General features: G+C 70.0%; 120 protein-coding genes and 1 pseudogene (2 of these 121 only partly in view). 85 read left to right on the top strand and 36 right to left on the bottom strand.

Translation table 11 applies throughout. The annotated features are described in order from the left end of the window. From OG430_RS48430 to OG430_RS48365, 14 genes are all read left to right on the top strand, one after another. Positions 1-2,151: the 3' portion of an ATP-binding protein gene (locus OG430_RS48430; protein WP_327359702.1), read on the top strand. The gene continues 450 nt to the left of window position 1, outside the view; 2,151 of the gene's 2,601 nt are visible here — the last part of the coding sequence; its start codon lies beyond the left edge, outside the window; the stop codon is at positions 2,149-2,151. A 133-nt stretch (positions 2,152-2,284) separates the two neighbouring features. Then, positions 2,285-4,264: a hypothetical protein gene (locus tag OG430_RS48425; RefSeq protein WP_327359701.1), complete on the top strand. Its 1,980-nt coding sequence runs from the start codon at positions 2,285-2,287 to the stop codon at positions 4,262-4,264. 141 nt (positions 4,265-4,405) lie between these two features. Beyond that, on the top strand, positions 4,406-5,239 hold the full coding sequence (locus tag OG430_RS48420) for a hypothetical protein (RefSeq protein WP_327359700.1): 834 nt from the start codon (positions 4,406-4,408) through the stop codon (positions 5,237-5,239). 2 nt (positions 5,240-5,241) lie between these two features. After that, the gene (locus OG430_RS48415; RefSeq protein WP_327359699.1) at positions 5,242-6,450 is read left to right on the top strand and encodes a peptidase M23; all 1,209 of its coding nucleotides are present in this window, start codon (positions 5,242-5,244) and stop codon (positions 6,448-6,450) included. A gap of 229 nt (positions 6,451-6,679) precedes the next feature. Beyond that, entirely contained in the window at positions 6,680-7,513 is an 834-nt protein-coding gene (locus OG430_RS48410; RefSeq protein ID WP_327359698.1) for a hypothetical protein, read from the top strand. 574 nt (positions 7,514-8,087) lie between these two features. Further along, positions 8,088-9,344: an MFS transporter gene (locus tag OG430_RS48405; RefSeq protein ID WP_327359697.1), complete on the top strand. Its 1,257-nt coding sequence runs from the start codon at positions 8,088-8,090 to the stop codon at positions 9,342-9,344. Beyond that, a complete protein-coding gene (locus tag OG430_RS48400; protein ID WP_327359696.1) occupies positions 9,341-9,478 on the top strand; it encodes a hypothetical protein in 138 nt (45 codons plus the stop codon). Before OG430_RS48405 ends, OG430_RS48400 begins: the two co-directional genes overlap by 4 nt. 48 nt (positions 9,479-9,526) lie before the next feature. Continuing rightward, positions 9,527-10,150 (top strand): hypothetical protein, encoded by a 624-nt coding sequence (locus OG430_RS48395; protein ID WP_327359695.1) that lies wholly within the window; start codon positions 9,527-9,529, stop codon positions 10,148-10,150. 538 nt (positions 10,151-10,688) lie between these two features. Continuing rightward, positions 10,689-11,477, top strand: coding sequence for a hypothetical protein (locus OG430_RS48390; protein WP_327359694.1), 789 nt, complete (start codon positions 10,689-10,691; stop codon positions 11,475-11,477). 107 nt (positions 11,478-11,584) lie between these two features. Next, a complete protein-coding gene (locus OG430_RS48385) occupies positions 11,585-11,920 on the top strand; it encodes an SH3 domain-containing protein (RefSeq protein WP_327359693.1) in 336 nt (111 codons plus the stop codon). A gap of 110 nt (positions 11,921-12,030) precedes the next feature. Next, a complete protein-coding gene (locus tag OG430_RS48380; RefSeq protein WP_327359692.1) occupies positions 12,031-12,429 on the top strand; it encodes a winged helix-turn-helix domain-containing protein in 399 nt (132 codons plus the stop codon). A 204-nt stretch (positions 12,430-12,633) separates the two neighbouring features. Next, positions 12,634-13,389 (top strand): tryptophan synthase subunit alpha, encoded by a 756-nt coding sequence (locus tag OG430_RS48375; protein ID WP_327359691.1) that lies wholly within the window; start codon positions 12,634-12,636, stop codon positions 13,387-13,389. Between the two features lie 44 nt (positions 13,390-13,433). Then, positions 13,434-14,192 carry an HNH endonuclease family protein gene (locus tag OG430_RS48370; RefSeq protein ID WP_327359690.1) on the top strand — a complete coding sequence of 253 codons (759 nt, stop codon included), beginning with the start codon at positions 13,434-13,436 and terminating at the stop codon, positions 14,190-14,192. A 14-nt stretch (positions 14,193-14,206) separates the two neighbouring features. Next, the gene (locus tag OG430_RS48365; protein WP_327359689.1) at positions 14,207-14,416 is read left to right on the top strand and encodes a hypothetical protein; all 210 of its coding nucleotides are present in this window, start codon (positions 14,207-14,209) and stop codon (positions 14,414-14,416) included. 132 nt (positions 14,417-14,548) lie between these two features. Here OG430_RS48365 and OG430_RS48360 read toward each other — a convergent pair whose 3' ends face one another. From OG430_RS48360 to OG430_RS48295, 14 genes are all read right to left on the bottom strand, one after another. Beyond that, positions 14,549-16,087, bottom strand: coding sequence for a hypothetical protein (locus OG430_RS48360; RefSeq protein WP_327359688.1), 1,539 nt, complete (start codon positions 16,085-16,087; stop codon positions 14,549-14,551). Positions 16,088-16,141: 54 nt separating this feature from the next. Then, on the bottom strand, positions 16,142-16,531 hold the full coding sequence (locus OG430_RS48355; protein ID WP_327359687.1) for a hypothetical protein: 390 nt from the start codon (positions 16,529-16,531) through the stop codon (positions 16,142-16,144). Continuing rightward, a complete protein-coding gene (locus OG430_RS48350; protein WP_327359686.1) occupies positions 16,528-16,980 on the bottom strand; it encodes a hypothetical protein in 453 nt (150 codons plus the stop codon). The genes OG430_RS48355 and OG430_RS48350 overlap by 4 nt, the downstream gene beginning before the upstream one ends. Before the next feature lie 237 nt (positions 16,981-17,217). Beyond that, a complete protein-coding gene (locus OG430_RS48345) occupies positions 17,218-18,492 on the bottom strand; it encodes a phosphoadenosine phosphosulfate reductase family protein (protein ID WP_327359685.1) in 1,275 nt (424 codons plus the stop codon). Positions 18,493-18,541: 49 nt separating this feature from the next. Beyond that, the gene (locus tag OG430_RS48340) at positions 18,542-19,342 is read right to left on the bottom strand and encodes a hypothetical protein (protein ID WP_327359684.1); all 801 of its coding nucleotides are present in this window, start codon (positions 19,340-19,342) and stop codon (positions 18,542-18,544) included. Positions 19,343-19,360: 18 nt separating this feature from the next. Then, on the bottom strand, positions 19,361-19,807 hold the full coding sequence (locus OG430_RS48335; protein ID WP_327359683.1) for a hypothetical protein: 447 nt from the start codon (positions 19,805-19,807) through the stop codon (positions 19,361-19,363). Between the two features lie 162 nt (positions 19,808-19,969). Next, the gene (locus tag OG430_RS48330) at positions 19,970-20,281 is read right to left on the bottom strand and encodes a hypothetical protein (protein WP_327359682.1); all 312 of its coding nucleotides are present in this window, start codon (positions 20,279-20,281) and stop codon (positions 19,970-19,972) included. Continuing rightward, the gene (locus tag OG430_RS48325) at positions 20,278-20,985 is read right to left on the bottom strand and encodes a hypothetical protein (RefSeq protein ID WP_327359681.1); all 708 of its coding nucleotides are present in this window, start codon (positions 20,983-20,985) and stop codon (positions 20,278-20,280) included. The genes OG430_RS48330 and OG430_RS48325 overlap by 4 nt, the downstream gene beginning before the upstream one ends. Before the next feature lie 148 nt (positions 20,986-21,133). Next, the gene (locus OG430_RS48320) at positions 21,134-22,102 is read right to left on the bottom strand and encodes an AAA family ATPase (protein ID WP_327359680.1); all 969 of its coding nucleotides are present in this window, start codon (positions 22,100-22,102) and stop codon (positions 21,134-21,136) included. A gap of 167 nt (positions 22,103-22,269) precedes the next feature. Continuing rightward, on the bottom strand, positions 22,270-23,121 hold the full coding sequence (locus OG430_RS48315) for a hypothetical protein (RefSeq protein ID WP_327359679.1): 852 nt from the start codon (positions 23,119-23,121) through the stop codon (positions 22,270-22,272). Positions 23,122-23,234: 113 nt separating this feature from the next. Further along, positions 23,235-24,017, bottom strand: a complete 783-nt coding sequence (locus tag OG430_RS48310) for a GntR family transcriptional regulator (RefSeq protein WP_327359678.1) — start codon at positions 24,015-24,017, stop codon at positions 23,235-23,237. A 99-nt stretch (positions 24,018-24,116) separates the two neighbouring features. Beyond that, a complete protein-coding gene (locus OG430_RS48305; RefSeq protein ID WP_327359677.1) occupies positions 24,117-24,830 on the bottom strand; it encodes a VWA domain-containing protein in 714 nt (237 codons plus the stop codon). Between the two features lie 134 nt (positions 24,831-24,964). Next, positions 24,965-25,474: a hypothetical protein gene (locus OG430_RS48300; protein ID WP_327359676.1), complete on the bottom strand. Its 510-nt coding sequence runs from the start codon at positions 25,472-25,474 to the stop codon at positions 24,965-24,967. A gap of 32 nt (positions 25,475-25,506) precedes the next feature. Continuing rightward, positions 25,507-25,890, bottom strand: a complete 384-nt coding sequence (locus OG430_RS48295; protein ID WP_327359675.1) for a hypothetical protein — start codon at positions 25,888-25,890, stop codon at positions 25,507-25,509. A gap of 290 nt (positions 25,891-26,180) precedes the next feature. Here OG430_RS48295 and OG430_RS48290 point away from each other — a divergent pair, with 290 nt between their 5' ends. From OG430_RS48290 to OG430_RS48275, 4 genes are all read left to right on the top strand, one after another. Beyond that, positions 26,181-26,780: a hypothetical protein gene (locus OG430_RS48290; protein ID WP_327359674.1), complete on the top strand. Its 600-nt coding sequence runs from the start codon at positions 26,181-26,183 to the stop codon at positions 26,778-26,780. 172 nt (positions 26,781-26,952) lie between these two features. Beyond that, positions 26,953-27,825 carry a hypothetical protein gene (locus OG430_RS48285; protein WP_327359673.1) on the top strand — a complete coding sequence of 291 codons (873 nt, stop codon included), beginning with the start codon at positions 26,953-26,955 and terminating at the stop codon, positions 27,823-27,825. A 199-nt stretch (positions 27,826-28,024) separates the two neighbouring features. Next, positions 28,025-28,831 (top strand): hypothetical protein, encoded by an 807-nt coding sequence (locus tag OG430_RS48280; protein WP_327359672.1) that lies wholly within the window; start codon positions 28,025-28,027, stop codon positions 28,829-28,831. 76 nt (positions 28,832-28,907) lie between these two features. Continuing rightward, positions 28,908-29,420, top strand: coding sequence for a hypothetical protein (locus OG430_RS48275; RefSeq protein WP_327359671.1), 513 nt, complete (start codon positions 28,908-28,910; stop codon positions 29,418-29,420). 41 nt (positions 29,421-29,461) lie between these two features. On the opposite strand, the gene OG430_RS48270 is transcribed toward OG430_RS48275, so the two are convergent. Together OG430_RS48270 and OG430_RS48265 are read right to left on the bottom strand one after the other, a co-directional pair. Continuing rightward, positions 29,462-29,710: a hypothetical protein gene (locus OG430_RS48270; RefSeq protein ID WP_327359670.1), complete on the bottom strand. Its 249-nt coding sequence runs from the start codon at positions 29,708-29,710 to the stop codon at positions 29,462-29,464. Continuing rightward, positions 29,707-29,961 (bottom strand): hypothetical protein, encoded by a 255-nt coding sequence (locus OG430_RS48265; RefSeq protein ID WP_327359669.1) that lies wholly within the window; start codon positions 29,959-29,961, stop codon positions 29,707-29,709. Before OG430_RS48265 ends, OG430_RS48270 begins: the two co-directional genes overlap by 4 nt. 213 nt (positions 29,962-30,174) lie before the next feature. Here OG430_RS48265 and OG430_RS48260 point away from each other — a divergent pair, with 213 nt between their 5' ends. Next, a complete protein-coding gene (locus tag OG430_RS48260) occupies positions 30,175-30,807 on the top strand; it encodes an NUDIX hydrolase (RefSeq protein WP_327359668.1) in 633 nt (210 codons plus the stop codon). Here OG430_RS48260 and OG430_RS48255 read toward each other — a convergent pair whose 3' ends face one another. After that, positions 30,808-32,022, bottom strand: a complete 1,215-nt coding sequence (locus OG430_RS48255) for an XRE family transcriptional regulator (RefSeq protein WP_327359667.1) — start codon at positions 32,020-32,022, stop codon at positions 30,808-30,810. It lies immediately after the preceding gene. A 216-nt stretch (positions 32,023-32,238) separates the two neighbouring features. Beyond that, positions 32,239-32,964 carry a GntR family transcriptional regulator gene (locus OG430_RS48250; RefSeq protein ID WP_327359666.1) on the bottom strand — a complete coding sequence of 242 codons (726 nt, stop codon included), beginning with the start codon at positions 32,962-32,964 and terminating at the stop codon, positions 32,239-32,241. Positions 32,965-33,745: 781 nt separating this feature from the next. Here OG430_RS48250 and OG430_RS48245 point away from each other — a divergent pair. From OG430_RS48245 to OG430_RS48210, 8 genes are all read left to right on the top strand, one after another. Continuing rightward, positions 33,746-34,300: a hypothetical protein gene (locus OG430_RS48245; protein ID WP_327359665.1), complete on the top strand. Its 555-nt coding sequence runs from the start codon at positions 33,746-33,748 to the stop codon at positions 34,298-34,300. 6 nt (positions 34,301-34,306) lie between these two features. Beyond that, positions 34,307-34,501 (top strand): hypothetical protein, encoded by a 195-nt coding sequence (locus tag OG430_RS48240; protein WP_327359664.1) that lies wholly within the window; start codon positions 34,307-34,309, stop codon positions 34,499-34,501. A 279-nt stretch (positions 34,502-34,780) separates the two neighbouring features. Continuing rightward, positions 34,781-34,978, top strand: a complete 198-nt coding sequence (locus tag OG430_RS48235) for a hypothetical protein (RefSeq protein ID WP_327359663.1) — start codon at positions 34,781-34,783, stop codon at positions 34,976-34,978. Positions 34,979-35,082: 104 nt separating this feature from the next. Continuing rightward, positions 35,083-35,238, top strand: coding sequence for a hypothetical protein (locus OG430_RS48230; RefSeq protein ID WP_327359662.1), 156 nt, complete (start codon positions 35,083-35,085; stop codon positions 35,236-35,238). A gap of 204 nt (positions 35,239-35,442) precedes the next feature. Continuing rightward, a complete protein-coding gene (locus OG430_RS48225; RefSeq protein WP_327359781.1) occupies positions 35,443-36,714 on the top strand; it encodes a DUF2637 domain-containing protein in 1,272 nt (423 codons plus the stop codon). 1,173 nt (positions 36,715-37,887) lie between these two features. Then, positions 37,888-38,592 carry a hypothetical protein gene (locus tag OG430_RS48220; RefSeq protein WP_327359661.1) on the top strand — a complete coding sequence of 235 codons (705 nt, stop codon included), beginning with the start codon at positions 37,888-37,890 and terminating at the stop codon, positions 38,590-38,592. Next, positions 38,589-39,575: a hypothetical protein gene (locus tag OG430_RS48215; RefSeq protein WP_327359660.1), complete on the top strand. Its 987-nt coding sequence runs from the start codon at positions 38,589-38,591 to the stop codon at positions 39,573-39,575. The genes OG430_RS48220 and OG430_RS48215 overlap by 4 nt, the downstream gene beginning before the upstream one ends. A gap of 754 nt (positions 39,576-40,329) precedes the next feature. Further along, positions 40,330-40,500: a hypothetical protein gene (locus OG430_RS48210; RefSeq protein WP_327359659.1), complete on the top strand. Its 171-nt coding sequence runs from the start codon at positions 40,330-40,332 to the stop codon at positions 40,498-40,500. A gap of 649 nt (positions 40,501-41,149) precedes the next feature. Here the strand turns inward: OG430_RS48210 and OG430_RS48205 are convergent. Continuing rightward, positions 41,150-42,037 carry an aminoglycoside phosphotransferase family protein gene (locus OG430_RS48205; RefSeq protein WP_327359658.1) on the bottom strand — a complete coding sequence of 296 codons (888 nt, stop codon included), beginning with the start codon at positions 42,035-42,037 and terminating at the stop codon, positions 41,150-41,152. Beyond that, positions 42,034-43,437, bottom strand: a complete 1,404-nt coding sequence (locus OG430_RS48200) for a helix-turn-helix domain-containing protein (RefSeq protein WP_327359657.1) — start codon at positions 43,435-43,437, stop codon at positions 42,034-42,036. The genes OG430_RS48205 and OG430_RS48200 overlap by 4 nt, the downstream gene beginning before the upstream one ends. A 164-nt stretch (positions 43,438-43,601) precedes the next feature. On the opposite strand from OG430_RS48200, the gene OG430_RS48195 reads away from it, so the two are divergent. From OG430_RS48195 to OG430_RS48145, 11 genes are all read left to right on the top strand, one after another. After that, positions 43,602-44,075, top strand: a complete 474-nt coding sequence (locus OG430_RS48195; protein ID WP_327359656.1) for an ATP-binding protein — start codon at positions 43,602-43,604, stop codon at positions 44,073-44,075. Positions 44,076-44,203: 128 nt separating this feature from the next. Beyond that, positions 44,204-44,752 carry a hypothetical protein gene (locus tag OG430_RS48190; RefSeq protein WP_327359655.1) on the top strand — a complete coding sequence of 183 codons (549 nt, stop codon included), beginning with the start codon at positions 44,204-44,206 and terminating at the stop codon, positions 44,750-44,752. Between the two features lie 80 nt (positions 44,753-44,832). Continuing rightward, positions 44,833-45,240: a DUF6415 family natural product biosynthesis protein gene (locus tag OG430_RS48185; protein ID WP_327359654.1), complete on the top strand. Its 408-nt coding sequence runs from the start codon at positions 44,833-44,835 to the stop codon at positions 45,238-45,240. 149 nt (positions 45,241-45,389) lie between these two features. Beyond that, on the top strand, positions 45,390-45,590 hold the full coding sequence (locus tag OG430_RS48180; protein WP_327359653.1) for a DUF5999 family protein: 201 nt from the start codon (positions 45,390-45,392) through the stop codon (positions 45,588-45,590). Further along, positions 45,587-47,152, top strand: a complete 1,566-nt coding sequence (locus tag OG430_RS48175; RefSeq protein ID WP_327359652.1) for a thymidylate synthase — start codon at positions 45,587-45,589, stop codon at positions 47,150-47,152. Before OG430_RS48180 ends, OG430_RS48175 begins: the two co-directional genes overlap by 4 nt. Continuing rightward, positions 47,149-47,712, top strand: coding sequence for a nucleoside-diphosphate kinase (locus OG430_RS48170; protein WP_327359651.1), 564 nt, complete (start codon positions 47,149-47,151; stop codon positions 47,710-47,712). The genes OG430_RS48175 and OG430_RS48170 overlap by 4 nt, the downstream gene beginning before the upstream one ends. A 26-nt stretch (positions 47,713-47,738) precedes the next feature. Then, positions 47,739-48,920: a radical SAM protein gene (locus OG430_RS48165; protein ID WP_327359649.1), complete on the top strand. Its 1,182-nt coding sequence runs from the start codon at positions 47,739-47,741 to the stop codon at positions 48,918-48,920. After that, on the top strand, positions 48,917-49,519 hold the full coding sequence (locus OG430_RS48160; protein WP_327359648.1) for a 3'-5' exonuclease: 603 nt from the start codon (positions 48,917-48,919) through the stop codon (positions 49,517-49,519). Before OG430_RS48165 ends, OG430_RS48160 begins: the two co-directional genes overlap by 4 nt. Then, positions 49,516-50,133, top strand: a complete 618-nt coding sequence (locus tag OG430_RS48155) for an AAA family ATPase (RefSeq protein ID WP_327359647.1) — start codon at positions 49,516-49,518, stop codon at positions 50,131-50,133. The genes OG430_RS48160 and OG430_RS48155 overlap by 4 nt, the downstream gene beginning before the upstream one ends. Beyond that, positions 50,130-50,903, top strand: a complete 774-nt coding sequence (locus OG430_RS48150) for an aldo/keto reductase (protein ID WP_327359646.1) — start codon at positions 50,130-50,132, stop codon at positions 50,901-50,903. The genes OG430_RS48155 and OG430_RS48150 overlap by 4 nt, the downstream gene beginning before the upstream one ends. Next, positions 50,903-51,787, top strand: coding sequence for a MazG-like family protein (locus OG430_RS48145; RefSeq protein ID WP_327359645.1), 885 nt, complete (start codon positions 50,903-50,905; stop codon positions 51,785-51,787). The genes OG430_RS48150 and OG430_RS48145 overlap by 1 nt, the downstream gene beginning before the upstream one ends. 77 nt (positions 51,788-51,864) lie before the next feature. Here the strand turns inward: OG430_RS48145 and OG430_RS48140 are convergent, their stop codons facing one another. Further along, positions 51,865-53,640, bottom strand: a complete 1,776-nt coding sequence (locus OG430_RS48140) for an NUDIX hydrolase (RefSeq protein WP_327359644.1) — start codon at positions 53,638-53,640, stop codon at positions 51,865-51,867. A gap of 667 nt (positions 53,641-54,307) precedes the next feature. On the opposite strand from OG430_RS48140, the gene OG430_RS48135 reads away from it, so the two are divergent. Beyond that, a complete protein-coding gene (locus tag OG430_RS48135) occupies positions 54,308-56,281 on the top strand; it encodes an ATP-binding cassette domain-containing protein (RefSeq protein WP_327359643.1) in 1,974 nt (657 codons plus the stop codon). Next, positions 56,278-56,853, top strand: a complete 576-nt coding sequence (locus tag OG430_RS48130; RefSeq protein WP_327359642.1) for a class I SAM-dependent methyltransferase — start codon at positions 56,278-56,280, stop codon at positions 56,851-56,853. The genes OG430_RS48135 and OG430_RS48130 overlap by 4 nt, the downstream gene beginning before the upstream one ends. Before the next feature lie 169 nt (positions 56,854-57,022). Here the strand turns inward: OG430_RS48130 and OG430_RS48125 are convergent, their stop codons facing one another. Further along, on the bottom strand, positions 57,023-57,559 hold the full coding sequence (locus OG430_RS48125; protein WP_327359641.1) for a histone-like nucleoid-structuring protein Lsr2: 537 nt from the start codon (positions 57,557-57,559) through the stop codon (positions 57,023-57,025). A gap of 627 nt (positions 57,560-58,186) precedes the next feature. Between OG430_RS48125 and OG430_RS48120 the strand changes: the two genes are divergently transcribed. Together OG430_RS48120 and OG430_RS48115 are read left to right on the top strand one after the other, a co-directional pair. Beyond that, positions 58,187-59,002, top strand: coding sequence for an MmyB family transcriptional regulator (locus OG430_RS48120; RefSeq protein ID WP_327359640.1), 816 nt, complete (start codon positions 58,187-58,189; stop codon positions 59,000-59,002). A gap of 13 nt (positions 59,003-59,015) precedes the next feature. Continuing rightward, positions 59,016-59,954 carry an MBL fold metallo-hydrolase gene (locus tag OG430_RS48115; RefSeq protein WP_327359639.1) on the top strand — a complete coding sequence of 313 codons (939 nt, stop codon included), beginning with the start codon at positions 59,016-59,018 and terminating at the stop codon, positions 59,952-59,954. Positions 59,955-60,051: 97 nt separating this feature from the next. Here OG430_RS48115 and OG430_RS48110 read toward each other — a convergent pair whose 3' ends face one another. Together OG430_RS48110 and OG430_RS48105 are read right to left on the bottom strand one after the other, a co-directional pair. After that, complete coding sequence (locus OG430_RS48110; RefSeq protein WP_327359638.1) at positions 60,052-60,591, bottom strand: hypothetical protein; 540 nt, start codon at positions 60,589-60,591, stop codon at positions 60,052-60,054. 73 nt (positions 60,592-60,664) lie between these two features. Further along, positions 60,665-60,862 carry a hypothetical protein gene (locus OG430_RS48105; protein WP_327359637.1) on the bottom strand — a complete coding sequence of 66 codons (198 nt, stop codon included), beginning with the start codon at positions 60,860-60,862 and terminating at the stop codon, positions 60,665-60,667. Between the two features lie 163 nt (positions 60,863-61,025). Between OG430_RS48105 and OG430_RS48100 the strand changes: the two genes are divergently transcribed. Next, the gene (locus OG430_RS48100; protein ID WP_327359636.1) at positions 61,026-62,006 is read left to right on the top strand and encodes a LuxR C-terminal-related transcriptional regulator; all 981 of its coding nucleotides are present in this window, start codon (positions 61,026-61,028) and stop codon (positions 62,004-62,006) included. 75 nt (positions 62,007-62,081) lie between these two features. Here the strand turns inward: OG430_RS48100 and OG430_RS48095 are convergent, their stop codons facing one another. The 3 genes from OG430_RS48095 to OG430_RS48085 all read right to left on the bottom strand — a co-directional run bounded on the left by OG430_RS48095 (position 62,082) and on the right by OG430_RS48085 (position 64,601). Beyond that, on the bottom strand, positions 62,082-62,324 hold the full coding sequence (locus OG430_RS48095) for an Lsr2 dimerization domain-containing protein (protein ID WP_327359635.1): 243 nt from the start codon (positions 62,322-62,324) through the stop codon (positions 62,082-62,084). A gap of 53 nt (positions 62,325-62,377) precedes the next feature. After that, the gene (locus OG430_RS48090; protein ID WP_327359634.1) at positions 62,378-63,457 is read right to left on the bottom strand and encodes a PhlD; all 1,080 of its coding nucleotides are present in this window, start codon (positions 63,455-63,457) and stop codon (positions 62,378-62,380) included. A gap of 430 nt (positions 63,458-63,887) precedes the next feature. Further along, positions 63,888-64,601: an MmyB family transcriptional regulator gene (locus tag OG430_RS48085; RefSeq protein WP_327359633.1), complete on the bottom strand. Its 714-nt coding sequence runs from the start codon at positions 64,599-64,601 to the stop codon at positions 63,888-63,890. Between the two features lie 440 nt (positions 64,602-65,041). Between OG430_RS48085 and fabG the strand changes: the two genes are divergently transcribed. The 4 genes from fabG (at position 65,042) to OG430_RS48065 (ending at position 68,294) form a co-directional block, all read left to right on the top strand. Continuing rightward, complete coding sequence (gene fabG / locus OG430_RS48080; protein ID WP_327359632.1) at positions 65,042-65,761, top strand: 3-oxoacyl-ACP reductase FabG; 720 nt, start codon at positions 65,042-65,044, stop codon at positions 65,759-65,761. A 197-nt stretch (positions 65,762-65,958) separates the two neighbouring features. Beyond that, on the top strand, positions 65,959-66,492 hold the full coding sequence (locus tag OG430_RS48075) for a hypothetical protein (protein ID WP_327359631.1): 534 nt from the start codon (positions 65,959-65,961) through the stop codon (positions 66,490-66,492). A 12-nt stretch (positions 66,493-66,504) separates the two neighbouring features. Next, positions 66,505-67,737, top strand: coding sequence for an MAB_1171c family putative transporter (locus OG430_RS48070; RefSeq protein WP_327359630.1), 1,233 nt, complete (start codon positions 66,505-66,507; stop codon positions 67,735-67,737). After that, complete coding sequence (locus OG430_RS48065) at positions 67,731-68,294, top strand: hypothetical protein (protein WP_327359629.1); 564 nt, start codon at positions 67,731-67,733, stop codon at positions 68,292-68,294. The genes OG430_RS48070 and OG430_RS48065 overlap by 7 nt, the downstream gene beginning before the upstream one ends. Before the next feature lie 14 nt (positions 68,295-68,308). Here OG430_RS48065 and OG430_RS48060 read toward each other — a convergent pair whose 3' ends face one another. Next, on the bottom strand, positions 68,309-69,196 hold the full coding sequence (locus tag OG430_RS48060) for a helix-turn-helix transcriptional regulator (protein ID WP_327359628.1): 888 nt from the start codon (positions 69,194-69,196) through the stop codon (positions 68,309-68,311). A 615-nt stretch (positions 69,197-69,811) separates the two neighbouring features. Between OG430_RS48060 and OG430_RS48055 the strand changes: the two genes are divergently transcribed. The 10 genes from OG430_RS48055 (at position 69,812) to OG430_RS48010 (ending at position 76,252) form a co-directional block, all read left to right on the top strand. Then, a complete protein-coding gene (locus tag OG430_RS48055) occupies positions 69,812-70,231 on the top strand; it encodes a hypothetical protein (RefSeq protein ID WP_327359627.1) in 420 nt (139 codons plus the stop codon). A 73-nt stretch (positions 70,232-70,304) separates the two neighbouring features. Further along, complete coding sequence (locus OG430_RS48050; protein ID WP_327359626.1) at positions 70,305-71,690, top strand: helix-turn-helix domain-containing protein; 1,386 nt, start codon at positions 70,305-70,307, stop codon at positions 71,688-71,690. Beyond that, complete coding sequence (locus OG430_RS48045) at positions 71,687-72,556, top strand: DUF721 domain-containing protein (RefSeq protein WP_327359625.1); 870 nt, start codon at positions 71,687-71,689, stop codon at positions 72,554-72,556. Before OG430_RS48050 ends, OG430_RS48045 begins: the two co-directional genes overlap by 4 nt. 32 nt (positions 72,557-72,588) lie before the next feature. After that, entirely contained in the window at positions 72,589-72,762 is a 174-nt protein-coding gene (locus tag OG430_RS48040; protein ID WP_327359624.1) for a hypothetical protein, read from the top strand. Continuing rightward, positions 72,759-73,166 carry a WhiB family transcriptional regulator gene (locus OG430_RS48035; protein ID WP_327359623.1) on the top strand — a complete coding sequence of 136 codons (408 nt, stop codon included), beginning with the start codon at positions 72,759-72,761 and terminating at the stop codon, positions 73,164-73,166. Before OG430_RS48040 ends, OG430_RS48035 begins: the two co-directional genes overlap by 4 nt. 34 nt (positions 73,167-73,200) lie before the next feature. Beyond that, positions 73,201-73,407: a hypothetical protein gene (locus OG430_RS48030; RefSeq protein ID WP_327359622.1), complete on the top strand. Its 207-nt coding sequence runs from the start codon at positions 73,201-73,203 to the stop codon at positions 73,405-73,407. A gap of 110 nt (positions 73,408-73,517) precedes the next feature. Then, the gene (locus OG430_RS48025) at positions 73,518-74,048 is read left to right on the top strand and encodes a GNAT family N-acetyltransferase (RefSeq protein ID WP_327359620.1); all 531 of its coding nucleotides are present in this window, start codon (positions 73,518-73,520) and stop codon (positions 74,046-74,048) included. A gap of 2 nt (positions 74,049-74,050) precedes the next feature. Further along, entirely contained in the window at positions 74,051-75,004 is a 954-nt protein-coding gene (locus OG430_RS48020) for an alpha/beta fold hydrolase (protein ID WP_327359619.1), read from the top strand. A 105-nt stretch (positions 75,005-75,109) separates the two neighbouring features. Further along, positions 75,110-75,550: a hypothetical protein gene (locus tag OG430_RS48015; RefSeq protein WP_327359618.1), complete on the top strand. Its 441-nt coding sequence runs from the start codon at positions 75,110-75,112 to the stop codon at positions 75,548-75,550. Between the two features lie 48 nt (positions 75,551-75,598). After that, positions 75,599-76,252 carry a hypothetical protein gene (locus OG430_RS48010; protein ID WP_327359617.1) on the top strand — a complete coding sequence of 218 codons (654 nt, stop codon included), beginning with the start codon at positions 75,599-75,601 and terminating at the stop codon, positions 76,250-76,252. A gap of 30 nt (positions 76,253-76,282) precedes the next feature. On the opposite strand, the gene OG430_RS48005 is transcribed toward OG430_RS48010, so the two are convergent. Beyond that, positions 76,283-78,058, bottom strand: coding sequence for a hypothetical protein (locus OG430_RS48005; protein WP_327359616.1), 1,776 nt, complete (start codon positions 78,056-78,058; stop codon positions 76,283-76,285). A gap of 354 nt (positions 78,059-78,412) precedes the next feature. Here OG430_RS48005 and OG430_RS48000 point away from each other — a divergent pair, with 354 nt between their 5' ends. Both OG430_RS48000 and OG430_RS47995 read left to right on the top strand, forming a co-directional pair. Beyond that, entirely contained in the window at positions 78,413-79,372 is a 960-nt protein-coding gene (locus OG430_RS48000) for a DNA-processing protein DprA (RefSeq protein ID WP_327359615.1), read from the top strand. Next, on the top strand, positions 79,369-80,133 hold the full coding sequence (locus tag OG430_RS47995) for a ComF family protein (RefSeq protein ID WP_327359614.1): 765 nt from the start codon (positions 79,369-79,371) through the stop codon (positions 80,131-80,133). The genes OG430_RS48000 and OG430_RS47995 overlap by 4 nt, the downstream gene beginning before the upstream one ends. Before the next feature lie 25 nt (positions 80,134-80,158). On the opposite strand, the gene OG430_RS47990 is transcribed toward OG430_RS47995, so the two are convergent. Then, positions 80,159-81,025, bottom strand: a complete 867-nt coding sequence (locus OG430_RS47990; RefSeq protein ID WP_327359613.1) for an ATP-dependent DNA ligase — start codon at positions 81,023-81,025, stop codon at positions 80,159-80,161. A 207-nt stretch (positions 81,026-81,232) separates the two neighbouring features. Between OG430_RS47990 and OG430_RS47985 the strand changes: the two genes are divergently transcribed. Then, positions 81,233-84,685, top strand: a complete 3,453-nt coding sequence (locus tag OG430_RS47985; RefSeq protein WP_327359612.1) for a DNA polymerase III subunit alpha — start codon at positions 81,233-81,235, stop codon at positions 84,683-84,685. Between the two features lie 74 nt (positions 84,686-84,759). On the opposite strand, the gene OG430_RS47980 is transcribed toward OG430_RS47985, so the two are convergent. Then, positions 84,760-85,428: a hypothetical protein gene (locus tag OG430_RS47980; protein WP_327359611.1), complete on the bottom strand. Its 669-nt coding sequence runs from the start codon at positions 85,426-85,428 to the stop codon at positions 84,760-84,762. A gap of 284 nt (positions 85,429-85,712) precedes the next feature. Here OG430_RS47980 and OG430_RS47975 point away from each other — a divergent pair, with 284 nt between their 5' ends. After that, entirely contained in the window at positions 85,713-86,726 is a 1,014-nt protein-coding gene (locus OG430_RS47975; RefSeq protein ID WP_327359610.1) for a DNA polymerase Y family protein, read from the top strand. Here OG430_RS47975 and OG430_RS47970 read toward each other — a convergent pair. Then, on the bottom strand, positions 86,723-88,117 hold the full coding sequence (locus tag OG430_RS47970) for a helix-turn-helix domain-containing protein (protein ID WP_327359609.1): 1,395 nt from the start codon (positions 88,115-88,117) through the stop codon (positions 86,723-86,725). The genes OG430_RS47975 and OG430_RS47970 overlap by 4 nt on opposite strands. 382 nt (positions 88,118-88,499) lie before the next feature. Between OG430_RS47970 and OG430_RS47965 the strand changes: the two genes are divergently transcribed. From OG430_RS47965 to OG430_RS47875, 19 genes and pseudogenes are all read left to right on the top strand, one after another. Next, positions 88,500-89,339, top strand: coding sequence for a sugar phosphate isomerase/epimerase family protein (locus OG430_RS47965; protein ID WP_327359608.1), 840 nt, complete (start codon positions 88,500-88,502; stop codon positions 89,337-89,339). Beyond that, positions 89,336-90,268: a Gfo/Idh/MocA family protein gene (locus OG430_RS47960; RefSeq protein WP_327359607.1), complete on the top strand. Its 933-nt coding sequence runs from the start codon at positions 89,336-89,338 to the stop codon at positions 90,266-90,268. Before OG430_RS47965 ends, OG430_RS47960 begins: the two co-directional genes overlap by 4 nt. After that, the gene (locus OG430_RS47955) at positions 90,228-91,439 is read left to right on the top strand and encodes a methionine adenosyltransferase (RefSeq protein WP_327359606.1); all 1,212 of its coding nucleotides are present in this window, start codon (positions 90,228-90,230) and stop codon (positions 91,437-91,439) included. Before OG430_RS47960 ends, OG430_RS47955 begins: the two co-directional genes overlap by 41 nt. Next, a complete protein-coding gene (locus OG430_RS47950) occupies positions 91,436-92,329 on the top strand; it encodes a hypothetical protein (RefSeq protein ID WP_327359605.1) in 894 nt (297 codons plus the stop codon). Before OG430_RS47955 ends, OG430_RS47950 begins: the two co-directional genes overlap by 4 nt. After that, positions 92,326-93,381: a hypothetical protein gene (locus OG430_RS47945; RefSeq protein WP_327359604.1), complete on the top strand. Its 1,056-nt coding sequence runs from the start codon at positions 92,326-92,328 to the stop codon at positions 93,379-93,381. The genes OG430_RS47950 and OG430_RS47945 overlap by 4 nt, the downstream gene beginning before the upstream one ends. Next, on the top strand, positions 93,378-94,121 hold the full coding sequence (locus tag OG430_RS47940) for a coenzyme F420-0:L-glutamate ligase (protein ID WP_327359603.1): 744 nt from the start codon (positions 93,378-93,380) through the stop codon (positions 94,119-94,121). Before OG430_RS47945 ends, OG430_RS47940 begins: the two co-directional genes overlap by 4 nt. Then, positions 94,118-94,951: a shikimate dehydrogenase gene (locus OG430_RS47935; protein ID WP_327359602.1), complete on the top strand. Its 834-nt coding sequence runs from the start codon at positions 94,118-94,120 to the stop codon at positions 94,949-94,951. Before OG430_RS47940 ends, OG430_RS47935 begins: the two co-directional genes overlap by 4 nt. 201 nt (positions 94,952-95,152) lie before the next feature. Beyond that, entirely contained in the window at positions 95,153-95,698 is a 546-nt protein-coding gene (locus tag OG430_RS47930; protein WP_327359600.1) for a hypothetical protein, read from the top strand. Positions 95,699-95,807: 109 nt separating this feature from the next. After that, positions 95,808-96,524: a transcriptional repressor LexA gene (lexA, locus tag OG430_RS47925; protein WP_327359599.1), complete on the top strand. Its 717-nt coding sequence runs from the start codon at positions 95,808-95,810 to the stop codon at positions 96,522-96,524. A 180-nt stretch (positions 96,525-96,704) separates the two neighbouring features. Next, positions 96,705-97,595 (top strand): hypothetical protein, encoded by an 891-nt coding sequence (locus OG430_RS47920; protein ID WP_327359598.1) that lies wholly within the window; start codon positions 96,705-96,707, stop codon positions 97,593-97,595. A gap of 377 nt (positions 97,596-97,972) precedes the next feature. Continuing rightward, positions 97,973-98,353: an SH3 domain-containing protein gene (locus OG430_RS47915; protein WP_327359597.1), complete on the top strand. Its 381-nt coding sequence runs from the start codon at positions 97,973-97,975 to the stop codon at positions 98,351-98,353. A 357-nt stretch (positions 98,354-98,710) separates the two neighbouring features. After that, positions 98,711-99,082 carry a hypothetical protein gene (locus tag OG430_RS47910; protein WP_327359595.1) on the top strand — a complete coding sequence of 124 codons (372 nt, stop codon included), beginning with the start codon at positions 98,711-98,713 and terminating at the stop codon, positions 99,080-99,082. A 323-nt stretch (positions 99,083-99,405) separates the two neighbouring features. Continuing rightward, positions 99,406-100,656 carry an MFS transporter gene (locus OG430_RS47905; RefSeq protein ID WP_327359594.1) on the top strand — a complete coding sequence of 417 codons (1,251 nt, stop codon included), beginning with the start codon at positions 99,406-99,408 and terminating at the stop codon, positions 100,654-100,656. 16 nt (positions 100,657-100,672) lie between these two features. Then, positions 100,673-101,932 carry an ATP-grasp domain-containing protein gene (locus OG430_RS47900; protein ID WP_327359592.1) on the top strand — a complete coding sequence of 420 codons (1,260 nt, stop codon included), beginning with the start codon at positions 100,673-100,675 and terminating at the stop codon, positions 101,930-101,932. A gap of 83 nt (positions 101,933-102,015) precedes the next feature. Continuing rightward, positions 102,016-103,284: a PTS transporter subunit EIIC gene (locus tag OG430_RS47895; protein WP_327359591.1), complete on the top strand. Its 1,269-nt coding sequence runs from the start codon at positions 102,016-102,018 to the stop codon at positions 103,282-103,284. A 48-nt stretch (positions 103,285-103,332) separates the two neighbouring features. After that, entirely contained in the window at positions 103,333-104,088 is a 756-nt protein-coding gene (locus OG430_RS47890; protein ID WP_327359590.1) for a hypothetical protein, read from the top strand. Between the two features lie 82 nt (positions 104,089-104,170). Next, the gene (locus OG430_RS47885) at positions 104,171-104,539 is read left to right on the top strand and encodes a hypothetical protein (RefSeq protein ID WP_327359589.1); all 369 of its coding nucleotides are present in this window, start codon (positions 104,171-104,173) and stop codon (positions 104,537-104,539) included. After that, a pseudogene (locus OG430_RS47880) lies at positions 104,536-104,925 on the top strand (glycosyltransferase family 2 protein); the annotation flags it as partial. The gene OG430_RS47885 and the pseudogene OG430_RS47880, both read left to right, overlap by 4 nt. Positions 104,926-105,225: 300 nt before the next feature. Next, the gene (locus tag OG430_RS47875) at positions 105,226-105,357 is read left to right on the top strand and encodes a hypothetical protein (RefSeq protein WP_327359783.1); all 132 of its coding nucleotides are present in this window, start codon (positions 105,226-105,228) and stop codon (positions 105,355-105,357) included. An 89-nt stretch (positions 105,358-105,446) separates the two neighbouring features. Here the strand turns inward: OG430_RS47875 and OG430_RS47870 are convergent, their stop codons facing one another. Continuing rightward, on the bottom strand, positions 105,447-105,689 hold the full coding sequence (locus OG430_RS47870) for a hypothetical protein (protein ID WP_327359588.1): 243 nt from the start codon (positions 105,687-105,689) through the stop codon (positions 105,447-105,449). A 126-nt stretch (positions 105,690-105,815) separates the two neighbouring features. After that, positions 105,816-106,610: a hypothetical protein gene (locus OG430_RS47865; RefSeq protein WP_327359587.1), complete on the bottom strand. Its 795-nt coding sequence runs from the start codon at positions 106,608-106,610 to the stop codon at positions 105,816-105,818. A gap of 217 nt (positions 106,611-106,827) precedes the next feature. On the opposite strand from OG430_RS47865, the gene OG430_RS47860 reads away from it, so the two are divergent. Both OG430_RS47860 and OG430_RS47855 read left to right on the top strand, forming a co-directional pair. After that, positions 106,828-107,523: a hypothetical protein gene (locus OG430_RS47860; RefSeq protein WP_327359586.1), complete on the top strand. Its 696-nt coding sequence runs from the start codon at positions 106,828-106,830 to the stop codon at positions 107,521-107,523. A gap of 111 nt (positions 107,524-107,634) precedes the next feature. Next, complete coding sequence (locus OG430_RS47855) at positions 107,635-108,195, top strand: hypothetical protein (protein ID WP_327359585.1); 561 nt, start codon at positions 107,635-107,637, stop codon at positions 108,193-108,195. A gap of 104 nt (positions 108,196-108,299) precedes the next feature. Here the strand turns inward: OG430_RS47855 and OG430_RS47850 are convergent, their stop codons facing one another. Next, entirely contained in the window at positions 108,300-108,659 is a 360-nt protein-coding gene (locus tag OG430_RS47850; protein ID WP_327359584.1) for a helix-turn-helix domain-containing protein, read from the bottom strand. 71 nt (positions 108,660-108,730) lie between these two features. Between OG430_RS47850 and OG430_RS47845 the strand changes: the two genes are divergently transcribed. From OG430_RS47845 to OG430_RS47835, 3 genes are all read left to right on the top strand, one after another. Then, entirely contained in the window at positions 108,731-109,450 is a 720-nt protein-coding gene (locus tag OG430_RS47845) for a hypothetical protein (RefSeq protein WP_327359583.1), read from the top strand. Between the two features lie 352 nt (positions 109,451-109,802). Continuing rightward, positions 109,803-111,374: an ABC transporter substrate-binding protein gene (locus OG430_RS47840; RefSeq protein WP_327359582.1), complete on the top strand. Its 1,572-nt coding sequence runs from the start codon at positions 109,803-109,805 to the stop codon at positions 111,372-111,374. Positions 111,375-111,525: 151 nt separating this feature from the next. Continuing rightward, positions 111,526-112,284: a nuclease-related domain-containing protein gene (locus tag OG430_RS47835; RefSeq protein WP_327359581.1), complete on the top strand. Its 759-nt coding sequence runs from the start codon at positions 111,526-111,528 to the stop codon at positions 112,282-112,284. 326 nt (positions 112,285-112,610) lie between these two features. Here OG430_RS47835 and OG430_RS47830 read toward each other — a convergent pair whose 3' ends face one another. Beyond that, positions 112,611-113,941, bottom strand: the 3' portion of a protein-coding gene (locus OG430_RS47830) for a pentapeptide repeat-containing protein (RefSeq protein WP_442816778.1). It continues 217 nt past the right edge of the window; the window shows 1,331 of its 1,548 coding nt (coding positions 218-1,548); the start codon falls outside the window, past its right edge; its stop codon occupies positions 112,611-112,613.

The raw sequence follows: 113,941 nt of genomic DNA, 5'->3' as shown, positions 1-113,941 counted from the left end.
AAGAACGGCGTGGCCGGCGCGCTCGGCGTCGGCAAGACCGGCCTGGACGACACCGAACTCGCCCACCTCGACGGCCTCGCCCGCCGGATGGAGCGCCGGCTGGAAGCCACCCCGTGGCGCGCGCGGATCGCGCCGGCCGAACTCCTGGCCTGGGCGATCTCGAGGGAGAGCTTCCGGCCGCAGCCCGCCCCGCCCCGGCTGCCCACCATCTCCGGCGCCGCCCTGGTGCGCCTGACCCAGTCCAAGGCCATCCCGCACGCCGATCACGTACGCATGATGGACGCCCGCGGCGAGACCGCGGCCTGGGTCAGCGTGCTGGCGATGCCGGCCTTCCCCGAGCAGCTGATCACGCCGGGCGAGCAGGAGTGGCTGCGCTGCCTGTCCGAGATCAGCTACGTCCACCCGACGACCGGCGACGACCAACTGGTGTGCCCCGAGGCGTCGGTCCGGTTCAACGTGTGGCGCAAGGGCGCGGCGATCAAGTCCGTCGACAAGCAGCGCCAGTCGGCCAAGGAACAGCGCCGCTCGGCCGCCGAAGGCTCCGCCGGTGAAACGTTCGCCGAGACCGAGGAGACCGAAGCGGTGATGGAGGAGCTGCGCCGGCAGATGTCCCGCGACGGCATGACGCTCCTCGAGGACCACCCGCGGATCATCGTGTCCTCCACCGAGTCCCTCGACGACCTGCGCGCGCGCTGCGACGCGGTCGTCGCGCACTACGCCGGGCTGTCCATCGACGTGGTCGTCGCCTCCGAGGAGCAACGGGAGTTGTGGCTGGAGGCGCAGATCGGCGACATGCTCCGGGTCCTGGACCTCGGGCATATCCGCACCACCGACGCTCTCGCGGCCTCCATGTTCTGGGGCGGCTCGGAGGCCGGTGACGACGACGGGCCGATCGCCGGCCTGCTGACCGGAACCACCCCTGGGGTGTGCCGGATCGACATCACCGCCGGAAGTGCCCGCGGGGACGCGACAACCACGGCTTTCGTCGGCCGCTCCGGGCGCGGCAAGACGACGTCGATGATGCTCGCCACCCTGATCGCCGGGCTGAAGGGCGCCTTCAGTCTGATGCTGGGCTTCAAAGGCGACGAGGCCGGCCTCGTGAAGGCCGGCGAGTACCTCGGCCTGCCCTCCCACCACGTCACCTGCGGCGTGGAAACCCCGGCCGTGGCCGACGTTTTCCGCCTCCTGCCCAAGGGCGACGCCGCCCTGCAGGTCGTCTCCCAACTCATGATCATTCTGCCGTCGCGGATGCAGGACGCCGGCGTGGAAACCCACCTGCTGCGCGCCGCGAACGCCGTGGCCCAGCACGACGACGCGGCGACCTACCAGGTGATCGAACTGCTGCAGGCCAGCAGCGACCCGCTCGCCGTCGAGGCCGGCGACGCACTCGCCGAGCTGTCGCAGACCCAGCTCGGCGCACCGCTGCTGGGCCGGCCCCGCCCCGGCGCCTCCCCGCTGCGCCCCGAGCCGGGCCTGTGGCTGGTACAGGTGCCCGGCCTGACGATGCCGCAGGCCGGCACGAAGCCGTCCGAGATGACGATGACCGAGCGGGCCTCGCTCGCCTTGATGCGCGGGCTGATCGCCTACGCCCTCAACACCTCGGCCCGTCCTGACCTGCGCAATCTCCCGAAGGTCGTGGCGATTCCGGAGGTGCACGTCCTGACCGGAACGGACGACGGCCGCCGCTTCGTCGACTACATCGCCCGTACCGGCCGCGCCCTGGACACCTCCCTCGCCATCGACACCCAGGACCCCAAGTCACTGCTCGGCATGGACGGCGTCCTGGAAGCGATCACCACCGTGCTGGCCTTCGAGCAGTCGACCCGCTCGCAGCAGGACGCCATGGCCGAACTCCTGCGCCTGCCGATCTCCGCCTCCACCCGCGCGCTCATCCACGGCGTCGGAAAGGACACGCACGGCGAGATCCGGCACGGCCACTGCATCATCCGTGACCGCCGCGACCGGGTCGCCACCATGCAGTGGGACGCCCCCAGTTACGAACTGCTGCGCGCGCTGTCCACCAACCCCAAGGACCAGGCCGCCGACCACGAGGACGCCGTCGCCGACGCCATGCCCGTCGGCTTCGAGAAGGAGCCGGATTCCGCGGCCTCTGTCCACAACCCCGCAGCGGAAGAGTCGGAAGCCGCATGACGCCCATCCGCAGCGGGACGGCCCCGGCCGCCTGCCACACCAGGAGGCCGCCCGCCATGACCTGCCGCCCGCGTACGAAGAGTTCGCCCGGCCCGCGCCCGGGCCTGGTCACTGACCCCTGGGGGAGGAGCACATGATCAAGAAGCTGGCGCGCCGCGCGCGGCACTGGATGCTGCGCCTGTACCTCGCCCTGCCCCGACTGCGGCTGCGCACCCTGATGATCCCGCTGCTGGGGATCCTGGCCACCCTCGGCGTGCTGGCACCGGCGGCGATGGCCGACGACGACAGCGACAAGTACAAGCCCGGCGGGATCGGCGACATGATGCCGTCCCCGTTCCGGCCGCCCGGCCAGGGAACGCTCTTCGAGTCCTACGACCCGGACGTGTACCAGCTCGACCGGCAGCTCTCCGACGACCTGCTCGGCGGCGACCTGATGGACGGCTGGATGTTGTCGCTGGGCAACATGCTGCTGCAGTTCCTTACCGTGCTCGGCCGCGCCGCTGTCGTGGTCACCGGCTGGTGCTTCAACGTCGTGTCCCTGCCCGAGGTCGAGGACGCGATCGGTACCGCGATCGGCGCCGCGGCCGGGCCGATGATGACGACGTTCCTGCCCACCGCGGTCGCGGTGGGCGGGTTCGTCGCCTGGGCCAAGCGCTCCGAGTCCTCTCCGCTCGGGCAAATCGCCTGGGTGGCTGCGTCCGCGGCGATCGCCACGACCTTCCTGGTCGCGCCCACCACCTGGGTCAAGGGCGTCGACAACGGACGGCAGTTGGGCGCCTCGGTCGCGATGACCACGATCGGCGCCGGCCTGTCCGACAAGGACGCCGCGATGCCGTTCGCGACGCCGGAGCCGGCCTGGTCGGACAACGAGAAGGACAACACGGTCCGTCGCGCCGCCGACGCGGTATGGCGCACGTACGTGGCGACCCCCTGGTGCATCGCCGATCTGGGTTCGGTCGCCGCGTGCAAGAAGTGGGGCCCCGAAGTCGTCTCCCGCGGCACCGACATGGAGGACCGCGAGGCCTACCTCAAGGAGGAGATGAACGACGAGGTCGCCGGATCCGAGGCGGTCCAGTGGCGCCAGGGGCACACCCCCGGCGGCCGGATCGGCGTGCTCATCGCGGCGATCATCTGCTGCGCCATCTTCTGCGCCCTGGTGATCACCCTGGCGTTCACCACGCTCGCCTCGCTGATCGGGGCGCTGATGCTGCTGGTCTGCGGCGTCGCGTTCGCGACCCTGTGGTGCATCCCCGGCAAGCCCCGCCAGTGGGGGGTGAGTTGGTTCGAAATGCTGCTCGGCCTGGTCATGGTGTCCTTCACCTCGACCATGCTGCTCGGCTCGGTCCTGGTGGTGTCGGTGGCGATGATGTCGCTGCTGCCCACCTACGGCTGGCTGATGGTCAGCGCCCTCAACATCTGCGCCGCCGCCATGGCCTTCAAGGTCAAGGGCCGCCTGGACGGCATCGTCTCGGCCGGCGGCGCCCAGATGGCCGGCCGCGGCATGCTCTCCTCGCTGAGCCGGATGCGCTCCGCGTCCCGGCTGCGCCGCGTCATCCGCGGCCGCCGCGGCGGCTTCGGCGACATGGACCGCCACCCCGGCCCCACCCGCGGCGGCAGCGACGACTCCGGCACCACCTCGTCCAACGACGGCGACGACGTCCGCAGCCGGCCCACCCGCAACATCCCGCCGCCGCCGAGCTTCCCGCCCACCGCGCACCTGCCCGGCCCCGGCGGCACCGGACCAGGAGGCGCGGGCCCCGGCGGGACCGGACCGGGACGCCCGCCCGGCCTGCCCGGACCGCACGGCCCGGCCGGCACCGGACCCCGCCGCCACCGCCCCGGATCCGGGCCCGGCGGCACCGGACCGGGCACCACGGCCGGCGGCTACACGGTCCGGCCCGGCGCACCCCGCCCGTCCGGGCCGCCGCCGGCAACGCCGCCCGGTGGGGGAGGCCGCGTCATCACCGGCACGGTGATCAACCGGCCGGCCAACCCGACCGGCAGCCGGTTCCGCACCTATCCGCCGCCGCGGGCTCCGCACCCGTCGCGCACTCCGGGACGCCCGCCCGGCACCGGACCCGGCGCGCGCGCCAGGCCGCGAGCCGGCAGCTGACCCCCGGCTGAGGGCTGAACCGCCCACCCCGACCCATCCGCCCGAGACCCCCGCCGGTCCGGCCGCACCCCGCGGCCGGACCGCCCCGGGGCCATCTCGCCATGCCCGCACACCCAGCTCGCACCGCCCGTGGAGCCCACCGTGACGCACGAGACCGACCCCAACACCCCCGAGGACGACGCCCCCGCGGCGCGCGGCACCTCCCGGCGCGCAAGGCGTACGACCGGGCCGCAGAGCGCGGATGAGTGGCGTGAACTGCTGCGCCAGCAGGAACTTCCTCCCGAGATCAGCGAGCTGTCCCGCCGCAAGCGTCGCAAGGCCAGGCGGCATTGGCGCTCAGCGCAGCGTGAAGAGCGCACCCAGCTGATCCGCCGGGCCCGCAAGAACACCCCCACCCCGATCGTGGTCCCGATCCTCGGCCTGATCGTGGCCGCGGCCGTCGCCGCCGGCGCGCTGCTGTGGCCGGACAAGCCTGGCCCGGACACCGTGACCACCAAGCCCACCCCGACCGTGGAGGCGCCGCGGGCGCCGAGCAGCCCGGCCCCGGCACCGTCCGCCAGCGCGCCCACCATCGACGACACCCCGCAGTCGGTCGCGAAGGCTTTCACCACCGCCTACACCAACCGGCGTCCCCTCGAAGACGGCGGCCACGAGGCGGCAGTTGACCGGGCCCGCCCGTACATGTCGACCGCCCTGGCGTACAACCTGGCCAAGCACGACGACCGCGACTTCGACCGGCTCGTCGCCGCGCAGGCCACCGCCGCCACCCCCACCAAGGTCACCATCGGCAAGCCCACCTCGGCGCAGCGCCCCGCCCCCGACACCCCGGTCCGCGTCTACCTGCAGGCCGACGTGACCATCGACGTGAAGGGCACCGACCCCTACCGCTACGAGCGGCACCTGACCCTCGAGGTCTCCCGCGCGGACGGCGCCTCGGCGTGGATGGTCACCCGCGTCCTCGGGCTGAAGGACTAGCCGTGGACGAACGAGACGTCATACGCGGCGCGGTCAAGGCGGCCGGCCTCGTCAAGAAGGGATACCAGCTCAAGATCACGGTCATTGTCATGGCCGTCTTCCTGGCCGGCCTCATGCTCGCCGGGCTGCTCTTCCCGGCCGGCAGCGCCCGCGCCGCCGACTGCCAGGACACCGGCCCCGGCACCGCCGGCGCCGCCCCCGACGCCCGCGGCGGCTCCAACGACGCTGGTGAGGGCCAAGACCCGCGCGATGGTCATGCCATCCTCGCGGTCCGGCGGGACAACGCCCTGGCCATCGACAAGGTCGCCAAGGACCTCAAACTCCCGGGCCGGGCCACGCTGATCGCGCTGATGACCGCGATGCAGGAGTCATCCCTGATCAACATCGACCACGGCGACGAGGACTCGGTCGGCCTGTTCCAGCAGCGGCCCTCGATGGACTGGGGCACCAAGGCAAGCATCATGAAGCCCGAGTACGCCGCCCGCTCCTTCTTCCTGGGCCACGGCACCAACAAGGGCCTGACCGCCGTCAAGAACTGGGAGAAGATCCCCCTCGGCAAGGCCGCCCAGGCCGTGCAGAACTCCAAGTACCCCGACCTGTACGCCGGTCACGAGAGCGCGATGCGGCAGCTGGCTGAAGACGTCGGCATCGACCTCGAGCGCAAGGGCAAGGCCACCGGCAACGGCAAGGGCGGCAAGCCGGTCACCAGCGCCAACAGCGAATGCGGCGTCAACCAGCCGGGCACACCCGGCAGCGCCGGCCCCGGGGGCAGCGCGGGCGGCAAGTTCTCTGACGGGAAGCAGAGTTGGGACCTGAACAACCCCCGCTCCGTCAAGGACGCCATCGCCTGGGCCAAGGCGAACGCCGGCTCCCACTCAACCAAGACCTGGTACCGGCGCTGTCTCGCCTACACGGCGATCGTCTACGGCTGGAACGTCTCTGGCGTCACCTACGCCATCGACCACTACACCGTCGTGCCCAAGAGCATGCGTCACGACAAGGACCGCCATCCCCCCGCCGGCGCCCTCATGTACTGGGAGACCGGCGGCCGGGCGGGGCACATCGCCGTCTACCTCGGCGACGGCAAGGTGGCCTCCAACGACATTCTCAGGCCCGGCTACATCGACATCGTCGACGCCGAGTTGTTCGAGACCAAGTGGGGCGCCACCTACGTGGGCTGGACGCCGCCCGTCTTCCCCAAGGCCGGCTGAAGAAGCGCCAATTGACACCAAGATCACCAGCGGGTGGCGGGCTCCCTTACGAAGGTACCGCGATCACAGCCCTCGTCGCCCGAACTACCCGAAAGCGCCAAGAAGAGACCGGTCCTGACCGGTTGGCCCTGCCGAATCCGGCAGGCACGCGCGCTGGCCGGCACCTCGCGGCGGCGCCCCCACGGCGCCGCCGCGCGAAGGCCCACCGACCCCTACCCACAGGAGTGCCATGTCCGCCGCCCTCGTGCCCCACGACGGTCCCGCGCCTGCTGCATGGGTCCCGCCCGCCGTCCTTGAACCCATACCTGCACGTCAGCCGCCACAGTCCGCGGGCCGCGGCTTTCGCGTCCTGCGGGCATTGATCAGCCTCGGCCCGGGCGGTGAGCACCAGTTGGCCGCCATCGCAGCCGCCGCCGAGCTCCAGGCCCCGCACACGGCCAAGCTCCTGAAGGCCGCCGTTCTCCAGGACCTGGTCCAGTACGGAAGCCGCCGCGGCACCTACCGCCTGGCACCCGAGTGCGCCCCGCTCCAGGTTCCGCGCCCCGACACCGCCTCCACGCCGCGCATCCGCGACGTACTGCAGCTCCTGCAGCAGGAGACCGGCCTCGCCGTGGCCTGGCACGAACCGCACCATCAACTGGGCCGGGGCCTGCGCCTCGACCTGGTCGATCTGCTGTGCCCCGCAGATGAGTTGGCGGCCGCAGCAGCCCAGCAGGACCCCGACGTGCGGCACAGCGCAGCCGGCCGGATCGCCCTCGCCTACCTTCCGCCCGGTCTCACCGTCGACGCAAAGGACCGGCCGCTCGTCCTTCCCGACGCCACACGCACCGCCGTGCGCAGCAGCAGGATCGCCGTCCGCCGCAGTCACGGCACCTGCACCCTCTCCTCACCCGTCATGTCCGGCACGAGCCTGCTCGCCGTCCTCAGCGTCACAGGCCCCGCCCGGCTCTTCGAAGACCCCCTGCGCGCCCAGGAGTTCGCGGTCCTGATCCGCCGGGCGGCCACCCGCGTCGGCGCCCGCCCGTACGAGGCCTCACGGGCACCGACGGCCAGCGCGGCCTGACCAGCCGCACGCCGGTGAGTAGGCGCCCCGCTCCAGACATAGGGCCAGGACTCCTGATCGTCCAGGCAAGCGTCCTCGCAAGCGCGGTCGGTCGTCGCCGACGAGGGGCCTGCTCGACCTCGTGCCCGGACACCGTCGAACGGGCCGCGGTGGTGATGTGCCGCATGTCTGCTCGGCGCCCGGCCGGACCTGCCCGGTGCGCCTGCCCGCTCGGGAGTTCTGCAGTCTGCCGGCCGGTTGCCGCCGTGCCCTGCGACAACGGATCGGTGCACCCCGGACATGGTTTCAAGTTGAACGATTTCCTGTGCGGACTGCTGCTCTCGATGACCTCGCGGCCGGCTCATAGGTTCGCTGCATCCCCGGATCTTCGGGGTGTTCCTGACATTGCAGAGGAGACCGCCATGCGCCCCATGGACACGCTCGACGCCCGTCCGTTCCGCCCGTTTGACCTCGCCCGCCCGTAAGAGCGACGAGGACCTCACTGAAGGCGGCCGCACCGGAGGTGCGGCCGCCTTCGGCCTGTCCGCCCCCTTCTTGTCCACCCGACCGCAGGCCCGCTCCGCAGGAAGACACCATGGCCCTTCAGCTCCCCCTTCGCTCCGCCGAAACCCCGGCGCGTACCGCCCGGTCCGTGATCGCCACGCTGCTGGCGGCGTCCCTCGTGGTGAAGGCGGCGGGCTTCGGCTGGGACTTCCTCGGCTACTACGTCGCCTCCGGCACCGGACATGGCACCACGGCCGCCGGCGCCGCGCTCACCACCTTCGGTGTCGGCTGGTGCCTGGGCCTGGCCGGCGCGGGCGCCCTCACCGACCGCCTGGGCCAACGGACCGCCCTCATCGCCCTGATGATCCTGTCCGCCGTCGCCTGCTTCGCGCTCGCGCTGACTACCTCGCTGCCCGCGCTCCTGGCCGTCTCCCTGCTGCTCGGCGTCACGATGGAGGCGCACCGGCCCGCGGTATCCGCCGCCATCAACGACACACTGCACGCCGACGCAGCCCGCACACGCGCCCAGGGATGGCTGTACTTCTGTTCCAACGTCGGCATCGCGATATGCGGTGCCGTAGGCGGATACGCCGCTCACCACCACGGCTACCAGGCCCTGTTCGTCATCAACGGCATCGTGTGTCTCGCCTTCGCCGTGGTGGCCCGCCGCGTCCTGGGGCCGCACCGCCCGGCCAAGGCCCAGACCACCGTCACGTACCGGCAGGTCTTCGCCGACGCGGCCCTGCGCTGGATGGCCGTGGTCGCCGTCTTCTCCATGATCTGCGCCTGGGGCCTGGTCTCGGTGATGCCGCTCCTCATGAACGACGACTCGCTTCCCGCCACGAGCTACGGCGTTGCGATGGTCTGCAACACCGTCGGCGTCCTCGCCCTCACCCCGGTGGTGATGCGACTGCTGGTCGGCGACGGGGACACCATCAAGTTCCCGCTGGTACCCGTCCTGGTCACCGGCGCGGGCATCCTCGGCGTCGGCATCACGGTCGCCGCCCTGCAGCACACCCTCGCCGGATACTGCCTCGCGGCCCTGATCATCGTGCCCGGCGAAGTCTGTTTCAGCGTCGCCGCCGGCGCCTACATCTCCACATCCGTCCCCACCGGAGCAACCGGCCGCTACCAGGCGGTCATCAGCAGCGCGACCGCGCTGGCCTCCCTGCCCCCGCTGGGTATCGCCCTCGCACTCGAGGCCGGAGGGCGGCCACTGGTCGCCGTGATCCTCGCCCTGTGCGCGCTGACCGCGGTGGCTGCCTGCCGACCCCTCGGCCGCGCCCTCGCCGCCGCCCAACTCCACTCGAAGCCCACCACCACCCGCGAACTCCTGGAGCAGCCGTGACCTCGAACTTCGCCAACCTTCCGTGGCCAACCTCCAGCACCACGACCGCGCAGCCGCCCGCTCCGGAGCCCGACGAGGCAGCTGAGGCGGAACGTCCCGAGCCGACGCCGACGAACGGCTCCACGCCGAACTGACCCGCCCGCGACGGCGCCCGCCGCCGCGGGGGAGAGGAGGACATCCCGATGCCCCAACACCCCGTGACCCGCTGCCCCCGCTGCGACAGCGGCGACCTCGGCGTCCAGTTGGCCGAGACGCCCGCCCGGGCGCAGCACGTCGCCTCCTTCGTTTGCATCGGATGCGGCTACACCTGGCGTACGTCGCAGACGTCGCAGTTTCCCGCGCCCGACTACCCGCAGGCCTACGGCGCCGCGCCCGGTCTCGACGAGGAAGAGATCACCCTGGGCCTGTGGGCCGCCGGAATCAACCACCGCACCGAGTCCGCCCAGGCCGGCCACGGCCGGCCCGTCGACAGCGGCGGATTCCGGCTGTTCTACCTGCGCCAGGCCGCCTACCTCGACCGGGTCGCCCGCCAGACCGAAGTGGGCCTGTACTGCGGGCTGTTTGACGCCGACGATGCCGAACAGGCGCGACGGGCGGCCGACGCCGCGGCCATGGAACTGCTCACCTTCGACCTCGCCCACGGCGAGGTGTACGTGGAGGGCCCGCTCGGGCCTGCCGCCGAGGCCTGGCAGCAGGAGGGCGGCGCGCGGGCGTACGTACGGCAGGAGTACCGGGAATGGCGCAACTGGGAAGACGCAGCCGCCGCGCTGCGGCGTGAATACCTCAGCGGAGACAATCCTCGGTGAGCGGCATGACGACGTACGACTTCACAGGGCCACTGGCCGCACGGCCCCGCGCGGGCGCCGGGCCCTTCCGGCCCTGATCACCCGTTGCTACCTGGTCGGTTGTAGGGCACCAAGCAATGTGGATCACAAACCAGCCGGAGCGGTGGCCGGATCCCACGGAAGCCAGGGATTCGACGCCGGCACTGCCCTGCATCCCGCTACGGTGAAAACAGAGCCCGGCGCGCATCCCCCCGTGTGTGCGCCGGGCTCTTCCCATGCGCATAGCGGCTCCGACCGATGACAGGCACCGGAGCCCCAGCCCACCTCGTCTCGACCAGCTCCGACGCATTCAGCGGAACGACAACTTCCGCTCTCGGTAGCAGCGGCTAGGGCCAGCCAACAGGAGCACGTCGCGTGGCGAGGCCGTGCGCTCAAAATCGCCGGTCTCTATCCACAGGCCTGCGCTTCCAAGATCTCTTTCACAGCAGGCAGTTCGCCCCGGCGCAGCGTGCGCTGACCAGCCAAGCCTGCCGTGTTCCAGTGGAGGCTGATCTCATCCATGCGTAGTACCCGCAAGAGCGTGCTGCGGCGGGTCGTGGCCACCGCCGCGATCGTCGCCGCGTCAGGGGCGCTGGCTGCCCCCGCGCTCGCCGCCACCGACACCCCCAAGCCGAAGGCCTCCGCCTCGGCCGCGGACGTGTCCCTCGGCCTGAGCGTCGACCTCTCGGTCAACGGCGAGACGCCGAGTGATGACCCGACCGAGCCCGGCACCGACCCGACCGAACCGCCCACTGATCCAGGCGAGCCAGGTACCGACCCAACCGACCCCGGTACTGACCCGACGGACCCGCCCACGGACCCGCCCACGGACCCGCCCACGGACCCGCCCACGGACCCGCCCACGGACCCGCCCACGGACCCGCCCACGGACCCGCCGACCGACCCGCCGACCGACCCGCCGACCGACCCGCCGACGGACCCGCCCACGGACCCGCCCACGGACCCGCCGACCGACCCGCCGACCGACCCGCCGACCGACCCGCCCACGGACCCAGGGACTGACCCTTCCGAGGAGCCGACCGACCCAGGCTCCGAGCCTTCACCGGGCCCGACTTCGGGCAACGGCGGATCGAACCCCGACGGATCCAAGCCGGGTAACGCGGGCGGCAACGAGCACATCAGCGCAGGCGACACCACGTCGCCCGCCGGCAGCCTCGCGCAGACCGGCGCTGACGGAAACACCGCGCTGGGCCTCACCGCCGCCGGACTCCTCGCCGCAGGCGCGGCGACCATCGGCGTCGTCGGCTACGGCAAGCGCCGCGGCCGCCACGCCGCGGACAAGGCCTGACACCAACTCACCCGTCCGGGCGCCGCATGACGCCCGGACCCTTGCGGGCCCGCCCAGGGCGGGCCCGCAAGGACACCTCCTCGATCCCTGAAAGGACCACCGCACTCATGGCTGCAATCAAGCGCCTAGCCACTGTTGCCCTGTCCGTCTCACTCCTCGCCGGCGGCGCCGCGGCAGTCGCGCCAACGGCGTCCGCCGCGTCCAGCAAGTGCGAGTTCACCAACTACGGTGCGGCGAACGGTAATGGCATCAACTTCCGCACCGGACCCAGTACCGGATACGTGAGCAAGGGCCTGCTCTACAAGGACAAGCTGCACCTGTACTGCAGCAAGAACGGCTGGTACAAGGCCCAGCTCCCCCAGCGGTCCAAGAGCGGCCTGAAGAAGGGGACCTGGGGCTGGATACACAGTTCCAAGGTCAAGTTGCACCTCGCCGGCGGCTGAGTCTCGCGCCCCGGCCGCTGCCAGACAGCGGCCGGGGCCACCGGTCCGTCGTTCAAGCCTGCCCCCGCGGCCATCAACCAGCAGCTGCGGCAGGCGCGTTCCGTCACTCCATGAGGATCCTCGCCATGCCGTCGTTCGCCCGTCCCCTGCCGCCATACATGCAGGCCGCCCAGGTCCTGCGGGACGAGATCGTCTCCGGCTATCTCAAGCCCGGCGCGAGAGTGCCGAGCCACCGTGCGCTCCAGCAACGCTTCGGCATCGCCAGCACGACTTCCCGCAACACGGTCGAGGTGCTGCGGGCTGAAGGCCTCCTGAGGACCGTTCCGGGCCGGGGCACCTTCGTCGTCGACATCCTGCCTCCCGACTGTGAGCCGCAGGCGCGCGCCGATCCTCCGGAGCTGGTCGACCTCGTACGCGAACTCAGCGCTCAGATCAGCACCCTCAACCAGCGCGTCAGCACCCTCGAAACCCGTCTGCACCGCGTGGGCTCCGCGCTCACCAAGCAATGACGGCCCTCCGGGGGAGCCGCGCCTCAACCCGCCTTCGAAAAGGGGCACCAACATGTGCGTCGCCCTCCTCCTGAGCTCCCCGGACGCCCGCGTGCACCAGCTGCACCATCCGATCGCGGCTCACCCGTGAGCACGCTGAGCCCAGCCGCGCGCAGCCTCACCACCCTGCTCAGAGGCGGCCAACGCCCAACGCTTGGGGCCTCCTTGCCCGCCGGGTTCCCGAACTGGACCGCCGGCATCGAGGCGCTGCGCGCGTTCGCCCGCCACGGAGCGGACTTCCTCGAGGTCGCCGTCCCCCACCACACCCCGGCCTGGGACGGTCCGGACACCGCGGCCGCGCACGTCCAGGCGCTGGACCAGGGGGCCCGGATGGCGCACGTCGTCTCCACCATCCGCCTCACCATCACGGCGACGGCGGCCCCCGTGATCGCGGCCGCCTACTGGGAGTCGGTCATGGACCGCGGCATGAACCGGTTCGCCCAGGACCTCGCGCAGGCGGGCGCCGCCGGCGCCAGGGTGATTGATCTTCCCCCCGGTGAGGCCGCCGGATGGGCAGCATCCGCGCGCGCGGCCGGCCTTCACACCGCACAGATCATCGCCCCGGGACCTGACGCTGTGGACCTCGACCCGCTCAACTCCACCGAGCCCGGCTGGATCCACCTATCCGCCGGGGAGGCTCCCACCGGCACGGACGGCCCTGCGGACCTTGCCCCGCTGCTCGAGCTCCTGGACCACATCAGAGCCGCCAGCCCGCTGCCCGTAGCGGTCGACATCGGGACCTTCACCCCGCAGAGCACCGTCGCGGTGGCGCCGTACACCGACGCCGTAGTCGTCGGGTCCCCGCTGATCCGGCCACTCCTGGACCCGCACGGCGCGGGTCTGGACAGCGCCCTCGAGCAACTGCGGGCCTTCGCGAACGCGCTGCATTCCGATGCACCCAGACCGCCGCGCGGTGCGTGATCATCAACGAGTGCTGTGCCCGATCTACAGGAGAGAGCGCCAAGTTGAACCACCCCTCCACGACTGCCCGTCGTGCCCTCGCCGGCCTGGCGCTCGTCGCCACGCTCACCAGCTGCTCCGCACTGGAAGCGGCGGTCGGCAGCAACGACGCGAAGGCGCCGGCTCCCGGAGCGGCGCCCGCCGGCAGTGCCCGAGAAGCCCTGGCCGGTCTGCAGGTCAAGAACCCCGCTGCGATGACCGGCTACGACCGCACCGTAAAGTTCGGGCGGGCCTGGTCGGATTCCACCGGCGCCCCGGGGGCGGGGAATCACTGCGATACGCGCAATGACGTACTGCGCCGTGACCTGACCAGCATCGTGTTCAAGGGGACGTCGACGTGCGTGGTGGCCTCGGGGGTCCTCGATGATCCCTACACCGGAAAGCGGGTGAAGTTCGTACGGGGCCCACACAGCAGCAAGGTCCAGATCGACCACAGCGTCGCCCTGGCGGCGAGCTGGCGCACCGGCGCCGCCCGGCTGAGCCAGGCGCAACGAGAAGCCCTGGGCAACGACTTGCTCAATCTGATCGCGGTCGACGGTCCGGCGAACTCCTCGAAGTCCGACGATGACGCCGCCGACTGGCTGCCGCCCAACAAGGCCTTCCACTGCCGGTACGTCGCCCGCCAGATCGCGGTTAAGGCGAAATACCGGCTGTGGGTCACCCCACCCGAGAAGACCGCGATGACCCGCGTCCTGGCCACCTGTCCGGACCAGGCCCTGCCCGCGGAGAACGGCAAGGGCGTCGCCCTGCCGAGCACGAAGTAGACCAAGGAGCAGCCATGCCCCCTCAACACCGCATCCCCGCCCGCCGGGTGGAAGGCGCTATCCGGCGTCCCGCACCCGAACCGCTGTCCCCGAAGCCGGAGTGGCAGGCGGATCAGCTGTTCGTCGCGCCGCCCCTTGGCGCGTGGTCTGAGGCGGACGACGACATCGAGGAGCCGGGAGGCTACGAGATGCGGCCGCAGCGCCGGCGCGCGCACCGCTCCTGATCGTCACCCGGACTTCGGGCCCGGACAGGTGGCCCGGACAGGTGGCCCGGAAAGGCGGCCGCTTGAGGGACGCGGAGTCGGCTGCGCTTGGCAGGTTGCGGAACACCGGATCTCTGGTGAGGCGGAGTCCGGTCAGGCCGCCAGCGGGTGGGGTGCCAGGGCAACGGACGAGGGGCGGATAATCGGAACGGCGCGGGACCGTCCTCGGCGGGCGTGCTTGCTGAGCGGCCGGACGGGCTCCCAGCGGGTGCCGGTGAGGCCGGTGATCTCACTCCAGCGGTGCTCGAACTTCGGGCGCTGCTTGTCGTCTGCTCCGGTGGGGGCAGCGACGAGATATCCGTCCGCGGCCGGGTAGCCCTCGCCGCGCTCGAGGTAGTGAAGCCGCTTGATCTGTGAGCTGTCGCCGTACTTCAGCCGGACGTCCTCCTCGCGGCCCCAGCGCAGCAGGGTGAACTCGGCCTGTATTCGGGTTCCTTCCCACACGGTGCGCACCGACCTCCACGCCTGTCCCTTGACCTGGTCGCCCCGGCACGCGGGGTCGAGGCCGGCGCAGGCGGGCGACACCACGACGCTCTCGTAGCCGGGGCCGGGGCCTCGGATGGAGTGCGTGGCCTGGCATGCGGCGGTGCGTTCCGTGCGGCACCACCACAGGGGGCGTGTGCAGCGGTCGTTGTGGTGGTGTCGGCATTCCTTGGTGCGGCCGGGCAGGTACAGGCGGCGGACCTCGTAGAGGGAGAACGGCAGCTCGTCGAGGCGGTCCTCGAAGGCGGTGAGGACCTCGTCGTTGCGGTCGTCCTCGGTGAGCTGCTGGTAGAGCGATCTCGTTCCGTACAGCGACATCGCCTCGTTCAGTGCGATCGAGGCGTACTCCATGACCAGGGCCTCCGCGGCCAAGACGGGGTGCTCGCGCAGCCGGTCCTCGTGCCGGTCCCGTGACGCACAAACCCCCGAAAAGGGGCAAAAAGTACAATAGCTCTTCTTGATGGGCTCGCCGAGCCGCCCCAGCACGTACGCCTCGACGGCAGCCCGGTCCATCCCGGCGTCGACCAAGGGGTAGGAGGGCACGCAGATGATCCGGCCGGCCTTCTCGTTGAGCCGATTCTGGATCTTCGTGTCCTTCTCCATCCGCGGCCGCTCCCTGGCGTGATAGCCGATCACCCGCCGGAACGGCACGTGGCCGAACTCTGCGAACGCCCAGTGATCAAGGCACCAGCCCTTAAAGCGAATTGAGCACGTCCTGCGCCCCGATGCCATCTGGGGAACGGTCCCGCCGGTGAGGAGCCAGTCCGACAGCCGCCACGGTCCCGCCTGGTGGATCCGGGCCGGCGCGCGCGAATCATCGAGGACCAGGACCCCGTCACCGTCGAAGCGGCCCATCCGCGCCACCTGAACCAGCCGCACCCTGCGGGCGGCGAGCAGCGGCAGCACGAGCCGGTCGACGTAGGAGAGCGTGTCGGGCCATTCGTTGCCGGTCACCGCATGCAAAACGATCAAGTCGGACAGGTCGGGCTCGAGGCCGTAGCGGACCGGGTCGTCCAGGAACATCAGCAGGATCGCGGTGGAGTCGGCGCCCAGTCCGTACGAGAGCACGGTCATGGGCTTGCCGCCCGGAGGCAGGGCGGGAGCCCGCGCGTCAGAGAGCGGGAACAGTGCGGGGGCAAGAGCGTTCACGGGGCGGTTCTTTCGCGGTCGAAGGGCAGGCCGGCCACGGGCCGGCGGCTTAGGTCAGGAGGGTGTGGGCGTACGGGGAGGGGCGTCCGCGATGGCGCGCAGGGCAGCGGCGGTGGCCTGCGGGCGAGTCAGGCTCCGGGCCAACTCCTCGGCCCAGGCGGTGAACTGGGCGTCAGGCTCGTAGCCGGCCGCTGCCATCAGCGGCCACAGCTCGGCGGTAGGCACCAGCACCTGCGCGAGGCCGTCGCCCGTCGCGGGCAGGGGAGCGAAGCCGAGGGCCGCTCCGAGATCGCGGACGAACCACAGCACCTCACCGCCCCGTACGCGCACCCGCAGGTGCGCCGAGTCGTAGACGACCGTCCGGGTCACCCGGCCCGCGCCCGCACCCGGGCCCGCGAAGGCCGGGCGCGGGCCGGGCACCGGCCGCGCGGACGGGCCGGTCACGTCGACACCTCGCCGGTGCGCAGGTCGACGGTGAGGGTGTCACCCGCGAACGGCCGGTCCACACCGGCGAGGTCGGTCAGCGGGCCACTGACGTCGTCGAAGGAGAGATCGACGTCGCGGCTCACCGTGCCGTCGAAGTGGCGCAGCGTGGCCCCGGACTCGTACCAGAAGTCCCCGTTGTCCCACGCCCAGGTCTCGAAGGACACCTCGACCACCGGCCAGCGCGAGGCGGTCTGCTTCTCCTTCACCACCTCATACGCCCGTCGCCGCAACGCAGCCACGAGCTGCTGCGCGTAGATCACGCTCTGGCGCTGGGAACTACGGCTCTCGACCGTGAACAGCTGGTGCGCGTCCAGCAGGTCAAGGAACCGCTCGAGCTCGGCGTCGAAGGCGCTGGTGGCGATGAACGGGACGAGGGCGGCGGGGGAGGGCATGAGGTCAACGGACAAGTGCGAGGTCCTTCCAGGAGGGGACACGACGTCATGGAGGCGGCTTCGGAACAGCCGCCGGAGGTGCGGCGGCGCTCGGTCAGGCGCTGCTTGATCGGCGCCGGGGTCGACGAGATCCAGGGGTGCCAGCCGGCGTGAGGGGTCCACCGCTGGGCGTGCTCGCGCTGGCCGATCCGGCAGTGCCGGCGCGCTTGGGGCGGTGGAGGTCACCGGGATGGTCGTTGCGGAGGCGGGGTGTCAGGCGGCGAGGGCCAGGCGCTGGAGGTAGCCGTCGGCGGCGTCCTCGCCGAGGTGGTGGCGGATCGCATCGCCCCGGCTCCAGGTGAGCGGTCCCTCCTCCTGGTGCAGGCGGGTGGCCTCCTGGACGACCTGGGCGAGGCTGAACTGGTGCTTGAAGCGGTGCCCGATCCGGGTCTCCAACTCCAGGTATGTGTCCGGGGTGTCCAGGCCGAGGGCCCAGCACAGCCGGACCGCCCTAGCGAGCATGTCGAAGGGCGCCAGGATGCAGAAAATGCAGCTCAGGCGGGGAATGAGGGTGTCGTACACCGGGTGGTAGTCGAGCGTCTCGTCGGCGATGGTCTGCCAGATGTCGTGCTCGGACAGGTGGAAGATCGGATGCCAGGTCAGCACCAGGCGACGGCCGTTGCTGGCGCGGTGGTCGATGGCGAGCTGGTGCTTCTTGCTGCGCGCCGTCGACTCGGCCGCCCTGATGCCGAGGCAGTTGAGGATGATGGCCTGCTCGTCCAGGCCGAGCGCGTTGACGATCTCCGTGAAGAGCTTGGCGGCGACGTCGCGCTTCAGCGTGGACGTGCACAGCCGGTTCTGGGCGTCGGGCCACATGCCTCGCTTGGCGACCATGCCGAGGAAGCCGATGTCGGCCTTCACGACGATGAACCGCAGCCCGTACCGCTCGGCCTGCTGCTCGGCGAGCTCGCGGACCCCCGGATACTCCGCCTCCGCACCGACGTCGGCGTGGACAACGACGACCTTGTCCAGGCAGCCGGCCTTCTTCGCCCACTGCACCACCCGGTGCAACGCCACCACCGAGTCCTTCCCGGCACTGGATTGCACACAGATGGCGTGCGCGGCCCGGATGAGCTCGACGGGAGCAGCGGCCAGGCCCTCCAGCAGACCGGTGGCCAACTGTGCCCGGCCGCCCACCGGCCGGCCCTGGCCGCCGGTGCGGCGGCCCGCGTGCCGGGCGACCTGCCGGCCCAGGTGCCGGTCGGCGCGCTGGGCCGCCGTGCGGGTGCGCAGCCACTTCGCCCGGGCGGCGTTGGTGCGCTCGGTGCGGTCTCGGTGGGTGTCGGCGGCCTGGGCGAGGTGGGCGGCCGTGTCGGCGGGGCTGGTGCTGCTGTCCATGTGCCGTCGCCACAGGGAGAGTTCGCACCAGGAGGTGAGTTCCGCGCCGTAGGCCTTGCGCAGGGCGCGGTCGGCGGCGCGGTGCGCCGTATCGGCGGCGGTTCCGACGCGGATGAGGTCGAGCAGGCGCAGGCGGGTGCTGAGGTCCATGGCGGCAGGTCCTTGCAGGGCTCTAAGGGCTGGTCAGGGGGAGGGCGGCTCAGGCCTCGAAGGCGTCGTCGTCCCGGTCGCGCAGCCATGCGGCGAAGGAGGTCGCCATCTGCGCGCTCTCGGTAGGCAGGCCGAGGTGGTTGAGCAGGTTCTTCTCCACGGCGCCGTCCGTGCCGTAGGTGACCAGGGCGGTCCAGGGCTTGGTGTGCATCCAGGCGGGATGGCGGACGCTGTGGGTGTAGCCGTCGGGGTTCCAGACCTCGCGGTAGAACTGCGCGACGACACCGTCGCGCCGGTACACGACGCGGGTGTTGCCGTCGTTGTCCCGCTCGACGGAGACCGGGATCTGGGCCTCGGCGAACGCGTCGGTCAGGTACTGGCCGGCCTCGGTCTCGTCCGCCTCGGGAAGCTCGACGATCCGGCGCCCGAGGTTGGTGATGTAGGGGTGCTCCTCGCGTCCGGCGCGCTGCTCACCGTGCCGGTCGAGCATGACGACGAGTCGCTCGCTGATGAGCGGCTTGAGGGTCATGGCGGAGGCGTTGAAGGTGAGCCGGCCGGGGTGGCGGTCGGCGGGGCTCTGCGCGCTGAGCAGGGCGTGGGCCTTGGGCACGCTCAGCAGCGCGAAGCGGCCCAGGAAGGTGAGACGGAACTTGTGCGGACCCTGCTCGGCGGGCACGGGCTCGATCCACTCCCGGCTACGCATCAGCACCAGCGAACGGGAGTTGACGGTCTCAGGGAGGATGAGCGCCCGATCGCGGAGCGCGGCGAGCATCCATGACCGCTGTCGGCTGGTCGGCGTCGCGGTGAACGAGTTGCTTGCCAGCTGGGCCAGCGGCGAGTAGGCAGTCACGATCAGGTCCTTTGGTGGTCAGCGGGGCAGGGTGACGCGCAGTTCCTCGCCGGGCTCCTCGGCCGGGCCGAGGTCGTCGAGGGCCATGGCCACCTCGGCGTCGAAGCTGTGAGCCTCCTGGCGGGCGCCGTACTGCAGGGTGGTGGCGTAACTGGTCCACTCGTTCTCGAAGTTCAGGTGGAAGGTCACTGCGTCGGGGGCCTGCTTGCCCGAGTTCTCGAAGTACTCGATGAGCGCCTCGCGCAGGGCCTCGAAGTCCTCGGGATCGGCGGAGGCGGGAAGCACGTCGTCGACTCGGCGGCCGTCCCGCTGGCGTCCGCAGCGCACACACAGCTGCGCGGACATCGGGTTGTCGAACCGGCACCGGTGGCGCGCGCACTGCCACATCAGGCCGGCCGCGCGGAAGACCTCGCGTACGACGTCCTCCTGCTGGGCCGATGCCGCGCGCAACGCCTTGTCAACCACGGTGTCGTATATGGGGAAACCTCCAGGCAGGAAGGACTGCGAAGCGGACACAACCCGCCTCCGTGATGTGTATAAGTTTACCCGCCCGGAGGTCCTGCGGCAAGTTATACGCGTCATCGGTGGGGAGGGGTGTGCCCGCTTCGGTGGTGCAGGGACGGGCGGTCAGTCGGTGCAGGTGTCCGGGTCGCAGGTGGAGCACAGGCCGTCCGCATCGGCCTGGTCGACCGTCAGGGCCTGGTTGCACTCGTTGCACCACCCGCCCGGCACCGTGAACCCGAGATACGTGAGGCCATCGGTGAGGGCGTCGTGCACGTCACCGCCGGAGAGGTTCTGGTCGGCGATCGTGCGCACCAGGAGCCGGGCGGCCGCGACCGGGTTGGGGACGCCGGAGTGGTGGGCGGCGGTGTCGGTGAGGCGGATCAGCTGGCTGACCGCGTGGTCCCGTGCGGCGGTGAGCTGGCGGGAGGCGATCATGCGGCGATCTCCATCTGCACAGCGGGGGCGGTCAGGGTGGCCAGGAGGGGCTGCACGAACGTCCTCGCGACGAGCATGTCCGCCGGGCGCCAGGCCGGAGAGTCCTCGATCATGCGCCACATGGCCTCGGTCATCGGCACCGGCGTGTGCTCGCCGCTGTCGCGGACCTCCTCAGGGGCGGTGAGGCCGTCGATGTCGACCAGCATGCCGTCAGGACGTACCGCCATGACGTGCACGAGCTGGCAGATGCACACGCCGTCCGCGAGCTGGATGCCCGCGCCGCAGGCGTCGTAGTCGTACGAGCAGTCGGGCTCGATGACGGCCGCCGTCGGCCAGCCGGTCTGATCGGACAGGGCGCGGGCCAGGGCGTGGCACTGGCCCCGGGTGAACGCCGTGCGGGCGGTGTCGTTGATGCGGCCCGGGTTCACGTCGTACTGGGCGCCGTTGGCGCCGAGCACGGCGACCGGCCGGTCCTCGGGAAGCCCGAAGAGCTCGGTCAGCCGCGCCATGAAAGCGGCGACCTGCTCCGCGGTCTCGTGGCCCTGCTCGCGCTCAAGCTCCTGGTACTCCTCCTCGTTGGCGTCCTCGACGCCGTCCACGTCACACAGAGCGTTGAGGGCGATCTGGTGGCGGGCGGTCATCAGGCGGTACGCGGTCAGGATCTCGTGGACGGCGGTGCGCGCGTCGTCGGACGGGTGAGTCATCAGCACTCCCTGGGGTCGGGGATGTTGCGCGGCCCGGGCGGGTCGCTTGGAGTGCGGTGCGCATGAGTGAGTCCTCCTTGAAGGGGGTGAAGTGGGTGTGTGGGCAGGGGTATTCAGCGACCCGCGGTCAGCAGCGGCCGTCGCATGGTCAGGCGGAGTGGTCGGCCATCTGGGCCTGCGCGGCCTGCAGTTCGGTGCCGCGCCGGGCGATGTAGACGCCCAGGTCGATGGGGCTCACACCGTCGTTGTCGGCGATCTGAACCTCCTCCAGGAAGCGGGCGCGCACGGTGCGCATCAGCGCGCCGAGCTCGTCGAACGTCGCCTCGCGGCGGCGGGCCCGCTCGATGAGGGAGCTGACCGGCTCCAGGGCCACGGGCGGCTGCCCGCCGGAGAGCCACGCTCCGATCCGCGCGCCGAACTCGGTGTCGGGGCGGGCGACGGCGGCGCCGGACAGGTCCGGGGAGAGCGCCTTGTCGACCACGAGGGTGTGGTCGGTGTCGAGGGAGGCGACGAAGGTGAACTCGTACTCGATCCCGTCGCGTCCCACCGGCTTGCCGCCGACCCGGCGCGCGTGCTGGCGGCCCTGCTCGTCGGGCTCCACGAGGTACTCCGTTGCCGTGCGCAGCGTCACCAGGACGTGGCCCGGGTAGGCGAACAGCGCCTCCAGCATCCGGCGCTCCCTGGGGCGGACCTCGTCCCAGCCGGAGTTCCTGGGGCCGCCGGAGCCGCGCTTGGCGGCCAGGCCGACCTGCTCCAGCACGCCGCCGGGCCCGGACCAGAACAGCGAGAACGAGTCGATGATGACGCTGTCGTAGCCCTGCGCGGCGCACGCGGCGAGCGCGGTGATCAGCGTCTCGGGGGAGCAGTACGCCAGCGGCGGGCACAGATCGAAGCCAAAGAGGTCCGCGTACGCCGAGGCGTGACCGTGCACCGTCTCGATCACGGCAGTGGAGTGGCCGAGGCCGTTCGCGAGGGCGAGCGCGGTGAAGGTCTTGCCCGCTCCGCTCGGTCCGGCGAGGGCGATGCGCCCGCGGGACTGCTCCTTGACGGCCGGGCCGAAGGGGAAGCGGGGGTGGTGCAGGGGGTGATCCGTGGTGGGCGTCGTGGTGTCCGCCAAGAGTCCTCCCGGACTGCTCGATGGATGGCAGGGTGCGGTCCCGGCGTGATGGAAAGGGGGAGCTGCAAGGGGGTTCCAGGAGCCAGAACCAACACCCTTTGACGCGTAAAATATACCACGAATCTCGACTAAAAGGCCAGGTCAGAGGCCATATTGGGCAGGGCGATTCAAGTTTTCTCGGGGTTCGCCTCGTCGACTTTCCGCGCGTAGTAGCTGTCCCCGGGAAGCAGGCGGAAGGGCTTGCCGTCCTCGGTGTAGCCGTCCGGCTCCGGGCCGGCCTTACGCATCTGCTTGCGCTCCGCGACATCGGCCAGGTGCCGCTGAAGGGTCTCCAGCCACCAGTACGGACGCTCGAGCTCGTCGTACCCGTCCGCTTCGGGCACGCGGCCCTTGGCCAGGGAGCTGTCGAAGACCGGCTTCGAGATGTAGCCGAGGACGTTGGTGGCGTGCGACGCGTAGTGGCGCAGGCGGCCCCGGGTCAGCGGATCGACGGCGAAATGCTCACCTGTCACCTCATGGATCCCGTTCGCGTCGACCAGCATGCGGCGCGGGTCGATCGTGGGCTCAACCGGGGACCACCGGCCCGGCCCCTTCTGCTGGATCTCCGCGACCAGCCGGCCGCGCTTGTCCATGTAGCCGATGGCTTTGAGGAAGGCGACGACCACGCGGCGGGGGTAGTGCGCATCCTCGAACCCCGGAACGGCGACGCCCATCTTCTCGGCGACCGACTTCAACGGGTAGGCGGTGCGCTTGAGGCTGCCGCGTGCCGACTTGCCGGTCGGGGCGCGGTGCCACTTCTGCGGGGTGGTCCGGTCGACGCCGGCCAGCTTCGCGATGCCGGTCAGACTGAGCGGCTCTGACCGGTCCAGGCAGTTCCTGGACCAGTACGGCGTCTTGTCCTCGCCTTCGTAGTCGGCATCCGCGACGAAGCCTTCGTCGATCGCCTTCTTGAACTCCCGCGCCGTCGGGTACCCGAGGAGCTCCCGCGCCTCCTGGGCGCTGTACTGTTCAGCAGACACGCTGCCCTCCTTAGTGTGGTAAATAGTTGACTCCACTCCAGAGGGTACGGCAAGTTATGCGCGTCACGTAACGGGGTGTGCGCACGGCGTTTCCAAACAGCCGGCCCAAACCGTCAAGAACGCTTCTGCTGCACGGTCTGACTCACGTAGCTGCGATCCCCGTACCCCGTCACCGTCAGGCCCTTGACCTTCAGGTTCCGCAACGCGCCCTGGGCGGCCGTCACCGAGAAATCGTGCTGCGCGGCGACTTCACGCGCCGACGGCATCCGCGAGCCCGGCGGGAACGCCCCGCTGGCGATCAGGCCCTCCAGGATCTCGGTGAGCTGCTCGTGCCGTGGCCTGGCCCGATGCGTGGCACGCGACGGCGCGGGCGCCGGCTCCACGCGAACGGGAGCGAGATCCAGACCGGGCAGCGGCAACGGGGCAAGATCAGGCGCGGCCGCGACGAAGACCACCGGGCCCTCACGGCGCAGCAGCCCCTCCTCGACCAGAAGATTCAAGGCCCGCCGCGCGGTCTCCCCGCCCACCCGGTACAGGTCCATGAGCTCCCTGCGCATCGGCAGGCGCTCCCCGGGGCGCAGGTGGCCCTCCCGGATCTGGGTGCGGATCAGCTCGGCCAGCGCTGCATGGACCTTCAGACCGAACGCCGGCACCTGGGCGTACGTCCGGTTCTCCTCGCTGCGCCAGGCGTAGCCGTGGTGGAGGACGACCGCATGCTGCACGGGGCCGCCGCCGGCCAGGGCGTGCTCGGCGAAGACAGCATTGCGCGCGCCGGCCGCGGCCAACGCCGCGTCACGGGTGGACTGTTCGATGACGTCGCCGCCGGGGGCGATCCACAGCGCCCAGGGCTGGTCAGGGTGACCGGGACGGATACGGGCGGGGCCGAAGAGGTGCATGAAGGTGCTTCCCAGACTGGAGCGATACGGACGAGATGAGGACGGCGCAGATGGCCGGCCCGGCCGATGTGGCGTGGGCGAGCGGTGGCGGGCGTGTACTCAGGCCGCGTGCAGCCACCGCTCGAACGGCTCCGTGATCCCGTCGTAGAGCTCGCCGTCGTCGATGTGGTGCGGGTCGTCGGCGCCGAAGCGGCCGATGTGGTCGAGGTCCAGGCCCACGTGCTCGAGGGTCCGCAGGAAGTCGACCCGCTTGCCGAAGGTGAGGAACAGCCAGAAGATCCCCTCGTCGGCAGACTCGCGCATCAGGCGCTTCGTCTCCGCCCGGTCCGCGGCGGTCGGGCTGCCGTCCGTCTGGAAGACCACCAACGCCGGCGCCGTGGAGCCGGACGCCCGATGCCGTTCGATCACCGCGGTCATCGCTGTCGAGTAGCGGGTGCTGCCCATCACGCCGAGTTGGCTGTGCGCGGCCTCGATCCGGCCGGCGTAGGCGTCGACGCTGACTTCGGTGGTGCCGTCGACTTCGGTGGAGAAGAACACCACCGGGACACGGCCGTCGGCGTCGAGGTTGCGGGAGAGGCCGAGGACACGTTCGGCGAGGTACTGCACGGTGCCGTCCTGGTAGTACGGACGCATCGACCGTGACCGGTCCAGGACCAGGTACACCTCCGCGACCTGCCCCTCCAGACCGGACTTCCTGAGGCTGCGCGCCGCCATCTTCGTCAGACCGTCCACCGACGTGCGTTCCGGCAGCGGACCGGCCGGCCCGGACGGAGCGGGCGCAGCGGCGAGGGAGGTGAGGAGCTTCTTGAGCACGGGAGGATCCGATCGTCAGGGCCGACTGGCCAGGGCTGATGACCCCGGAAGCGTGCGGGGCCGGGCCTGTGGACAGGGACCGCGGCCGCGAAGGCCCGACGGCGCGGCGGGCGCTGTCCGGAACTCGCGGGGCCCTATGCGGGGTTCGCGGTGGGCGGGATGCCCGCGAGCGTGACCGGCCGGGCGAAGTGCAGGGTCGAGACCTCCACGACTTCGGCGACGGCGTCGGCGCCGAGCTGGGGCTGCAGCCAGTCCAGGCAGGCGCGGACGGCGTCCCCGCTCTCCAGCCGGCACGGCTCCCGCTCCAGTCCGTGCACCTGGTAGTGACGGGCGCCGCCGACTGCGCCGGAGGCCAGCACCGGCGACGGGGTCGGCACTCCGTGGCCCGGCAGCTCCCACCGGTCGACCGATCGCCGGGTGACTTCCCGTACGTGCTCGGTCAGCGCGACGCGGACCACCCACGGCCTCTCAGCCGCGAGTTCGCACTCCTCCCGGACGCGTGCCGGAGTAGCCAGCCGGTGCGTGGTGTACTCGTGGACCTCCCCGCCGTCCTGGCCGCGGTAGACCGAGACAGACCAGGACACCTGCCGATCCGTCGCCGAGACGTCAGCCGCCGCGGGCACCTCTGCGATGTCGGGCGCCACCTCGGCCTCCTCTGCCGCGCGCGGCTCGGCCGTCACCCGCGCACTGCCGCGTACCGCCGGTCGGGCATCGGGAGGCTCGACGCGGGCGGCCCGGTGCCCGATCCGGGCCCACCGTGCAGCGGGACGCACCAGGAACAGGCCGACAGTCCGGGGGAGTTCGAAGGCTCGGCCTGGACGAGGCCACTGCTGCGGCTCAGGCGCCCGCACTCGGAGCAGGTCCTCCAGCCCAGGACATTCAGGCCGGACTCGGTGATGGTGTAGCGGACGCTCGCGCTGGTCCTCGACACGTAGCCGCGATCCACGAGGGAGTCCAGGATCCGGCGCGTCCGGGCGTCGGAGCCGAGGAACCAGCCGCAACGAGCCTGCCAGGAGCCGCCGTTGAGGCGGGCGAGCGCATCGAGGGCGCGCCATTGCATGCGTCCGAGAGGGTGGCCCAAAGAACCTCCAAGGGGCGAGAGTGAACCCCCAGGTTACGCGTAAAACGTGACCACATCAATCCATCGTCGTAGCTTTATACGCGTCATCGGCGAATGCTTCCGCGGGCCGCTCGCGCTCCCGCTGCCATTCCTTGGCGCACCCCGCAGCCGAGTCGAATCCGGGCTGCCTGGCGCCGCGGGACCAGCCGTCCGCTGTCCACAGCCGGGCCGGCGGACAGTCGATGCCGCACTTCAACTCCCGTCCCCTGTATGAGAGTGAGACAAAGTCCATGGCCAGCACCGCGCGCCGGATCACCACCCTGACTGCCGTCATCACGGCAACCTTCCTTCTCGCGGCATGCGAGTCCGGCGAGCCCGGCCCGCTGGAGCACGGAACGGTCAAGGACAAGCGCCACGAGGCGGCGGGCTTCAAGCCGACGTACCGGAATATCTACAAGGACGTCAACTGCCGCAACGTCACCAGCAACTCGCTCACTCTCTCCGGGTTCAGTCGTCCCTCCGGCGGCCGATCTTCCGGCGGTTCCTCTGGCGGCTCGTCCAGCTCCGGCGGCTCCTCCCGTTCAGGGACCTCCTCCAGTTCGGGCTCGTCGGGGAGCTCCTCGAGCTCGGGCGGTAGCGGATCGAGGACGAAGCCCAACAACCCCAACGGAACGGGGAAGGGCAAGAACACCCCGTCCACCGGCGGCTCGACCGGCGGGCAGAGCGGCACCAAGCGAACCTGCGACCGCAAGTACGTGGGCCGCGAGAAGACCGGACGCAAGTGGCACGAGGAGACCTGGCAGGTGCAGATCGTGGACGGCGACCGCTCCGCGTGGATCGACGTCGACGAGGACGAGTGGCCTGACATCGAGCCCGGCGACGAGATCTGACCCGAGACGCGCCGAGGGCACATCACTATCCACAGGCTGCCCGCGCGATCCGCGGCCTCTGTCCACAGGCCATCCGAATGATCTTTGCGGGGTCCTGCTCAACAGCAGGACCCCGCCGGTCGATCCTCACGACGTTCACGCGGGCCGCTGCCTACGGGAGGCACCCGCACCGATGCCCTGGACATACGCCGTCGCCAGCAACCTGATCCTCCTGTTCTGCGCCGTCCTGATCTTCAGGGCATGGCTCACAAGGGACTGGCCGAAGCTGCTTCCCCCGGTGATCGGGGGATCCTTCGCTGCGATGCTCGTGTACCGCCCGACCCTGATACCCGACCTGATGAACAAGCTCACCGACGCCTTCGTCGGCGACGTTGCACCCGAATCCAAGGCACCCGCGTCCAAGACGCCCGCCCCGGCCTCCAACAGTGACCCGATCACCGTTCCCTGGGCGACGATCGGCCTGGTCGCGGGCGGCGTGATCATGACCGTGATCGCGCTCGCCGTGGTCACCACGGCCGTCGGACGTCACCGCGAACGTGCCAGCGCAGAGCGGCGACGGGCCGACGACCACACCCGGCGCCGGAACGAATTGGAGCAGAGGCACGATGCCATCCGCGACGCCCACGGCGACTTCGAGCTGAACCTGCTCGACAACCTTGACCGGCTCGCGCTCGCCGACGTGACCGTTCCCCAGACCGAGCGCCTCATCGACGCCCTCGACGCAGCCCGCGACGCCCGCATCTCCACCGCCCGCGAAGCCCTCGACACCTACCGCCAGGCCGTGACCGCACTCGAACTCGCGTGGAAGAGCGCCGACCATTTCGCCCGCTCACGCGGTGCCCGCTACCTGCCGGCCGGCGAGCGGCGCAACATCGCAAAGGCCCAGCAGGCGCTGGCCATCGCCCTCGACGAGCGCGGGTACGCGCCTCAACGGCAGGACGCCCTGCGCCGGGCCCTGAAGCTGATCGGAGACATCATCCCCATCCCGAAGAAGGCCATCGCCTCACTGGAGGCCGGCACCCGACTCGCGCTGACCAAGGACTGAGCACCAGCTCCTGAGGCCGTCAGACCCCGCTGGTACAGGGGCCCTCGACGGTAACCACGACCCGCTCTCGACCGGCGGCCGGCGACATGTTTCGCTCCGGCGCGGACGGCGGGCCGCCGCCATGCACCAACGAACTCGACCGTCACAGCTGCACCAGAACCCCCGGCCCGCCGCGGGCCGTTCAACGAAAGGATTCCCAGTGAGCTACATGCGCTTCCAAGACCCCTACGGCTCCGCCACCCTCCGAGGCCACGAACGCCCCTACCTGCTCGGCTCGTTGCAGGGATGGGCTCAGGATCAGCTGCTGGAGCACCAGGGCCACCGTGAACGAGCCTGCGTCCTCTACGACCTGCTGCCCCTGGACCACGAGCTGCGCAGTGCGTATCCCGGCCGCCGAATAGGCGCCGGACGCTGGCTGAACGCGTACGCCCACCACCTCCGCGACTTCTTCGACGACCCGCTCGTCGACCACCACGGCCACACGATCCGCCCCTCCACCCTGGTCCTCAACACCGCCATGGCGCAGGGCAGCGACGCCATACGACTCGCGGCGTGCCTTCACGGCCAGGTGGAGCTCAACTGCTGGGTAGACGGCCCCCAGCGTCAGTGGCTGGCAGACATCGTCGGGCAGGGTCTGGCCGACGGCTACTTCCGCACCGGCAGCGGTTGGGAGGACCTGAAGCGCTTCCTCCTCGAGCGCGATGACCACCCCGTGGTCGCCTCCTCCTCCCACGGCGGCGACTTCCCCAGCTACTGGCACGCCCCGACGCGTACGCCTGACGGCGAGGACCTTGACACTGAGGACGCCGAACTCGTGTGGGAGGAACTCCCCGCCCGCGAGCGATGGGACCTTGCCCTCACCGCGCTGCGTGCCCGCACGGCCGACCGGCTGCAGCTCACCCCGGACTGGGCCGACTACCGGTTCGAACCCACCGTGTCCCTCCACGACCTCCTGGCCGAGGACCGCACGCGCCGCCTCGACGAGGCCTTCGAGGTCACCCGCTAAACGGTGGCGAACTTCCTGCCACAGGCGGAGCCACCAGCATGATCCGAAGCGACCCCACCACCCAGGGAGCGAACCAGTGACCAGGATCCACCCCGCAGGATCCGGCGACGCAGGTCGGCTGCGCGCCCGTTTGAGATGGCTTGGCGCCCTGCCGGCGGCCGCCGGCCTGATCACCCTCGCCGTCGGCCGGCTGCTCGGGGGCCCACTCCCCGGAGAGGTCATCGTCTGGTCCGTGTGGGGAGCCCTCGCCGGGATCGCCGTCTTCGGGCGCGGCCATCGCCTCCTACGGCGGGCATGCACAACCGGACTACGCCGGATATCCGCCATCACGGCACGTGTCGGCTCCAGCCACCCCATCGACGATCACGACCTCGACGAGCTTCTCGAGGCGGCCCGAGAGCTCGAACTGGCCCTGGCGCACCGGGTGTTCGGACTGATTCCGCTCGCCCGGCCCGGACAGGCCCATCATCTCCTGGCTGACCTACGCCGAGCCCGCACCGGGCAGCCGCTGGTAATCGGAGACCCCGCCTTCCGGGAAATCGCCGAACTCAAGGAGAAATTCATGCGCTGGGTCGACGCCGTGGCCTGAGCCGTCCGCACAACAGAGACGGCGCACGGGGACCAACGAGGTCACACCGTGATCGAGAAGACCCACAGGTGAGGATCCGGCCCCGGAAGGATCACGTAGTGGACGATCGCGGCACCTGTCGTGATGACCCGCACGGTCTCATCCATCTCGTACGTATCCGCCTGCGGCCATGACCACGGATCACTGCACGCCTGCAGCACGGCGTCGTGCAGCTCCTCCTTCTCCGGGACGGGCAAACTCCTGATCGTCTCACCGACGTTCGCGGCGAACCGTGCGGGAATGGCCGTCACGCGTCGAAGACCTCGTCCATGGTCAGGGCGCCATCCTCGGACTGACCGTTGGCCTTCCACTTCCTGTACGCCGCCGCGGCATGCATCCGGGCGCGCGCGTCACGCAACTCAGGACTCGATGCTCCGGCCTGGTCCGCCTCCAGCACCGAGGCAACATAGTCCCCGATGCTCATGCCGGCGCGGGTCGCGGAGGCACGCACCGCAGCGGCCAGCTCCTCGGGGACTCGCGCGTTCAACTGAGTGGTAGCCATAGCAGAATCCTAGCGATTCGCTACGCAACCCGACAATGGCACGTCGCGCCCTGGCCTCGATCGGCTGGCCGTGAGCTGACGGCGCTTGCCCTGTGCGTTTTGGCTGTTGGCCAGTTGGTGTACCCACCGTGGGTAAACCGGGGCGGAACCATGGGGGCACCGCGACGCCTCCGCCTACGCTGCTCGGGAGATTCACCGAAGGAGAGGAATCACGTGAGGCAGGAACAGGCCGGGCAGCCACATGAATCGGCAGCGCAGCAGCACGCCAATGGCGCCGGTGGGGGGCAGGGATCGGACGAGGACCGCAGTTCTGAGTGGCTCGTCTTCGGAGAGCGCAGAATCTACGAGAATCGCTGGGTCACGGTGGCGCTGGCCGACATTCAGCAGCCTGACGGCCAGCGGTATGAGCACCACAAGGTGTACCTGCCGCCAGCCGCGATGGTGGCGATGCTCGATGATCAAGACCGTGTGTTCATGATGTGGCGTCACCGTTTCGTCCCGGACGTCTGGAACTGGGAGTTGCCGGGCGGCGTAGTCGACGCAGGGGAGAAGCCGGCGAAGGCCGCCGTGAGGGAGGTAGTCGAGGAGACCGGTTTCCGCCCAACCGGTGTCCTCGAGCATGTCGTGACGTTCGAGCCGATGATTGGAACGGTGACGAGCCCGCATCACGTCTATGTTGTCCGCGGTGTCGAGAAGGTCGGCGAGCCTACCGAGAAGAACGAGGCGCAGCACACGGCCTGGGTTCCGCTCGACGAGATTCCGCAGCTGATCAAGGCGGGGCGCATCGTGAACTCGGGAACACTCGTCGCCGTCCAACATCTGTTGATCAGCAGGAAGCAAGCGTGATCAGGCGACGCGCAGCAGCTGATTGATCCGCCGGCGCTGGCGTGCCGAGTGGGTAGCCAGCGCCAACTGCTGGGCCTGCTCGGCCTGGCGGCGGGCCTCATCCCACTCGCCCCGACGCTGCAGTGCAACGGCCAGGTCGCACCGTACGCCGGCCTCGGCGCGCGTGAAGCCGGACATGGAGTTCAGTGCGGCCGTGAGGTCCGTGACCGCCTCGTCAGCGCCGAGCGTCGCGAGGCAATTGCCGCGCCAGCGATCAAGGTGTGGGCCTGCGAGGAACAGGAACGGCAGGCTCGGATCTGCAGGGTCAGCCGGTCGAGTTGTCTCCGCTCTGTCCAAGGCGCGGCGGCAGTCCGTATCGGCGTACGCAGCGGCGTGCGCTTCGGCCTCGGCTGCATGCAGCCAGGTGTCCATGAGTGGCGGGAGAGAAGAACCAGCCTGTACGCGGGCGTATCGGATCTGCTCGATCGCCTGGTCCGGCTCGTTCAAGTCAAGGAGCACGTAGGCCTGTTGTGCTGTCGCGTGCGCGAGCAGGGCAGGCATTCGCGACTCATGGGCTGCAGCCTTGGCGGTCTCGTGTAGATCCCACGAGCCCCGGTAGTCGCCGAGGTCCAGTGCCTGCCAGCCGGCCAGCGTGGCGGCTTCTGTAAGGGCCGCAGCGAGGTGCTGACGGGTGCCGGTCGCTGCGCCGTATCTGAGGAGGTGCTCCATCTGCTCAATCTGGGCGCGGAGTTGGGGCAGCAGTAGCTCGGCCCCGAAGCGGCGGTCCATCTGCCGCATTTGATCTGTCTGAGCGGCCAGGAGTCGCACGACGCCAAGGTCGGCCTGGGCGGATGTGGCCAGCTCCCGCCGCAATTCGGCGGTGGCATCGTCCGGGTGAGGCGGCTCGGCCACAAGGGTAGGGGTTGCGGGGAAGGGGTTGGGCGCGCTGGCCGTCTCCCAAGGGCGGGCAGCCAGTCCGAGCATTGCGCCGGGTATCCGAAGCCCGTCAGCTATGCGTTCGACAACGTCCATCGCGGAGACGATGCGCTTGCCGGAGGCGATCTCGCCGACCCGGCTGGGAGTCATCCCGCACTGCTGGGCGATTCTCGACGGGTAGAGGCCGCATCGCCGCGCCAGGCCGAAGACGACCGCGAAATCCCTGCTGCGGCATGCCTGGATCATCTCCGGCTCAGCCAGAAGCGCCTCGGAGATCCATGTCTGTCCGGACTCACGCATTCACATCGCTCCCGCACAGCCAACTGACCTGGCACTCCGCGGAGTTTAACCACCGTGGGTACTCACGATGACCTTCTTTCACTGCTTCCCCTTTCGGCAGGCTGAGCACGTCCGGTGGTCTACGGCGGAGGGGTAACTGTGGTGACAGGAACGGAAATTGGTACTGGAACGCGGATTTGCGAGTCGGGCGGTGAGCCCCTTCGGCTCGGTGGTTGGTCAGGTGCCGGCGCGGTAGACGAGCCGGTTTCTGTTGCCGGGGGCGATGGTGATCGACACCCACATGGTCGCCCCGTGCTGCGTGCCGTTCCGCGTGATCTCGGCAAGTGGGGTGGCTGCCGGAAGGTCAAGTTCGCGGGATTCAGTGAGCGACGGCATGCGAATGACGACCAAGTCTTCGGTGTCGTCCAGGGCGAACCCAAGTTCCGACAGGATCTCGGTCACGTCCCTGGTATCGGTGGGCTCCATCAATGCGGTGTCACGCACGGCTTCTCGGAACCACGCGATGGTGCGTTGATAGGGAACGTCGTCGATGGCGGTCGTATGGGTTCGCCGGGCCCCCATGGTTCCGTTCGCGAGGCCGAGTTGAGCGGCGATCTCGGCAGGCAGCGGTTCAATCCCCACCTGCACCGAGTCGCTGCGCCGGGCCGCGTCGATGTCGTCGAGCAGGGTGGAGACGGCTTGGCCGCGGTCCTGCCGGCGCCAGGCGGCGGTCCGGTCCGCTCGAACCGTGCGGCCCAGAGGGCCTTTGCCCTCGGTGATCAGGCCCTCTTGGACTAGGCGGATCAGCGCCGCGCGCACCGTGTTGCGGCTGACCTCGTGCTCGGCCGCTAGGGCGATCTCCCCTGGCACTTTCGCCCCGGGGGTGAGGTCTCCGTCGGCAATGCGCCGGTGGAGGGCTGTGTACACGCCCTGCCAGAGGGGGGCGGTGCTGTGGCTGCTCATGGGCTCATTCTCGCAATGACCCTTCTGTAGGTACAGAACCTTGCGCGCCCAGCCTTCTGTACCTACAGTACCAACAGAACGCCGAGCGAGTGCCCGACTACTCAGCGGTGCTAACCCGGCCTGCGTGTGTCCACCCCACGAGCGCGGTGCGAACGACCGCTCTCGGCCTGACCAGCCAGTGCTGGCTGTGCCTCGCCCTCACGTACGCCCCACTGCGGACACGACGTGACGGCCAGGGGCGGCCAGCCCAACTGCCCTGTAGCGCAGAGGCCTTCGCCGGTCCAAACCCGGCCACGAAGACCGACCACGCGCACTGTCGCTCGGTGCCAGCCGACGGCGAGCTCAAGGCCGCGGCCGTCCTTCAACTCAACAGAGTGATCCACCGCAGTAGGACGGCCGTTGCCGCTGCCGCCGCCGAGTGATCGGCGCTCCGGCACCACCGGGCGAGGCGAGTGGAGACCAGCCGGCCGAGAAGGGGCCTGTGCCCACGACGTACCGCGCAACCGGCTTTAGAGAACGATGCGGCGACTTTGATGCTGCGACGACCGCCTGGGACTGACCTCCTTGGGTGTGAGCAGTCCGCGTCGACTGAGGTCAAGCGCGTTGGAAGCGCGCACCAGTTACCGAACTCGTGGGCGCTCACCTGCACTTCGAGCGCCCACGTCCTCGGCCACTGGTGAGACATCCACCGGCACGCCGACCGCGCCATCGAGCGCCCGGATGCACCCGAACATCACCGAGCCCCGCCAGCCGGCGGGCATGAACCCCACCTGGAGCCCCAGTGAATTCCAAGGCACGCCTCACCGTCGCCACTGCGGTCGCCCTCGGCGCCCTCGCCGTCATCCCCGCCACCGCGCAGGCGAACATCGGGCAGGACGACAAGCCCACCCACACCTACACGGAGCAGCGCTACAACTACGCCACTGGCGAGTGGGAGACCGCGACGATCACCGAGTACCCGGACGCCACCGGCGGCGGTGAAAAGCAGACGAGCCCTTCGCAGCCCACGGGCAGCCGCACCGAGCAGCGCCGAAACGCGTACACCGGCAAGCCGGAGACCCTCAAGATCACCGAATACCCCGACCTCGTGAGCGTCGGCACGAAGGTTGCCCCGGCGGCCGGGACCGGAGGCCTGTACCTGCGCAACGCCACTGGGGAGATCGAGGGCCTCATGGCGGAGCAGGACCGGGCGGAGTTCATCAGCTGTCACCCGTCCAACCCCAACCTCGCCAAGGTCCACCAGATCACCCACGGCAACGGGGGCTGGGGAGTGGACGACGGCTTCGTCACGGTCTCGGCAACCAGGGCACCCGGCCAGCTGCACTGTGGGAACTGACCCGCCGTGGATGAGGAGCAGCCCCCTGCGGGGGATGCGAAGCAGGCCGCGATCGAGAAGGCGATCCGCCTCCACCTCAGCGGAACGAAGTCGTTGTTCGCTAACGATGAAGCCGCAGCGGCCACCGAGCGCGCCCTGAACCTCGGCGCGACCTGGGGCGAGCTCCACGCGGAGGAGATCAGACAGCGCGAACGCCGCTGACCGCGGCCTGACCACCGATCAGTAGCTGGTCAGAACAGAGCTCAGCCAGTCTTGCGCGTCGCAGAAAGACAAGCGGCCCCCACCAGGTGCATCACCACTTGGCGGAGGCCATCTCGCAGCACTCAACAGCCCGAAGAGACCTAGGAGTTCAGCGATGAGTCCGACTGTACCCCCGCAGATCCCGCCGGCATTACCCACCCCCAAGTCCCCCGAAGCCCAGAAGATCACCGCGGCCGCAGAGCGGATCGCAGAACCCAGCACGCCCCGGTCGCGGCCCTGATGAGCCCCGAGCCGGGACACGGCGCAGCATCGGCGGGCCCTAAGTCCCCCGCAAACGCTGACATCGGCAGCTCGGTATCCGAACTGCAGGCGCAGGCCTCGGCCGACTACGCGGGGCACACGCCTGAGCGCGAGGCCGAGGCACGCACCCAGTTCGCCTTCGCGCGCAGCGACCGAAGCGACCACCACAACCACTGACCACCGCAACCACTGACCACCACAGACCCCGGGGCGGCCGACAGCCGCCAAGCATCCCGACCGCCCCGGTCACCCGTCCCAGCAACGAGACAGGAAACCCCATCATGGCGCTTCGCCAGTCCATCTCCCAGGACGAACTCCGCAAGGGCATGTCCGACGCCGACCAGCTCCGCCACGCCACCATCCGCGACCCCGAGCGCGGCGGCTGGTACCCGACCGGGTCGCCCCAGGACAACCAGACCCAGTCCAAGGGCAAGTAGCCCACCCAACGGCGATACGCCGTTCACCCGCCGTGGTGTGGCTGCCGAGTGGTCTCGGCAGCCACCACCTCGCGTCCGCAACAGATTCCACTCTTGCACCAGGAGAACAAGGTGACCGTGAACCCGACCGCCTCAACCACCGCTCCCGCGGCGTCGGGGCCGGCCGGAGAGTCTGGTCCGCCCCCGCTCACTAAGGCGCAGCGCATCGTCGCCGGGATCGCTGTCGTCGGCGGATTCCTTATCGCCGGCATCGGCTTCGCTGGCTCGTACGCGGCCGTGCGTGAACTCGCCGAGAAGAAGGGCTTCGGCGACTTCGCCCGGTACTTCCCGATCGGCATCGACGCGGGCATCTGCGTCCTACTGGCACTGGATCTCCTCCTCGCCTGGATCCGCATCCCCTTCCCGCTCCTGCGCCAGACCGCCTGGCTCCTCACGGCGGCGACCATCGCCTTCAACGGCGCGGCCGCCTGGCCAGACCCGCTGGGCGTCGGCATGCACGCGGTGATCCCGATCCTGTTCGTGGTCTCGGTCGAGGCCGCCCGGCACGCGGTCGGCCGGATCGCCGACATCACGGCCGACAAGCACATGGAGGGCGTACGCCTCACCCGCTGGCTGCTCTCCACCGTCCCCACCTTCCTCCTGTGGCGGCGGATGAAGCTGTGGGAGCTGCGCTCCTACGACCAGGTGATCAAGCTCGAACAGGAACGCCTCGTCTATCAAGCCCGGCTGCGTTCCCGTTTCGGCCGCGCCTGGCGCCGCAAGGCTCCGGTGGAGTCGCTGATGCCGCTACGCCTGGCGAAGTACGGCGTCCCGCTCAAGGAGACCGCCGCCGAAGGGCTCGCCGCAGCCGGCATCTACCCGACTCTCCTTCCCCGTGCGGAACGATCGGCCCTCGAAGCGGAACCGACTCCCCGATCGCTGACGGACCGACTCGACGAGGAAGCCGCGACGGCCAACCCGACCGACTCGTCCGACCGCAGTCGGTCGGACGAGTCGGCTTCCGAGAAGTCGGTCGGGTCAGGATTCGAACCGACTCCCGACCCGACCGACTCCGACCAGCCGACCGACTCCTCCCCGGACTCCGACCGACCCGACCACGCCGCCACCGACCCGACCGACCGACCGGGTGCCTCGGAGCCGACCGACTCGACCGACCGACCCGACCCGACTCCGCAGGTCAGCAAGGAGTCGGTCGGACCGCCGCCACCGACCGCTTCTGGTCCGATCAACCGACCCGACCCTGACCAGTCGCCCGACCCGGCGCCGCCCACCGGCCCGACCGAACGGGAACAGCCGACCGACTCCAGAGGCCGACCGGTTACACCGGGCATGGTCGAGGCGCTTGAGCAGGCCCGGGAAAAGTTGGCCGACTGGCCGACGTCTCAGCTCAAAGAAGAACCGATCCGACTCGCGATGGGCGTGGGAGCCAAGTACGCCCGCTACATCCGCGACGAGCTCAAAGCGGAACGCAAGTAGCGCCCTTGAAGCCGAACAGCGGTGGCCTGAGCGGCCTGCCACTACGCCGCGGGCGCCGGTCAGGAAGGTCACCCGCGACTCCACATCGAGGGGTCAGCGGACGAGGCCACCAAGCCGGCGCCCGCCCTTTCAGTCAACGTGTGACACCCCCTCTTCCCGAGGGCACTAGCCCGACCTGAATCTGCCAAAAGCGCAGGTCACAGCGGTGTAGGTAAGCGTAGATCGACGTAGGCGGGCGCTAAGGCGGGCCGTACGAGGCAGGGGAGCCGGGCCAACAGCGTGACGGCCTGGGACCCGAGCCACGCGCTCGTCCACCTGATCCGGCCGACCAGCCCAATCAACCAAGCAAGCCGACAGGGGAGCACTCATGTTCTGGCGCCGCATTAGCGCCCGCTTGTGGAAGCGCATACGCCCGTCGCAGCCGCGCCCCGCCGAGGGCGCCTTCGCCTGGTCGCAGTCCGCGCCACCGGAAGGCCTGCGCAGCGTCGATCTGAGCACCCCACCGCAGCGGGCCCCGACCGCTGGTCTCAGCCTCACCCAGCCGGGACCTGACGAGCTCAAAGCCAGGAAGACCATGATCGACATGATCGCCCGATACGGGTGGGAGAGGTCCGGGACTCGGTGACAACCGACCAGGCAGCATCCGGCGCGGGCGTCGATAGCGTTCTGGAAGCGATCGACGACGCCCTCCAGGATGCAGAGACCGCCCGCAATGGCGCCACACCTCCACAGCCTGAGCCGACTCCGGCACCCTCCCCTTCGCCAGAGCACTCAGCACAGTCGGTCGCCGAGCCGGCGCCAGCCCCCGTTCCCACTCCGCGTCGTGCTCGCGAACTGGACTGGTGGGACCCACTGTTCAACGGTCAGGACTCTGACCTCGACACAAACACAGGCAACAGGCCGACGCCGGGGCCGCGTCCCGACCCGTCAGCGCCTGTACCGGAGCCGGTACGCAAGGTCGACCCCCCAGATGAGGAGGATGACGCCGACGCCGAGGTCACCGCCGATGGCGAAGAGGACGGAGGTTCCTCCCGCATCAGCCGCTGGCGATCTTGGGGTAGGGGTTCCTCATCGCCGGAGCAGCCCGGCCGGGTCGAGACGATCCTGCACGAGGCCAACCTCGATCAATACGGCTGGCATGCCAACCGGGTCCGCTGGGCCCTGCGTTGGGGGATGCCCGCAGTAATCGGTTGGGGCCTCGGGTTCGTTGCTCTGATCACTGACCTTGTCGCCGACTTCCCCGGCGACGCCTGGGGCTGGCTCTGGCTCTTCGGCCTGCCCGTCATCCCTCTCGGTGCCCTCGCCTGGAGGGCACACGGGGTCTGGCCGCCCATCCGCTGGATGCTCCGCCTGCCTCTGTCCACGCTCATCGTCGCTGCACTCGTCAACGCCCCTCCGGTCGAGCACCGGGCAGGCACAGAAGGAATTCACATGGAAGGCAAGACCGTCATCATCGCCGCCGACCTCGGCGGCGGGCTGAACCTTGGCACGATCACCTCGGCGGGCCTGGCCGCGATCATCACCGCGTTCTGCATCTTCTACTTGAAGAACGGCGGGGAGACGCGGTGGGTCAAGTGGGTCAAGACCGAGCACCTGATGATCTTCGGATTCGCCGCGAGCTCCTTCTACGAGGCGGCAGGGTGGAACGGGCCTTCCGACATCATCATCAAGCTGACCGGAAAGTGGGCGGAGTCCTGGGGGCCCGGAGCTCTGGCCTGGATCATCCTGCTCTTCATGTTGCTGCGTAAGCACTCCGACCGGCGTGCCGTCATCGGAGGATTCGCCTCTTCCACGCTCTTCGCCGCGGCTGGCGGGTCCTGGGCCTGGCCGGAGACAACACTCACCACGCTTGCGCAGGCCGTCGGACTTGCGCGATGACCCCCACGCCAATGCCGGACAGGGATACCACCGAGAGAGACGATCTGCCTGCTCTCACCAAGGAACCTGAGGCTCAGGAGCAGGCAGCCCTTACGCCCAGCGCACCGCGCAAAGCACTGACCTCCCTGTCAGCGATGCTCTGGGACAAGGAGATCGCGCAGGCCGTTGAGCCCAAGGAGACCTTGTCAGCCTCAGCGAAGAACCAGCCGTCGCAACGGAGTTGGCGCCAGATACTGAAGGAGCGTCCCTGGGCGCGGGGCGCGCTGCGGCTGGAACGCGGGGCGTACCTCACCGTCGGCGAGTTCCTGAAACTCCTGTTCAACGTGGTGAAGACGCCCTTCACCACCGGTGACTCCATCAAGGACAAGGCGGAAGCCTTGATTCTCACGGTGATCGGGGTCGCAGCAGCAGTCAGTGCCATCCCGACCGCGCCACGCGAGGCGATGGGTGTACTTACCGCCCTGTTCCTCTGGCGATCGTGGACACTCGGCAATCCTCAACACGGGAAGCCCGGCCCGGACCAGCCCGATTCTCAACCGGACGCGGTGCAGCCCGAGGATCCGGCATCCCTCCAGGAGGCCCTGGCTGGGACAGGAAGCGAGCCATTTGAACAAGATCAAAAAATGCTGGGGGAGAAGCCCGAGGTCGACCTCGACACATGGATTCCGCTGTACGTCGAGCATGCAGTAGCGCTCAGCGACCGGCAGGGGAAGAAAGGCATGCACCTGGTGGACCTGCTTGAGGGCGCCAAGCAGCAGGACGCCCGCGTCGCCGGCTGGGATGTCGCACGCCTCCGGAAGGAAATCGAGCGACTCAACATCCCCGTGAGCGCCGGCATCAACATGAACGGACGCAACACCATCGGGGTGCGGTACGACGCCCTTGAGCAAGCGCTCAAACGACGCCCCCGCGTGCCACCTTCCGAGGTCCCCGATCTCACCCCGCCGGCCCACCGAAATGGGTCCCCTTCGCAGGCCATCTAGCTCCCCCGGAGAGGGCGAGTTGAGGGCCCGTCGAGGGGGCTTCCGGCACCCCCCGTCGCACCCCAGTTCACCCCCGCATTTCACCCCCGTCCCGGCCGTCCGCACACCCCACCGTCGGGTGTCGGCACGCGGGCGGCACTCGGCCGACCGAGGCGCGCCACTCCCCCCACCCCGCGGGCCAGGGAAGACCACCTACCTAGGCCACCTACAAGGCGCTGACCTGCAACATCTACCGATACCTACAGCCTCCTACCCGCCCAACTATCCGTGCCTACAAGGCGGTTGCGATGCGACGAGCGTCGAGAATCGACAGATCTAGGTGACGTACCGGTCGGCCTCCGGGCATGCTCAGGGCAACAATCCCAACTCCCGGGGCCGCCCATCATGTATCGCTATAACTGCTCCACCTGCCGCCAACCGCACGCCAGTACTACCGAACCGTCCGCCCAGGACCATCAAGTCTGGCATCACCGCACCGCCCACCAAGCAGACGTGCCACCGCGGGAACGTGTGTACTTCCGGCGTGAGCCGCAGCGTGCCCGTCTCCGCTACCTGATCGCCCCCTTCGCGCTCGGTCTACTCCTCATGATCATCAGTCAGCTGCGAGACCTCTTCACGTAGCTTGCCGCTCCCGGAGATGGCCTGCGCAGAAACTGAGAGGCAACGACCCGTGCCAGATGAGCCAGACCAGTCCAGCACCACCCGCGAGGTACTGACGGTCTTCCGAGTCCTGCTCCAGGGAGTGGGCCTACTCGTGGGATTACTGTTGGCCCTGGTGCTCATGTGTGCCCCAGTCGCGTACCTCGTCTACTGGCAGTACAAGGAACTCGGGCTCATCGCCACGATCGCCGTCCACGTCTTGATCATTTCGCTGCTCCGCCTGCTGACGATCTGGAGTCAGGCCCGCCGTCGCGCGCGCTCCTAGACCACGCTGCTGGGGTGCTCACGCCCCGACGCCGCCAGTCCCGGATGCCCGGGAGGCCTCTTGCCGTGCTCCTACAGCGAACCACCGTCCCGGTGAAGGGTCTTCCACCTCGTGGAAGACCGGAACCCGCGGGTCGCTGAAGGGGATGGTGGATCCGTGCGACCAGCGAGAGAGCTCGCCGGCGTGCCGGAGGCCGTATACGAAGGCGACCCCGGACTGACGTGACGCGGCCGCCGTCAGCGTGCCAAGCAGATTCATGATCAGCTCGCCGCCTCGGACAGCTGCGCAAGTTGCCACGTGGAGCCAGGCCGGCTCGGCTCCATCTCGCAGGGCCATGATCCGTGCCGGCTTCCCCATGATGGGGACAGTCGGCTGCCGCGCGTCGTGGGCTGGTGGCGGGCCCCACAGGTCGACCTCGACGATTTGGTCGGCTCGGATGAGGCGGTCGTCAGCGAGACGCAGCCAGGTGATCGCGGCCATGAATGGTCCCTTCGTTCCTTGATCGGGAACGGGACCGTACGGGCGCGGGACTGTGGACAGAGGAAGCCGTGGTGTCGGGAGACCGCCGGAAGCCCGCGTTCGTTCGGGGGAGTGGCGGAGCCCTTCAATGCCGCGACCGGCCGGTCTGACTTGAGCTCGTCTCCCGCAGCTACATGATTCCCTTCCAGCGCCAGGGGCGTGGTCCGCAACGGCCCCGGAGGCAGTCAACTCGGTGCTGTGCCTGGCCAGTCCACTCGCTGTTGCTCGCCGCGTGCTGCGCTGCGTAGGTCGTCATCCGTAGCTCGCGTGCGCTCGCAAGGATCGGGTAGCCGGCCCATTCCGTGACGTCGTGTCCGTAGGTCGTGCAGAACTCCTCGTACTCCGCCGCGTTGACAGCCCCAGTCGTCGTCCTGCGTACCGCGGTGGAGACGAGGTCCCACTCGGGCGGGCCGATCGAGAACCGTTCCAGATCCATCATCAGCGGGCCCTGGCTGGTGCGGACGAGGTTGCCTGGCCAGGCGTCACCGTGAACAGCCGACTCAGGGAGCCCAGCGGGCCGCTCGGCCCAGGCGCAGACGAGGTCCTGGTGCAGCTGGCGGAGCCATTCCGCATCGTCGGCGGACAAGGTCGTTGCCGCGTCGAGGCGCTCGGGGATCCGCACGAAGGGATCGAGGTACCCGAGGTTGATATCCGGAGCGGGAAGCGAGTGGAGGGTCAGCAGGAGGCGGGCGACATCTGCCGGGGTTCCGTGCTCATGGTCAGGTAGTTCCTGCCAGAACGTGACCGGCCGTCCGGTGATGACTGCTGGCTGTGTGACGTCGACGAGGCGTACGGCCGGCACGTTGTTGTCGGCTAGCCAACGGGCGACGCGCACTTCGCGGGCTGCTGTCCTCGCCTGTCCCTGCCGAGCGATGCGAACGATCACGCGTTGTGCCGGCAGTCGCCAAATCTGATTCTCGGCGAGCCGGAGTGGCTCAGCATCGAGGGGGTCCAGGCCGACTTCGCGGCAGGCTTGTTCCAGGGTGGCCCGGGCGGGGGCGGCGGGCGAGGTGGTCATGCGGAGACGGTAGCGGCGATGCGTTCCCGCAGAGCAACAGCGTCCTGGATCTTGGGGTGTTTGGCGGCGAAGGCTCCGAGCTGGCGCAGGTCGTCGGCGGCGCGGCGGGAGGTGAGGCGGCCTACCTCATCGAGCGCATCGTGCCCGACCTGGGCAGCCTGCCGCGGGTCACCGGCGGCCATGAGTAGTGCTGCGAGCTTGGTGCGCGAGATGGCTCGGGAGCGTTTGAAGGCGTCGCTGTGCCCGTGAACCGCCATGGAGAACCGCTGGGCAGCCCGCCGGGGGTCCTGGCCGGCGAGCATCGCGAGGTCGAAGAGGGCGTGGGCGGTGTCACCCGCGTGCTGGGCGGCGTCGTAGTACTGCATCCATTCCGGGTCGTCGGTGGGGCGGGCGCGGGAGAAGGCTTCGTCGGCCTGGCCGACGGCCACCATGGTGTCCCGGACGTTGCCCATCTTCCCGAACGCGCGGGCTCGGGCGGTGTGGAGCATGGCCTGCATGGTGGGGGTGAGCCGGTCGGATCGGACCAGGCCCTTCTCCGCGTACGTCAGCCCGTCGTCCGGTGCTCCGATCCAGACGGCTTGCCGGGCGAGGAAGCTGTAGGTCTTGGCGCGCAGGTGCCAGTCGCCGGCTTCCTCCGCGCAGTCCGCGGCGAAGGTGAAGGCCTTCGTGGCGTCATCGTGCGCGTAGGCGTCGAAGGCGGAGGCGCCGACCACTATGCCCAGCCGTGAGACGGCGGCGAAGAGGTCGTGGTGCAGGTGCTCCGGGCATTGCACTTGTACGAGTCCGGCGGTCCACTGCAGAGCTCGCCCGGCCACGCTGCGAACGATTCCGCCGCCGCCGAATTGGTTGTCCCAGCTGCTCAGCGAGGTGGCGAACTCCCGGATCTGGGCGATCTCGTTGGGGCTGATCCGGTTCGGGTGGGGCAGCTCGGCGGGGGCGAAGGCCTGGGCGAGTTCGTAGGGAGCAAGTGCGGCGAGGCCGCCGAGGTGAAGGAAGTTACGTCGGTCCACAGACTCACGGCTCCCGGTGCGAGGCGATGATTCGTCTCTGCCCAGGATGCTGCTTGTGTACGGCTGAGCAACTCCCGGCCGGGTGCGCTGAGTTCGCTTATCGGCATCAGCCCGCTTTTTTTCGGCATCACGGGTGCCGAAGACCATTGGCCAGGCCCGGTCGAAGAGGCCCTCGGTGCCCAGGACGTTATCGAGGCGCTGGGCCACGACCTGTCGGCAGCTGGGGTAGATGCCCTTCTCGATCAGCAGGATCATGTCCCCGCTGACCTGCACAAGCAGCCCGAGGGCGTCTGCCGACAGTTCCTCGGCGAGGCGGCGCGTTCGCAGTTCGTTGCCGAACCACTCCTGGGGTGAGGCACCTGGATTGAGCTTCTTCATCGGCTGCGGCATGTCCTGCCCCCGAATTCGGTGATGCCGAACTTTTTTGTTGTCGGCATCAGGCTCTGCACGCTCTGGGCCTGCTCTGCCTGAATGGTTGCGGATCGAATCGGTCTCAGTACACACCGCAACCACCCCTTGTTGAAGGGGGTTCAGGCAAAGCGGACGGAGCAGCGATGGAAGTTCTCCTCAGCGACCCGGGGCAGGGCACTCCGGGGTCTACCGCGGCCAGAAATGCTCAGGGGCAGCTCGACATGTCCTTCAATATCTGCCCACGAGACCTCGGCTTCGTACGACGCGTCATCGCCACGTACATGACCTGGTGGCACGTCGGTGACCATGCGGCCTGGCGCATGGCGATGGCCGTCAATGAACTGCTGACGAACGTCCTTCAGCACACTGAAGCGGACGAGGAAGGCCGCCGGCTGACCCGGCTGCTGGTCCAGCAAGTCCCTGACGGCGTCACCGCGATAGTCAGCGACCAGGACACGCAGGTGCCGGTCCACGCCGTGGCTTCCCTCTCCGGCGAGAGCGGTAGGGGCTGGCACATTCTGCGGGACCTGGCCGATGAAACCTCCGTCACGCGCACCACCACTGGCAAGGACATCTGGCTCTTCATCGCTGACCCGCCCCCTGCCGAGCAGCCCTGACCACTCAACTTGCTCCGGAGCCCCGATTGCCTCCCGTCGCGCTCATCTCAGAGACCCTCTTGAGCCAGAGACCGAACAGACCCATTCCTCCTACGCAACCCGAGCTGCCCGCCGGCGAGTTAGTGACCTTGAACGCTAACCCGGGCCGCGCTGGGGGCGCTCCGGAAGGTCAGGCCAAGCCCACCGGAGCGACCGAAGAGACGGACGACTCCGCTTGGATTCGCCGCCTGGCCGGTCTGGTCCGCGCCGTTCAGGGCCTGGACGCAGAGACAACTTGGCGGCAGCCGCTCGGCTCCGCCTTCGACGTGGTGGTGTTCTCCGCGATGGAGCGGGGCCACCGGGTGGTAGCCGAACTCGACGCGCTGCAGCCCGGCGGCTGTGGGCCAGTTGTGGCGCAGCACGGTCTGCCCTGGCTGTACGCCCTCGTCCCGCCGGGCACGCATGCCCGCTGGGTGAGCCCCTACGCGGTCTGCTACGGGCGGCCCAGGCAGTGGATGCTCATGCCTCCGGCGAGCCACACCCATCCGTTCGGCACGTACTGGCTGCGCCCCATGCGGCACACCCATCTGGTCGGGCCCGGCATGCTCGCCCAGGCGCTGAGCCGGCATCGGCCGGAGCCTCCGCCCGCCCCGGCTCCGAAGCCGCCGGCGGGTGGCCCGATAGCAGGTGCCTCGTGACGGCCAGCCTCCTCATCGGGCTCACGGCCGTCGGGGCCATGGCCATCTTGATCAGCATCCACCAACGGAGGGCCGCGCCCATGAGTAAGGCACCGTCGGTCACCGTCGATCCGCGCGAGGACCTCGAGGAAGTCCTGGCCTACGACATCGACGTCCCCACAAGCCTGCCGCACCCGGACCGCAGCCTCGAGCAAACAGAGCGCCTGTGCGAGTACCTGGCCCAACTGGTCGAGGAGGTGCGCGCGAAGCTGGCGCACTTCCCGCGCGAATCCGCGCTGCGCCGGCGGATACAGGTGACCCTTGGCGAGGCGGACGTACGCCTGACCGCCCCCGCCGCACGGCGAGCACCCGTAGCCGCAGCTGCCCGGGCCGTGCACACCGGCTTGCTGGTCCAGGCAGTCCTCCGCGCGAGTACCGAGCTCGACGAGGCGACCGCGCACGGGGAGCACACCCGAACTGCTCGCCCCCCTCAGCGCCCCACCGAGTGACCACGCCTTCGACGCGGGCCCCCTGCCGTTCTGAGGGCCGGCCGCGACCCACTGGGTTCGCCGTGGTGCGGCCACCGGCGCGCTCGCGGAGCCGAACTCGCAGCCCTCGGCCCATTCCAGGCCGTTCCCATCACGCAAGGAAGACGATCATGTGCCTGCACCAGCCGCATTGCCCGACCACGGCCGACAGCGATCGCGAGGCCGCGGTGAGGGTGGCGCACCACCCACAGCAGGGATGGTCCCTGCTCTGCAACGGGGTGGTGCTCTTCGACGACACCGGAGAGTTACTGCCCGACGGTCAGATCGTGGCACCCCACCGGGACGTGCTCGCGCGGCCGGTCGCCGCATGAGCGGCGGGGGAGAGGGGCGTCGGGCCGGGTTCCGGTCCACCGACCGGCTCTCCGACACCGGTCACGTACTCCTGCGCCAGATCCACGAAGGCCGCTACGCAGTCGGCAAGCGGCTCCCGCCGGCATGGCAGCTGTCCGAGCGGCTCGGCGTGGCGGACCAGACAGTGCGGGCTGCGCGGCAGCAGCTGGCCATGTATCGGGTGCTGGAATCCGACGGGCAGCAGCATCTGAGGGTGGCCACGAGAGCACGGTGGCGCGTGGAGGTGCCTGAGGCGCCGCCTGAAGCCGTGTCGCTGGCTGCGATGTTGCGCAGTCGGATCGCGGATGGCTACTACCCTCTCGGCACCCGGCTTCCCGCCCTGCACAGGCTGGCCCGGCAGTGCGCCGCTCACCCCGGCACCGTCCGCACCGCCCTGCGACTGCTGGCCGTTGAGGGCCTGCTCGCCCTCCAGCCTCGGTTCGGCGCCCTGGTCCTCGAGCGCCCCTCCGCTCCGGCGACGACCGCGGATCCCGACGGACTCATCCACGGAGGATTCATGCACGCGATGCCGAACTACCCGAATGTTGAAGGCGCCTACCTGGCGCTGCTCCGGCGGGCCACCCAGCAGCACGAGCACCGCATCGCCGCGCGCGGCAACCACGCCCGGGAGGTGATCGGCGCCGGGTTCCAGCTCGATGACCCCCGCCAGCGCCTGCCCTACCTCGCACAGCGCCGAGCGAACCCGATCTTCCAATGGGCCGAAGCGCTCTGGTACCTCGCCGGCCGCCGCGACCTGGAGATGATCGGCTACTACGCGCCCTCCATGCGCGCCAGCTCCCGCGACGGCATCCACCTCGGCGGATCGGCCTACGGCCATACCCTGTTCACCCCGGCCGCCAGTGACGTGCTCTCCCCGTTCCACCAGGTCCTTGAGCTGCTGCGCACCGAGCAGGACTCCAAGCGCGGATACCTCCAGGTCTTCTCCTCCGGCGAACTCGCCATCGAGGACAACCCCGACGTGGCGTGCCTCGCCGGCCTGCACCTCCTGCCGCGCGACGGCCAGCTGCACATGGTGTGCAACATGAGGGCCAACGACCTCGACTGCGGCCTGCTCTCCGACGTCTTCAGCTTCACCGTCATCCACGAGTTCGCCGCCGTCCAACTCGGCCTGGAACTGGGCACCTACACCCACCTCATCAACGCGGGCCACGTGAACGACGCCAACGCCCAGCGTGTCCAGCGCGTCCTCGACGAAGCAGATACCCGGCCCCCGGTCACCTTCGACTTCCCGTCCATGCCGAAGGACACCACCGAACAGACCGTGACCCTGCTCCTCGAACACGAGCAGGCGCTCAGGACCAACGAGGCCCGCTACAGCGCCGCACACATCCGCGGCCTTGACGTGGACCCGTACTGGCAGCAGGTCCTCCTCCTCTTCGAGGTCTACCGGCAGCTCCAGCACGAGAAGACCGGCCAGGTGGACCGGCAGATCATGACCGCGCTGCAGCCGGGGCTGCGCTGGCTGCTGGCCCAACGCTGGCCCCAGTGCGCGGCCGCGGCGGAAGACGGCGGTGCCCGGTGAGCCGCAAACCCGCCAGCGGCACGGTGGTCGAGGGCGTCGACTTCGCCCGCTGGGCCGTGATCCTGTGCAAGCCCGACGCGGTCGAGCGGGGCCTGGTCGGCGCCGTTCTGGACCGGATCGCCGACGCCGGCGTCACGGTCACCGACCGGCTCGACCTGACGGCCGAGGCCTGGCAGGCGCACGTCCACTACTGGGACCTCCTCGTCGACGCCGACTGGTTCCCCGACCGAGACATCCCCGCCTGCCTGGACGACGCGTACGCCGGCCGCCGCGTCACCATCGCCCTCGCGCACGGCGAGCCCGGCCTGCACACCCAACTCCGCAAGCTCCTCGGGCACTTCGACCCGTCGCAGGCCGCGCCGGACACCATCCGCGGCGCCCTCGGCAACGACAGCCTTCAGGCCGCCCTCGCCGGCAAGCGCCTGGTCCGCAACCTCGTGCACACCTCCGATGACCCGGAAGCGGCCCGCCGCGACTTCGGCACCTGGTTCGGAGCCCGGCGCCGCGTCCTGCTCACCGCCCCCTCCCTCCCGCTGCAGCCCTCGCGCGGCGACGGCTGAACCTTCCCCCTGCTCTGGAGGCCCTGATGGTCACCGCCACGCACCGCCGCCCGCTGCCGATCCTGAACAAGGAGCAAATAGGCGCGCTCAAACCGGAGTTGGCCGACCCGGTGGAGTACCGCAAGTCCGGCCTGAGCGTGAACTGGATCGTCGGCTGCCCTCTGGAGTGCGCCTACTGCGTGCGCCACCTCTTCGACAACTTCGACCTGAAGACGCCCCGCCGGCTGATGACCGACGAGGAGGCCGTCGCCCTGCTGGTCGGCCACCCCTACTTCCGGCCGCACCAGACGCCGCTCCAGCTCCTCAACCGCGCCACCGACCCGATGCTCCCCATCGTGAAGCCGCACCTGTTCAAGGTGCTGCGCATGCTGGACGAGCAGGGGCTGACCAACCACGTCCTGATCATCACCCGCTGGAAGGTCGACGAGGAGGACTGCGCGGTCCTCAACTCCTTCGCGAACCTGCGCCTGACCGTGCTGGTCACCCACTCCGGCATCGAGCACGGCGGCATCGAGCCGGTCAACTCCACCATCGCCGCCGACAGTCTGCGCACCCTGTACGCCAACGCCGACCGGTACCGCACCGTCCACTACTGGCGGCCGATCGTGCCCGGCCTCAACGACTCCGACGAGCACCTGGAGCGCGCCCGCGAACTGTCCCTGAGCGCGCACGCCACCGTGTTCACCGGCCTGTTCTACCGGGACGAGATCGCCGCCTACTACGAGTCGGTCGGCCTGCCCTCGCCGTACGAGGGCACCGCCCGCCGCAAGATCATGCCGGAGGAGGCCGAGCAGCGGATCCTCGAGGCATTCGCGAACCCGCAGCCCGGCAAGGAGTGGGGGACCTTGTTCCGCAAGACGAGCTGCGGGGTCGCCTTCGCGCACGGGGAGGCCGACTACAACGGGCATTACGGCATCCGCGAGTTGTGCGAGATCTGCCCGCCCAAGCAGCTCGCACTGTGCCGCAAGGCCTGGATACGGCCCGACCTCGCCGCCGTCACCCAGCAGGCCCGTCTCCTCGGCGCGACCGGCGAAGTTGAGGTCAACGACCGTGCCATCGTCGTGGAGGGACTGGACGAGCCGCCGCGCTACTACCTGCAGCACGGCTTCGGCTACCAGTGCCACGACCGCGCCAAGCCCCACCACTACCGCCAGCACGGCCGGGCCCCCATCGGCTGGCAGGCGGAGGACGGACCCGACTCCGAATGAACTTCACCGCCTGGCCGCCGCTGCTCGTCGTCGACGTCGAGGGCAACGGCGGTAACCCGCCCGACCTCGTCGAGGTCGCCGCCCTGCCCGTACGCGACGGGCACCTGGACGCCACCACGGCCGGCGCCTGGCTGACCCGCCCGAAGCAGCCGGTCACCTTCCACGCCGCGAGGATCCACGGCCTGACCAATGAGAAGCTCGCCCACGAGCCCACCTGGCCCGAAATCGCGGGCCAGGTCCAGGAGCTGCTCGGCACGTCGTGGATCTGCGCGCACCGCGCCCACACCGAATACCAGGTGCTGACCGCGCACCTGCCCACCTGGGCGCCGGACGGAGTCCTCGACACACTCCGCCTGGCCAAGGCGACCTTTCCGGGGCTGCGCAAGTACTCCCTGGACGCGCTGATCGAGCACGCCGAGCTGGACCTCAGCGCCGCTCCCGCCCAGCGCCACCGCGCCACCTTCGACACCTACGCCACGGCGCAACTCCTGATCGCCATGGCCGGCCACTACGACACCTGGGACCAGCTCGTCGCCGCGGCCGTGCCGCCCGGCCTGCCCGGTGCCCCCCAACCAGAAGAGGAACCCACCCTGTGGTGACCGCGACCTCCACGACCGCTCCCATCCGCATCGGCGTGATGGGAGCCCACTCCACCGGCAAGACCCTGCTCCTCCAGCGCATCGAGATGACGCTGCGCGGCTACGGCATCCCGGTGAACCGCACCGGTCAACTCGGCAAGCGCGCCGCCCTCGTTCCGCTGCCCAAGATGCAGCACCACACCGTGGCCTCCACCGAGTGGGTCCTCGCCCAGGGCATCGCCGACGAGATCGCCGCAGCCGCCCGGCCGGGCCCCGAGCCCATCCAGGTCGTCCTCGCCGACCGCGCCGCCTGGGACGCGCTCGCCTACTGGCACGCCGCCCAGGAATGGCGCCAGGAGACACCGCACCGGCACGACCGCGAGCGGCTGCTCGTCCTGGCAGCCACCCAGGCCCCGAAGTACCACCTGCTCCTGGCCACCGCCCTCGACCCGGACATCCCGGTCGACAGCCGGCACGCCTACGACACCCGCTACCGCACCCTGGTCGACCAGCACACCCACCGCCTCCTCGCCGCGGAGGGAATCGAGCACCACCGGGTGACCAGCGACCCGGACAGTCAGGCCCGCGCCGTCGACCGAGCCGTCAAGCTCTGCCTCAAGGAGGCCGTCGTATGAGCCGCGCACCGGCCGGCACCATCACCCTCGCCGGCAAGACCGTCTCCCGCCTCGGGTTCGGAACCATGCGCCTGACCGGCCCCGGCACCTGGGGCGACCCGACCGACCGGGACACCGCGCTGAACGTGCTGCGCCAGGCCGTCCACGACCACGGCATCACCCACATCGACACCGCGGACGCCTACGGCCCGCACACCGTCGAGGAGTTGATCCGAGACGCCCTCCACCCGTACCCGCAGGACGTGCTGATCGCCACGAAGGTCGGCATGATCCGCCCCGCCCCGGAAATGTGGGCCCCGCACGGGCACCCCGCCTACCTGCGCGCCAGCGTCGAGGCCAGCCTGCGCCGGCTCGGCGTCGAGCGGCTCGAGCTGTGCTACCTGCACCGCATCGACCCGGAGATCCTGCTCGACGACCAGGTCGCCGTCCTCCAAGCCCTGCAGCAGGAGGGCAAGATCGGGCACATCGGCCTGTCCAAGGTCACCCCCGAGGACATCCGCCGGGTCCACAAGGAACAGCCCGTCGCCGCGGTACAGAACGCCCTCAGCATCATCGACCGCGACGACCCGGCCCTGGAACTCTGCCGTGACCTCGACATCCCGTATGTGCCCTACCGGCCGCTCGGCGCCGGCAGCCTCGCCCAGTCGCACGGCGTTCTGGCCGCGCTGGACTGGCTCCTCAACCTCGGCTCGCACGTCGCCCCGATCCCCGGCACCAGCAACCCCCACCACCTCAAGGAGATCGTCACCGCGGTGGCGGGGTGGGTCTGATGCACGCCCGCGCCGCGGCCACCGCGACGTCGGCCCGCCCGCGGGCACCGTACGAGAACTGGCGCCCGCCGCTCCTCGGCGTCTGTCTCGTGGTCCCCGTCGAAGGCGGCGGGCTGCTCATGGCCGAACTCCACGGCGCTCTCATGCTTCCCGTCGGGCCTATGACCGAGGAGCAGACACCCGAGCAGGCCGCGAACGTGGTCCTCCAAGGCACCGCGCACGGTCTGCCGGGCCTGCGGTGCGTCGTCGTGGACGAAGCACAGATGCGGCGCCGGAAGGTCACCGTCTGCGTACTCATCACCGATCCGCTCACCCGAGCAGAGGCCCGTCACCTCACCTACCGCGACCCGCGGGCGTACCTGCGGATCATCCCCACCGAGGAAGCGATCGCCGCGCTGCCCGAGCAGGGCCGTCCGCGCGCCGAACTCGCCCTGCAGGCCCCCGCTGTCGGACCCGTCGCCCGTCTTGTACGGGGACTCCCGGCAGTCCTGCGCCCGAGGTCCGCGGCCCTGCTCCGTCGACCACCAACAGCACTGAGAGGAACGGTCATGACCGCCGACATGTGGGCCAACATCGCCCGGATCGCGAAGTGGTTCAAGGAAGAGAACCCCGGCCTTGACGAGATGCACTTCCAGTCGCTGCTCGTACACAAGCTGACCGAGGAGGTGGGCGAGGTGGCCGAGGCCCTCATCGGAGTGACAGCCTTCAACCCGCGCAAGGGCAAGACCCACACCATCGACGACGTCAAGAAAGAACTCTGCGACGTCATCGCCACCGCCGCCGTCAACCTGTGGGCCATCGACGCCAACGCCGCGGACACCTACACGTCGCACCTGCAGCGGATCGCTGAGCGGGCCGACGGGCGAATCGCTCAGCCCAGCTGACGGCCACCTCCTCGGCTGTCGGGCACTGCTCCATGGACGGGGCGATGCCCGACAGCCGAGCCGCAGCGGCCGTTCGCCTACAGCCCGTGCTGTTTCAGGAAGCGACGCAACTCGGGCGCCATGACGAGAAGTTCCGTCGGATCGCTCACCCACTGGTGGCGGTCGTGCTCGGAAAGGACCACCGGGGCGCACTTGTCGGGGACGACGGTGAAGACGAACTGCCGGCTGATGCGGCCGCGGGCGTTCAGGTAGTCGTAGTGCCCGAGGTACGTGTCGACCCTGGCGATCGGCAGGCCGGTCTCCTCATCCAGTTCGCGCAGGAGGCCGTCGACGATGGACTCCGCCCCGACGCCACCGCCGGGGATCTCCCAGCTGCCGCCGAGGTAGTCGTCCGGGTTTCGGCGTACGACGAGGACGTGTTCGTTTTGCACGATCAGGCCAGCTGCGACGAGGTCGCGGATGCCATCAGCGTGGGCCTGCTCTTCCAGGGCAGCGCTGAGTCCGCTCAAGGCCGTGTAGCGGGCCAGCGGGCTCATGGGCCGATCGCCCATGTTCTTGGGGTCGACGAAGGCGAGGTCGGTGCCTTCGGTCAGGACCAGGTCGGCGGGGTCGCCGTCCCAGCGTCCGCGAAAGACGTACGTCAAGTGCCCGGTGTCGTCGGCGCGATGGGTGAGCAGATGCTCGAGGGGGATCCGCAGACCGATCTCCTCGTCGACTTCGCGCAGGATCGTGCCCCGGGGTCCGGCGTCCGCGGCTTCGGGCTTGCCTCCGTTGGGGGACCAGGTGCCCGGCCAGCAGATGCCGGGCCGGTCATCGCGCCGGTGCATGAGCAGGTGTCCGTCGGCGTTGGAGATCAGGGCGAGAGTCCCATAGCCGTACGGGGCGGGCTTGGGGGTGATGAGGTCCAAGACTCGCCGGGTGTCCGCCTTCACCGAGCCGTGCATGGGCACGCGGTCGAAGTCGGCCGGGTCGATGAAGGCAAGGTCGGTGCCTTCGGTCAGGACCAGGTCGGCCGGGTCGCCGTCCCAGTATCCGTGCAGCACGTGGACCGGGTAGCCGTCCGAGTCGATGGTGAACATCGCCGTCAACTCGACGTCCTGCAGCCCGACTTCCTCGTACAGCTCCCGCACCCCGGTGGCGTGCGGATCAGCGTCGGCCGGCTCCGCGCCGCCGCCCAACGGTGCCCACGTCCCCGGCGCCCAGATACCCGGCAGGTCGTCGCGCAAATGCATCAGGACCCGGCCGGCCGCGTCGGTGAGCACCACGAGCGTGCCGTACGGGTCTTCGTCGGCCGCGCGGTCCTCCCGCGGGCGCCCGAGCGCCTTCAACACCCGCGCCCGCAGCACGGGGTCGCCGAGCTCGGAGGGCCCGCGCCATGCGGCGCCGGCGACCTCCTCGACCTGCAGCTCGACTTTGACGCGGCCGTGGACACGGAACAGGAAGCGGACGTCGAAGTGCTGGTGCGCCGGCTCGTTCTTCGCCGGCCGGGCCACGATCGTGTGCACGTCGATGTGCAGCGGCTGATCATCGGCGTAGAACTCCAGGCCGGTGATGCCCGTCTCCTCGTCGATCTCCCGCAGGACCGCGCCGATCAGCGTCTCGTCCGTGTCCTCGCAGTGGCCCCCTGGCTGAAGTCGCCGACCGGACGCCAGGTGGTCCACCAGCAGGACCTGGCCGTCATCGTTGACGATGACGCCGGACACGGTGACATGGCCCGTGAAGTCCGTGCGGCTCGTGGCGGGTTCGCCCGATCCGAACCGCCCGATCAGGGACCGCAACGCCAGCTCCTCGTCGGGATAGCGGCCCAGGTAGGCCGCCACGACGCCCTGCACATGCTCGGCGCGAATCGCCATCCTCGTGCGTCTCCATCCGCTCGGTACCCAAGGCCGGCACACGCCGTCCGCCCGCTCTCGGCCGGCGCGACTGCGCACACGGCGCGCGCCTGGGAGCGGCACCGCCGCGGGGGACAGCAGGTCCGGTGTCAGTGCCGCCCGCGAGAGTGGGCGCCCGCAGCTGGTGCCAGCGCCTTGCCGGAGGGAAACGATGCCGCCGCCCCCGCCGACCGACAATCCCCCGTCCGGGTTACCCCCGGCGGATCACCACTCTCAAGAGTGGTTCGAACTGATCATTACGGCTCGGGCGCCATGGGGCGCCCGGCCCTCCGTCACCTGCTCGAACCTGTGAACGACGCTTCGCTCTCGGGCTCCCGTTACGGCTCTCTGAACAGGCCAGTTGTCCGGTCGCTCACCCCGACGCCCACACCCTTTGGAGACACCGTGAATCCCGTGCCAGCGCCTGCCCGCCTTCACCCTGCGTTCGAGACCATCCCTCCCCGAAGCGCGGCCATCGCGGTCGCCACGTCCGTGCAGAGGCGGCCGGTTGACGCCCGCCGTGCCCCGTTCTCGGCGGCATCACGCCCGTCATCGAGGTGGGGGGCATGAGCGACACCAAGACCCTTGCGCCCGCCCTGCTCGGCGGGGCGCACGCCACCGGCTGGGCCCCCGGCGAGAGTGAGGCCCGATGAAGCGCTCCTTCAGACTGCCCGCACAGACCCCGAAGCAGGCGGCCGCGGACCCGCCGTCCCCGGCGACCGCCCCGGACAGCGGCAGCACTGAGGCGTCCGTCGAGGAGACGCTGGCGCTCAACCATCCCGGCGGCGACAGCCTCGAGTTGGCGGACCTGTTGACCGGGCGCAGCATGGCCCGCCGGCTTCCCTCACTGATCCGGCGCACGTTCGCCCTGGCCTGGGAAGTCGATCGCAAATCGGTCCTCGCGCTGCTGGCCTGCCAGATCGTGTCCGGGGTGTCCGGGGCGCTGGGCCTGCTCGCGATGACCCGAGCCCTGGCGGTACTGATCGAGACGGCCGCCGATCCTGGCCGTCTGCGCGCGGCCGTCCCGGCGGTGGTCGTGCTGGCCGCTATGGCCGGAGTGCGGGCTCTGCTGGGCATCGCCATCGAAGCCCTGTCCAACCGGCTCTCTCCGCGCATCTGCCGCGAGGCGGAGTACAAGATGCTGGAAGCGGCGACCAACGCCGAGCAGAGCGCGTACGACCACCCCGGCTTCAACGACCGCTACGACGCCGCCGAGCGGGGAGTCGACGTCAGCCGGCAGATGATCGGCCAGTCCCAGAACTACATTTCCTCCCTCACCACCCTGATCGCGGCCGGCGCGGTGCTGGCCAGCCTGTACCCGCTGCTCCTGCCGCTGTTGCTGCTGGCCGCGGTACCGCAGGCGATCGCGTCCGTGCGGGGCGAGCGCATCACCTACCTGGCCACGGTCGCCACCCACAAGGACCGCCGCATGATGGGCATGCTCCGCTGGTACCTGATCGCCAAGGACCAGTCCGACCAGGTCCGCACCGACACCCTGGCCCCGTACCTCCTGGAGAAGTACAAGACCAGTGCTGTCCGGGTGGAGGCCACCAGCAACACCGCCACCTTCAAGCGAGCCAAGATCGCCCTGGTGGGGTCCGCCGCCACCGGACTGGCGTCCACCGTGCTGTGGGGCGCCGTCTTCGTCCTGCTGGGCACCGGACGCATCTCGGCGGCCGCCGCCGGCACCGCCGTGTTCGCCCTGCGCTCCGCAGCCACCGGCCTGCAAGGACTCGTCGGCTACGGCCGCGAACTGATGCGCACCGGCCTGTACTTGGACGACTGGGAACGGTTCGTCAACGAAGCCGCCGGCCAGCGCCTCGACCGCGGCACCCTCACGCCGCAGCGCCCCCGCCACATCGCGCTGCGCAACGTCACCTTCCGCTACCCGGAAGCCAAGGACGACACCCTGCACGACGTCGACTTCGACGTCCACCAGGGCGAGATCGTGGCCGTCGTCGGCGAAAATGGCTCCGGCAAGTCGACGTTGATGAAACTCCTGTCCGGACTCAACCTCGCAACCCGCGGTGTCGTCACCTGGGACGGCCGCAGCGTCACCGACCTCGACGCGCACGCGATGTGGCGCCAGACGTCCGTGGTCCCGCAGGACTTCGCCCGCTGGCCCATGACCGCACGGGAGAACATCACCCTCGGCCAGCCTGGCCCCGACGGCGATGTGGCAGCGCGCCGGGCTGCCGCGGCCAGCGGCGCCGACGACGTGATCGCCACCCTCCGCTCGGGGCTCAACACCCTGCTGGCCAGGGAGTGGTGGGGCGGGGTGGCGCTCTCGCCAGGGCAGTGGCAGCGCATCGCGGTCGCCCGCGCGGTCCACCGTGACGCCGGCCTGCTCGTCATGGACGAGCCGACCTCCGACCTCGACCCACGTGCTGAGCACCGGATTTTCACCGGGCTGCGGGACCTGGCGGGCGACCGGGCCGTGGTCCTGGTGACCCACAACCTCGCCAACACCTCGATCGCGGACCGCGTCGTGGTCATGGACAAGGGGCGCGTCGTGCAGATGGGCGCCTTCCACGACCTGGTCAACCAGCCCGGTCTGATGCGGGACTTGTGGCGCCTTCAGCAGGACCGCGACGCCTACCGTCCGGCGAAGGAGGACACGTGATCGACTCCCCGCGGGCGTACTGGGAGCCCCTGTGGGCCGTGGGCCGCCGCTATCGGCAGATCAACGATGCGGAAGCCGGACTGCTCACCGAGCATCTCGGCGCCGGCCGCGGCCGGCCGGCACTCGACATCGGATCCGGCGACGGAATGCTCGCCCAACATCTTCACGACCACCTCGGCTACCAGGTCACCGGCATCGACTGCGCACCCAGCGCCGTCTCCCTTGCCACCACAGCCGCCGACGGCGCCGACGGCAGGCCGTGCTTTCAGGTCATGGACTTCGCCACCGACGATCTGAGCCTGCTGCCCGCCCCGGCCTACGCCGTCATCACCTGCCGGCTGGTGTACCGGTTCGTGGCCGACAAGCCCGCCTTCCTCGACCGGGTCCGCCGCGTCCTGGCGCCGGGCGGGATGGTGTGGGTGGTCACCGAACTGGCCGACCGGCGCGCGGCGGACGACCCGCTCAAGGCCCTGGGCATCACCGCGGCCGAGACCGAAGTCCTCACCTCCGGCTGGTCGAGGGTGACCTCCGTCGACCTCGACCATCTCGCCTGCTACGTCCTGCGTCCGTAGGAAGCGACGACGGTCAGACAGCCGGCCGCCCACGTGCGCGATGCACATCATCTGGCCTTGCTCGGGGGCCAGTCCCGCCGCGGCCACGCCGCGGAAGACGAGGACGCAGAAGCTCTTCGCTTCACCGAGCACTTCACCCCGGAGGTCCCAACGCCGGTACCTGTCCGCCCTACGCGGCCTGCAGGGGGCGCAGGGCCTGCCACCGGGCGTACTCGTCCTCGTGCCGGGCGAACTGCTCGTCGAGCGCGTCGAACTTGGCGGCGCCGTCGGTGCTGGACCGGTCGCGCTGATCAAGCTGCTCCCGCTCGTGCTGCTGCGTGCGCTCGAGCTCGAGGCCCTGGGCCTCCCACGCGGACAGCGCCACGGTGGAGTCGCCGCCGTGGGCCTCAGCCTCGAAGCGGCGGACCAGATGCTCCGGGATACGCCCGCGGCGGCTAACAGCGATGCCCTGCTCGAGCAGCCAGCGCCGCACGACATCAGGCTTCGGGCGCCCCACGGTCCGGTCCACGACGGCCGCGGCCACGGGGGAGTGCGTCTTGCGCCCCGCTCGCACGTACGGGGCAAGCGACTGAACCAGCGCTGCGAAGTTGTCCGCCGACAGGTCGATCTCATACTCCACGCCATCGAGCGCGAAGCGGCGGCGCGCGACGTCGTCCCGCCCGCCGTCAAGGTCGTCGACGAAGTACCTGATGAGGCGCTGTGCCATGTGGAATCTGTTCCTTCAGAGGTGGTTGATGAGGAGGTCGCTTCCCCAGCGAGCGGCGGTCAGGACGTCCAGGCGGCGGTGCATGCGGCCGCGGCGAACCCCGGGCCGCACTGCCCGGCTGATCCGCTTCGGCCCCCCACGCCGAACGACCAGTGCCGTGAGCACCGCACCCCCAGACCAAGAGCTGATGCCACGATGATCTCTACACCACGTCGGTCACTGCACGGTGGGGGCCGGGAACCGCTCGCAGGGGGTACGCGAGGGCCGGGCGACCCGAAGGAATCAGCTCAGGTAGCCACGAACTGGCACACCGCGCAGTCATTGGCCACTGCCGGTCGTCCGCCCGTTCTCTCCGTTCTCTGCTCACACGGGTGCGCGGCTGATCGGGGCAGCACGCTGCCCTCAGGCCCTATGGCGTGCAGGTTGGGACCTACGGCCCACGAGGGGAACTCCGAACTCCCCTATAGTGTTAGGCAGCCCTAACTTGATCTCTACGAGATGGATGGGGCGCCCGAATTCTGTCGTGCTGGCGCGATTCGGCATGTCCTGAGATGGAAGATGCACTGCAGCTCAGGGGCCCGATCACGGAAGAGTGTTCCGCGCCACGAGTGTCGTCGCGAGAAGGTTATGAACCTGCCGAACAAGTCGCAGCAGCAGACGGTGACCCGGGTGCTGCGTCAGGCTCGTGCCCGCAGGAACCCAGCCGACATCCCCGGCTTCGCCGCGGCCTTTGAACCGCGCACCGCCCCCGGCATCCATCAGCGGGAAGTGGCGTACCTCGCCGACGCGAGCAAGAAGTGGTACGGAAACCTCGAAACGGGCAAGCGCCTCAACTATTCGAATCGGTTCCTGCAGGCCGTGCGCCGGGTCCTTGACCTCGAGCCGGCGGAGTGGGACATCGTCTACCGCTCTGCCCGAGGCCAGGCCCCTCCGGTTGAGCTGAGCTCGCCGCCCGCGGCCCGGGAAGTGCCCGAGGCGATGCGGCTCTTCATCCGGGAGCTGAAGCCCTGGAGCGTCTACCTCAGCAACCACCGGTGGGATGTTCTCGCCTATAACGATCAGCTGATCACGGACTATCCGTGGATCCGGCACGGCAACAACGTCATGGAGTGGGTGCTCACCTTCTTCGAGGCCCGTACCCAGCTCATCAACTGGGAGCAGGACTGGGCCCGCCCCATGATTGCTCAGCTGCAGATGCACGCCGAGCAGTGGCCGGACGACGAGGGACTCCACGCGGTGATCGACAAGGTTCGGTCGGATCCCGTGGCCGGGAAGATGTGGGATGCCACGGATCTTCCGACCCTCTCCCACCCGCCGGCCGACCAGACCAGGCGCCTGTACCTGCCCCGGCAGGGCCGCAAGGAGTTCCGCGTGATACTTCTGCCCATGGAGCCCATGGACTTGCGTCACCACCGACTCATGGCGCTCGTCCCCATGGCCTAGCAGAAGGAAGCACGTGCCCAGCCCGCTCCTCCCGGCTCAACAACCGACGCCCGACCCGCGCCTGCACGAGCTCGTCGCAGGTCAGGTCTACGCCCATCTCCAACCGCGGGGAGGATGGTGCGTCAGCAACGCCGGCGTCCTGGCCGGGCCGGACGGCGTGACCCTCATCGACTGCACCGCGACGCCGCGGAGCGCGGCCCGCTTGCGGGCCCAGATCGCAAGTCGGACTCAACTGCCCATCACCAGGCTGGTGATCAGCCATCACCATGGTGATCACCACTATGGGGCGAGCGCCTTCCCCGAGGCCACCGTCATCGCGCACGAGCACACCCGCTCCGCGATCCTGCGCGACGGTCTGAACCTGACCCAGATCTGGCCCGACGCCGGCTGGGGGCAACTTGAACTCACCGTGCCGCAGGTGACGTTCACCGACCGGCTCACGCTGCACCTCGGCAGCCTGCCGGTCGAACTCATTCACTTCGGGCCGGCCCACACCACCGGCGACATCGTGGCCTGGCTGCCTGAACACCGGATCCTCTTCGCCGGAGACCTGGTCTTCTCGCAGGCCACCCCGTTCGTCTTCATGGGCTCGGTCAAGGGGAGCCTGCGCGTCCTGGAGCAGCTGCGCGCGCTCGACCCGCAGGCCATCGTGAGCGGACACGGACCCATCGCCGGCGTCGAGGTCATCGACGAGAACCTTGCGTACCTGAGGTGGATCGACCACCTTGCCGCCGAGGGACTCGCTGCGGGATGGAGTCCCTTGGAGACGGCTCAACGCAGCGACCTCGGCCCGTATCGGGATCTTCCAGAGGCCGAACGGATCGTCGGCAATCTCCACCGCGCCTACGCCGAGCACACCGGACAGCCGCTCGGTGCAGAGCTGCCCATCGGGCCACCGCTTGGCGACATGGTCGCGTTCAACGGCGGCCGCCCCATGCCCTGCACGGTCTGAGCCGCTCCTGCCCGGTGCGTTGCCGCGTCCGCACACACGAGGGCCGGGACGAGTTCGCCGTCCCGGCCGGTGCTGGGCTTGAGGAATGCGGCGTGGGTCAGCCGCAACGTCCCAGCAGACGCGGGTACTTGATCCCGGGCCGGCTGCGCAGGAGGGAAGTGAGGCCGCCGCGGTTGTTCGAGGCCGTGGTGTCCAGGGTGGGGAACGCGTCGGCCAGGGCGTCGGCGACGGTCTCGTCCTCTGCTGTGTAGGACCCGACGAGCGTGGTCCCGGCGCCCTGCTGGATTCTCCCGACCATGCTGGGGCCGAGCTGGGGGATGAGCCGCTGCATCTCGCCGTAGGTGAGCGGCCGGCCGTGGTCGAGGAGCGCGTGGGCCAGGCTGTGCAGGATGTGCCGCTGTGTGTCGCGGCGGCCGGCGCCGTGCGGATGAAGGATTCGCGTGATGCCGGGGGCGGACAGCCGCAGACCGCAGCCGGCGGTAACGCTGTCCATGTAATCGGGCAGCGGACGCAGGATCATCTGCCGACCGGTGATGACTTCTACGTCGCGCAGCAGATGGGGGATGTTGAGGAGGTCCAGGTCTGGCCTTTCGGTCGGCCCGGCCGTCCTGCTGGCGCGCAGTTGGCTCGTTGACATGCGGTGCCTCGAGGTCTCACGTGTGCGGGCGGAGTGGGGAGCGGTGGTACGTGTCGCCTGCTGCGCTGTGACGTCAGCCCCAGTCGCTGTCGGAGTCGCCGGTCGTGGTGAGCGGCGCCCGGCCCCAGTCGCTGTCGTTCTCGCCGGCGGTGATGTGTGTGGCCGACGAGGTGAGGGCGTCGTGGGCAGGCGCGGCGGCCAGTGCCAGGAGCAGTGCGGCAGCGGCGCCGAGCAGGAGCGTGATGGTCCGGTGCAGGTTCTTCGTGGGCATCAGGGTGGTTCCTTCGCTGGTCGGCGGCGTGCAACCGCCGTGCGGGCGTACACGTCTGGCATATGCAGACGGTGGCTCTAGTTCACCGAAGGTCACACCATAAGATCAATGCGTAACGAGCTTCGTACGTACGTAAGGTGCAACACCGGAAGGACAGAGCCGTATGGATGCGGATGAACTGCTTCATTCCGGTGCTATCCCGGCATTGACGGAGGCGGACCTGGCCGTCTACCGGAAGGTGCGCCGCCGGGAAGCGCTCGACCTTGGCGACAAGGAGCACTTCGAGCGGCTGGTGGAACTCAAGCTGGTCGTCGAAGACCCGTACTCCCCGGGCCAGTTCGTGCATACCGGCCGCCGTGAGGCGGAGGCGCTGCTGCGGGAGTCCGCGCATGCGAAGGTCGCCGCGGGTCTGGCCGATCTGCGCGGCCTGCCGGGCCTGCTGGAACAGATCGAACTCGCGCACTGCGCGACGGGGCGGGGCGAGAGCGGGATCGAATGGATCGACGGCCTCGACGCTGTCAACGACGCCATCACCAACGCCTCGCTCATCGCAACGAAGCACCTCCTCACCGCCCAGCCGGGGCCACGCCCTCCCGACAGCCTCGTTCGCTCCACAACGCGAGACCTGGGCATGCTCGCGCGGGGAGTGAGTATGCGCACCCTGTACTCGGGCGCAGGCAGAGCCGTGGAGCACCAGCGGGCCTATGTAGCCCGCGTCACGGCCGCCGGGGCGCAGGTGAGAACGATGACCGAGGAGTTCCACCGCTCCGTCATCATCGACGACTGCGCGTTCGTCCTTGACCACGTGGAAGGGCGTACTCACATGCGGGGGGCCTACTGCATCCGGCATCCCGCCGTCGTGGCGCTGCTGGTCGCGGAGTTCGAACTGAAATGGCATCGCGCCGCAGTGTGGCGGGGGACCGAGGACCCCACCGTGAACACCATCAGCAATGCCTTCCAGCGGTCCGTGCTGCGTGAACTGCTCGCCGGCCGGACGCAGCAGCAGGCGGCAACGGAGCTGAAGGTGAGCTCGAAGACCGTCAACGCCGCGCTGGCCGAACTGCGGCTGAAGCTGGGACACAAGACGCTGGCACAGCTGGTGGGCTGGTGGGCCACGAGCGAGGAACGCCATCTCCCGGACTGATCGCCGGCACCGTGCGACGCAGGCCGGAGCGCCCGCCGTCGATGCCGCGCGGCCCGCGCGGACTGTCCCGCGGGATCAGGTAGTCGAGGAGACGGGGAACGACTCGGCGGGTGGTGCAGCCGTCCAGGCGCCGGGTGCGGTGGTGACTCGCCGGCCGGCCTGGAGGTAGGGCCTGAGGAGCAGCGCCAGCTGGGCGTACGTGTCGGGCGCCAGGTCCACCTCGTACACCCTCCCGTCCAGGGCCACATGATGACGCGCGACATCGCCGCGTTCCCCGGTCAGGTCGTCGACGAGGTACGGGATCAGGCGCTGTGCCATGGCAGGTCCTTGGAAGGCAGACGGGAGGGGAGGACGCAGGAAGCCGACCTGGATCAGGCGTTCCAGGTGGCCGTGCACGCGGCGGCAGCGAAGCCGGGGCCGAAGGCGACCAGGACGCCGCGGTCGCCGTCGGCCGGCGGATCGTCGTGGGTGCGGGAGAGTACGGAGAGCACAGCAACTCCGCCGAGATTGCCTTCCTCGCGCAGGGACGCCCAGGAGTGCCGTGCGATGCGCTGCTTGTCCTCAAGTCCGGTGTCCTGGTCAAGGCCGAGTCCGCGGGCGGCGTCGTCGATGATGCGCGGGCCGCCGGGGTGGATGACGGCGAAGTCCGGTGTGTGCAGGCCGCGCTGGGCCAGATATGCCGTGAGGGCGGGCATCACGTCGGATGTGGCCGCGACGGCAGCCTTTGTGGAATCGAAGTGCAGCCCGGCGCCGTCGAGCCGCCCGGAGTAGCGCGTCTGGCTGGAAGGCAGCAGGTACTCCCAGGTGGAGTCGATCCGAAGGCCGGGCCCCAGAGGGGTGTCGCTGACCACGCAGGCGCCGGCGGAGTCCCCGAACAACGACTTGTAGATCATGGACTCGGTGCTGGTGTCGCGGTGGTTGTAGACGGTGCTGAGCGTCTCGGCGACCACGACCAGGACCCGGCTGCCGGGGTGGGCTCGTACGAACTGGGCTGCTTTGACCAGGCTCTGGGCGCCGCCGGCGCATCCCAGGGTGCTCATGGGCATGCGCGCGACGTCCGGGCGCATCCCGTCGATGTTCTGCACGAGGTGCACGTCGAGGCCCGGCACTGTCCAGGACGTGGTGTGGCTGCTCACTACGCAGTCGATGTCACCGGGGGCGAGGCCGGCGTCCGCGATGGCCCGGCTCGCCGCCTGCACACCGAGAGCCGCGGAGTCGGCGAAAGCGGCTTGGTTCCGTTCGGTGATCCGGGCATCGCCGCCGACCACGGCATCGGTCAGGGGGCGGCTGAAGTGCCGGCACGCGACCTGGGTGTGGCGGGCGATCCGCAGGTTCCGGGCGATCTTGGGGTCGTCCCCGTGAGCCCGCGCGATGTCGTCGCAGATGTCGTCCATGGTGACCGGGTAGGCACCCAGCACGATGCTGGGCCGGGTGACATGGGCGTGCGTCATGGGAGCTCCGAGGCAGAACGGACGAATGGGCCGCAGGAGGCTGGACGCGCACGGTGGGGGGAAGTGCGGTGCAGCAGCCGGCGAAGCCGTGGGCGCGGTCTGGGTGCGGACCGCGGGACCTTCCTGCCCCACGGGGTTGGGGGGCAGAGCATTGCTCGGACTGCGGCACTTGAGTTCATTGCAATCGCAGCGGACCTCGTGCTCCTGCGTGGTGGTGAAGAAGTCTCGACTGGTTCGCAGGCGCACGTGCGTGAGCGCAATCTAAGCGAGGTGTGCGGACGATGACTATGCGAGCCGTCACATCAGCGATAGGAAAGTGTCCTACCAGTTCGGATTGCGGCGTTGGAGTAATCGCTGAGGATCCTTGGAGGAAAGCAATAGACCACCTCCGCAGGCGCACAGGAACTTCACAGAACCCGCTGGCGGGTCTCTACGCGTCGTCCGCGGGGACCACGGCCATGAAGCGCAATTCGTCCTCACCTGCAGGGGACATGGGCAGCAGGCTGATAGTGAACTCGCGGTTTCCGTACCCGGGCATGCGCAAGCGGCGCTGTCCGTCGCCGGGAGGGTGCTGCAGCGAGGGCACGTGCGGGGAGTCCCAAAGCTCCCGGATTCTGCGGTCGGCACGGACCCGGGCGACGACTTCCCGCATGCGGCGGTCCGTTGCGCCCCACTGCTCGTCGTGGAGCTTGAGCTGGGCAAGCATGGGCAGCGCCCAGTCCTGCTCCCAGTTGATCAGGCGGTGCCTGGCCTCGGCGTAGGTCAGGGCCCAGACCATGACGTTCTCGTTGTGCTCGACCCAGGGGTGGGTGCGGGCCATGTGCTTGTTGTAGACGAGCACGTCCCAGCGGAAGTCGTTGATGTAGGCCGCGAACGGTTCGACGCCCTCCACGAACCTGCGCAGGGCAGTTGGAACCTTCGGGGAGGGAAGGTCGCCCGCGTGCTCGGCAGACCGGGCGGCAAGGTGCCCGGTGGCAAGTTTTACGACTGCCCATTCTTCTCGGGTCAGCGCCAGCGTCTGGCGTACGTCGTCCAGGAATGCGTCGCTGTAGTTGGCCGGTCTGCCGTTCTCCAGCTTCGCGAACCACTGGCGGCTCCGGCCGAGAAGGGCTGCGGCCTGCACTTGGGTGATGCCGGGCCTCATGGATGGGCGATTGCCCGTCTTCTCCTCGAACTCGGGAATTTCACTCGATACAAGACGTGCGCGCGCATTCTGCAGGGCTCGCGTAATGGACGGGCTGGCCGTTCGCTGCGCGCTCATAACGTTTGAATAACACCCCGTTGATGTGACCTGGATCACAGATTCCAGTGGTCTACTCCACTCGGTGAAGCGGCGCCGGATTCGCGAAAGGCCAATTGCCGGAAGGAAGTTGGCCTGCGCCGTCACCCTCCGCTATGGAAACTGTCAGTTTCCATTGTCCATGAAGGGAACTGACAGTTCCCCTCGGGGTGCTTATCCCCAACTTAAAGGGCCCAGGGGCGTCAGTGGGCGGTCGTATGGTCGGCGCAACGCACGCACCGGATGCAGGCGTCAAGGACCATTCACACCACCCCGGTTGGGGTGCTTGCGCAAAGGACAGTCGCATGTCCCGCTCGATCTTCGTGACCGGAGGAAGCCGCGGAATCGGCCACGCCACCGCCCGCGCGTTCGCCCAGGCAGGCCACAAGGTTGCGTTCACCTACCGCAGCGGCGAGCCGCCGGCGGACCTCGTGGAGCTCGGATGCCTGCCGGTCCGGTGTGACATCACCGACACCGAAGAGATCGACCTCGCTTTCAAGCAGGCCGAGGAAGCCCACGGCTTTGTCGAGGTCCTGGTCGCCAACGCCGGCGCCACCCGCGACCAACTGCTCATGCGGATGAGCGAGGGCGACTTCACCTCGGTCCTCGATACCAACCTCACCAGCGCATTCCGGCTGGCCAAGCGGGTCAGCCGAGGGATGCTGCGGGCCCGCGCCGGCCGCATCATCCTCGTCTCCTCCACGGTCGCCCTGCGGGGCGAGGCCGGACAGGCCAACTACGCGGCATCGAAGGCCGGCCTGGTCGGCTTCGCCCGCTCGCTCGCTCGCGAGTACGGCAGCCGCGGCATCACGGTCAACGTGGTCGCCCCCGGCGCCACCGAGACGGCGATGACCGCCGCGCTGTCCGACGAGATCAAGGCGTCCATGGTGCGCCAGATACCGCTGCAGCGGATGGCTCAGCCCGGGGAGATCGCTGCCGCGATCACCTTCCTGGCCTCCGACGAGGCCAGCTACATCACCGGCGCCGTCATCCCGGTCGACGGTGGCGGCGGCATGGGGCACTGACGCCCCCGCGGCCCGGGCCCCACGGGGGTGGGACCGGGCGGCAACTCTGTCGGGAGGCGGGGACCACCCCTCCCAAACGATTAGAACGTACGTGCGAGATGATTCGCCAAAGCGAGACCGAGCCGCTGGAGCATGGCCCAGCGGGACATGTGGCCAACGGGGGAGACACGATGGGTGGTTTGGGGGACTGGCGTGAAATGCGCCGCCTGCGTCAGAGGTGCGAGCGCGGCCTGGAGGACTTCCCGCTGCCCGTGCCGTTCAGCATCCCGGCTCTCGTCGAGAACATCGAGAGGGCCCGGAACCGGAAGATCGAGCTCGTGGAGATCATCGAGCCGGATGCCGACCTGCGCACGGCCTGCGGCCTCAGAGCGCGCTTCGACGACGTGACGTTCATCTTCTACCGGGGCCGGCCCACCCCGAACCAGACCCAGCACACCGTCCTGCACGAGCTCGCCCACGAGTGGTTCAACCACGGCACCACGCTCAGCTGCAAGGAACTCGAGCAGCACCTGCCCCAGGCCGTTCGGGACAGGATCGCCGAACGCATGGGCTCCGAGGCCGTCTTCCAGGCCCGGACCCGCTACGAGACCCCAGAGGAGCGAGAGGCCGAACTCGCCGCCTCCCTCATCAAGCGCATTGCCCGCAGCCAGCCCGTTGGTGACGACATGCTCAGCCTCCTGGAGGCCTCGCTGTCCCACCCCGTCGCCGTGCGCCGGCGCACCCAGAACTGACTCGGAGACTCCGTGATCGACTTCCTCGCCTACGCGGTGGCCGCCACCATGACCGGGGTGGCCGTGTGGCGTTCGCGCGGCGCCCTGGCCAAGGACTCCGACACCCGGCGGCGAGCCCTGTGGGGCTGTTTCGCAGGCTTCGCCCTGGCGCTCTGGCTCAAGACACCCGCGGTCAAGGAGGCGCTGAACACCTCCCCCGCGACCGACATATCCATCCTGGTCAAGCACTACGTCAGCGTGATCGCGATCCTGTCGATCCTCACGTTCGTCGTCACCGCCTACGGCCGGGCGGAAGCAGGCGATGAGGTTCCCCGCCACGTCCTGGTGTCCCGCTGGATCCAGCGCCTCGCCTACAAGACCGCGTTCGCCGCCATGCTGTTGATGACGGTCATGTTCTTCACCGTCGTGAACCGCTCGCACCCGTCCGACGACTTCATCGCCGAGCACTCCGGCCAGTGGGGCGCCACGGCCTACATGACGATCTTCTATCTGTTCCTCGGCGCCGCGAGCGCGGTCTGCGGCTACCAGTGGACCAGCGCCGCACGGCGCGCCGAGACCCGGCTCCTGCGCATCGGCCTGGCGCTCATGGCGTTCGCCATGGCCCTGGGCGTTCTCTACGTCGTGACCCGCACCGCCTACCTGTGGGTCACGCTGGCCGCCCCGGCCTCTGCTCAGGTCGACCAGCTGGTCGGCAACACCACGGACGTACTGCAGCAGGTGCTGTTCTTCTTCTTCGCGCTCGGCGCCTCCGTGCCCACCACCAACGCGGCCAACGCACGCTGGGGCAACTGGCGGGCGCTGCAGCAGCTCTACCCGCTGTGGCGGGACCTGATGACCGCGATCCCGCAGATCAGCTTCGACCCGCCCGGCTCTCGCCTGCGCGAACTCACCCGTATCGCCCCGCCCTTGGACGTACGCCTGGATCGCTGGGTCCAGGACATCGCGGACGCAGTCGAGCAGTTGCGGCACTTCTCTCCGCCCGGGCTGCTCGAGGCCGCCGAGGACGCAGTGGTGGATCACCTCGACGAGGCGCCGGCCGCCGAGGCTTTCTGGATCAAGGCCGCGCTGGTCGCCGTGGCCGCCGGCGAACGCGACGAGCTCCCCTCGGGCGCACTGCCGGACAAACCCATCGGCGACAGCGGCGCCGAGGCCACCTGGCTGCTGCGTGTCCAGGGCGTCTACGTGACCATCAGCGACGCGCAGGCCCGCGAACTGCTGCACGCCGCCCGGGAGTCCTCATGCTGAGCGCGGCGCGCGCGGTCACCGACGTCTTCCAGCCGCGCAACGTGCTCGTCGCCGGCCTCACCGGAATCGGCATCGCGGCCGCCGGGCACTGGGGCGGGGCGCTGTGGGGACTGCTCGCGGCGCTGTGCGCCGGCGTGGTGCCGGCCGCGTACATCAACTACGAACGCAGGAAGGGCACCTGGGGAGACCGGCACGTCGTCGACCGCACCCAGCGCCTGCCGATCTTCCTGGTGATCCTTGCCTCCATCGGCACCGGATCACTCATCATGCTGGCCGCACACGCCCCCCGCGACATCCTGCTTGCGATGATCGCGCTATGGCTGATGACGGTCGGGCTGCTCACCGTCAACGAGTCCTGGAAGATCTCCGTGGATTCGGCTGTGGCCTCCTCAGTGGTGACCCTGCTCGCCGTGGTCCACTCGCCGTGGTGGCTCCTCGTCTACCCCGTGGTGCTGGCGGTCTGCTGGTCCCGGGTAGCCCTGGGCTACCACTCGGTGGCGCAGACGGCCGCAGGCGCGTCACTGGGCCTGGCCACGGCAGGCCTGTGGCTGCTGTAGGTGCTCGAGGCGAACTAGATCTTCGGGTCGCCGGCGCGGGGGGCCTGGCCCTGCTTCATCTGCGCGACCAGCTCCTGAAGCCTGTTCACGAACCCGTCGGAGAGGCCGCCCTCGCCGCCGCGCGCGGCCAGGGCGAGCCTGGAGGTCTCGTCCTCGCCGGCGAGCAGCGCCATGATGTCCAGCACCTGCTGCTCGGCGTCCTTGACCGGCAGGAAGAACTGCGGGGTTACGTCGAAGAACTTGCCCAGTCCCTCGTGCACGATGACCTCGGGAGTGCCGGCCAGGACCTCGGGGGTGGGGCGAGTGCCCTGCCGCAGCTCGGCGACCTGGCCGGCGGTGATGACGTCGGCGCCGGCGGTCTCGTTGATGGCCTCGGCGAGCTCTTCGTCCAAGGGGGGCGTCGGGAAGGTCGCCAGCAGCCGGTTGATCTTCTGTGCCAGCCGCTCGTGCTGCAGCGCCGGCGCCGACGAAGGCGCAGGGGGGCGGAACTCACCGAAGGAGCGGGCCTGGGCGGCCTCCACCTCGGCCTCGGTCACCCCGTACACAGCAGCCACCCGCGGCAGGAGCTTCGGGTCCAGTCTGCGCTTCGCGCGCTCGGCGTTCTGAAGGGGACCCCGGCTGACGCCAAGCGCCTCGGCGGCGCTGCGCTGGGTGTGCCCGGCATCGCATCGCAGGTCCGCCAAGTCCGGGTCGCCGTACCGCGGGAAGAGATCGTCCACATGCTTGCGCAGGGCCGCGGCGATGGACGGCAGCTTCTCCGGCTGAGGGAAGGCGTTCCCGTTCTCCCAGTCGGCGACGGTGGGCTTGCTGACGCCCACGCCCGATGCGATGTCCGCCTGAAAGAGGTCCGCTGCTCGACGCTCGGCTCTCAGGCGGCGTCCGTCGAAGTTGCGTGCGGGCATCCAGGGACTCCTGATAGGCGCGGGGCAGGTCGATCATGCGTCGGAGGCACTCTAACCACAAACTTGATGCCAGAGCCTAACTAGCATAGATTGCGGCATCGAGGATCTTGGCGGGAAGCATCCGTCAACCCTCGTCCCATCAGCTCCCGCATGCCCAAGAGGGCTGCGCGGGGCCGGAACTGGCCAACCTCGGCGTCGCAAACCCGGTGGCCAGTTCCGGCGTCACCTCGTGGAGACAGGATGAGTGTGCCATCACGCCGCGCGCAGCGGCAGGTCAGTCAGGGTTTTCGGTATCTGATCGTGCTCGCGTCCCACGGGACCGGAGCATCGACTTTCAGCCATGCGGCCGGGACTGCGGCAGCGCGTCCGCCCGCGTGAGCAGCAACTAGTCGCACAGCGGGCGGCGTTCGAATCCAGCCGCCCGGTTCGGCTTCACGTGCCGCCCGAGCAGCGGCGGAAATCCACCCGAGCGAGACATCAAGTTGCTCACCATCTGCCGAATTGCCCAATTGGCGCGATTTGACCGGGTGTTGGGTCCGCGAGGTCTTCGGCAGGTGTGCACCCACCCCATTTCGCACCGACTGACCCGGTGCCCCTCAAGACAGGAGGCAGTTGTTGAGCAGCGAGCAGGACTCCAGCGCCTCGAGCGAGAAGGCGACCGTCCAGCCTGCCGCTCCCTGGCCGAAGTTCAACCCGGACCGGGCGCTCTCCGAGCTGCAGGTCCTTGAGCTCCTCACCCGCGGAGTGCCCGAGAACCGCATCGCCCGCATGACCAAGCTGTCAACCAGGGAGATTCGCCGGCTCGCCAAGATCGCTGCGGAAGAAGCGCAGGAGCCACGGGCTCCGCGCATCGTCGGCCGCTCAGAGCGCCCGGTTCGGCCCATCCGCCCGCGGTTCACCGGCGCCCGAACCGTCCCCCGGCAGAAGCCCGGAGAGCCGGCCCCGCGCCACGCGATCATCCAGCCGGCCCGGCCGCGCGCGGCTCGGACCGAGCCGGCCGAAGAACCGGTCCAGATGGCCTTCCCTCTCGACTGAACCGACTCCCCCCGACCTCGCGGCCAACGCCACGGGGCTCCTCCAGCACACCCAAAATCACCCAGGACTGACCGTGCCCACGCTCACCGCTCCACCCGCGTACCCCCCGGCCGCCGCGTCGGCGAATCCTGATGCCGCTGTGCTGAACGTGCCGGAAGCTGCCCAGTGGATTCAGAACACCCGCGGCCGTATCGCGCCCGACGGCTACGCCTGGCTCGAGGCCGTGTACTGGCACTACAAGTACGCGCCGCGCACCGCTGGCAAGTCCCACGGCCCGGCCAAGGTCGGCGAGACCACCTGGCGCACGGCCCACGCCATCGCCCACCTCACCGAGTGCCGCCCCAGCATCGCCAACCTCGTCACGTGGCTGAAGATGTCCGCCCGCACGGTGAAGTACCACCTCGCCATCCTGCGCGAGGCCGGTCTGCTCACGTACCTCGCCAAGGGCACCCGCATCCGCGGCGTCGGCGGCAGGGCCTCCGAGTTCGCCCGCACCATCCCCCCGGTCTTCGACGAGGCGGCCGGCCTGCGCACCGGCCCCTCGGACACGCTCATCCGCGCCGTACGGGGCTTCGCCCGGGACCGCATCCCGCTGCTGAAGGAACTGCACGCCGCCGCCCGCCGCCCCCTGCGCCGGAAGCGGACAAACACCGCTAATCGGCAGCCGGTGAAGGGGACTTCGGCGGCATCGCCTTGCACCCCAATGGTGGTTGGTACTTCTGGTTCTTCTTCTACCGGTGATACTCCCCCTCCCTCTGAGAGCAAGCTCGCCAGCGGGCAGCACGAGTCCCCCACCCAGAAGAAGTCCACCCAGAAGAAGCTCAACACCACCGGCCGCCGCTACCAGCTCGCCGCCGAACTCGTCGCACAGGTCCCGTGGCTCGGCCGAGCCGCAGTCCCGCGGATCGCCTGGATCGTCCGGCACGTCGCCGACGCCGGCTGGAGCGCCACCGAAGTCATCGCCGTCATCAGCCAGGACAGCGCCGCAGGTCACGTACGCCGGCCCTCCGGATTCCTCGCCTACCGCCTCAAGGGCGCCGAGCGCCTGTACGACACCCCCGCCAAGCGGGCAGCCATCGTGACCTGGTGGCGCAACTCCCGCGCCGCCGCCCAGGAACGGCACGCCGAGTGGGACGGCCAGTGGCAGCAGCCGGCCAGCCGCGCCGTCGCCCGCGAGGTCGAGAGCGCCTTCGCCCAGCTGCAGCAGCCGTCGGCCGCCCCGGAGCAGCGGGACCTCACCGTCGGCGACGACGGACTGGTCGATCTCGCCCAGCTCACCCGCGACGAGGTCATCGACCTGCGCGCGGCCGCGCTGAAGGACCACGCGCTCATCCACGCCACGGTCAGCACCTGCGGCGAGGACTATGCCCGCCGGCTGTTCACCAACGCCCTGGTCGAGCAGGCCCAGCGCCTCGCCCGTCTCGGCCGCGGCATCGTCCACACCTGGAGGCCCGCATGAGCGCCGACCAGCCGACCGGCCTGGACCTCTGCCGCCTCGCCCTGATCGCGCAGAAGGAAGCCGCCCGACGCCGAGGCGCCGGCGCCCAGCGCAAGCCGAGCACGAAGCGGCCGGCCACCGCGCTGCACGGCACCGGCCGCGAACCCCTCGGCCTCGGCGGCGCCGTGGCCCGGCTCGTGATCGAGCGCGGCTGGGAGAAGCCCAAGGGCGGGGGAGAGGTGATCGGCCGGTGGAAGGACATCGTCACCCCCGAGGTGGCAGCGCACCTGCAGCCCGCGGCCTTCCACCCGGACAGCGGCCGCCTCGACCTGGTCCCGGACAACCCCTCCTGGGCCTTTCAGGCCCAGCTGATCAGCGCCCAGCTCATCGAGCAGGTGAACAAGGCGGTCGGCTCGCAGACCGTGCAGAAGATCCGGGTCCTTCCGGTCGGCTCCCGCATCCGCCCGACGCACACCCAGGACAGCCCGGCGGACGAGCCGGTTGAAGTGGCCGCTCGCGCTCCGCTGCGCACGTCGCCGATCGGGGCGCGGGGCCGTGAGCAGGTGCGCGCGGCACTGCAGACGTCGCCCGCGCCCGTCATCCCGGGTCGACTGCGCACCCGCGAGGACGGGGCCGCCGGCTACCAGGCCACCCGGGCCCTGGTGAAGTCCACGCCGGCCAAGGCGCCGCCCGATCGCGAGCCGGCCCGTACCCGCGAGGACGGATCCGCCCACTACCAGGAGGTCCGCGCCCTGGTCGGCAGCACCACCCCCGCGCCAGGCACGCTGCCGCGGACCATGCGGACCCCGAACAGCGGCTCCACCGAATACCAGCAGACCCGCCGGGCCCTCCTGGAAGGCAAGAGCCGCATCCGGCGCCCCAAGTAGCCCACCCCGCACCGAACGAGAGCAGAAGCCACATGAACACCAGCACCGTCCGCCCCCTGTGGGAGGCCGACCTCGACCAGCAGCACCCGGCACCGGCCACGCGCCGGACCGTATCGACCATCACCGACCCCGAGCTCGAGGACCTCTACAACCAGCGCGACGGCCTCCTGCTCCTCCTCGCCGTCACCGGAGGCACCGCCGCATGATCACCCAACTCACCCGGCCCAACGTCGAGTTCACCGCCTGCGCCGACGCCGACCCCGAGATCTTCCACGACGACGTGCTCGCCCCCACGGCCAAGCAACTGTGCGCGGGGTGCCCGCTGGCCGAGGCGTGCCGCACCCAGGCCCGCAACAGCGGCGAGTGGGGCACCTGGGGCGGCGAAACCAGTGCTGAGCGGGCCGCCGCCGGCTATCCGCCAGTCGGCTGGACAGGCCGCGGCTACACGAGATTCACCCACCCCTGCGGCACCCCGGCCGCCTACCAGCGCCACATGCGCGCCGGCGAGACCGCGTGCGAGCCGTGCAAGCAGGCCGAATCCGTGCGCGCCGGCGAGCAGCGGGCCCGGCGCCGGCTGCGCCGCAAGAACAACCCCGCCCGCACCAAGTAGCCAGCCTGACCCGCCACCCCGAAGGAGATGCGACATGTCCGGACCCTCCAGCAACCCCTGGAACGAGCGACGTGCCACGCCCGGAACACGGTGGGAGAGATTCGTCGGGAGCGAGGAGGTAGTCGTCCCCGACGAGGACTGGGACACGGAACACCCCCGCCTGAACCGGGCCGCACGGCGGGCCGTGGACCGCCAGCGACGCTCCAAGGGCAAGATCCCGTTCGCCGAACCCGAGGGATGAGCCTGCTCGGCGGCGGTCTCTGTCCACAGGTCCGCCTTGCCACCTTGAGCCGCGAAGCCGGCCCGCCCCCGTCCGGGCGCGCCCTCACGACGAGCCAAGGAGCAGCGGCGTTGACCACCACCACGACCCTCACGCAGGCCCCGGCAGAGCCGGCCCCACCCGAATCGCCGTTCCTCACCCGCCGAGCCCGACTCGGGGACCTGGAAGCGGTGAACGAACTGCACCGTGGCTGCTCACTCGCCAGCCGCTACGCCCGCTATGCCACCCCACGCCGGGAGCTGAAACGAGCCGAGTACGCCAGACTGCTGCATCCATCCGCGGGCACCAGCTGGCTCACCACACTCCGCGACGCCCCGGACACCGCCGTCGCTCTCACGCATCTCCTCAAGACCCGCACCTCGCACGCCTACGAACTCGCCGTCCTGGTCGGCGACTTGTGGCAGGGCCGCGGCCTGGGCACCCAGCTCACCGACCACGCCCTGGCCGCCGCGGCCGCCGAGCCCGACTGCCACACCGTCACCGCCCAGTTCGGCGCCACCAACACCCGGGCCCTCGCCATCCTGCGACGCCGCAACATCTGGGTCCCCCGCGCCGCAGACGGCCTCATCGACCTCACCATCCCCCTGGCCGCCCGGAGCTGACCATGACAACCCACCCCGCCACCCGCGCCGAACTCCAACGCGCCGACGGCGCCCGCCTCGCCCTCTACGTCGACGGCCCCGACGACCCCGACCTCGTCATCGTCCTGTCGCACGGCTGGCAGGCCGCCGCCTCCCTGTGGGACGAACATGTCCGCCAACTACCCCGTCCCCGCACCCGCATCGTCCGCTACGACCAACGCGGACACGGCAACTCCACGTCAGGCCGTGCGCTGCCCTCCATCCCCCTGCTCGCCGACGACCTCAACGCCGTCATCACCGCCACCGCACCGGGCCGGCTCCCGGTCCTCGTCGTGGGGCACTCCATGGGCGGCATGGCCGCCCTGTCCTTCGCCGCGCAGTTCCCGCACCTCATCGGCGACAAGGTCACCAGCGCCCTGCTCGTCGCGACCACCGGCGGCGACCTCGACCTCACCGCCGCCCACCACCCGCCGCTCACCCGGCTCGTCGGCCTGTCCCGCCACGCCATGGCGGCCGTCGCCATCCACGCGCCGCGCCCTGCAGCCCGGATCCGGGAACTCGTCCGTCCCCGGCCCTACGCCCAGCCACCCATCGACATCGCCGGCCGCTGGTTCAAAGCACTCATGAGCCACGACGTGGCACAGCGCCTCGACGCACTGAGCCGCATCCCCGTTCACATCCTCGTCGGCGACAGCGATCAGACCATCCCGCCCGTCCACGCGCTGCGGCTCGCCGCGCAGATCCCCACCGCCCAGCTCCACGTCATCGCCGGCGGCGGACACCGCATCCCCACCCAGCACCCCGCCGAGTTCCTCGCCGCCCTCGAGCAGGCCTGCGACGACGCGCTACGCCCCGCCAGCCGATGGCCCTCCCGCCGCATACGCCTCTCGCGCAAGGTCCACACGCCGCCCGGCCGGCAGCACGAGGCCACGGTGAGCGAACCCCGCCCCGGCCCGCGCCCCAAGGCGGTCCGCTGACACCGCCCGTCCGCACCCCACGCGTCGCGACTGCCGGCCGTCCTGCCTCAGCCCCGATCCGTGGCCACGCCGAGATCTTCTGCCCCTTTCACCTGGAGCCGCCTGATGGCCGTCCCGAAGTTCCGCATCACCTGCGCCCTGTGCCGCAAGCCGATCCCGCTGTCGCAGGATGTCCACGCCCTCGACCGAGAGTGGAAGCGCCGCTTCCCGGCCCTGCCCGGTGTCCTTGCCTGCGAGCGCTGCGCGACGCGAACCCATTGGAGATGCGAACTGCCGACCGGCGGCTTCGTCGACGGCCACATCCCCGCATCGGTCCCCGACGGCGCCGACTTCGACGCCTGGAGTCACCTCCTGACCCCCGGGACGCACAAAGCGCTCGTCATCAAGTACCCGCGATCGGGTCTCCTCCAAGGCGCCGAGTCCTACCTGCGGCACGTGGAGGCCAGGCCGTACGCCAGCCCCCAGTTCGTGGCCAGGTTCCGCGCCGTCCTCACCGAATGGGAGGCCGGCGCCGACCTGGACCCGTTCCAGGAAGCGACATTCTGAACCCGTGCTGCCCAGGCATCGCGCAGCTCACCCTCACCGGACGGAAGCATGACCAACCACACCCCTGAGCCGGCCCGCGGCCGCCGTACGCCCTCGCCCGCCACTCGCGCGGCGCGGAGCAGGATGCCGCCGATCCTGCGCAGACTGGATCCGCCCCGAAACGCGGCCGGACAGCCCGACTACCGGCCACCCGCCGCAGTGCTCGCCGTCTTCACCGCCTTCGTCGCCATGTTCACCGGCTTCCACCTGGCGCTGGCCTCGAAGTTCTGGCACCACCACCAGCACTTCGCCCTGGCCGCCGTGTACGCCGGCGCGCTCCTCGCGGCCGCGGCGGTCTACCACCTCGCGCACCGGCTCCTCGCCCGTACCGGCCTCTATCTCTGGCAGAGCGCCCTCGCCGGCGTCGTGCTGCTGGTCGTCATGAGCTCGGCGTACGACTGGGCCCACGCGATCTTCCCGCGGGCGTTGGACCGGTACGAAGCCGAACTCGGAGGTCCGGGGCGTTGCCTGCACTCCACGCCGTACGACCTCAACCGCTCCCAGAGCGCCTACGACGCCGACCATCCCGGCCGGCTCATCGTCGATCCGCTCGAGCCCGGCCTGCCGGCCCTGCGCCTGGACAACGCGGTCGACGGGGGCATCCACCACCTCACCCCGGCCAACCGGGCGTCCCGAAAGATCCTGACGTCGTACGGCTGCTGACGCACCGAAGCCCTCGACGTCGGGTGCGCCTCACCAGCGGCGTCGCGGGGCTTCGTAGTCCTCCCACAGCGGCGGCTCGTCACGGCCGCGCCGATACCGGTCACCGGTGAGAGCAACGATGCGGTGCATGGGCACCGTCAACGTTCCGTGTCCGCCGACGGGAGCGAACTCCAGCATCCGCCGGCCGACGTCCCAGACGACCAGGCGGCCGAAGAGCGTCTTCAGGCTGGTCGTGCCGCGAGGCCCGCACTCCACCCGCAGCCGCAGATCGCCGTACAGCCCGTACGGGTCGCACAGCTCGTGCAGCTCGCGGGCCGCCGGCCCGGAAGCGGTGTCGTCGGGGACCCACGACCAGATCCCCCGCTCCAAGTCGTCCCGCCGACGCTGCTTCGATTCCGCGTCGGGCTCGTGGACGAGCCGCAGCGCCAAGTCGGCCTCCCGTACGTCGCGTTCCACCGCCCGGGCGGTGCGGACCTCGGCGGACGGCCGCGGCCGGCGTCCGTCCGTGGCAAGGTCCTCGGCGAGGAATGGGTAGACGGTACGCAGCAGCGCGCGGGCCGCTTCCTGGACCGTGTCGCTGGCCGCCGCCCCCACCGGCAGCCGCGGTCCGATCGTGAGGCGGCCCTTGTCGAAGCGAGCATGCTGGACGGCCTGCTCGGCGGCGAACGCCGGCACGCTCAGCACGACGGCAAGGGCTTCCCGGTCAGCTGCGTACGGATCGCGCCGGGCGGGGGAGGGGACGCTCGGCCCGACCTGCGGCCACTGCGCCAAGTACGCCAAGTCACGGTCCTCCGGGGCGATCAGCGGCCAGGCCGCCACGAGCAGCAGACACTCCTCGGTGTCCTCGACCACCACGGTCGCCGACAGCGCCTCCTCCAACAGGCGGCACCAGGCAGCAACGTGCTCGCGCAACAGATGGTCGAACTCGGCGTTCGCCCAGGACGCCGGCGAGCTGTGCCCGCACGGCGTGGTGTGCGCCGGCGTCGGCAGCGCAGACACGTCCGTCACCTTCGCCTCGCCCCACAGCTGGGCCACCTTGGACCGAGCGAACTCATGCGCAGCGGCAGCGTCTTGGCCCTGGGCACGGGCCAGACCCCAGGCCTCGCGCACCACCGACCACACATCCGCCCGTCCCCACGTGTACGGACTTCCCGAGCCGTGGACCGCCCTCGCCAGAGCCCGGGACTGCTGATGTACCTCAGGAGCCGAGGCGACCGCGTCGCAGGCCCCCGTGATCGCCGCGGTCTGCCCGGCCGCCGGCGCGGCAGCCCGGTAGTCGTCCAGCGCGGCCTGCGACTTCTCCACCACGCGCGTCCAGGCGCGCAGCACCCGCCAGGCCTGTGAGCCGAGAACCGCATCCACGAGCCAGGGCTTGAGCAGCCGACGTACGTCGGCGTCATGATGGTGCGCGGCCGCCGCAAGCGCCCGCGCATACCCGGACCAGGTCTTGACGGTCTTGCCGCCCATCGCGTCGCGCAGACCGCGCACGGTCCGGGCGGCCGCGACGATCTCCTCACACGCATGCCACAAAGCTCGCACCCCGTCGTCGACCGGCACGGCCGCGACGCAGTGCGCGCACACCTGCGGCAGTACGTCGAGCAGCACCACGACCTGAGGCTCGGTGGTCCGCAATTTCGCGGCGTGCTGACACTGCCCGTACGCCTTGCCCGTCACCGGCACGTGCCACTTGGCGCCGCCGGAATGCACCAGCGCCGCGCTCGCCCCCACGACGGCCGGCACGTCCACACCGGCCTCGGACAGCTCGGCGCGCATCAACACCGTCAACGCCATCCGGCGACGCGCCACGGGAATCCCACCTTGTACTCACTGCCAGGGCCTGCCCGGACGCTATCGGCCCGGGCTGCCTTGAAGTGCCACCGACAGCCGCAGCGGACAAACCCGGTCCGAACCGAACCCAGCCGACCGACCACCGCACACTGGTGATCATTCAAGGGCGCCGGCGGAGCCGCCGACCCGTCCCGGTGTCCCGGTGGCCTCGAACGTCACAGCGGCCACCAGTAGCCCGTCACCCCCACGCCTGCGCGACCCGCTCCGGGCCTAGCTGCCTGACACCACCACCGGGTCGATGGGATGATGAGAACGGCCCAAGAGCACGCTTCTCCTTCGAACAGCACCGGGCCACGAGTAGAAGGAACCCGCATGAACCTCTCTCAAGAGCAGGAGAACCTGCTCACGCTGTGTGCCCTACGGCACGAGGACCACACGCTCGACTGGCACCTGCTCGCTCGCACCAGCCAGAGCCCCGCAGGCCTCGAAGCCCTCCTCAACGGCGACATTCCCGAGGAATCCACTGCCGCCCGCAGGTGCCTGCCGATCCTGCGCGGTGCCCTGGCCGAGGGCCTCGACGACGCCCGCGCCCGCGCCGAGACGGAACTCGAGGCCGCCGAGAAGGCAGGCGCCGAGCTGGTCACCGTCATCGACGCGCACTACCCGGACAATCTGCGTCTGGTCCCGAACCTGCCCCCGTTCCTCTTCCACCGCGGTCCACTCCAGCCAACCGACGCGCGCTCGGTCGCCGTCGTAGGCACCCGCAACGCCACCGACATCGGCCTCAAACGCGCCGCCCGCATGGCCCGTGGCCTCGTCGAGCACGACGTTGCGGTCTTCTCCGGGCTCGCCAAGGGAGTCGACGCCGCCGCCCACCAGGCCACCCTCGACGCGCAGGGCCGCACCGTCGCGGTCATGGGCACCGGCATCGCCGCGCGCATCTACCCGGCGGAGAACCGGCCCCTGGCCGACCGCATCCTCGCCGAAGGCGGCGCCCTGCTCTCCCAGTTCTGGCCGACCAGTCCACCGGCCAAGTGGACCTTCCCGCGCCGCAACGTCGTCACCTCCGGCGCGACCATGGGCTCCGTCGTCATCGAGGCTTCCAGCACCTCCGGCGCCAAAATGCAGGCCCGCATCGCCGCCGAGCATGGCAAACAGGTCTTCCTGCTCCGCTCCCTGGCCACCGCCCAGCCCTGGGCCCGCAAGATGCTCGACGAGCACAGAGCAACCGAGGTCACCGATCTCGACGACGTCCTCCAGCGCCTGACCACCCCCGAGCGGATTCACCAGGCCAGCCAGCAGCGCATCCAGCTCGCGCTGGCGGTGCTGTGAGCCAGTACGCCCTTCCCGAGCCCCTCGGATTTCCCAACTGCCGCCGCTGCGCCTACCTCATCAACGGCACGCCCCGCATCTGCGGAGCCTGCGCCGGCAAGACGCTGCAGCCGATCCCGGACGACCACTGCCTGATCTGCAGCCAGGCCCTCGCCCCCGGCCGCGCCTGCGTGAACACGCTGTGCGGATGGCCCGAAGGCCGCGAGCGCCGAGCCCGCAGCATCACCCGCATCGACGCCGTCGCCCAGTACAGCGGCACCTTCGCCGCCTACCTGCGCATCTTCAAAGAGACACCCGGGTACGAGTTCCTCGCCGCAATCTTCGGCCGCCTGCTCATCGGCTGGATGGAAACCCACCCGCACCTGGTCCACGACATCGACCTCGTCGTCGGCAACCCGACCCACGCCGACCGCAAACCCCTCCAGCACATCGAAGCGATCATGGGCGCGGCGTACGCCGAGGACACCGCCGAGCGCTGGCCGCTGACCACCCCCAACGACCCCCTCCTGGTGAAGGCCGGAACCACCGAGGCATCCAAGGACCGCGGGTTCGTGGGCAAGGAAGAGGCCGCCTGGAACCACCGTCTGGCCATTCGCGGCACCCCGGCGTTGAGCTCAGCAATTCAAGACCGGAGGGTCCTGCTGATCGACGACGTCTGCACCACCGGCATCCAGCTCAACTACATCGCCGGCGGCCTGCTGAACTCCGGCGCCCGCGAAGTGCGCGGCCTGGTCCTCGCCCGCGTCCCCTGGAAATTCTGACGCGACACCCCGCGCAGCCCGGCGGTCAGCGCACCCGGGTGACCGTCACCACCGCATGCCGCGTGGTGCCGGCGAGCGCCTCGACCAGCAGTCCCGCGGGAGCGGTGCGGTACGGATCGCCCGCGTCCGTACGCGCGCGGCCGGGCGGGCCTGCCGCCATCAGGTACGCCGCGACCTGAGCGGCCACCGGCGCGGTCAGCGCCTGCGACAGCGCGATCCGCCCGTCCGGCAGCTGCACCACGATCGCCCGCGGCCGGGCGGGCGGACCGGTGTAGCCGACCACCGGCACATCCACGGTCTCCGCATGCCTCAGCTTCTGCCACACCCGGCCGGTGGTCCGGTACACCGACGCCCCCGGCTTGATCACGAGACCCTCCACGCCCTGGTCCTGCAGCGCCTCGTACCAGAGCAGCGCGGTCTTCGGATCGGGGGTGGTGGGCAGAGCCTGGATCGGCGGGCCGACGTCCTCGAGCACCTCGAGCAGGAGGGCACGGCGCTCCACATAGGGGCGCATCCGTACATCGCCGAGCTCGGCGTGGGCCAGGATGTCCCAGACCGCGTACGACGCCGGCAACTGCCGCGCGAGCAGACGGGCCCGGGTGGGGGAGGACGCGGCACGCGCCTGCGCCGCGCTGAAGTCGATCTTCCCGTCGCGGTAGACCACGGCCTCCCCGTCGAGAATCGTCCCCGGCTCCAGCTGCATCCCGGCGCGAGCCAGATCGCTCCAGACATCCGTGACGTCCCGGCCGGAGCGGGCCTGCAGCCGCACGCCGTCTTCCTCCCGCCACAGCGCGACCCGGTGACCGTCCGCTTTCGGCTCGTACCAGAGCCCGGGCGCGGTCGGGAGCGTCTGCACGGCCTGGGCGAGCGCGAGCGCCACGGGAAACTCCACGCCCTCAGCCTGCGATCGCATCGCTGGATGTGCCCGACGGCGTACGCCAGCCGCCGCAGCAGGCCCTCGTGTCCCTCGTTCGCATGATGTTGCTCGCGCCCCTTTTCCCACATCAGGTATCTGGCTGTACTCTCTGGATCGTACGCATGTTCGAATGCGGTTCGGGAGGGGATCCAGAACGAGACCAGTGCACGATCGGAGACGGCGATGGAGGGCCTGGGCCACCTGCATGTCCATTCCGGCTATTCGGCGCGGTACGGCGCTTCCTCCCCCGACCAGCTGGTCGCCCGCGCCGCGGAGCTCGCCATTCCCGCGCTCGCGTTGACCGACCGCGACACCGTCGCCGGTACGGTGCGCTTCGCGAAGGCATGCGCCCGCCACGGGGTGCGCCCCATCTTCGGCGTGGACCTGGCCGTCGCCCCCGTCGCCCACGCAGCGCGGCCTACGCGGCCGCGCACCCCCGTCCGCGGCGGCGCCCACGTCACCGAACCCCCGCTGCGCATCACTCTGCTCGCGAAAGAAGCCGACGGCTGGGCGCAGCTGGTCCGGCTGGTCTCTGCCGCGCACGCCGACCAGGAGGCCGCCTTCCCGATCGCATCCTGGGAAGCCCTGCGCGCACACATCGGCGGCGGGCTGATGGTGCTGCTCGGTCCCGCCTCGGAGCCGGCGCGGGCGCTCTCCGCCGGCCGCGCGGACCTCGCCGAACAACTGCTGACCCCCTGGCGGGACGTCGCGGGCGAGAACCTGCGCCTCGAAGCGGTGTCCTACGGACTGTCCGGCCTGGGTCCGGGATCGCGGCGGCTGGCCGGCCACACCCTGAGGCTGGGCGACCGGGCCGGCGTCCCCGTGGTGCTGAGCAACGCAGCCCGGTACGCCACCGCCGGCCAGCACCGGCTCGCCGACGTCCTGGACGCCGCCCGGCTGCTGCGCCCCATCCCGCGCAAGGGTCCCGTCGACTGCGGCGAGCGCTACCTCAAGGACGCGACCGCGATGCGCCGGATCGCCGAGGAAGTCGCCGCGGCCGCAGACGCACCCGCCCGGCGCGCCGAGCAACTGCTGGAAGAGACCGTCCAGACCGCCGAAGCCTGCCGAGTCGATCCGGTCCGGGATCTGGGGCTGGGCCGGCCGCACTTTCCCGAACCGCAGGTAGTGGGGGCCGGCCGGGAGCCGGGAGACGGGATGCGGCTGCTGCGCCAGCGCTGCGAGGCCGGGATGGTCGCCCGCGGCCTGGACCGCGACGAGCACGCGATGGCCCAACTGAACTACGAACTCAAGATCATCGGGGACATGCACTTCGAGGGCTACTTCATCGCGGTCGCCCAAGTCGTCGCGGACGTCCGGGCGATGGGAATCCGCGTGGCCGCGCGCGGCTCGGGCGCCGGCTCCATGGTCAACCACGCCTTGTTCGTCGCCACCGCCGATCCCCTCAAGAACCGGCTTTTGTTCGAACGGTTCCTGTCCCCGCGGCGGACCTCGCTGCCCGACATCGACCTGGACGTGGAGTCGGCCCGCCGGCTCGAGGTGTATGACGCGATCTTCAAGAGATTCGGGAGCGCACGCGTCGCGGTCACCGGGATGCCCGAGACGTACCGGGCTCGACACGCCCTGCGGGACACCGGCCTCGCCCTGGGGTTGGAGCCGCAGACCGTCGACCGGATCGCGAAGGCCTTTCCGCACGTCAGGGCCTGCGACATTCCCAGCGCCTTGCGAGAGCTGCCCGAACTGCAGCAACTCGCGGCGGAAGCCGAGCAGTTCGGACCTCTGTGGGAGCTCGCGGCGGGCCTCGACGGTCTTCCGCGCGGGTACGCCATGCACCCCTGCGGCGTGATCATCTCCAACGCGTCGCTCCTGGACCGACTGCCCGTCCAGCCCACCCCAGCCGGATATCCCATGTTGCAAGCCGACAAGGTCGACGTCGAGGATCTCGGGCTCCTGAAGCTTGATGTGCTCGGCGTGAGACTCCAATCGGCGATGGCGCACGCAGTCGGCGAGATCCGCCGCACCACCGGCCGCCAGCTCGACCTCGACTCGCCCGACCACGTCGACCTCGCCGATGAGGCGACCTTCGAGCTCATCCGCAGCGGGCGAGTCCTGGGCTGCTTCAACATTGAGTCGAGCGGGCAGCAGGACCTCATCTCGCGGCTGCAGCCGCAGAACCTCGCGGACATCGTCGCCGACATCAGTCTTTTCCGTCCGGGACCCGTCGCGAGTGGGATGCCCGAACGGTTTATTAACGCACGTCACAGGCGTGAGGAGCCGCACTATCCGCACCCCGACCTCGTGCCGATCATGGACGACACGTACGGCGTCGTGATCTGGCACGAGCAACTAATCATGATCTTCGTGCAGTTGACCGGATGCGACCGTGCCGCCGGCGACGTCGCCCGCCGGGCCCTGGCCGACCCCAACCGCCTCCCCAGGGTCGAGACATGGTTCCGGCAGGCCGCCACCGCCCGCGGCTACAGCACCACCGTGACCGACGAAGTCTGGGCGGACGTCCGCGAGTTCGGGGCATACGGATTTTGTCGGGCACACGCTCTTGCCTTCGCCGTGCCCGCCATCCAGTCCGCATGGCTCAAGACGCACCACCCGGCCGCCTTCTTCGCCGGCGTACTGGAGCACGACCCCGGCATGTGGAGCCGGCGCATCCTGGTCCAGGACGCCCGACGGCAGGGCGTCGAGATCCTGCCCGTCGACGTCAGCGCCTCCCACACCACCTACCGCGTGGAGCAGACCGCGCAGGGCTGGGGAGTACGCCTGGCCCTGTCCACGGTCCGCGGCATCAGCGATGCCGAAGCGGCCCGGATCGAGGCCGGCCAGCCCTACTTCTCGCTTCAGGACCTGTGGCAGCGCGCCCGCCCCTCCCTCCCGCTCGCCCAGCGCCTGATCCAGATCGGCGCCCTCGGAGAACTGCAGGGCACCCTGAACCGCCGGGACCTCCTGCTCCAGGCCACCGAACTGCACCGCCAGTCCCGCAACCGCACCGCCGCGGACGGACAACTGCCCCTCGGAGGCGACCTCGTGGCCGCCGAGGCCACCGGCCTGCCCGAGATGACCAGCCGCGAGACCCTGTCCGCCGAACTCGAGGTCCTCAGCGTCGACCTCACCCACCACCTCCTCGAGCACCACCACCGCCTGCTGCGCGAACTCGGCGCCACCGACGCCAAACACCTGCAGGGCCTGCACCACGGACAGCCGGTTCTCGTCGCGGGCGTCAAGGCCGCCACCCAGACCCCGCCCATCCCCTCAGGCAAAAGAGTCATATTTGCCACAATTGAGGATGTTTCAGGGCTTGTTGATCTGGCCTTCTTCGAGGACTCTCACACCTGCGCCAAGACCGTTTTCCACTCCAGCCTGCTGCTCGTGCGCGGGACGGTCGAAGCTCGGCGCGGCAACCGGCGCACCGTCATCGGCGCCATGGCCTGGGACCTCGATGAGATCGCCGCGATCCGCCGCGACCATGGACCCCAGGCCGCGCTCGACGCCCTGGGCCGCGCCACCCCGGCGCCCACGCCCGCCCAAACCGCGGACACCGGGCGGACGTTGCGGGACGGCACCGCTGGAGCGAAACTGCACCCCGGCTCCGATCTCCAGCCTGCCGGGCTCCGCTCGGCGGACCTGCGCCACCTCTCGCACCGCAGTCCCGGTTCGGCAGGGTGAGCGCCGTGTCCAAGGCTGCGCACAGCGTCCTCCACCGGTGCCTGCACAACGTCGGCCCCGCGGGCAGAGCAGGGCTACCAGTGATTCGGCCCGTAGTCGAAGTCGGAACCGAGAAGGGTCACGCGGTAGCCGAACTCCGCGAAGGAGCCGAGCTCGGCGGTGTACACCTCCATCGCCCAGCTCGTATTGGGTTCGTCGATCGGCTCCCAGCGCATCTGAGCGTCAGGGTGTTGGGTCAGCAACTTCTGTTCGCAGCACCGTTGCGCATCGCTCAGGTTGTCGAAGGGGCGGGCCAGCGGCTCGTAATGGCCGGAGCTCTCAAAGGTGGCCCGATAGCGCATCGGATCCTGGACGTACGTGAGCGAGCCGGCGTTGTACGGCCGCTTGGGGAGTGCAGCCTCTTCTTCCGGCGTGAGAGGCCGCATGTACACGCTGCCGCGGCCGTCGGGGATCACCGTGATGCCCTGCGGGATGGTGCCGCCCGTGCGCTCGTCCGGCCCGCCGGGGTTCGGGGGTGGGCTGTCCGAGCCCGGCGCCGGGGGAAGCGTGTTGCCGCTGCTCAGCATCCGTACGGCGGCTTCACGGCCGGCTGCGTCCAGCACGGGCGGGAGCAGGCCGCGGGTAGCGGCGTCTTCGACACGCTGGAGTGCCTGCTGGTAGGTCCATCCGGTCGCGCGCTGGAGGGCCTTGGCGACCCGCTGTCGGTTGCTTGTGTTCGGACGCTTGCCAGAGGGGGGTGTCATCGCCTGGACTCCTGCATCTTCGGACTCGGCGGCCCACCCCGACCGACACCGAAGGTGCGGAAGAACGGCACCAATTCAGCCTCACCGCCGCGCGGCAGCACGGTTCGCCGATCACGGCCAGGTGGTGGGCCCAGGCCGGGGCACGCCTCGGGAGGGGCGCGCTGCGACTGTATCGCGGGGAGCCAGGGAACCCACCGGATCTCCACTATTCAGACTGCTGGGCTCCGCTCGGCCGACCTGCGCAGCCTCTCGCGCCGCAGACCCGGATCGGCACGGTGAGCGCCGTGTCCAAGGCCCCGCGCAGCATCCTCCACCTGTGCCTGCACAACATCGGCCCCGCCGACGGCGAACTGTACGACCAGGTCCTTGCCCTGGTCCGCGATGTCACCCCGCAGGTGATGGCTCTTCCCCCGGACGCCATTGCGGTCGACCTCACTGGCGCGCTGCGCTTCTGGGACCGGGACGCGGCAGGCATAGCGGCCCTTATCCGGCTGCGTGCCCTCGCCTTGCTCGGAGTCGAGACGACCGCGGCCGCGGGCCCTTCCCGAATGGTGTCGGCCATGGCGGCCGCCGTCACCCCACCCGGTGAGACGACCGTGATCGGCCACGACCCCGCGGAGATCCGCGCGTTCCTGCGGCCCCGGGCCACCGCCTCGCTGTGGGGCGTCGGGCCCACGACCGCCAGGGCGCTTTCCCAGTACGGTCTCCATACCATCGGCGACGTCGCGGACACCCCGCTCCTCACCCTGCAGCGAATCCTCGGCGGCTCTGTCGGCCGTGCCCTGCACGAACGTGCTCATGGACGCGATGACCGCCTCGTGGTGCCCGAGCCAGTTGCGCAATCCGCAAGTGCCTCGCACCGTTTCGCACGCGACGAACTCGAGCCTGCTCAACACCGGCGGGCTCTGCTGGAGCTGGCCGGCCAACTCGGCAGTCGGCTCAGATCGGAAGCACAAGCGGCCAAGGGCATCGCCATCGAGATTCGCTACGCGGACCGCTCCACCACGTCCAGGAGCCGGACACTGGCCGAGGCCACCAACCACACCGTGGTCCTGGCCCGCTCCGCGTACGACCTCTACGAGACACTCGGCCTCCAACGAGCCCGCGTCCGGGCCATCTCTCTGAAGGCCGAGGGACTGCGCGCCGCCGAACTCTCCAGCCGTCAACTCACCTTCGACCAAGGCGTCGACAAGGCGCTCCTCGTTGAGGCGGTCGCGGACCGCGCACGACGGCGGTACGGAGCCGACGTGATCAAACCTGCGGCCCTAGCCGTCACCCGGCGGCCAGCACGTCACTAGGCTGCGACCGCGCCGGTACGGATCGCGAAATCCTTGAAACCGGGAAGGTGTTGGGGCGAGTACAGCATGTCCGCGGTGAAGGCCTTCATCGCCGGTCGCCGCAGTTCCTCCGGCGCCACACGGTCCAGGGCGCGCAGGCCCGCGTACGCGCGCTGGTCGTCGCCCATCTTGTGCCACATGCGTGTGGTCTCGGTCATCCACCGGGCGACGCGCTCCGTGCTGGACAGCTGCTCGGCCGTGATCGTGCGCGCGGCGCCGACGGCCTCGTCCGGGGTGCCGAGGGCGTTGTGGACGCTGATCCGGTACATGGCGCACTCGGCAGGGCTCGCGGCGATGGTGAGCAGCCCGAGTTGAGGATGGCCGGCCGGGATGCGGCCCGCGGTCTCCTCGGCGTGGTCGAGCAGGTCGAGGGCTTCGCCGCGCTGGCGCCCGCACGCGGCGGTGTAGGCCGCGGTGAGCAGGAGGCAGGTCTGCGCTGCGAGCGCGGAAGCGTCGGGTGTCCGCGGGTTCTCGGTGACGGACAGGGCGGTGCGGTGCAGGAAGTCGACAGCAGCGCGGCTGCGGCCGGCACGTCGCATGGTGATGGCGACGACCCGCGCGGCTTCGCTGACGACCTGGGCATCTCCGCTGGACCGGGCCGCGGTGAGCGACCGGTCGGCGGTGACCCAGGCGGCCTCCGAATGTTCCTTGACCGCGAGTTCGGTGGCCAGAATGTAGGAACGGGCGACGCAGGCGTGGGCGTACTCCCGCTGCCGCCCGGACGAGGCGTCGCGGGTGGCTTCGGCCGCAGCGATCAACCCGGGCAGGGCCTGGCCGAGGGCGGCGTAGTGGGCGTCGGTGAATGCGGCGCGGGCGTGCGCGAGGGCCACGGTGAGATCGCGGACGGTGACCGGCTCGGCCGGTGCAGGCTCGAACAGGGACAGTTCCAGAGCCCCGGTCGGGGCGCCGGTTGCCGCGGACGCTGCGGTCGGGTTGGCCAGAATGCCGAGGCTCAGGCCCAGGGCGCCGGTCATCAGTTTGCGACGTCGCACATCGTCCTCCAGCGCCTGCTCGGGTCCGGTCCTCACCCTAGTGGCCGTGGTGCGTGCGACGGCGGAGAAGCGCTCGGCCGCATCCGGTTGAGTGAATGACGTGTCCGGGGAGGAATGCAGGAGATCTGGGGGGATGTTCAGGCCGGCGGCGATGCGGTCGAGGACTTCGAAGGTCTGAACTTCGCGCTCACCGCGCTCGATCTCGCTCACATCGGACTGGGCCAGGCCCACCAGGGCACCGACGGTGGTCTGGCTCGCGCCGGTGTACTTCCGGACGGTCTTGAACACCGTCCGGATGTCCGGCGGGCGCACGGCCAGTGCGACGCGGAGCTCTTCTCGCTCCCACAGATCGGGGGGCACGGTTAACGCAGCGGTGGGGCGCATCGTGGATCCCCTTGGGGGAGGGGGAGATCGGCCTACCCAGCGTAGATGCCCAGTGACGTGTTGTCAGTCACTCCGGGCGAGGCCGCATAGGGCCGTCCTATAGGGCCGTCAGATGGCTGTGGCCCGGGGCGCGCGAGCAAGGTGAAGGCGGCTCAACACCACGTTGAACCAGCGGAGTTGTCGCCTCTCGCGGCTCCCGTTCTCGACGAATCCCTGAAGGGCAGGTCTCGTCGCCATGCCTCAACCGCCTCCTCCCCCGCCCCCGCCACCGCCTCCGCCACCGGTTCCCCAGCCGCCCCCGCCCGGCCCGCCGCGAGGGTGACCGACCGCAGTCCGCCGATCTGAAGGAGATGGTCTTATGCACGGTCACCTCGTGCTCAACCCGGATGAACTCGGAGCAGACCCGGTGGCGGGAATGGATCTCGCGGTTGCCCTGGGTATCGGGCGGCTGGAGATCCGGTCCGCCTACGGGGCCAACGCCCTCCTGCTCGCCGATGAACAGCTCCTTCACATCCGGGAGTTGGCCGACGAGCGAGAGCTGACGGTGGCCGCGCTGGCCTCCCCGCTATGGAAGTGGTGCCGCCCCGAGGCGGCCACGGGACAGGTGGACAGCTTCGGCTTCCCCACCCGAGTTCCAGCCTCCGAACGGACCCAGTGGATCGACCGGGCGCTGCACGTCGCGCAACTGCTGGGCACCGAGCGGGTCCGGATCTTCTCCCACCTGAAGGTCGAACACGGCCCCCAGGACGCGCTCCTGGGGGACCGGCTGCTCACCTACGCCCTGGACCAGGCCGACCGGGCCAACGTGCGCCTGCTGCTGGAGAACGAACCAGTGTGCACGATCGCCACGGCCCACCCGCTGCTCGAGGTACTGCGGCGTCATGACCGGCTGCGGCTCTGGCTCGACCTGGGCAACCTGCACGAGGTCGGCCAGGCCGATGCCGGCACGGTCGCCGAGCTCGCCCCGTACGTCGACTACGTCCACATCAAGGACTTCATCCCCGGTCATGAGGGGTGGAAGGACTTCGTCGCGGCCGGCGCCGGACACGTCCCCTACTCCCGGCTGCTGCCCGTCCTGGAACAGGTCCGTCCCGGGCTGCCGTACGCGCTGGAAACCCACGTCCGCGACGACCCCGCGGCCGCGCTGCGCGAGGGCGCCGCCTTCCTGCGCACCGCGACCTCCGGAACGCGGACATGACCGCTCGGGTACTGCTCGTGGGCGCGGGCGAGGTCGGCGCCAAGCACCTTCACGCCCTCGGACAGATCGAGGGCGCCCAGGTGGCAGGGATCGCCGACCCCGCCCCCAGCACGATCGTCGCGGCGGGATGGCGGCGGTTCGACGACTGGCAGACCGCGCTCGCCGCCCTGCGTCCCCACCTGGTCACCGTCGCCACCCCGCCAGGCACCGCTCTGAAGATCGCCCGCACCGCGGCCGCGACCGGCGCGTACGTCCTGGTCGAGAAGCCAGCCGCGCTCGATGCCGCGCAACTGGCGCCCCAACCGGGCGATGAGCGGGTGTTCGTCGGGTTCCAGCCGCACTTCGCCCCCGGCCTCGCCGAGCTGCTGCACAAGCCCCCCGTCGTCGAGCACGCCGAGGTGACGCTGGTGTGCCGCCGGGACCGGCCCTACTACCGCGGCTGGCGCACCCAGTACGCCACCGCCGGAGGCGTCCTGCACCAGCAGGCCATCCACGGCCTCGCCCTTGCCGTGCGCCTGATGAACACCAGCGCCATCTCCGCGTGCACGGCCGCCCGCACCCACACCCGGGACTGGGCGGAGACCGAGGACCGCATCGACGCCGACGTTCGCTTCGAGACCGGCGCCACGCTCAAGGTCCGAGCCCGCGTGGACAGTGACGCGCCCCCGCACCATCACGTGATCCTGCACCTGGCCGACGGCCAGCGCCTGGTGGTCCGCGGGCGCAACCTCGAAGCCGGACTCGGCCCCGAGGCGGCCGCGCCCGATCACCAGATCCTGCGCCAGCACATGTACCGGGCCCTGCTGGCCGCCACCGAGCAGCCCGCCATGCCCCATCCCTGCCTGTACCCGCTGTCGGCGCTGCGGCGCCTATTGGAGGTCATCACCCATGTCTACGACAGCGCCCGCCCCGTCCCGGCTGCCGCATGAACTCGCCGTCGAGGTCGTCGAACGCAAGGGCGTCGGCCACCCCGACACCCTCGCCGACGCCATCGCCGAGCGCGCCTCGATCCTCTACGCCCGCTACTGCCTCGCCGAATTCGGCGCGGTCCTGCACCACAACCTGGACAAGGTCGCCGTCCTCGGCGGCCGCGCCCGCTTCGGCGCCACCGACGGCGTCTACGACCGGCCGCTGCGGGTCGTCTTCGGCGGCAGGATCTCCACCTCGTTCGCCGGCCGCCTGCTTCCGGTCCGCGACATCCTCGAGCAGGCCGCCCGCGAACAGCTGCAGGACGCCCTGCCCGGCTACGCGCATCTGAACTGGGTGGTGCGGCACGAGACCACCGACTCCTCCAAGTTCGCGCGCTGGTTCGCGCCGCACGGCCTGGAAGACCTGCCCGAGCGGCCGACGGCCTTCGCGAACGACACCGCGTACCTCGTCGCCACCGGCAGCCCGAGCAGGGCAGAGACGCTCGCGCTGCTGACCGAGGCCTGGTTCCGCCGGCAGCCGTGGGCGGGCAGCGACATCAAGGCCCTCGTCGTCCGCGACGGCCAGGCCTTCACCGTCACCGCGTGCGTGCCGGCCCTGGCCGGACACCTCTCGACGGCCGCCGAGCTCGCCGACGCCACCCAGGACGCCACCGCCCGGCTCACCGCCGAGCTCAGCAAGCGCCTCCCCGGACCCATCGAGGTGGTGTGCAACACGCGCAACACCCGTACCGGGCCGCTGTCGCAGCAGTACTTCACCCTCACCGGCTCCGCCGTCGACTACGGCGAGGACGGCATGGTCGGCCGCGGCAACGCCCGCTCCGGCCTGATCACCCCAGCCCAGCAGGCCGGCAACGAGGCCCTGTTCGGCAAGAATCCCGCCTACCACGTCGGCAAGGTCGGAGGCTGGCTCACCGACACCGCCGCCCGCACCCTGGCCACCACCGCGGGGCCCTGCCGTGTGGCGGTGATGTGGCGCAACGGCGCCCGCTACCCCGACCCCGCCTCCGTGGAGATCACCACCAAGGACCCGGCCGGCGCGGAGAGGCTGGTGCGCGAGAGCCTGGCCCGTACCGACTGGATGAGCGACCTCGTCGACCAGGAGCGCTACCTGCCCCGCCTCGCCCCCGTCGACGACCTCCTGGCCCAGCTCGACAGCCCGCCCCCGTCATGAACACCAGCGTGTCCACCGGGCACATCACCGCAGCCCTCGAACTGCCCGCCCCCGTCGACGGTGAGGCCCTCGCCCGGCAGGTGGACCGGTTCCTGCCCGGCGGCTGGCACCTCACCCCGGCCACAACAGCAGGCGGTGAAGCACGGGTGGTCGTCGAGGACGCCCTGCAGCACCATCCCGAGGTGAGCGTGCACGGGCAGATGGTTCGCCTGCGGCTGCCGCATCAGGCGCTCACCTCGGCGACCCTGGGCTACGTCGTCTACACCGCTCTTGAACGGGCCCGCCAGCAACGGCAGATGCTCACCCTGCACGCCAACGCGATGATCAGCCCGAGCGGCCTGGCCGTCGTGCTGCTCGGCAACAAGGGCGCGGGCAAGACCAGCACAATCCTCGCCCTCGCCGAGCGGGGCTGGACCCACGCCGGCGACGACCTGATCGTCCTCACCGAGCACAGCGGCGGCCTCGCGGTGCTGCCCGGCAAGCCGACAGCCGCCGTCCGCCCGCCGGCCGCGCCCGACCGCTGGGATGCTCCCAAGCCCCTCATCGACCTCGCGCCGTTCGCCACCGGCCCCGCCGACGTCACCCTGTTCGTCCGACTGACCGTGCACCCCGCACAGCCCGTGGCCCGCATGGCATCCGCCATCCCGTTCAACACCAACGAGGTCCTGCGGCTGAGCGAGGCGACCGCGCGCTACATCTCCGGTCTGCCCACCCCTCTCACCGGGCCCACCCGCACCCCGTACGCGCCCGTCTGGCCGCTGGACACCCCGGACTTGGCGCTTTGGCGTGGGCACGTGATCGACCGGATGGAAGCCGGCCCGTACGCCTACCTGCGCGCCCCGAGCGCCGCACACGCCGCCGACCTGATCACCAAGGAGATCACCACGTGAACAGCCGCCCGGTACCGGCGGCCGCGATCTTGCCCAGCCGCAACGAGCCGGACACGATCGCCGCCGTCACCACCGCAGTCGACGACGCGCTCGACCACCCAGGCGCGCTCATTATCAACGCCGACTCCTCCGACCACCCCGCCACCGCCCAGCAGTTCGCCCAGACCCCCACCCGCGCCCGCAAGATCAGCCTCACTGGCCTGCCCCGCGGCAAGGGCGCCCAGATCCTTGCCGCACTGGACCGCCTGCCCGTCAGCGACGGCCCGCTCCTGATCGCCGACACCGACACCCGCACCCCCGATCCCCGCATCTACCGGGCCCTGGCCCGAGCCGCCGAGCCTGGCTGCGCGATCGCCGACTACCCCCGCTATTGGGACGAGGCCAACCTCACCTCCCACCTCGCCCGCCCGCTGATCGCCGCGACCACCGGCTGGGACGTCCCCCAGCCCCTCGCCGGCGACCTCGCCCTCGCCCCCAGCACCCTCGACATCCTCCGGGCGGCCGCCCGAGGCCTCTCCGCCGACCTGCGGTCCAGCGTCAACGGGTACGGCATCGACGCCTTCCTGCTGCTCACCGCCGCACACGCCGGCCGCATCACCTCGGTGCCGCTGACCACGCCCAAGCAGCACGCCGCGTCCTTCCCGCACCTGACCGACATCTACCACCAGGCCGTTCCGGTCCTGCTCGCACTCACCGCCCGCTGGACACCACCGCCCGCCTCGCCCACGGCCCGATATCGCACCACCGATCGCGAACTGACCGGCGAGCGGCTTGAGTTCATGCACCAGGTCCTTGACCAGCTCGCCTCCGGGCCCGCCGGCAGCGACATGGAGTCGTGGCCCCGGCATCTGGCGGAGGCCTGGCACGCTGTCCGAAACGGCACGCCGCCCCACCAGGCCGCCGCCATACTGTGGCCGCACTACATCCACCGCGTCCGCGGCTGGCTCACACCCCACCGCTCGCCCGCGCAGCGCGCCGCCGAACTCACCGCCACGCACGCACGATTGGCCGATCATCTGGCCGCCCGCCCCGTCTGGAGCCCGCACCCATGACCCACATCACCAACGGCTTCAGCGCGTTCGCGCTGGAGCCGTTCCCCACCATCGAGGCCGGCAGCGACATCGCCGCTGCGATCACGACGGTCCTAAACGAGCAGGACCTCGTTCTGGAAGACGGCGACATCCTCGTCGTGGCCAGCAAGATCGTGTCGATCGCGGAAGACCGCTACGTCGACCTGAGCACGATCACACCCAGCGCCCAGGCCCTGGACATCGCCCAGCGAACCGGCAAGAGCCCCGAAGTCGTCCAACTGGTCCTGGACCACTCCACGGACCACTTCCTTGGCACCGACCGCGGCCCCATCATCGCCACCCACCAGCTCGGCCTCCAGCTGACCTCCGCAGGCATCGACCGCGCGGGCTCCAACGGTGCCTGGCTCCTGCCGGCCGACCCGGACGCCTCCGCCCGCGCGCTGCGCGACACCTTGGCCAAGGCCGCCGGCGCCCAGATCGCCGTCGTCATCGCCGACTCCGACGGGCGGGCCGACCGGCGCGGCGCCACCGTCATCTCCATCGGCGCCGCTGGCATCGCACCGCTGCGCGTCAGCGAACACGCCGAACCCGGCGGGAAGACCAAACGCCAGGAAGAGACACTCAGCGACCTCGTCGCCGCCGCGGCGGGAGTCATCCTCGGCCAGCGCGGTCGCGGCGCACCCGTCGCCGTCCTGCGCGGCATCGCCTACGAGGCCGACGACACCGGCGTTGCCTCCATCCTTCACAAGGCGCCACGGTGAAACGCCTCGCCCTGCTCGGCTCCCCGGTCGACCAGGCCCTCTCGCCCGCCCTGCACCGCGCCGCGTACGCGGAACTCGGACTGCCCTGGACCTACGAAGCGATCGACCTGCAGCCCGACCAGCTCGGCCCATTCCTTGCCGAACTCGACAGCACCTGGGCCGGGTTCTCCCTGACCATGCCCCTCAAGCAGACCGTCGTGGATCTGCTGGACGAGACATCGGCCACCGTGAGGACCACGGGAACGGCGAACACCATCGTGGTCACCGACGCGGGCAGGCTCCGCGGCGAGAACACCGACCTGCACGGCATGCTCCAGGCCCTTGCTGACACCGGCATGACCGCCGTCACCGACGTGACCGTCCTCGGCGCTGGAGCCACAGCGAGCACAGCCCTCGCAGCAGCACACCGACTGGGATGCCGCACTGCAACCGTGGTCACTCGAGATCTGCTGCGATCCCGGAAGCTACAGACCGCAGCAGAACGCATCGGCATCAACATCCGCCTCCGGCCGTGGACACAGGCGGCCCAGCACCTCGATGCCGGTCTTGTCATCGCCGCTGTGCCACCCCATGCCGCCGACTCGCTCGCCGTCTCCTGGCCCGGTCCTTGGCCGACCCTGATGGATGTGACCTACCGACCGTGGCCGAGCCGGCTCGCCCGCACCGCAGCAAGGCTCGGCAGCCGCGTGATCGGTGGCCTGCCCATGCTGATCCACCAGGCGGCCGAGCAGTGCGCGCTGCAGACGGGACGCAAGGATTCGGTGCACTCGGCCATGTGCAGAGCCGCCGAGGGAGCGGCGATCATGGACGTAGATCCCCTCGTCGAATGAGCGGGGGAGTGGACGTGAGCGGGCCGATCGCCGTTTTGCTCGTCGGCATCACCGGCTCCGGGAAGACGGTCCTGACCGGCGCCCCCGACGCAGTCCTTCGTCCGTAGGGGCGGCGTCCAAACGGCTCCTCACCTGCGGCGTATGTCAGACCCGCCGCATAGGCTCGACCTCGTACCCCACGCTGCGCAGGAGGCCCAACCGGTGAGTCCTCAGGACGTCCAGGAGCTGTGCCTTGCGCTGCTCGGAGACCAGAAGGCAGCCCCCGACCTGGAGGGCGCCGAGGCATGGCAGGACGACTCCCGGCCATTCGGCCTGATCCTCACGTTCACCACCGGGGCCCGCCTCTGGGTAGCGATCACCGTCGCGGGCGTGGCAGGCACTCCACCAGGCACCGACGAAGGACCCACTGCTCCCACTGCTGCGGCGGCTGAAGCCGCCCCGCTTCCACACCTGTACGACCAGAACGGCGCCATCGCACTCCAGAACGCCGAGGAGTACCTGGCCGCAGTGCTCGGCTCGTCGGATCCGCAGGACGGCTCGGCGAGTAGTGCGTCGGGCAGCGGGATCGCGAAGGTCTACACGTACTCCGGGGCCGGCGCGGGCCGCTCGTTCGGCATTGGCATCGTATTTCGCACCGGAGCCCGGGCCTACCTGCCTTTCGCCCATAATTGCGGCCCCGGCCAGCGGCCGAACGTGAAGCCGTACGAACACCTCTCCAACCCCATTCCAGGGCCACGCAAGAACTAGGCAGAGCCGTCGCCAATGAGAACTGGCGCCCGCCGTCCGATACCCCTTGGTGAGTTGTCAGTGGCGCACGCTACGGTTCTTCTGACTGGAACTAGAAGAGGGGGGACGTATGGAAACCAGCGTCGCGAATCAACCCGCAGGCACCGGAAGTCACGGGCAGCAGACGGGGATACCCGATAGCGCGCTGAGCGACCGGCAGTTGAGAATTCTGCAGGCAATCGACGAGCACGTGGCGCAGCACGGCTATCCGCCTTCCATGCGCGAAATCGGCCGCGAAGTCGGGCTCACCAGCGTGTCGTCGGTGTCCTACCAGCTGACACAGCTGGAGGAGATGGGGCGGATCGAGTCGACGTCCAACCGGTCGCGCACCTACCGCATCACCGGGAAGTCGGCAGCCCCCACCTCGGACAACGCGTCTGCCGAAGCCGCCACTCCCACGCCGGATACGGCAGTTCACGCCCAGCTCCTCGGCCGGATCGCCGCAGGACCACCGATCACCGCCGAGCAGGAAGTGGCCGGCATTGTCGTCTTCCCCCGTCAGGTCGTCGGCTCCGGCACGATCTTCGCCCTGACCGTCGTCGGCGACTCCATGGCCGGCCCGCACGGCAAGATCCTCAACGGCGACATCGTCGCGGTGAGGAGCCAGCCTGCCGCGGAGACCGGCGACATCGTCGCCGCCATGGTCGACGGCGAAGCCACGGTCAAGCGGTTCAAGCGCGACGGCACAGACGTATGGCTCGTCGCTGACAACCCGGCGTACCCGCCCCTGCCTGGCAACGGCGCCACCATCCTGGGCAAGGTGACCGGAGTGCTGCGCACGCTGTAGCTCCGGGCCCAGTTGCCCTCCAAGGCTCCACGCCGGACACGGCCGTCGAGGCCCAACGCCCGTGATTTCACCGGGCCGTGGCCCTGCGAGGGGATGACAGCGCCACCGCCCCGGTCGTTCACTGGAAGCATGGGTTACAGCGCAAGCCCCATAAAACGACCGCGACGCACGAAGGCACAGGTGGAAGCCCTTCGGGCCGCCTTGCACGCACTCACCGAGGCGGCCCAGCCCTGCAGCACGCGACACGTGTACTACCTCGGGCTCGGGCAGCTGTGGGACAAGGACCGCGGCCGCTCCCGCCGGAACTACGCGCTGGTGGTCAGGGAACTGGGCCACATGCGGGAGACAGGTGACCTGCCCTGGGAATGGATAACGGACGGCACCCGTCTGGTCCGCCGGGAGAGGCAGTTCGAATCCCTCGATCACGCTCTCACCCACATCACCGAGACCTACCGGCGCAACCTGTGGGCCTCGCAGTCCCGCCGAGTTGAAGTCTGGTGCGAGAGCGACTCTGTCGCCGGCGTTCTCCTCCCGATCACCGCCGCGTGGGGCGTGGGCCTCTACTCGTGCCGCGGGCAGTCGTCCAAGACCTTCGTGCGGGAAGCGGTCGTCGAGCAACTGCGCCAAGGCCTGCCCTTGAGCGCATATTTCTGTGGCGACTGGGACCCCTCCGGACGCGCCGTGCCACGATCCGTGCTCGAGCGCATGGAGCGCTACAGCAAGGGCGAGGTCGACCTCCGCTTCGAGCAACTCGCCGTCACCGCCGCCGACGTACGCTCCGGCCAGCTCGCCACGCACGATGTGAACACCGCAGACGTCAACTTCACCAGCTACCGCCAGGAGTGCCTGCGCGAAGGCCTCGACCCGAACGCCGCAGTTGAGGTCGAAGCGCTCAGCCCCGCACTGCTGCGCCGCCGGGTCAGCGACGCCATCGAGGCCTGCATCGACGACGTCGGCGCCTGGAACGAGCTGGCCCAGGCGGAGGACCGCGAGCGCGACCTCCTGCAGGCGGTCCGGGACCGGCTTCGCACTGTTGGCGAACCCCCGCTCCGCGGGAGCGATCCCGCCTGAATACCCCGCTGCAACGTGAGCCGGAAATTCAAGGAGAGGCGGCGCCAAGGGAAGAAAGGGGGAGCGGCGAACACCTTTCGTGTGGAACTCCCACTGGGAGTTAAGGGTAGAAGGATGAGGACGCCCGGCACGAGCATGCGCGTCCCGAGCATGAAGACCCAAATGTGGTCGATTCGGCCAAAGCTCAGCGGCCGCTCAGGCATTCCGGATCGGGAGAGCCTCGCACGCTTCGAAATCTCCGGAACTTATCCACAGGTCGGCACTCCTAAATTCTTGTCATGCGCTTTCCGAAGCCACTCGGGAGCGGACGTATTTGTCCGCGCCTGCGTATCGGGCAGCTCATTTGGAGATGGAGACCAACGCCCAGGAGAAGAAGCATGCCGACCAAGCTTGCAGGACGCGCCGGTATAGCCGCCGCCACGATCGCGATGGGAGCCGCAACTGCCCTGGCCTCAGCACCGTCGGCGCTCGCAGCCGGCACGAGCGCCCCAGCCGCCGCTCCCGTCGCACTCGCCAAGGCCAACAGCTGCCCGCACTGGTCCGTGATGAAGAGCGCGGTGAATTTCCGCACGGGACCCGGAACGCAGTACCGGTCGATCGGCTACCTGTACCGCGGCGACTGGGGACGGAAGGTCGGCGCCAAGGGGTCATGGATCAAGCTCAAGCTGGAAGAACGCTCCAAGACCGGCCTCAAGCGCGGCACCACGGCGTGGGTGCACAAGCAGTTCCTCGACCAGTGCGTCTATACGCAGACCTGACCCCACCCGCGCGTACTTCCGCGCCTTCGAAGCACTGCCCGCACCGTGTACGGCGGCCCATCGCAGCCCCCAGAGCCGCGACCGGCACGTGCGCTGATCAGCCAACAAGCCCGCCCGGGACCTGAACGGGCAGCGCGCGGAGGACTCCCGCTTCGCCTTCGTATGCACGAAGGCGGCAGATCACCCCGCACCAGCTATGCGCCAGACCACGACCGTCTTGGCGCTCCCGAACACCGGACGCGCCAGAAGCCGACCGCGACCTCGCGCAGAGGCCGGCCGTCGGATCGCTCGCCCGGCCCCCGGCGCCTTCGCGCGCCGTCCATGCATGACCAACTCACCCCGAGAGGTAGCACTTTCATGAACCTGCGCACCCCCGCGCGTCTGGCCACGTCCGGCCTGCTGGCCCTGTCGGTGGCTGCCGGTGCCACGGCGGCCACCACCTCGACCGCCAGCGCAGCAAGCGGCTCAGTCGGCCGCAGCGCCTGCACCGAGTCGGTCGACCTGTACACCGACGTCAGCACCACCGTGAAGTTCCGCAAGGGGCCGGGCACCAAGTACGTCGCGAAGGGCCAGCTCAGCAAGCGCACAAAGGTCTACTGGGACTGCAACAAGGGGCGCACCGGCAGCGGGAAGTCCTGGGGCTACGTGAAGGTCCTGTCCGGCGCCCACAAGGGCGAGCGGGGCTGGGTGTTCCGGAACTACATCAACACGCCGATGCAGCTCGACTGACCCGGCCGCATCGCCGGCGCCTGACCGGTGACCACCTCGAGTCCGGGGCCGGAGCCGGCATAACGCCCTGCCGCCGATCGGACTTCGAACGGCGTTGCCGGACGCCGGGCCACTGACTCCCGGCCGGGACCACCCCCGGCCCGGCCGGGACCGGCCGAGGACGCGCCCCTTTCCGTGAGGGCGCCGGCCCGCTCGCTGTCCCCCCGGGCGAGCGGGCCACCTCGGCCCACCAGGGGGTGCCGCCTCCCGTGCCTGGGCGGCACCCCCGCACCCGCCCCTTCACGGCGCATGCCCGTCAGCGCCATTCCATCGCTGGAGTCCGTGTGTCCACCACCGCTGCGCGTCTTGGCCCAACAGGCCAGGCCGTGAAGGGAACTACCCGCCGCTGGCCGGCGGCGATCTGGACGCTGATGGTCGCCACCTTCCTCGTGCGCGGCTTCGGCTTCACCTACCCCTTCCTCCCGTACCACCTCGACCACTTGGACCTGTCCACCCGCACCGTCTCCACCGTCTTGGCGGTCTTCGGCGCCGGCTGGCTGCTCGGCTCCATCCTGTGCGGGTGGCTCGCCGACCGGATCGGACACCGCACCACCCTCATCACCGCCATGCTGCTTGCCACGGCGGCCCTCCCGCTGCTCGCCCAAGTCCGAGCCACTACCGCCCTATTCGCCGCCACGTTCATCGCCGGCATCGTGTACGACGCCAGCCGGCCCGTGTTCACCGCGGCGATCGCCGAGACCTTCCCCGACGACCGGGTCCGCGCCTCCGTGAACGCCTGGCGGCACTTCGCCGTCAACGTCGGCGCCGCCGTCGCCGGCGCCCTCGGCGGCCTCCTCGCCGCCCGGATCGGCATCCCCGCCCTCATCTGGATCAACGCCGCGGCCTGCGCGCTCGTCGCGTTCCTGGTCTGGCAGTTCCTGCGCCCCGACCGCCCGCACCAGACGGAAGCGAACGCCGGCCAGCGCCGCACCCACTGGCGGACCGCCCTGCACGACCAAGGGCTGTGGCTGCTGGTCCTGGCCAGCCTGGCCGCCTTGACGTGCGCCTCCAGCCTGTTCTCGGCGATGCCGATGCTCATGGCCGACGACAACTTGACGGCCGCCGACTACGGCTGGACCCAGGTCGCCAACGCGGGCGCGGTCCTGGCGCTCTCGCCGTTCCTCAACCGCTGGCTCAGCCACCGCGCCGACCAAGGCCAGCCGATGACGGGCCTGTTCGCGGCCGGCTCCCTCGTCCTCGGCACCAGCATGGGCGCTGCCGGGTTCGCCTCCACCACAGCCGGCTACAGCGTCGCGGCCGCCCTCGCCGTCCCCGGCGAGATCGTGCTCTTCGTCGGCGCCACCGACATCCTCAACCGCCTCTCACCGCCAGATGCCCGCGGCCTCTACGCGGGCATCTGGGGCACCACCCTGGCCGGCGCCGTGATCATCGCCCCGGCCCTGGCCGGATGGGCCCTCACCCACGGCGGCGGCGCGCTGTGCGCGGCCGCCACCTTCACCGCCGGACTGACCGGCGCCGCCCTCTGCCTGCCCCTGGCCCAGCACGTGCGCCGCCCCGCCCTGACCCACCCCTGAACCGGAGCCACCCACCATGACCGAGAACACCCAGCCCGTCCTGCTCGTCCTGGGCGCCGGCGACGAGGCCTACAGATCCTTCGCCCTGGCCGAGTTCGCGGCCCAGCACCGCCTCGTCCTCATCGACAACGAACCCTCCGCCTGGGCCGCACTGCACGTCGCCGAGCAGGTGATCGTCGACCTGCACGACCGGCAGGCAACCGAACTTGCCATCAAGGAGATCGCCACCCACCACACGGTCGCCGGCATCACCACCTACCTCGAGACCCACGTCGAACTCGCCGCGCACCTCGCCGCCGCCCTCCAGCTGCCCGGCGCCGACCCGGCAGCGGTGACCGCCTGCCGCGACAAGGCCCGAACCCGCCAACTCCTGGCCGAGCACCGCGTGCCCTCCGCCCGCTCCTACACCGTCACCAGCGAAGCCGATGCCATCGCGACCGCCCAGGCCGTGGGCTACCCGGTCGTCGTCAAACCCCGCGGAATGGCAGGCAGTTCCGGCGTCCGCCGCGCCGATAGCCCCGAGGACGTCATCGCCCACTACCGGGCCGCGACGACCGTCACCCTCATGGGACTGGAGATCAACGGGGCGGCCGGCGTCCTCGTCGAGGAGTACCTCGACGGCCCCGAGATCAGCGCAGAATGCGTGGTCACCGGCCCCGGCGACATCCACATCGTCGCCATCACCCGCAAGAGCCTCAGCGCCGAGCCCGCCTTCCTGGAAACCGCGCACCTCGTCGACGCCCGCGACCCGCTCCTGACCGACGCGTCCGTGCGCACCGTGGTGAACTCCGCCGTCAACGCGGTCGGCATCAACCGCGGCGTCCTGCACGTCGAGCTGCGCCTGACCGCCCGCGGCGCGCGCATCATCGAAATCAACGCGCGCATGGGCGGCGACCTGATCCCCCGCCTGGTCCAACTCGCCACCGGCATCCGCCTCCCGCAGATCAGCGCGGCCCTGGCCACCGGCGCCGAGCCCGACCTGACCGTCACCCGACAGCAGAGCGCCGCCATCGAATTCCACTACCCCAAGGCCACCGGCCGCCTCGATGCCGTCCACTCCGACATCAGCGGCCACTGGGTGGAACGCCAGGTGTGGACCCACCAGACCGGCGACCACGTGAGGTCGGGCACCGACGCCACCATCGGCGACCGGCTCGGCCACCTGGTCGTCACCGGACCCACCCCGGCCAGCTGCAGCGCACGCCTGCGCCAGGCCGAGCAGCACCTGCACATCCGCATTGCCACCCCGGCGTACGTCACCGCCTGCGTGCGCTGAACCCCCGTACGTCTTCCCCTACTTGAGCTGATCAGGAGCCAGAGTCGCATGGACTGCCAGGCCAGGACACGGAGGCTGCGCGCGTGGTGACGCTTCCCTTCGCGCGGACCAAGCAGCCCGCCCCGGCGCCGCACGAGCACGCGCCGACGTCGGCGGACGCGAGCGCGCCCATGGAGCGGCTGCGCCGTATGGGCGAGGGCCTCGCGCTGCCGATCGCGGCCCTGCCCGCGGCCGGCCTGCTGCTCCGCCTGGGCCAGGACGACCTCCTGGGCCGCTTCGACCAGCTCCACCGGGCACCCGAGGTCATCTCCAGCGCGGGCGCGGCCATCTTGGACAACCTCCCTGCGCTCTTCGCTGTCGGCCTGGGCCTGGGACTCAACCGGGCCAAGGACGCAGCGGGACCGGTCCTGGCGTGCCTCGTCTCCTACCTCGTGATCGCCAAGGTGATCCTGGTCTTCGCACCCCTGGCTGCCGGCCAGCTCGACACCCCTCCGGCGCGGATGCCGTACGGAGCCCTGGCCGGCATCATCGGCGGGCTGCTGGCCATGGCCATCTGGAAGCGCGTCGCCGGACGCCCCCGCATCCCGCAGTTCGCGGCGTACGGGATCATCGCCCTCGCCGCGACGATCGCCGGCGCCCTGCTCGGCCTCGCCTACCCCACCGTCGACCATGGGCTCACCGCAGCCGCCGAAGCCGTCGCGGACCATGCCGTCGTCGGGGGAGGGCTCTTCGGCCTCCTCAACCGGCTGCTCACCCCGATCGGCCTGCACCAGCCGTTGAACGCCGTCGTCTGGTTCCTCACCGGCGACTGCGGCAACGGCATCAAGGGCGACGTCCCGTGCTTCATCCAGGCGCACGATCCCGACGCGGGCGTGTTCCTCACCGGCTTCTACCCCGTGGCCCTGGCGGGCCTTCCGGCGGCAGCCCTCGCCATGTGGCGCTGCGCCCACCCCGACCAGCGCCGCCGTGTCGGCGCCCTGCTCCTGCCCGCCGCGATCTTGTGTGCAGTCACGGGGGTGACCGAGCCGATCGAGCTCACCTTCGTGTTCGTCGCCCCGGTTCTGTTCGTGATTCATGCCGTACTCACCGGGCTCAGCCTCGCTCTCGTGAACCTCTTGGAGATCAGGCACGGCTTCGTCTTCTCGGCCGGCGGCCTGGACTACCTGTTCAACTACTCGATCGCCACCCGGCCGTTGCTGCTCCTGCCCATCGCGGCCGCCTACGGGGCGATCTACTACTTCCTCTTCCGCTGGGCGATCACCCGCTTCAACCTGCGCACCCCCGGCCGGGCCCCCGCCGAATCGCCCCCGGACACCGGCGCCGACGAACCCCGCCACGCACCCGCCCCATGACCGATTCCGACCCCAACTGGCAGTTCCACCAACGTCCCGGAGGACACGATGCACATCACCCGAACCCCCATGGCCCGCCTGCAGCTCGGCGCTGTCGCCTGCGCGGCCGCTGTCCTGGCCGTGACCGCCTGCGAGAACGGCGACGCGAACAACACCGACCACGGCAAGGACCGGCCCAAGGCGTCCACCCCGGCGAACGAGGACAAGCCGCAGGCCAACGGCATTGAGAAGAAGACCGCCGCCGAGATCTACAACGCCGCCATGAAGGCCAACGCCACGGCAGGCTCCGCCCACGAAACGATGGAGCGCACCGACACCGCGTCCGACCTCAAGGTGTCCGCCACCGAATGCGTCGGCACCGTCGACAAGCGCGACCGCGGGTCGTTCGACATCATCCGCAAGAACAGCGACATCTGGGCCAAGCCCGACGCCACCCTCGCCAAGGAGCTCAGCGAGGCCGGCACCACCATCAACGCAAACGTGTGGCTGCACGGCAACGACAAGCACCCGCTCATGAAGGCCCTCGCCAGCTACTGCCACTCCGAACAGTTCACCGACCCGGACACCGCCTCGGTCAAGATGACCAAGAAGCCGGTCACCGAGCTCGACGGCCAGCCCGTCATCCCGCTCCAGATCTCCGCCGAGGGCGGCACCGGCACCTTCTACGTGGCCACCACGGGCGAACCGCACCTGATCAAGCAGGAGTCCAGCAGCAAGGCCGGATCGGACCTCACGTTCAGCGCCTTCGGCGAGCCGGTCGGCGCCGCCGCGCCCGCCGAGAAGACCGTCCCGGTCCCCAACTGACCCGCGACCACAGCCGGCTGCCGGGCGATACGCGAGGACACCCGCCGCACGGCAGCCAGCTGGGCCAACCCCGGAAGGAGCCATGACCCCCCTCGTTCAGGCGGCCTGCTACGGCATCGGCGCCATCTTCCCCATCGTGATCATCGACCCCGGTGCGCACTGGACCACGGGGGCCCGCCCCGGCCTGCCCGAATGGCAGTCCAGCCAGGGCCACAGCATGCTCGCCCTGCGGTGGACCGGCCCGGCCGGCACCGCCGACAAAGCCCCCGATCGCCTCCTGGCCGCCGCCACCCGGGCCCCGAAGCCACCCCTTACTGCAGCTGAACTCGGCGTATTCCGGACTTCGTTGGAGCCCGGCCTGCACCTCATAGCCCTGCCCGAGGAGTACGTCATCGGGCCCTGGGCGCAACGGCCCGGCGCAGCACCCCCGACAACCCGGCGCGCGGCATGAACCCGTCCGCCTCCACCCCCTGGAAGGTCCCCGTGCCCCGACGTCCCGACGCCCAGGTCGCCGTCATCATCCCGACCCAACTCGAGCCGCACCGCATGGGCTACCTCCTCGAGAGCTACCGCAGCCTCACCCGGCAGAGCGTGCCCTTCGAATTGCTGATCGCCCCCAACGGCCCGGACGCAGACCCCGCCCGCATACCCCAAGAGATCACAGACGACCCCCGGACGAGGATCTGCCCGCGCCCCAAACCGGGCGCCGCGCCTGCCCGGAACCTCACCTTGAACGACGTCACGGCCCCGTACGTCTGTTTCGTAGACGACGATGATCGACTTCCGCCCGACTCCCTGGCCGTGCGCTATCACCACGCGGTACAGACCGGGTTGGGATGGGTGGCGGGATGGTCCGCTGACATGCTCAGCGACGGCACTTTGCAGACCTGGGCATGCCCCACTCCTCCAGGACGGCATGAAGCCGGCGACGTGTGGACGTACTGGGCTTCGCCCGCCAGTAAGCCCCCGCTGGGCCACGCGATGCTGCTCACCCGCACCGATGTGGCCAGGGCGAGCGGGGGCCACGGCGGACTTTGGAAAGGGGAGGATTATGTGTACGTAATGTCGGTAACGGGGCGCTCATCGGGAGAACTGCTACCAGTTGTCACATATCACTACAGAGACCACCGGCATCAGATGACTGAGGACCCTGGATACGCCGACGCCGACGAGTACGGCGCACGAGTCTTCGCGTACCTCATGGGTAAGGCGGACCGCGAGGTACGCAACCGCGAGCGCTACCAGATGGCACCGGGCGCGGCCGCGTGACAGCCGCAGGGCCGGCCGTCCGGGTCTGTCTCACGCCCCTGCATGCGGAAGGCCCCCGCGACGGCATCGCGGGGGCCTGGGGACGCGGGCTACTGCTGGGTCTTCCAGTCCAGTTGCCCCTGCGGGTCCGCGTCGATGCCCCGCACTTTGTAGCCGCGGGTGGCGAAGTACTGGGTGGTGATGAGCGCGGCGGCGCTGAAACCGGGCCGGTCATCCTTGGGCTGGCCGCCCTTGGTGATCCCGTAGACGACCAGCGGCCGGCGGGCGGCGGGCGTCGCGTTACCGGCGTTCACGGCGGCATCCACGCGGGCCGGGGCGCCTTCGTCCGACACAGTCCGTCTCCAGGTGTAGGTGGTGGCGGGACAGCGAGGCAACTGTCCCACGCGGGTGAGCGTGAGGGTCGAAGGATCCGGGAAGTAGCGCGTATCCGGATGGTGCGGGGGAGTTGCCGGCGGGGGCTACCACTGTTGAGGCCGGCGGCCGCGATGCAGCGCGCCGCGGATCGTTCTGCCGAAGCGGACGCGCAGGCGGCGCAGTTCCCACAGCGACAACGCGGTGACGGACAGGGCCGGCCCGATGAGGAAGAGCAGACGTATCCCCGGCGGCGCTGCCGACGCGGGCGCGTCCTCGAGGAGCTGGAGGCCGAGCGTCGCCCAGACGAGCAGGGGAGAGATGAGCGGGGGCAGAACTTCGTGCACGTCCGCGGTACGGAAGACGTAGTGGACGCACAGGAACGCCGCGGTGAGCCCGAACGGCACCGCGAACAGCACCGCCGCCAGGGCGGCCAGCAGGAACACGAACTGGCCGAACGGGCCGAACTGCAGGGACATCTGAGTGCCGCCGTCGTTCTGGAGCAGCACGTACAAGATGGCCACCGAGATGAACAGAGCGCCGAACCCGGTCATGGGCCCTTTGAGCCGGCGGAGGTACAGCGACCGGGCCGGCGCTCTGGCCGCGGTCGCGAAGAGCACCAGAAGCGCGGGGCCGGCCACCACCAGTACGCCAGCGCTGAGGAGGATCTCCAGGAATTTGTCTTTGGCGACCGCGGACACCGACTGCTGCATCGGGTAGGCGTAGACCATCCACGCGGTAGCGGCGAGGCCAATGGCTGTCCTGGCAATCTGCGCCGCCTCGATCGCCCCATCGCTGATCCGCCCCGGACGGGAGGGGCGGAAGGCGCGGTCGGCCAGAACGAACGGCGCGGTCAGCCATCGGAGTCTCGGTCGCGGCGCGTAGTACGTGGTGTGCGGCATGTCTTCCTCATGGGTCGGTCGGGCCGGAGCACCGCAGTGAGTGCTCACAGCGGCCTGGTGTAGCTAGCGGTCAGTTGTGGCGTCCCGCGAGCATCGGGGCGTTGCCCGCATCGAATTAGCGACGCGTAAAACTTGTCTTGAAGCATGTTCTCAAGGTAAGATATACGCGTCAAGGGGGAAGGCTTTCCTTCCTTCCGCTCAAACCACCTGGAGTTCCATGGCCCTGCCGTCGCTTCCGCTTGCCCAGCACCTCGACAAGGTCCCCTACAACCCGGCCGAGTTTCACAACCGCGTACGCAAGTCACTCCTCATCGCGGCCGCGGTCCGGCTGTACGAGTTCAACGGCGTTCTCACCGACCACGGGCTCGACAACCTCACCCGCGCCGACATGGTCGCGGCTGCCCAGCGCATCGGCGAGCGGGTCCCGGGCGCGACCGCTGCAGGCACCGAGACCGAGGACCTGATCAGGAAGATCCTGGACGCTCTCTACATCTCCCAGCCCACCGGCCGCGCGAGCCGCGAGCGAACTGCCACGTTCACCGAGTCACTCAACACGGCGATCGCCATCGGGTTCGACGCCTTCTGGCGCAAGTTCGACGGCTATCCCACCCGCGAGGGCATCAACCGCCTCACTGCGCTGCAGTTCACCGCCATCGCCCACGAGGCCATCCCCGGCCGCGCCCTGGGCGCGAAGGTCTCGCAGCAGGAGCAGGCCCTCACCAAGCTGCTGCTCCGCACGATCTGCGAGGCGCAGCCCCAGACTGCGGCATCCGCGGCCCCTGCTCGCTCGCCGCTGTCGTCCTCCGAGCTCGCCGACGACCCGACGTCGCTGGCCGATGCACTCACGGCCGTCGTGAGCGCTGCGAAGAGGTCGGACCGGCCGACCATCGTCGTCCTCAACCTCCCCCAGTAGCAGCAAGCAAGCGGCCGTCTCGCCCGGCGCCGCGCACAGCAGCGCCGGGGCCCCGGTCCCTCGACCTCATCGAGGGGCCGGGCCCGACCGCCCAGTTACTCGCATGCGCCCATGCCCGATTCCCGTGAGGAAGGTCCGTCCGTGCGCACCATCGCCCGCAACCACACCCGGGTCATCGCCCGCCTGCGCCAGGAACTGACCCTCGCCACCCGCCACAACGGCGCTTACGACCTGACCGGAACGCCGGTTCCGACGCTGGAAGCCTGGCACCAGTTCGACCACGGCACACCCCGGCACTGGCCCCTCCTGCGCGAACTCGACCCGCGCACCGGCACGTACGAGATCCGCGTGCACGGCAAGCTCCGCTACGAACTGCGCCCCGCCCAACCCGCCGACCGGATCGACATCGTGGTCGACCGCGACCCCGACAACGCCACCGACGTCACCGTCTACATCAACGGCGTCAAGACCACCGGTCCGAGCGTCAGCGTGCACGTGATCGACCCCGGGGCGGGCGACGCCGATCACGAATGGCTTGAGGGGCAGACCGAACTCGATGAGACGGTGCCCGAGGCGGTCCGGGGCGTGATCGGCGAACTGGCCGCCGACTATCACCAGCGGATGAACCACTGCCGCCTGCCTTCGTGCGATGGCGACGGGGCCGACCGGTGAGCATCGTACGGCAGGAGCCGCTGCCTTTCGGGACCTCGCAGAGATCCCGACAGCCTCGCCCTGGTGCTGAGCCACCAACTTGTTGGTCTACAGCCTGTACCTGCTCAGCCGGTTGCACTTCGCAATTCCCTCGACGCGGTCCTGCGGGCGACGAGTTCGGCGCGGTACTCGGGGTCATCGACCGGCCAGAGCATGGTCCCGAGCGCCTGCTCCAGGTTGATCACGGTAAGTACGTCCGGCCACGCCCATCCACGTCTCACATTCGTGATGCACTGCCGATTCACGCCGCTGAGCTCAGCCAAGGCTTTGGCGCTGAGTTCCATTCCGATCATGACCTCGTCCAGCTTTCGGCAGGCATGCTGCATCACGCGAGCAGGAAGGAAGTCCTCCAGTACCGCATTGGGCCACTCTCCCGAAATCACGTACTCACACGGCGACTTGGCGCGCTTCGTTCCACCCGGCACTGGACCAGTATGTCCCTTCTACTGCCGGCAGTTGACAGCTTCTGGAGTCCCACGGGACGGAGCTGGTGCAAGTGGAACCCGCCGCCGAAGTGACGTGCTGGAGGCGATCTGCGAGCGGGTTCGCTGGTGATCCCGTCCTGGATTCCGCGAACCTGCGTGCTTCCGACCGCGCGGCCCAGAAGGTCCGCAGCCAGGAGCAGGGCCACCGCTACGTCGAGGACAAGCTCATCCGCCTCGGCGCGCCGGCGCCTCGAGCCGGCAACGACCCATCCGCCTGGCTGCGCGAGGCCCTGGTCGCGATCGGCGCACGCCGACTTCGCCACCAAGGCGCACACCGCACGCCTTCCGTCTCGGCCGCAACCGGCGCGAAGGGATCCGGCTGGGGCGCTCCGAACTCCGGCCGACGCCCGAGCTCCCCGATACGGCGCACTGAGCACCAGCGCGCCCGTCACCACCCACAGGCCCGGCCGCACCACGAACCACACAGAGAGGAACGGCACATGGACCCCCACCGCGAGAAGCTGCTGACCGCAGCGGTCAGCGCCTTCGGCACCTACATCAAGGACGGCGACACGCTCGCCTTCCACCGGCAGCAGAAGGCCACCGCCGCCGCAGACAAGGCCGGCATCACCTTCGACGAGGTCGTCCTGCGCTACAGCGAGACCCTGGAACTGCCCCGCGCCACCTACGCCGAGGACCCGGGCGACGCCGCGCCGCACCTGCACCCCGTGACCCCGGAACACTGCGCCGGACCGGGCCCTGTCCAGCAGGAAGGCCCCGAAGCCAGCTGACCGCGCCCCGCAATCGCGGCGCGGCGGACGAGCCGAGATCCGCGCGCACTTCGCCGCAGGGCAGACCCGCCCGCCGGCGAGGGGCGACCACCTTTCCCGCACCAGAGAGGCATACCGTGACAGGAAGATCCACTCTGCCCGATATCACCAAGCACGGGCGGCCCCCAGGAGGTTGCAGCTCCGCGGACAGCCCTGGCGCCCACTTGTGGGATATGCCAAAGTCATTTGCTGCAGCGATTCAGATTGGATGCGGAGCGAGGCCCACACCTCGCTCTACATGGCGGGGGCCGTGGCGCGTGGAGATCAGTCCGCCGAGTGCTGCACTCGAACGCGCTGCAAAGGAGAAGAAGCTGTGAACTGGTCCACCCGAGCGAGCGTCTTCACGCTCGCCGGCCTGATGACGATGACCGCCGGCTGCGGGACGCTGGCCGGTGACGCCGACAAGCCGCGCATCATCGTCGTGGGCACCACCGACACCCTCGACTCGCTGGACCCCACGGCCAGCTACGACACGGGCACCTGGACACTGCTCAGCGCAGCCACCCAGAGCCTGCTCACCTACAAGCGCGGCAGCCAGGAACCCACCGCCGATGCGGCCGAATCCTGCACCTGGGTCGGCCTCGGCAACGTGACCTACCGCTGCACGCTGCGGACCGGCCTCACGTTCAGCAGTGGCCAGGACGTCACCGCGAAGGACGTCAAGTACTCCATCGACCGGGTGCGCACCATGGAGCATCCGCTCGGCCCGTCCTCCCTGCTGGCCAGCATCAAGGACATCACCACCAAGGGCAGCGACGTCACCTTCCACCTCAAGCGCGGCGATGCGACCTTCCCGTTCGCCCTGGCAACCCCGGCGGCCGCGATCGTGGACCACCGCGACTACCCCGCCAAGAAGGCGCGGCCCACCCGAAAGATCACCGGGTCCGGCCCGTACGTGCTGTCGGAGTACCGCGCGGGCAGTGAAGCCGTCCTGACGGCCAACCCCGACTACCGCGGACCCGAGTCCCTGCAGAACGACGAAGTGCGCGTGCGGTACTTCAAGAACAACGACCAGATGCTCGCCGCCCTCAAGGCGGGCACGATCGACGTCGTCCACCGCGGGCTGACCCAGGACCAGATCAGCGACCTGCAGGCCAGGGACGACACCAAGTCCGGCATCAAGGTCCTCGAGATGCGAGGCCAGGAGGTCCGCGCACTCATCCTCAACACGCGGGCCCCGAACCTGGAGAAGGCGGGCGTGCGGCGCGCGATGGCGCACCTCATCGACCGCGGGGAACTCGCCGGCACCGTCTACGCCGGCACCGTCGAGCCCCTCTACTCGACTGTCCCGGCAGGAATCGACGGCCACACCACCGCCTTCTTCGACCAGTACAGCGAGGTCGACATCGACAAGGCGCGCACCGAGCTCGCCGCAGCAGACGTCACCACGCCGGTCCCGCTTACCCTGACGTACACCTCCGGCCACTACGGACCCACCACGCGCACCGAGTTCGCCGTGCTCAAGAAGCAACTCGAGGCCGGCGGGCTCTTCGACGTCGACGTGAAGGCAGTCGACAACTGGCAGGACTACCAGGAGAAGGCGTCACACGGCGCCTACGAGGCCTTCGGGCTCGGCTGGTACCCCGACTTCCCCGACGCCGACAACTTCATCGGCCCCTTCGTCGGCAAGGACAACCCGATGTACGTCCCCTACGGGCCGAAGAGCGTCCTGGACACGCTCGCCCGCTCCCGCCTCTCCGCCAACCGCACCGACGCCGCCTCGGCCCTCGAAGGCGTCCAGCACACCATGGCCCGCGACGTCCCGCTCATACCGCTCTGGCAGGGCAACCAGTACATCGTCGCCCAGTCGCTCATCGGCGGCACCGAATGGGCCTACAGCCCCAACTCACTCCTGCGACTGTGGGAGTTGAAGCACATCGCCTGACCGGGACCGCCGCGGTGACGGAGCTGGAACGACCCGGCTCCGTCACCGCGGCGCCCAGACCTCCCGCAGCCGCCGACGCCGGACTCTGTCCACAACCCGGGACCCACACCATCGCGATCTCCGTACGTGCACGATTCCCAAGGAGATCGGGATGCCCTCCACGCCCTCCACGCGACCCAGGCGCCGTACCGGCGCCGGCGCGAGCGCCCAGGCCATGGCCGACACCATCCGCGCCGCCGAACGCCGCAAGCAGCACCGCACCGCCAGCTGGGCCCTGCCGTTGCTCGTCCTGCCTCTCGCCCTCGGGCTCGGCTACCTCACCGCCACCCTCACCAGCCCGCACGCCGGCCTGGCCGTCACCGTGGTGGTCACCGCGCTGGCCCTGCGCCGCATCTACCGCAGCAAGGGCAGCACCTGGGCAACCGGAGCCGCCGGAGAGCGGCGCACCCGCTGGATCCTCGCACCACTGGTGTGGTTCGGATTCGGGGCCTGGGCAGTCCTGCACGATCGGCAGATACCGCGCTCCAGGGCGAACCTGGATCACCTCGTCCTCGGACGCTGCGGCCCCGTCTACGTGGACACGAAGACCTGGAAGGCGAAACGGGCGAGGGTCCAACTGCGCCACGGGCAGCTCTGGTACGGCCGTCACCCACAGCAGAAGACCCTCGACACCGTGCTGTGGGAAGCAGGCCGCGCAGCCGAGGTTCTCGGCACCCACGTGCAGGCGATCATCGCCGTGCACTACGCCGAGGTACCGCCGGGCGGCCTCATCAGCTCCGGAGTGACGATTATCCCGGCCAGCGAACTGCGCGGGTTCCTGCGCGCGCTGCCCAAGGAGCCCGGCTGGAACCGTGCGCGAATCGCACGGGCACGCCAATGGGCCGACGAGCGCCTGCCGCCGGCCCGCTGACCCGCCCTGCAACCCGACGGGATATGATCCCAGAGCGGGTAGTTCGCGTGCGATACAGCCGAGTTGACCGTAGACTGATCATGTAAGCCCCGGGTAGCAGTCACTGCCACCCCCCGGCACCACTGTCCGGGGCACAGCTTGGTAAGCCCCGGTGTCTGCCTCTGCCCCCAGCGGGTACGCGGCCCGGGGCACAGCCATTTCAGGGCCCCGACACTCGGATCAGCCGCACCCTGCTCGGGCCTGGGCGGCGCTCAACTCACCGCACGGTCTCACCGGTCCATCGACGAGATTCTGTGGCTCGGGTGGCGGAATGGCGGGGCCGGTGTTCATCGTTTGATGCGGCCGCGGACGGCAAGGACGGCCAGGCCGAGGAGCACGGGTTCGGTTAGCCGGGAGGCCATCTCGGTGTAGGTGCCGGCGGTGGTGAGGTCCTGGCCGGAGGAGCGGAAGACGACCGAGTTCACCACGATCCGCATCGCCTTCTCCCACCGATCGGTGGTGATCCGGGAGCGGAGCGGACCGCTGGGGTTGACCGGATCGGGTACGTCGGTGGTCAGGGTGATGTCCTGGCCGGTCAGCTGCCCGGTGGTCGCGGATTGCGGTGCACCCAGGGGCAGGCCCCACAACATCATCACCAGCACGGTGGCGGCCATCGCGCCGAGCAGCCAGCCCATCGCGCGGGCCGCCCGCAGCCCGTACCCAGACACCGCCCAATACGCAGCCAGCAGCGCGCGCTCGGCGCGGGGCCGGGTGCGGTCGTGGCGGCGCATCTCCATCTCGCCGTAGTAGAAGTCCGCGGCGTCCGGCTCGTTCTTGCTGTCCTCGAAGGATTTCCGCAGCTGCCGGTACACCGGCGCCAGCGTCGCCGGCCCCACCGCATCGGCTCCGGCCGGGGCCGCGGTCCATCCGGCTTCGCCTTGAGCGGCGCGCCAGTGCTGCTCCTCGGCCAGTGTCCGTCGCGCGGTCCATCGTCGGCCCGACGGGGCGAGGGCAAAGGGGCAGTCGCCCTCCAGGCGGAGCTGGTCCAGGTGCACCGTACCGGACAGTAGACAGCCGGACAGGTCCACGTTGTGCAGCGCCAGGTGCGCCGTGTCCGCACCTCTCAGAGACGCCATGCGCACGGCCGGATCGGAGCCAACCAGTTCGCCTTCCGGCAAGGCTTCTCCGGTGTTGATGCTCGTAAAGGGCGCTGTCTTGACCGTGATGGTCAGCGGATGCTCCAGGACCGCGTCGCTGAGGTCCACCGTGGCGTAGCGCAGTCGCAGTGCCGCAGTGGAGTCAAAACGTGTGCGCTGGCAGTCGACGCGCGCCGTGGCCGCCTCGAGCGTCAGAGGGCTGCCGAACCGCGCCGCGGACAGGCCGAGGGTTCCCCGGCAGAGCAGTGGGCCTAGCTGGGAAGCTATATCGAACTGCGCCCCGTCGAACCGGGCGTCGCTGGAGAACTGCGCCCCGTCGAACACGGCGTCGCCGGAGAACTGCGCCCCATAAAACCGGGCGACGCGGGAGAACTGCACCTCGTGGAACTGGGCGTCGCTGGAGAACTGCGCCCCGTCGAACAGGGCGTCGGCGGAGAACTGCGCTCCGTAAAACCGGGCGACGCTGGGAAACTGCGCCCGGTCGAACCGGGCGAGGCTGGAGAACTGCGCCCGGTCGAACA

It is taken from the genome of Streptomyces sp. NBC_01304, assembly GCF_035975855.1.
Lineage (GTDB): Bacteria > Actinomycetota > Actinomycetes > Streptomycetales > Streptomycetaceae > Streptomyces.
Note: the sequence above shows the minus strand (reverse complement) of the source record. Positions and strands in the feature narration are given on the sequence as shown.

Bases quoted from the DNA above. Each gene is read 5' to 3' on its own strand.
- OG430_RS48075 (WP_327359631.1), top strand. From the start codon at position 65,959: ATGCGCCGCCTGCGTCAGAGGTGCGAGCGCGGCCTGGAGGACTTCCCG.
- OG430_RS47980 (WP_327359611.1), bottom strand. From the start codon at position 85,428: ATGACACCCCCCTCTGGCAAGCGTCCGAACACAAGCAACCGACAGCGG.
- OG430_RS48145 (WP_327359645.1), top strand. From the start codon at position 50,903: ATGCACGCCCGCGCCGCGGCCACCGCGACGTCGGCCCGCCCGCGGGCA.
- OG430_RS48110 (WP_327359638.1), bottom strand. From the start codon at position 60,591: ATGTCAACGAGCCAACTGCGCGCCAGCAGGACGGCCGGGCCGACCGAA.
- OG430_RS48030 (WP_327359622.1), top strand. From the start codon at position 73,201: ATGTCCGGACCCTCCAGCAACCCCTGGAACGAGCGACGTGCCACGCCC.
- OG430_RS48135 (WP_327359643.1), top strand. From the start codon at position 54,308: ATGAAGCGCTCCTTCAGACTGCCCGCACAGACCCCGAAGCAGGCGGCC.
- OG430_RS48310 (WP_327359678.1), bottom strand. From the start codon at position 24,017: ATGCACCTCTTCGGCCCCGCCCGTATCCGTCCCGGTCACCCTGACCAG.
- OG430_RS48215 (WP_327359660.1), top strand. From the start codon at position 38,589: ATGACCCCCACGCCAATGCCGGACAGGGATACCACCGAGAGAGACGAT.
- OG430_RS47865 (WP_327359587.1), bottom strand. From the start codon at position 106,610: ATGCCGCACACCACGTACTACGCGCCGCGACCGAGACTCCGATGGCTG.
- OG430_RS48220 (WP_327359661.1), top strand. From the start codon at position 37,888: ATGCCCGCAGTAATCGGTTGGGGCCTCGGGTTCGTTGCTCTGATCACT.
- OG430_RS47900 (WP_327359592.1), top strand. From the start codon at position 100,673: ATGACCGAGAACACCCAGCCCGTCCTGCTCGTCCTGGGCGCCGGCGAC.
- OG430_RS48385 (WP_327359693.1), top strand. From the start codon at position 11,585: ATGGCTGCAATCAAGCGCCTAGCCACTGTTGCCCTGTCCGTCTCACTC.
- OG430_RS48100 (WP_327359636.1), top strand. From the start codon at position 61,026: ATGGATGCGGATGAACTGCTTCATTCCGGTGCTATCCCGGCATTGACG.
- OG430_RS48060 (WP_327359628.1), bottom strand. From the start codon at position 69,196: ATGCCCGCACGCAACTTCGACGGACGCCGCCTGAGAGCCGAGCGTCGA.
- OG430_RS48020 (WP_327359619.1), top strand. From the start codon at position 74,051: ATGACAACCCACCCCGCCACCCGCGCCGAACTCCAACGCGCCGACGGC.
- OG430_RS48285 (WP_327359673.1), top strand. From the start codon at position 26,953: ATGCCCTGGACATACGCCGTCGCCAGCAACCTGATCCTCCTGTTCTGC.
- OG430_RS47835 (WP_327359581.1), top strand. From the start codon at position 111,526: ATGCCCTCCACGCCCTCCACGCGACCCAGGCGCCGTACCGGCGCCGGC.
- OG430_RS47855 (WP_327359585.1), top strand. From the start codon at position 107,635: ATGCCCGATTCCCGTGAGGAAGGTCCGTCCGTGCGCACCATCGCCCGC.
- OG430_RS48105 (WP_327359637.1), bottom strand. From the start codon at position 60,862: ATGCCCACGAAGAACCTGCACCGGACCATCACGCTCCTGCTCGGCGCC.
- OG430_RS48255 (WP_327359667.1), bottom strand. From the start codon at position 32,022: ATGCGTGAGTCCGGACAGACATGGATCTCCGAGGCGCTTCTGGCTGAG.
- OG430_RS48095 (WP_327359635.1), bottom strand. From the start codon at position 62,324: ATGGCACAGCGCCTGATCCCGTACCTCGTCGACGACCTGACCGGGGAA.
- OG430_RS47860 (WP_327359586.1), top strand. From the start codon at position 106,828: ATGGCCCTGCCGTCGCTTCCGCTTGCCCAGCACCTCGACAAGGTCCCC.
- OG430_RS47875 (WP_327359783.1), top strand. From the start codon at position 105,226: ATGACTGAGGACCCTGGATACGCCGACGCCGACGAGTACGGCGCACGA.
- OG430_RS48065 (WP_327359629.1), top strand. From the start codon at position 67,731: ATGCTGAGCGCGGCGCGCGCGGTCACCGACGTCTTCCAGCCGCGCAAC.
- fabG (WP_327359632.1), top strand. From the start codon at position 65,042: ATGTCCCGCTCGATCTTCGTGACCGGAGGAAGCCGCGGAATCGGCCAC.
- OG430_RS48140 (WP_327359644.1), bottom strand. From the start codon at position 53,640: ATGGCGATTCGCGCCGAGCATGTGCAGGGCGTCGTGGCGGCCTACCTG.
- OG430_RS48425 (WP_327359701.1), top strand. From the start codon at position 2,285: ATGATCAAGAAGCTGGCGCGCCGCGCGCGGCACTGGATGCTGCGCCTG.
- OG430_RS48045 (WP_327359625.1), top strand. From the start codon at position 71,687: ATGAGCGCCGACCAGCCGACCGGCCTGGACCTCTGCCGCCTCGCCCTG.
- OG430_RS48405 (WP_327359697.1), top strand. From the start codon at position 8,088: ATGGCCCTTCAGCTCCCCCTTCGCTCCGCCGAAACCCCGGCGCGTACC.
- OG430_RS48160 (WP_327359648.1), top strand. From the start codon at position 48,917: ATGAACTTCACCGCCTGGCCGCCGCTGCTCGTCGTCGACGTCGAGGGC.
- OG430_RS48410 (WP_327359698.1), top strand. From the start codon at position 6,680: ATGTCCGCCGCCCTCGTGCCCCACGACGGTCCCGCGCCTGCTGCATGG.
- OG430_RS47940 (WP_327359603.1), top strand. From the start codon at position 93,378: ATGACCCACATCACCAACGGCTTCAGCGCGTTCGCGCTGGAGCCGTTC.
- OG430_RS47985 (WP_327359612.1), top strand. From the start codon at position 81,233: ATGGAGGGCCTGGGCCACCTGCATGTCCATTCCGGCTATTCGGCGCGG.
- OG430_RS48165 (WP_327359649.1), top strand. From the start codon at position 47,739: ATGGTCACCGCCACGCACCGCCGCCCGCTGCCGATCCTGAACAAGGAG.
- OG430_RS48330 (WP_327359682.1), bottom strand. From the start codon at position 20,281: ATGATCGCCTCCCGCCAGCTCACCGCCGCACGGGACCACGCGGTCAGC.
- OG430_RS48200 (WP_327359657.1), bottom strand. From the start codon at position 43,437: ATGCCGCAGCCGATGAAGAAGCTCAATCCAGGTGCCTCACCCCAGGAG.
- OG430_RS47915 (WP_327359597.1), top strand. From the start codon at position 97,973: ATGCCGACCAAGCTTGCAGGACGCGCCGGTATAGCCGCCGCCACGATC.
- OG430_RS48150 (WP_327359646.1), top strand. From the start codon at position 50,130: ATGAGCCGCGCACCGGCCGGCACCATCACCCTCGCCGGCAAGACCGTC.
- OG430_RS48000 (WP_327359615.1), top strand. From the start codon at position 78,413: ATGAACCTCTCTCAAGAGCAGGAGAACCTGCTCACGCTGTGTGCCCTA.
- OG430_RS47950 (WP_327359605.1), top strand. From the start codon at position 91,436: ATGAACACCAGCGTGTCCACCGGGCACATCACCGCAGCCCTCGAACTG.
- OG430_RS48230 (WP_327359662.1), top strand. From the start codon at position 35,083: ATGGCGCTTCGCCAGTCCATCTCCCAGGACGAACTCCGCAAGGGCATG.
- OG430_RS47910 (WP_327359595.1), top strand. From the start codon at position 98,711: ATGAACCTGCGCACCCCCGCGCGTCTGGCCACGTCCGGCCTGCTGGCC.
- OG430_RS48325 (WP_327359681.1), bottom strand. From the start codon at position 20,985: ATGACTCACCCGTCCGACGACGCGCGCACCGCCGTCCACGAGATCCTG.
- OG430_RS48035 (WP_327359623.1), top strand. From the start codon at position 72,759: ATGATCACCCAACTCACCCGGCCCAACGTCGAGTTCACCGCCTGCGCC.
- OG430_RS48395 (WP_327359695.1), top strand. From the start codon at position 9,527: ATGCCCCAACACCCCGTGACCCGCTGCCCCCGCTGCGACAGCGGCGAC.
- OG430_RS48120 (WP_327359640.1), top strand. From the start codon at position 58,187: ATGAACCTGCCGAACAAGTCGCAGCAGCAGACGGTGACCCGGGTGCTG.
- OG430_RS48235 (WP_327359663.1), top strand. From the start codon at position 34,781: ATGAGCCCCGAGCCGGGACACGGCGCAGCATCGGCGGGCCCTAAGTCC.
- lexA (WP_327359599.1), top strand. From the start codon at position 95,808: ATGGAAACCAGCGTCGCGAATCAACCCGCAGGCACCGGAAGTCACGGG.
- OG430_RS48185 (WP_327359654.1), top strand. From the start codon at position 44,833: ATGAGTAAGGCACCGTCGGTCACCGTCGATCCGCGCGAGGACCTCGAG.
- OG430_RS47885 (WP_327359589.1), top strand. From the start codon at position 104,171: ATGACCCCCCTCGTTCAGGCGGCCTGCTACGGCATCGGCGCCATCTTC.
- OG430_RS48125 (WP_327359641.1), bottom strand. From the start codon at position 57,559: ATGGCACAGCGCCTCATCAGGTACTTCGTCGACGACCTTGACGGCGGG.
- OG430_RS48015 (WP_327359618.1), top strand. From the start codon at position 75,110: ATGGCCGTCCCGAAGTTCCGCATCACCTGCGCCCTGTGCCGCAAGCCG.
- OG430_RS48090 (WP_327359634.1), bottom strand. From the start codon at position 63,457: ATGACGCACGCCCATGTCACCCGGCCCAGCATCGTGCTGGGTGCCTAC.
- OG430_RS48195 (WP_327359656.1), top strand. From the start codon at position 43,602: ATGGAAGTTCTCCTCAGCGACCCGGGGCAGGGCACTCCGGGGTCTACC.
- OG430_RS48250 (WP_327359666.1), bottom strand. From the start codon at position 32,964: ATGAGCAGCCACAGCACCGCCCCCCTCTGGCAGGGCGTGTACACAGCC.
- OG430_RS48345 (WP_327359685.1), bottom strand. From the start codon at position 18,492: ATGGACCTCAGCACCCGCCTGCGCCTGCTCGACCTCATCCGCGTCGGA.
- OG430_RS47955 (WP_327359606.1), top strand. From the start codon at position 90,228: ATGTCTACGACAGCGCCCGCCCCGTCCCGGCTGCCGCATGAACTCGCC.
- OG430_RS48365 (WP_327359689.1), top strand. From the start codon at position 14,207: ATGCCCCCTCAACACCGCATCCCCGCCCGCCGGGTGGAAGGCGCTATC.
- OG430_RS48175 (WP_327359652.1), top strand. From the start codon at position 45,587: ATGAGCGGCGGGGGAGAGGGGCGTCGGGCCGGGTTCCGGTCCACCGAC.
- OG430_RS48290 (WP_327359674.1), top strand. From the start codon at position 26,181: ATGGCCAGCACCGCGCGCCGGATCACCACCCTGACTGCCGTCATCACG.
- OG430_RS48040 (WP_327359624.1), top strand. From the start codon at position 72,589: ATGAACACCAGCACCGTCCGCCCCCTGTGGGAGGCCGACCTCGACCAG.
- OG430_RS48010 (WP_327359617.1), top strand. From the start codon at position 75,599: ATGACCAACCACACCCCTGAGCCGGCCCGCGGCCGCCGTACGCCCTCG.
- OG430_RS47890 (WP_327359590.1), top strand. From the start codon at position 103,333: ATGCACATCACCCGAACCCCCATGGCCCGCCTGCAGCTCGGCGCTGTC.
- OG430_RS48295 (WP_327359675.1), bottom strand. From the start codon at position 25,890: ATGCAATGGCGCGCCCTCGATGCGCTCGCCCGCCTCAACGGCGGCTCC.
- OG430_RS48390 (WP_327359694.1), top strand. From the start codon at position 10,689: ATGCGTAGTACCCGCAAGAGCGTGCTGCGGCGGGTCGTGGCCACCGCC.
- OG430_RS48085 (WP_327359633.1), bottom strand. From the start codon at position 64,601: ATGAGGCCCGGCATCACCCAAGTGCAGGCCGCAGCCCTTCTCGGCCGG.
- OG430_RS48180 (WP_327359653.1), top strand. From the start codon at position 45,390: ATGTGCCTGCACCAGCCGCATTGCCCGACCACGGCCGACAGCGATCGC.
- OG430_RS47965 (WP_327359608.1), top strand. From the start codon at position 88,500: ATGCACGGTCACCTCGTGCTCAACCCGGATGAACTCGGAGCAGACCCG.
- OG430_RS47960 (WP_327359607.1), top strand. From the start codon at position 89,336: ATGACCGCTCGGGTACTGCTCGTGGGCGCGGGCGAGGTCGGCGCCAAG.
- OG430_RS48380 (WP_327359692.1), top strand. From the start codon at position 12,031: ATGAGGATCCTCGCCATGCCGTCGTTCGCCCGTCCCCTGCCGCCATAC.
- OG430_RS48205 (WP_327359658.1), bottom strand. From the start codon at position 42,037: ATGACCACCTCGCCCGCCGCCCCCGCCCGGGCCACCCTGGAACAAGCC.
- OG430_RS48265 (WP_327359669.1), bottom strand. From the start codon at position 29,961: ATGGCTACCACTCAGTTGAACGCGCGAGTCCCCGAGGAGCTGGCCGCT.